Origin of the sequence: Bradyrhizobium yuanmingense, from assembly GCF_029167105.1 — a bacterium.
Classification (GTDB): domain Bacteria; phylum Pseudomonadota; class Alphaproteobacteria; order Rhizobiales; family Xanthobacteraceae; genus Bradyrhizobium; species Bradyrhizobium yuanmingense_A.
In genome coordinates this window covers 57672-146527 of sequence record NZ_JARFML010000021.1, presented here as the reverse complement: position 1 = coordinate 146527, position 88856 = coordinate 57672, and the positions used below count along the sequence as shown (strand labels likewise).

Genomic DNA, 88856 nt, shown 5'->3' with positions numbered 1-88856 from the left:
CCCAAAAACGAAATCCCAAAACGCAGGAAAGCGAGGTCCCACACACCGCTTTCCTGCAAAATCGAATACTTGTTCAAGACCAGTTTTGCTTGTTTTTCAGGTCAATCCGCATTCTTCACGGACGACTAAGCATCAGTAAAATTGAGGTTTTTCCGGTTGGTGTAAGGGTGTAGGGGCAGTTTTTCCTCTTACCAATATAGCCTGGTGAAACAGCCCCTGCACCGGCGCACCAGAGGACGATAGAGGGCAGTGCAAATCGCACGGTCTCATTGAAGAAAGCGTGTCTGCCTTGGCAGGCGCGGCAGGACAGCCATGGAAACTAAGCATATGACAAAAGTACCAAACATTCAGGACTACAGCCCGGAGCTGCGGGCAGAAAATGCGCAGCTGGAATCCGTTGCCAGCCGGACGGGTGAAGCCGAGCGGCGCGCGAAGGAGCTACAGGGACGGCTACAGTCGGGTCCCAGCAAGGAGGAGCGTGCGGCAGATGCTGAGCGTGCAGCTAAAGGTGAACCGCTCGCGGACCTTGACTTGGACGCTCGGTACAAGGCGGCCTTGAGAGAGTTTCATGCCCTTCAGGACGCGCAAAAGATTCAACAAGAGAAGGTGGACAGCACCAAGCGGGAAGCCGGCCGAAAGCTCTGCGCCGAAGTTGTTGACCCAATCTATCAAAAAGACATGAAGCGATTGGCGCCTCTTCTCTCTGAGGTCTACTCCCTCTGGTACGAAATCTTCTGGCTGAAGCGTGGCCTCCTGAACCAGGGGCTTCCCGTATACGAAACGCTTAGCCTTGAACCCGATTTTCTCGGCGTTCCAGACGGCACTAGCGATATCGAGACATTCCTTCGAGAATGCGTGCGCGCGGGCTACCTGCGGTCACTCCCCAAGGAGCTCGCCCGATGATCAAGCGCGATTACGAGATCGCAGCGCGGAGGCCCCTTGATCTGGAATATGGCGGGGGCGGCTTTATTACAGCTGTTGATGGGAAGTCATTCAGCATCAACAACGAAAACGAGGAGGTGCGCCAGCATCTGCAAGGATATGCGCTTCGCTGGCGTTCATTGATCGAGCAGAGCGGAAAATACTTCTACTTCCTGCCGCATTCGATCAAGAATCCGATGTGGGGTGAGCCTAAGCGGCTGCTTTTCGATCACAACGAAGGCGACGTGATCGCAACCACGCAAAACGGCTTGCAGCTTCATTGCGACGACCATGGGTTGGCCATGCGGCTAGTCGTAGGAAGTGACCCGAAGAGACGCAAGGCTTTCGAGACCGTCAAGAATGGTGAGCGCACCGCGCTTTCAGCCGGGCTCATCATGCATGGAAGTCAATTCGTGGATGTGGACGATGTTCGCGTGAAGATGGTCAGAGCAGCGACGTTGCAGGAAGTGAGCCTTGTGCATTCCGGTGCCTGTCGATCTGCATTTTGCGGCTTGATCGAAGCTGATGACGCTAGTTCATTGGAAGAAGACGCGAAGTCTCTCCGCATTCTCAGCGAGGGGTCGGCCCAGAAACTTCGGCAAGCTCTTGCCGATCTCATGGAAGCCGTCAGAAACGACCGTCATTGAACTGTGTATTTGATGACGGTCGAGCGCTCGCGGCGTCCCGACGATGAGCGCGGCGATGTGGTGACGGGGTTCAGCAGCCCGTCACCGCTCGCTCCAGAAACGAAAGCGAAGTGTGGCTCTTATTTATCGACATTCACAGTCTCGCCCAGCGACGCCTAAGATGAAGCGGGCAATTGAACTTCGCGACCTGGCGCTAACGCTACTAGGACCGCCTGAAGCCCGTTGGGAACCGACCAGCTTCGGAAAGCTCAAAAGCTTCAGGCAGGGCAATCTTTCGATAGCGTTCCGTACACCGTTTCAGCGTCTCCCGGCCATACCAGATCAGATGAAGTACGATATGGCTGCCATGGGTACGGAATTTGTCGAACACCCATATGGGCTTGACATATGGTGTGTTGAAGGGGGCAAAGTCATGAACATCGAGTGGTCTGACAAGGGCGATGTCGATCTGCGTTCCCTGCGTCGCGGAGCGTGGGAGCAAGAGTTGGAGCAGATGACCTGTGCTCATCGCCGTGGGTCGTGAGGTAAAAGCCGCGAGCGAAGCCTCGGATAAAGATGAACGCCGACGCTCACGGGTTATTCCCACGCTGAGCGCGGCGGCTCGGCCATAGTGAAAGCCATCGGCCGGGTTGGCCAAATGAACCCTCGACAGAATACTATTGAGACCCAGAATTTGTGATCGGTTGCTTCGCCGCGTATCGCTCGCGGCGGCTAGATTTCGGGGAAGCGGGGGGAAGCCCTACCTAGCTAAGGAATTGCCAATTCTCTTTGCTTCAGCCAGATCGATGCGAGCAACAGTACCGTGCTTCGCCAACAAATAGAGCAAGTTATTTCCGTCCAATAGCGTTAGGGGTTTTCCCTTTGCGAATCGGTGGGCGTCGGGGCCGAAGCCCGATGTTGTAACGAGGATGCCTTTTGTCGCGCCCTCAGCGAGCACAGTTCCATACAGGTCCCGCACAGCACTAACATCGACCGTATTGGTGTAACGCTTTGCCTGTATGACGATCTTGCCGCCCCGTATGGGATCAGGATCAAATGCGATGGCATCAACGCCGCCGTCGCGGCTTGCTTGCGTAACCTTTACCTCTCCACCACCGACCGAGAACTCCTTCTCAAACAATTGGCGAATCAAATGTTCAAACTCTTCCCACCCAATTGCCGCTATATTTGCGCCGGACTCCATGCCGTTCATAACGTCATGGCTATTGACGAAGCGCTTATCGGATCGGTCGATGTTGATAATCGGTCTTACGGGTGTTAACGAGCTAACCTGAGGACTCGCAACGCCTTTCAATGACCGGAAGCAGGTCTTTGCATCCACCTCTCGAAGATTGATCTTCAGGAGCTCACTAGCCTCGCAGTGAAGAGATACGATGCACGCGGTCGTTTTATTTCCGGTCGCGCGGTTGATGTACGTTACCCAACCGTTGAAGACGATGGCTTGAACGGCTTGCTCGGTGTCGCAGGTGAAGACGGCGTGGGGTACTGCAAGCGCTAACTGATAGACAAATTCGTCATAGACTTTCTGTACGAAGCTGTCCTTGTGCTTGACCTCTTCGATTTCATTCTTAGACGCGACATATCGAAAGCTCTTGATGTTCGGGGTCTTCTCGAACTCGGGCAGGTCAAGGTCAATCACCAGCGTCTTTGCGGCCTCATCGAAATGTAGCTGATATTCGCCCGACAAGAAATCGTCCGGCAATGGCAGCAAATCCCAGACGTTCTCGAACAGCCAATACACGCTATCTGCATTACCGTTCTTCAAGCCCGCGACGGAAGCATCAAGCTCGGCATTTGCTTTGTCTCGGTTCTCCTCCCAAGCGGCTTTTTTGGCTGTCCAATCTGCCATCAAACGCTGCTGCGTCTGATACAGATCGTCGTTGGCCTTCTTGATGGTGGCTGTTTTGTCCGACCACTGCCCATAGGCTTTGAGATACGCATCCTCAGCTTGCTCTATCTTCTTCCTCCGTAGGAAAGAAAACATTTTATCGAGAATGCCAAACTGTGCCTCCTCTCGCTTCGGTGCATTTGGGTATTCGAAGTATCTAGGAGTCTGTGGCTGGCGCTCGCTAAAGGGTGCGGCAATCTTCTGCTTAGCGATTTCGAAGACCGGGGAAGCGTTGACGATCGACGACAGCACCTCGCCAAGGCTGTTAATTGCTTGCTCGGCTTCCTCAGTCCGGTCGGCCGCCTCTTCCTTCAACGCCTCTCGCTCTGCACGCTTGTCTGCCGCAGATTTGCTCCTTTGGGTGCGCGCGACCGATCTGGCGTACTGAGCATCCCAAGCCGACTTCTTTAGGTCAGCCTTTAGTTGGGCTTCGGCCGGAGTTCGTCCCCGGACCACCTGATATTTACCTAAAGCTTCGTGCCAAACAGTGATCGAGTACATCGACGAAAAAGCCCCGTTCAATACTACAACTTAGCATTGCTGCCCGTTCCCTCAATACCCGGCCAAAGGTCGATTTACAATTCGCCAACCGTTCAAGTTGCTAACCGGGCGGAGCCATACCGGGGGGTATCGAATCCTTGGGCGGAAAGGGGCTTCGACCGGGGCCTAAGAAAATGCGCGCGTCCCCAAAATGAGAAACTGAATCTCGCCGCGGGCGCAGCGGCTCGGGCGCTTGGCTAAGCCGCTGTGACTAGGGTCGCTGGTGAAAGCCCCCGGCCGTATGGTTTTGGCTGGCTCGAGAGTGCGGTGCATCATTCTCTTTTGGGCTTTACAAAACAATCCTTAGTTGCGGTAGTTGTCTACACTCTTGGCGTTGATGGTTAGCCGAAACAAGCCGTTGCGGGGAATGACACGATGAGCAAGCTTCCAGGCGATGAGCTGCGGGACAACATCGCAGTTCTCTTGCGCATGAAATATAGCCAGGTCGAAACCGAAAAACGGCTTGCGTCAACAACGGCTGACGTGTGGTTCGTTGATGACACCAACGAAATTTTTCCTCGAAAGATTGCGATTGAAGCAAAAGATTGGGGGCAGCGACTTACGAGCGAAAATCTTGCATCCATCTTCAATCTGTACAATCCATCTATCAGCAATCGTGAGATTGACCACCTCTGGATCATAGGACGGCTCCCGCTGTCGGGATCACCGAAACTCTCGTTGGATAGAATGCCGAACGTCAGGTACTCGACGTTCGAAGAGTTCCGCGCCTCCTTGATGAACTTCTCTGGCTTCTTGAACCATAACATCTTTATGTTCGAGCATCATGATGCGTACAAGAATTTCGTTGACGCGCGAATTCGCAATAGCGGAACCAGTCTGTTAAACACCGTCTTAGACTGGCTTGAGACAGATCGAACCGGACTGGTTGTCTATGGGGGCTATGGGCTCGGCAAGACGACATTCAGTCTTTTCCTCGCGAGTCTGCTGTCGAAGAAGCGTTTGGCCGGCGAGTTTGATCGCATACCGATTCGAATTGCGCTTGGTGGACTATATTCTAAGCAAGACGTGGTAGCGTTGATTTGCTCTGCCCTCAGCGGTGGTGAGTCCGGTACAGCCGTCAAGGATTTCACTTACGGCTTGTTTTTGGAAATGAATCGGCAGGGACAGTACCTCCTTATCTTAGATGGCTTCGACGAAATGCGCCATGCGATGGACTTGGATGACTTTGTCTACACGTTCGAGCAGATGAAGCCGCTATTTTCTGGAAATGCAAAAGTCATAATATTGGGACGGCCGGACTCGTTTCTCTCCACGCAAGAGGAGGTCGCGGTTCTGTCTGCGTTGTTTGACGAGGCAAGCGAGACCGCGCGCAAGCTCGACACCGTAGAAGTGTCCTTCTTTTCGAAAGATGAGGTGAAACGCTACCTAGACAACTACATTGCTAATCGAGCAGAGCCACTGTCGGAAGAGCAACGCAATAGGTATGAGGCATTGATCAATCAGTTGCCGGATAGCGAAGACAATATTCTGTCACGCCCAGTGCAATTGAACATGTTCACCAAGATCTTCGAGCAATGCCTTTCAGAGGACATGCTCTTCAATAGATACGAACTGTTTGCGCGCTTCATCTACAGGTTCATGGATCGCGAGGGCCGAAAGCCCGCACGACAGCCCTCCGACGGAAAGATAGGAAAGCGAGAGTGGGTAGACGCTCGCGCCCGGTTCATGCAAGCCGTGGCATGGTGGCTACTCAACACGAAAAAAGAGAACCGCTTTGTTGCAGACGAAATACCGATAGACATAATTCCCCCGGAGATTCGGTCTCACGGAAACACTGCGGCGGACGTAAGAGAAGCGATTGTTGGGTCCGTTATCGAACCTATTAGCCAAAGCGGCGTTCTCGGAAGCAAGGCGCGGCGGTACTATTATTTTCCGCACAAGAGCTATCTAGAATTTTTAGTCGCCAACTATTTTGACAGAACGAAGTTTTCCATCGATGTATTTCGTGACTTCTTGTCCAACGTAAACAGCGAAATTCTGTCGTTCCTTAAGGAGGGGCCGGAAACAGGATTGATACATTTACGCCAGGGTCTCTTGAGCGTCCTTGGCACCATAGACCCTAGAATAATCGAGACGTGCGCGACGGATAAGCAACTTTCCCAGGAGGTGCTGACGTCCGCAAAGTCAAATCATCACGCCAGCACGATATACACACACTATTTTTACGTTCGGAAGAGGCCGAACCTCCTCGAGCCTTATCTACTGGCCAGGCTCGCCGATTCGAGCACGGTTGACTCTCTTCTGGCGACGTTCAACTGCATTTCGGCAGAGCTTGCTGCGTCTGGGAGCGTGTCTTTGGCGCGCGCGCTTCTGATGAATTGTGTGACTGGGATTTCGGTGCATAGCATCCGGCGATACTTAGAGCGCGGTGAAACAACCAAGTTCTATCGCGCCGACGGCGAGTCTCTTAGGGCAGCCTTGCTGTCGGCCTGCGTCACGAAGAAATTCTCGGTCCTGATGAGTGAGCTTCCGACGTTCCTGTTTAATGCATCGGCTAACTCATTCTATGTGAACATTCATGCGACAGGAACGAGCATGAAGGAAATTGTTCTTCCCGTAAGCGACGTGGTGAAAAGCGCGCCGATCGAGTACGCGGAATTGCTTCAGAGAATGGCTGACGCATCATTCGACAGTGGGTCGATTTTCCCAGTGGTGTTGCATGATGCTGCGAGCGACCGATTTGGTGGCGTGGCAACTCTTAATACCGAAAGAAGGCTTGGCGCAGCTTTTGCTAGACGAATATTGTAAGGCTCCCGTCGCATAGGGACTGCGCGCAAGATGGTGAATCTTCGCGCCGTGGAGTGCGCACAAAAAGTCGCGCGACCGCAAAGTGAGAAAACGTAGCGGCGCGACTTCTATCGCTCGATCTTCATGAGCATTTCGTCGATTTTGTCGAACAAGTAGCCGTTGTAGTCGCCGCCTTTGTCTTTGAGGGTCAGCATCGAGCAAACGTCTTCGATGCTGAGATTGATTATCAACTTGCCATGTTCGCGCAAAGCTCCCCGAGCTGCTGCCAATGCGCTTGCATGGGCTGCTCTTCGCGAAAGGACAAACGCGACGCCTCGCAATGCCGTCCGATATAGATACTTTTCAGTTGTGTGTATCTCACCCTGCCTGATCTGCTCTGAATAATTCTTGAATTCGAAAACGACATACTCAGACTGGAATCTCTCCCTTATCATGCGCCAGACGTCGTCTTTGGAAGATACTCGCGCGATCAGATCAAATCTCGAAAAGCCGGTGTCCGTAGCATTCTGACGACGCCAGCCGACCAAATCGGTATGGAAAATGTACCGAAGAGCGGCTTCTCCGGCATTTTCGAATTGCGAGGCAGTTAGACGACCTGCCTTCGTACTTCGTAGGTCGCTGCATAACGCGCCGCCGACCGAACGGGGTGGTTCTTCAAAGAGTGCAGAAGACTCCGATAAGCTACCGGATAATATTGGCGCGGCAAGTTCGTCGGTCGAGGGAAGGGGTTGTCCAGCAACGGTCTCTTCCGCTACGGGATTGATAATTATGTCACGTAAAATCTCTTCTAGACGTAGAGCTAATCGCGGATGCTTCGCCGCGAGAAGACGAACCCCATCGTAGTCATAGATGACTAGTCTCCCGTTATTCTGCCCCAGAGTTCGTCGGACTGAATTAGGGATTCGAGCCGACGTAACCAGGACGGAGCGGTCGCGTCTTAACCGCGCCCTTTCGTGCTCCAGTCTCGCCGTGAGGCGAACAAGAATGTCCATAGAAAGGGACAAAGTGCGAAACAGTTTTACTTCGACGACGGCTGTGCCGTTGCGTTGATGGACCAGTAGAAGATCTGCACCCCAATCCTTTGAACTTAGTATCTGTTCGACTCCAAATCCTTCGGCACGGAAAATGTCCGCGACGACTTGCTCGAATTCAATATAGCGATTGCGAGTCTCTGTGCTCATTTCCGGCGCGGGTTTTGCTGCTAGGCGATTATTTCGCGAAACTTCCGATGTAAGAACTCCTCGATGGTACGATCTTGCAATTTAGATTTCGCGGTTAGCATGAGTACAAAATCATCATCCGTCAGAACCATTACGTACCCCATAGACCTGGATGCTGCGTCTACGCACCGCCGCGTGACCATTCGGGCGTCCTCAAGCGTGCGGCAAGCTATAATGCCGAACTTGCCTCGATTTTCGTCGAACCGGGAGAGCAATTGATCGAATTCGGGATTTGCAATATCGCTCGAATAGTTCTTGCACTCGACAATCACAACATTCGCATTGATCTTCTGGTCATCACGACGTTGGGCGAAGAAGCCGTCGTTCGCGTTGTTGGTGAAAACTATATCGACTCGCTTCCTGCCTTCGTGAAGGTCCCACTCCTTTTGCGGCAGTATGAGGTCGGGATAGAACAGCGCTGTACAGGCGCCGGTAACGAGCTTGTGGTAAGCAGTCGCAGTCTTTGCTCCTGGCGAAATGTTTGGAAATTCTGCCGCCAAGGTTGCGCAGACTGTGGTAAGCGTCGGGCCTGCTTGTGTGTCGTCAAAAGAAGTTAGACCACGCTGCCGCTTAGCAATTTCCTTGTACACATCAAGAAGTTCAGGATGCGAAGTCACCATGTCGGCGATTAAAGATTTGGATTTCGGCGCCTGCTCTCTCACGTCACCCTTGTAGACTTTGCGGGCACCACTCTTAAGCGTTTGAACGAGTGAGCTGTTCGCGCGAAGATTTTCCGCGACGAGAAAGTCGGTGATCTGCTTATTGTAAAACTCTTGACTGTCGAGTGAGAGCCGCCTTCTCACTATATATTTCGGGACGAGAAGGACCGGGTAATTCTCGATAGATGGGAGTTCGACGTGTTTCGAGGTCCAATTGCGGCGATCAGCGTCCCAGATGGACGGGCCGGAATAGCGAAAGATTGGAATGCCAAAGAGCTGACATTGGCCTTGCGTGTACTCGATCAGGAGACTGCGGATCACGTTGGTAGTTAGGTCCGATACTTTATCGCGGTCGATCCCTTCAACATACAGAGCCATCTCCGAAAGGTCCGAGAGCAAGCCGCTTCTGTAAGCTTTGCTATCTGTGATAGCAGCAATCAGTTGCCTCGATTGAAGCGGACCCACCCCTCGTCCTCGCGGGCTGTCCCTAGATACGCCAAGAAACGTTTCGCGCGGTTCGGTCAAATGAGACATTAAGTTTGCGGCGCGGAGGTCATCTTCGGCCCTGATTGCCTCTAGGACCTCCGAGAAAAAAAAGTGCGAATGTGATGTGACGCCTTCTCTGCCCAAATGTCCGTTTGCACTTCGATAGCATAGGGATCAACGTAGACGGGCGTATCGAACTCGTTGCTAACGTCTACAAAGTCCAATTCATGTTGGGACATCCCGAGAGAAAAGTATTCGGAAAATCTGGGCATCGATGGGAATTCCATCAACTGGCAAAGTCATTGCAACGGTAAGTGGCGACTCGCCCCGCATGCAAGAAAATTGCGGTTTGCTTTGTTGATAATGTCCCGCCTGCGTCCACAATCGTCAGTCGTACCAATCCCTCCGGTCACGCGGCAGCACTCGCCCCCGCGCGTAACCGGGAGAGGCAAGCTCTTCTAGGCGGCGCTCAAGGAATTCATTGGCGACGATCAGCGCCTTGATCGCTTCGCGCGCGTCTCCGCCGCAAGCCTCAATGGCTTGGTCGGCCGCCAGTTCAAGTCGGTCGGGGCCGGGCGGCTGGTCTGGGGCGCGGCTTGGCATCAGCAGAGTGTTCTGTTTTTGTTCTAGTTTGTCAATATCTCTGTTTGTATCTCCAGCCCCTTTCCCAGGGGCGATCGCCTTCGTCTATTCTTTTCCTATGGACGCATTCGATCTGTACGAGAAACTTCGGTCTGAGTACCCGGCGATGAGTGCTGGAGCCCTGATCTCGCTCGGGCTTGGCGCCGGATGGGCAGCAGCTTGGTTTCTTCAGCGTCAGGAAATCGCGACCTACAAAGCCAAGCTTGAGCATTTGCAGGAAGTAATCATCGGAAAGCTTCCTGCTACCACCTACGAGCCAATTAGATTCAGGAAGGAGAAACCGGTGATTGCTGGCGTTGGTTTGGCTGTGATTGGTCTCATCTTCGCAGCAGTCGGCGTTGGTCTTATCGCTTCAAATCTTCGAGCGATATCACCAGCGCAAACGACGAACGATGCTTTGAAAGAGAACCAAAACGCCTCTCAAGATGCAGGCCCTTTGGTGTGGTTCACCAATCTCACGATGGAAGGTGGCCCGCTGACCGGCAACAACGTGTTCACACTGCAATTCAGGGGGCTAAACAAATCTAACAAGGGCGTAACTATAAGGACCGCAAAGATCATCTCTAGAGTCGATAATTCGGTACTTGGTTTGGAAATTGCGGCCGATGGGGCTTTGGTACCTATAACTGACGTGGCCCCAATCCCACCGGACGCGCCGATTACCTTGGTTGCAAAGTTTGGCCCACCAGACCCAAATGCGCCCGGCAAAATTCTTGGGCTCGACGCGAAGACATTTTTGGATACTTGGCGGTCTTTCGCCTTCACGATAGAAGACGACACTCCGCGCACATACAATCTTCAGTACGACGAGTCTAGCATCTCTCCCTTTTTCCCGAACATGATCGGCCCGCGTGTTTCAAAGAAAGTGAGCGAACCCAGCAAGAGGCCGTAGCGGGAAGGTTGGGAGCAAACATTCTACCTCTTGAAAAGAGTCAAAATCGGGAGTTGATTCTCAAGACCGAAATCCAGCGAGCATCACCGCTACCAATGGCGGCAAAGATGACAAACGCGCTTGTTGTTCACAAAACACAGCTTCCCCGATTTCACGATACTTTTCGCGCCGCTCAGTACGTCCGCATGTCTACGGATCATCAGCGGTATTCAATAGCAAATCAGGCCGCAACGATTGCCGCTTACGCCGCAAGTCGCAATCTTTCGATAGTGCGAACTTATGCAGACGAAGCGCAGAGCGGTTTGAAAATCGAGAACCGGGCTGCCCTGATTGAACTGATCGAAGACGTGCAATCAGGCAAAGCCGACTTTAGCCACATACTTGTCTACGACGTAAGTCGCTGGGGTCGCTTTCAAGACACTGACGAAAGCGCGCACTACGAGTTCATTTGCAAGAAGGCAGGCGTGAAGGTCGCATACTGCGCCGAGCTGTTCGACAACGACGGAAGTCTAATGTCGAGCATCATGAAGAACCTTAAGCGTGTTATGGCCGCCGAATATAGCAGAGAACTATCAACAAAGGTCTTTGCTGGTGCTTGCCGCCTTTCCTCTCTTGGATTTCGACAAGGAGGGCAGCCGGGGTACGGATTGCGCAGAGAGTTGATTGCTGACACCGGCCAGACGAAGGGAAGTATGGAGCGTGGACAACGGAAGAGCTTGCAAAGTGATCGCGTCTTGTTGCGGCCTGGGCCGTCCCACGAACTGGCAATTGTCCGCCGCATCTTCGAGGAGTTCGTGCACGAAAGGCGATCAGAGGAAAGGATTGCGCGTCAACTCAATAAGGATGGCATCGCAAACTTGCATGGTCGCCCGTGGACAAATTGGATGGTCCATTACCTATTGGAGAATGAAAACTACATCGGCAACCTGGTGTACAATCGAAGGTCCAACAAACTGCGCCAAAGCCCAAAGCACAATCCGCCGGATTGCTGGATTCGGAGTCACGCCGCGTTCGAGTCAATCGTCGATCCGGACTTGTTCGCAAAAGCGCAGAAGAGAATGCAAACACGGTATGTCAGCATATCAAATGAAGACATGCTCAAAGGGCTGCGCATTCGTCTCAAGAAGAGCGGTCGGCTCAGTAAAGACATTATCGATGCGGCAGAAGAACTCCCGTGTGCAACTCTCTACCAACTAAGATTCGGAAGTCTGCGCAATGCATACAGATTGATCGGTTATCAATCCACGCGTGATTGTGCCTACGTTGACTCTCGCGAAGAGAGGTCAGAACTTCTGATCGGCCTTGCGTCCGATATCTCTGCTAAAGTTGAGGCTCTGGGCGGGCAAGTCGTTTTTGACAAAAAGCGCGCTTTGCTCATCTTGAACGGAACGTTGAACGTTTCACTGCGGGTTGCAAGGGCTTGGAAGACGGCGGGAGAGGCGCCGATTTGGACAATTTACCGCCGCGCTTTTCTGCCTGAAGGATTGATCCTTGCAATCCGGCTGAACGAACAAAATGAGCTGCCGCTCGATTATTTTGTGTTTCCGACACTCGAAATGCGTGAGCTTCGCATCAGATTTTCAGAGGCCAACCGCGCGAGGCTTCATCGTCATCGACTCGCCACGGCAGAAGAAGCCTGCTCTGCGATAGTCAAAGCGGCCATGACCAGCCGTGCTTTTCAAGCCAAGACAGGCCAAGCGAGAGGGCACCGAAGAGTAGTCCGCTCCAAAACCAAGATCGTCCACGCGCGGCACCAATCGAGCGAAGGTACAAGAAGGCACCGATGATTGTGCCGTAATTCTTTTTGAACTCTCCGTTCAGCTTGGAAATCTGAACAAGTTCCGATGGCCCTACCGGCATGGTTATCTCCCTGACGTAAGATCAGTCAGGCAAGATAACAATCACTGTTTTGCCCGACGGGTCAAGAAATATTTCGGGTATTCGGAATGCGCAGTCAGCATTGGCGTCGTAGCGTGGAAGTTGAATCGATTGTCGGATGATTGTGCCATGGATGCGACTGAGGGAGCCGGTGGGGTGGCGCAATGCGTAGGGGAACATCTAAAGGCATCGTGCTAATAAGCCTTTTGTTGCTATCAGGTTGCATGAGTAGCGAAGAACGGCTTGCTGCCAACAATGCCAAAGATGACTTAGCGTGTCTGTCGTATGGCGCTAAGCCGGGCTCGGACGCCTATGTAAACTGTCGTGCTCAGCTTGAAGGGTCACGGAGGCAGGCTGATGCAGCCGAAGACGCAGCTATAGATGTAAAGCGCGCTGTCCGCCAGGAAGCCCGACGAGCCGCTTGCGATAACCGAGCTTTGGCTATCAAACATCGAGCGACTACCGCTTAGGTTGAGCTAAACGCAGATGGTACCCCTATTGGCTTGATCGCCGTTTAATAGAACATGCGGGCTGTTCGAGCGGACCATTCGATTGATCCCTTTTGTACAGTTCTCGCTCCATCCCAGAACAAAGGCGTTTGCGTCGGTGCGACTGCGTTAGCAATTGTATCCGATAATCTGCCCCAGGTTCGCGGTGCCGCTTGGTTGTAACAACTCGCGGCACGCGATGCCGAGACTTGCATAGTCCGGGGAAGCGGCGGGCGAGGGGGGCATTCCGTTCGCCACCGCGCATGTCACCTATCGGAACAATCAAGCCGCCTGATTCAGCTTCTTGAACACTGCTTTGGATGATGCATGAGCATATCTGAGCAGCATTGTTGCATCTCGGTGACCGCTTATCGTTGCGACCTCTGGAATAGTCAGTCCTAGCTCGAAGAACCGACTGATGGCTTCGTGGCGTAGGTCATGAAATCGCAAGTCGCTGATTCCGGCACGCTCCGTAATGCGATCCCAAGCCAAATGTATTGCGTTACCCGTCTTCGAAAACACGCGCCCGTCGATCGAGCATCGCTTTGGCAATGCCTTGATTGCATCATTCGAAAGCGGAATCGTTCTCGCGTGACCATTCTTGGTAACGGGAATGGTCAAGAGCCGCCTTTTGGTATCGAGGTCTTTCCACTGCATTCTGGCGATCTCGCCTCTCCTCATACCGGTAGCGAGCGCCAACTGGATTATTTGCACAATTTCGGAACGTCGGCATGAGCGAGCCGCTTTCATTATCTTGTTCAGTTCTCCCGGATTCAGTCGCCGAGTGCGCATGCGCAATTTCGCGGAGAAGCGCAGCGCCTTGATAGGATTCTCCTTGATCGGGATCGCCCAATCGCGCTTTGCGATTTCAAACATGTGCTGGACTGGGTTCAACTGGCGCTTAAGGGTTGTAGGGGCAACGCAAGCCAGCCGCCGGTCGCGATAGCGTGCGAAGTCGGCGGGGCGCAACACAGAGAGCGGCAGTTTGCAGATTGGATCGAGGAGCATCCGCGCGAGCACGGCGTCTTCAATCTTCCCGCCCCGCTTCTTGGGCGTCATCTCTTTGCGGTAGCGGGTGATGAGGTCGGCCAGCTTAACGGTCTTGAGAACGCTACCATCGGCGGGCAGTTCAGACCGGTCGGCCTGAATCTCCATTTGCCTTGCCCAAGCGTCCGCGTCCTTCCTCCTCAGGAAGGACTTGGACACGGCCCCCGAGCCTACCCGCCTGACCTGAACCTGCCATTTTTTGCCTCGTTGCCGAATTGTGGCCATGTGTTTTCTCGCTGTGACACCGTTGTGACAGCGAGTTTTCCGAGGCGCTGGAAGGAGGGCTCAGATCGCCGAAACGCCCTAAATTGAGGGCTTTCCAGACTGGCGCACCCGACACGATTCGAACGTGTGACCTTTGCCTTCGGAGGGCAACGCTCTATCCAGCTGAGCTACGGGTGCTAGTGGAGTGTTCATTAGCCGATTGGCGCGGGGCGGGCAACCGCTTCTCGATGGAAGCGAGCTTCAAGCCGTTTTGCGCCTGACCGGGGCCGGAACCGCCTCTCCGTCGCGGGTGGCGATTTCGGCAAGCACCCGTTCGGCGCAGACGACGCGGTTGCGGCCGAGGCGTTTGGCGACATAGAGCGCCTCGTCGGCGGCACCGAGCAGCCGGTCCGGGCCGCCGTCGGTCCCGTCAGGAATATGGCTGGCAACGCCGACGCTGAGGGTGACGTGATCGCCGGCGCCCATTGCGCCATGGGTGATCGCCAAGGCCATCACGGCGCAGCGGATCGCCTCGGCCACCATGCAGGCGCTGTCGCAATCCATGTCGGGGAGGATCAGCGCAAACTCCTCGCCGCCATAGCGGCTGGCGAGGTCGAGCGGGCGCACCGCGTGCCGGTTGACGACGGAAGCGACCGCGCGCAGGCACTCGTCGCCGCTCTGATGGCCGTGCTGGTCGTTGAACAGCTTGAAATGATCGACGTCGACGAACAGCAGCGCCAGCGGTTTCTGCGTGCGCTGGGCGCGGGCCCATTCGCCGAGCAGCATCTGGTCGAAGGCGCGGCGGTTCGACAGGCCGGTCAGCCCGTCCTTGGTGGCGAGCTCCTTCAGCGCCGTCTCGGCGCGTTTCTGGTCGGTGAGGTCGCGCAGCGTCTCCACCACCGCGATCAGGTTGCCGGCCTCGTCGTGGATAGGCCCGGCGTCGATGGCGAGATAGAGTTGGCTGCCGAGCTTGGGCATCACGCACCAGTTCTCCGCGGAGAAGCCGAGGCCGTTGTGGCCGCGCACGGCATACTCCGAATAGTACTCCGGCAACTGCTCGGGCCGGTCGAGGGCGACGAGGTCGGCAAGGCAAGGGCGCTTCGTCTCGTAGAACGCCTGCCAGTGCTTGCTGGTGCCGATCACTTCGGCGGCTCCGACGCCGGTCAGCCGCTCGCAAGCCCTGTTCCAGATCACGACGCGGCGCTTCGGGTCGATCACGAAGGTCGGCACCACGAGGTGCTGCATCAGCCGCACGGCGTAGGAATCGGCGACATCGAGCGTCTTCGCAGCGTTCTTGCGCGACTTCGGCATCAGGCCACCGCAGCCACGGGCAAGGCCCCGGGCGAGCCATCGCCGGCGCCGAACAGCTTGCGCACCTCGCTGGCAGGCTTCGGTGCACTGAACAGATAGCCCTGCATTTGCGTGCAGCCGAGCGCGCGCAGCATGTCGCGCTGCGCTTCGGTCTCGACGCCCTCAGCGACCGTGGTCATGCTGCTGGCGGCCGCGATGTTCACCACCGCCTGCACGATGACGGGCGAGCCGGTGGCCTCGGCGATGTCGACGACGAAGCAGCGGTCGATCTTGATCTTGTCGAACGGGAAGCGCTTCAGATAGCTCAGCGAGGAATAGCCGGTGCCGAAATCGTCGAGCGCGATGCGCACGCCGATCGACCGCAACTGGTGCAGGATCGAGAGCGCCGCCTCGTCGTCGCGGATCAGCACGGCCTCGGTGATCTCGAGCTCGAGCCGGCGCGGGTCGAGCCCGGAGGCGGCAAGCGCACCCGCGATCCGCAGCGCCAGCGTGTCGCATTTGAGCTGCACGGGCGAGACGTTGACCGCGACGCGCACATGCGCCGGCCAGGTCGCGGCCTCGTTGCAGGCCATGCGCAGCACCCAGTCGCCGAGCTCGTTGATCAGGCCGGTGTCCTCGGCGACCGGAATAAACTCGGCCGGCGACACCATGCCGCGCTCGGGATGGCGCCAGCGCAGCAGCGCCTCGCAGCCGGACACTTCGTTGGTGCGCAGGTCGACCAGGGGCTGATAGTGGATCTCGAAGCCGCCGTTCACCAGGGCCTGGCGCAAATCCTGTTCCATGCTGAGGCGCGCCTTGGCGCTGGCGTCCATCGCCGGCTCGAAGAAGCGGTGGGTGCGGCGGCCTTCGGCCTTGGCGCCGTACATCGCGAGGTCGGCGTTCTTGATGAGTTGATCGAGGTCCGAGCCGTCCTGCGGCGCCAGCGCAATGCCGATGCTGGCATCGGTCGAGAGCTGGTGGCCGAGGCAATGATAGGGCTGGCGGATCGCCTGGTAGATCTTCGTCACGAAGGACAGCACGTCCGCGGGGGACTGAATCCCGGTCTGGATCACCGCGAACTCGTCGCCGCCGAGCCGCGCGATCAGGTCGCCCTGCGTCAGGCAACCGCGCAGCCGGGCCGCGATCGCCTTCAACAGCTCGTCGCCGACATGGTGGCCGAGCGAATCGTTGATGCCCTTGAATTCGTCGACGTCGATGTAAAGCAGCGCGAACTGGCAGCCGTCCGCGACATGCGCAAGCTGGCGTTCGATCTGCTCGCGGAACAGCGTGCGGTTCGGCAGGTCGGTCAGCGCGTCGTAATGCGCCATATGCGCGATCTTCTCGTCGGCACGCCGACGCTCGGTGACGTCGTCGACGACATTGATGATGTAGCGAGGCTCGCCCGACCCGTCGCGGATGCCAATCCGGGTGGATGTGATGTAGCGCCGTCCGATGCTCGGCGTGGTCCACACGTGCTCGTCCAGGAACAGCCCGTCCGGCGATTGCAGCAGCTTGTCGTCGTCGCGGGTGATGATCCCGGCGGTCTCTGCCGGATAGAGATCGAATGCCGTCTTGCCGACGATCGTCTTGCTGGTTTCGCCGAGTTCTTGCTCGGCCACCTGATTGGCCAGCAGGTAGCGCCGCGTGCGGGCGTCCTTCACGGTGATCCGAGACGGGATATGGTCGATGATCTCGCGCAGGAAGGTGTAGTTGCGGTCGCGCTCCTGTTCGAGCTTGCGGCGCTCGGTGATCTCTTCGATGGTGGCGACCCATCCGCCCTGTGCGAGCGGCGTGTTGATGACCTGGAAGGCGCGACCGTTGGCCAACTGATGGATCAGGGTCGAGACCGTGCCCTCGGCGACGACCCGCATGACCTCGGCGCAAAACGCTTCGACGTCGCCGTCGAACGCGCCGCGCTGCTTGCGATGATACATCGCCTCGCGGATGTGACAGCCGGGCTTGATGACGTCGTGCGACAGGCCGAACATGTCGGCGTAGCGGCGGTTGCAGGTGACGATGTATCCGGCGGCGTCGTACAGGACCAGCCCCTGCGACATGTTGTTGAGGGCGGTGTCGAGCCGCAGCCGCTCCGCCTCGATCCGCTGCTGGGCCTCGCGGTTCTGCCGGTTGATCTGGCGAATGATCAGATAGAGGATCAGCGCGATCACGCCGGCCGCGAAGCTTGCCGTGGCCACCATGAAGCCGGTTTGCTGCCGCCAGTCCGCAAGCGCCGCTGCCGTGGTGTTGGTGGCGATGATGACCAGCGGGAAATGCCTCAGCGACGCAGCCGAGCCGAGCCGCTCCTCGCCGGTGACGGGGCTCCTGCCGCGGAGCGTCTGCTGACCGCCTTCGGCCAGCACTTTCTGCATCAGCGGCCCGTCCTTGAAGTTCCGCCCGATCAGCTCCTCGGCGTGCGGATAGCGCGCCAGCATCTTGCCCTCGCGATCGAACAGCGAGATGGCCGTGCCGTCGGCGAGCGCGACCGAAGCGAAATATTGCTGATAGCTGTTCGGGTCGATCCGCCGCACCATGGCGCCGAGGAATGTGCCGTCCGCGCCGCGCAGCCGGCGTGCGACGACCGTGGTCCATTTGCCGATGATGAGGCTGCGGACCGATTCCAGGATGACCGGCTCGGCCGCCGGGTCGAACTTGAACGACTGGAAATAGGCGCGCGAGGAGATGTTGATCTTGGGCAGCGGCTGGGCCCGCGACCAGTTGATCAGATCGCCCTCGGCATCGTAGATCGCGATGTCGCCGAGATACGACACGGAGCTGATCTTGCTGCGCAGCATCTGGTTTGGCGCAGGCCCGGACATGCGCTCGCGGAACATCGCAGGCGAGGTGATCTCCGCCAGGTTCATCTGCCCGATCAGGTCGGCGGCGACGACGTCGGAATCCTCGAACTGCTGATCGAAATGACGCGCGATCAGCTTCACCGTGTTTTCAAGCTCGCGTTCGCGGTTGGCGAGGGTCCGCTCGCGAAACTCGCCGACGGCGATGGCCGTGGCGATGAAGATTCCCGCGACCAGAAGCACGCCGCACAGGGTCAGCCACAGGACGGGACCACGGCGCGCCAAGGCCTCCCAGCCGTTTCTCGCGGCTCGAGACATTCCGCCTGCTACGCTGGCAAAGACCTGGCGCATTCCCCCTCGCTGGAGGGCCACGCATACACCGCACAAATGGCGCAAACCTTAGGAAAGCCAGTTACCTAAGCATTAATCCGGCTCGTGTGATCGCATCCATCCTGGCGCTGCGCCCATCCACGCGCCGGTTGTGTCGCGCGCGCCGCCATCGCGGCGCCGCATCGTGAATCATCGGTTAATGCGAGGCGCCGGCGGGCTTCTTGCCGCCACCATGGCGCAGCCGTCCGACCACGCCGGTCGGGAAAAAATAGACGCTGGCGATGAACAGCAGCCCGAGCCACAGCAGCCAGCGGTCGGGATGCAACAGCCCAGGCAGCAGCGGCAGCCCGGCTTCGTCCGCCGCCTTGGAGGCGACGCCCATCAGCGACTGCAGATAGTTCTGGGCGAGGATGAAGATGGTGGCGCCGATGATCGCGCCGTAGATCGTGCCCATGCCGCCGATCACCACCATCAGCAGGATATCCAACATGATCGAGAAGCTCAGCGAGGTGTCGGGACCGGCATAGCGCAGCCACAGCGCATTCAGGATGCCGGCGCTGGCCGCGACGAGGGCGGCGAGGCAGTTGGCGTAGGTGAGGTGGAACACGGTGCGGAAGCCGAGCGCCTCGGCGCGAAAGCGGTTCTCGCGGATCGCCTGCAGCACGCGCCCGAACGGCGAGTTCACCACGCGGAGCAGAGCCAGGATCATCAGGCCTGAGATCGCGAACACCAGATAGAAGGTCAGGATGCGGCCGTTGATCTCGAAGCCGAACAGGTTCTTGGAGATCAGCACCGTGCCGGGGCGCAGCAGCTCCGGCAGCTGGAAGCTGCGCCCGTCCTCACCACCGGTCAGCCAGGACAGCTGCGAGGCCAGCACCTGGAAGGCCGAGGCGACCGCGAGCGTGATCATGGCGAAGAAGATCGCCGCGACCCGCAGCGAGAACAGCCCGATGGCGAGCGCAAGCAGGGCTGCGAGCGGCAGGCCGGCGACGATGCCGGTGGCGACTGCGGCCCAGTTCGGACCCATGCCGTACAGCGCGATCGCGATCGCGTAGCTGCCGATGCCGTAGAACATGGTGTGGGCGAACGACACCGAGCCGGTATAGCCGAGCAGGAGATCGTAGGAGGCGACGAGGGTTGCGAAGATGCAGATCTTGGCCGCGACGTTCAGCGCCTTGGCGCCCGGGAACAGGAATGGCGTTGCCGCCAGCGCCAGGATGATGACGACGAGAACGAGCGTCAGGACGCGGCTGCGCGGCGGATCGCCTGAGAGGATCATCATCGGCTGGTCACCGCATAGAGGCCGCGCGGCCGCCACATCAGAATGGCGACCATCAGCAGGATGTTGGAGACGAGGGCGAGCTTCGGCACCAGGAAGCCGCCGTAATTGGCCACCATGGCGACGAGGATGGCGCCGATGAAGCAGCCGCCGATCGATCCCAGCCCGCCGATGATGACGACGATGAAGATCAGGACGGTGAGATCGTCGCTCATGGAGGCGTGCACCTGCTCGCGATAGAGCGCCCACATCACGCCCCCGAGGCCGGCCAGCGCCGATCCGGTCATGAACACGCCGAGGAACAGGCGGCGGATGCGATAGCCGAGCGCCTCCACCATCTCGCGGTTCTCGACGCCGGCGCGGATCAGGAGGCCGAGCTTGGTGCGGTTGAGCACGAGCTGGATCGCGATGAAGACGCCGAGCCCGATCAGCATCGCCAGCACGCGGTACTTGGCGATCGCGACGTCGCCGATGATGAAGGAGCCGCGCAGCGAGGCCGGCAGCGGCATCGGGATGATCTGCGGTCCCCACAGCGCATAGAGCGTCTGCTCGGCGACGATCAGGCCACCGGTCGTCATCAGGATCTGCTTCAGGTGCTGGCCGTAGACGGGGAGGATCAGCACGCGTTCGACGACGAGGCCGAGCGCGCCTGACACCGCCATCGAGAGCAGGGCGGCCGGGGCCAGCACCGCAAGGTTCGTTAGAAGCGAGTCGGCCTGGATGGACGCCGCGAACGGCGCCAGCACCAGGGTGGCGACATAGGCACCGACGGCGATAAAGGCGCCGTGGCCGAAATTGAGCACGTCCATCAGGCCGAACACCAGCGTTAGCCCTGAGGCCATGATGAAGATCATCATGCCCATGGCGAGGCTCGCGACGGTCAGGGTCAGCCAGGACGAGGTCGATCCGATCAGCGGGATCATCAGCAGCGCGAGCGCCACCGGCAGCAGGATCGGCGCGAGATCGCGCTTCGGTTTCGGCAGCGGATCGGTTGCGGCAAGGTCTGTCACTGATGCGCCTCCAGGCTCAGGCCGAGCAGCCGCTCCTGCAGCGGCACGTCGGCGGCGAGTGCCGCCATCTCGCCGCGATGAACGATGGTGCCGTTGTCCATCACCAGCACGTTGTCGCCGAGCTCGCGGGCGGCAAAGAAATTCTGCTCGACCATCAGGATCGTCGCGCCCTTGCGCTTGATCTCCTTCAGGCACTCGATCAGCGCCATCACGATGGCGGGCGCGAGGCCCTTGGTCGGCTCGTCGATCAGGAGCAGCTTGCGCGGCTCGACGATGGCGCGGGCGATGGACAACATTTGTTTCTGTCCGCCCGACAGGCTTCCCGCGCGCGACAGCCAGAAGCGGCGCAGCGCCGGGAAAAAGCCGAAGATCCAATCCAGCTGCTTGTCGTCGAGCGGCGCGTCGCGCGCCGCCAGCACCAGGTTCTCCTTCACCGTGAGATCGGAGAACACTGCCATGCTCTCCGGCACGTAGCCGACGCCGATCCGCGCGATGTCGGGCGTCGCAAGGCTCTCGATGCGCTGGCCTGCCAGGGTAATCTCGCCTTTCGAGGCCTGCCACAGCCCCATGATGGTGCGCAGCGTCGTGGTCTTGCCGGCGCCGTTGCGGCCGAGCAGCATCGTGACCTGTCCTTCCGCAACGGCGAGATCGATGCCCTGCAGGATGTGATAGCGCCCGATATGGGTGTGCACGCCGGAAAGCTTGAGGAGATCGCTCATGCTGCGCTCCCTGCAGTGGTCTCTGCAGCGTTCTTCGGCGCGACGCCGAGATAGGCTTCCTGCACGATCGGCGAGGCGATCACCTCCGCAGGTACGCCGTCCGCCACCAGCTGCCCGTTGTGCAGCACGATGATGCGGTCGGCGAGCGAGCGCACCACGTCCATCTTGTGCTCGACCAAGAGGATGATCTTGCTCCTGTCCTGCTTGAGCTGCGCGATCAGGTTCAGGACGATCGGCACCTCGTCGATGCTCATGCCGGCTGTCGGTTCGTCGAACATGAAGACTTTTGGCTCGAGCGCGATCATCAGCGCCACCTCGAGCTTGCGCTGGTCGCCATGCGACAACGCGGTCGCAGTGACGCCGCGGCGATTGCCGAGCGCGACCTGGTCGAGAATGGCGTCGGCGCGCGCGATGAGGTCGCGGCGCACCGTCCAGGGCCGCAGCATGTCGTAATGCGTGCCGTTCGCCGCCTGCACCGCCAGGCGGACATTCTCTTCCACTGAGAGGTTCGGGAAGAGATTGGTGAGCTGGAACGCGCGTCCGAGGCCCGCACGGGTGCGCATCGGCGCGGAATGCTCGGTGATGTCGGTGCCGTCGAACAGGATGCTGCCGCCGGATGCCCGCAGCTGGCCCGAGATCAGATTGAAATAGGTGGTCTTGCCGGCGCCGTTCGGCCCGACGATGGCGGTCAGCTCGCCCGGGCGAAACGTGCAGGAGACATTGTTGACCGCGACATGGCCGCCGAAGCGGATGGTGAGGTCGCGGGTTTCGAGGCTGAGCGGCATTCAGAATCTACAAATGAGGAAACGGCGATATATCCGCGGGCGCGGTGCGCTCCCTCCCCCGCTCTTGTCCGCCGAAGCCTTAGCGAAGGCGGATGCGGGGGAGGGCTGGGGAGAGGGCTATCTCCGCAGGCGAGAACCCCCAAGAGGTGAGAGCCCTCTCCCGGCCTCTCCCGCAAGCGGGAGAGGTGAAGCAAGAAAAATCAGCGCTTGTTCTTGATCGGAACGTCCATGTCCTCGATCTTCAGCTCGCGCACCGGCTCGAGCACGGCCCAGGCGACGTTCGGATCGACCTTGACCTTGAAGTGATACATGCTCTGCAGCGCCTGATGGTCTTCCTTGCGGAACACCATCTTGCCCTTCGGCGTGTCGAACTCCAGGCCCTCCATCGCGCTGATCAGCTTCTCGGTGTCGGTCGACTTCGCCTTGGTGACGGCGGCGACGACGGACATCGCGGCGGCAAAACCGCCCGCGGTGAAGAAGTCCGGCGGCGCGTTGAAGCGCTTCTGGTGCTCGGCAACCAGCCAGTCGTTCACCGGGTTCTTCGGGATCTCGTAGAAATAATAGGTCGCGCCCTCCATGCCGGGCATCCCCTTATAGGCGGCGAGCGCCGGCAGGATGTTGCCGCCGGTGGACAGCTCGATGCCGTAGCGCTTGGGATCCATGTCCTGCAGCTTGGACGGCGGATTACCGGCGCCCGCCCAGATGATCCAGATGATCTTGCGGCCCGGCTTGTCCTTCAGCGCGTCGAACAGGCGCTGGCCGACCGCGGTGAAGTCGGTGGTGTTGGCCGGAGCGTATTCCTCGGCAGCGAGCGTCGCGCCGGTCTTGGCCAGTGCCTCCTTGAAGGCGGCGACGCCGTCACGGCCGAAGGCGTAGTCCTGGGCCAGCGTCGCGACCGTCACGCCCTGCTTGCCGATCGCCACTGCGTTCGAGATCGCATCCTGCGAGGAGTTGCGCGCCGTGCGGAAGATGTAGCGATTCCACTTCTCGCCGGTAATCTGGTCCGCGACCGCGGGCTCGACGATCAGGATCTTCTTGTTTTCCTCCGCGACGGGGAGCATCGCCAGCGCCGCCGCCGACGAGGTCGTGCCGATCGCGATGTCGGCCTTGTCGTCCTGATAGGCTTCCGCGAGCGCGGCCTTGGCCAGGTCCGGCTTGCCCTGGTCGTCCTTGGTGATGATGACGATCTTGCGGCCGTCGAGCGTCATGCTGCCCTTGGTGGCATACTCAAGACCCATCTTCAGGCCGGTCTCGGTCTGCTTGGCGTAGGCTTCGAGCGGACCGGTCTTGCCGTAGATCAGCGCAATCTTGAGATCGTCGGCGAGTGCGGAGCTGCCCGCGCCGAGCGCGAGGATGGTTGTGGTTAAGATGAGTGATCGACGCACGATGGTCCCTCCTGATGTAAAGTTTCTGCCAACAGCGATTTGCACAACGTTACGAACATTGCAATTGAACCTTCCGGCCGAGTGCGCCGGCGCGTGAGCATGCATCATTTTTGAGCCTGTTCCGCTTTGCGCGCCGCGCCGGCCTCGACCTGGCGCCAGTCTGACTGCGCTTCCTCCGCGCTCTCGAAGATGTGCGGCGCGACGCCGCGCTTCTCCAGGGCTTCGCCGAGCTTGATGCGCAGGAAACCCGACGTCGTGTAGCGCGACACGCCGGAATAGAAGCGGTCGACGAGGCTGCGCACCATCGCCGAATAATCGTCCATCAGCTCCGGCAGGATGGAAAAATTGTCATAATTGACGATGGCGTAGACCCGGCGTCCGAGCGGCGCCAGGCGGGCCTCGACGATGGCAGCGATGGTGTCGATCTCCGCCTTGCTGCGCAGCGGATAGCGCTCGAGATTGACGAAGAACAGGTTCTGCTGCTCGTCCAGCGTGAAGCGCTGGTCGAGCGGGATGGTGAGCAGGCGCTCGCGCAGCTCCATCAGGCCTTCGGCGAAGATGCGCGCGTCCATCAGGGCGGGGTCGCGCGGGATCAGCGGCTTGAAGTCCATCAGGCGCAGGATGTCGCGCTCGATGTCGATGCCGGGCGCGACCTCGACGAGCTCGAGCCCGTCCGCCCGGAGCTCGAACACGCAGCGCTCGGTGACGTAAAGGGTGCGCTGCCTGCGCGCGGCGGCAAAAGGGCCGCTGAAGGTGACGTGCTCGACGCTCTCGACGAACTTGCGCGACTTGGCCTCGTCGAGAATGACGAGCTTGCCGTCCTTCACCGCAATACGCTGCTTGCCGGCGCCGAACGTGCCGACGAAGATCACTTCCTTGGCGTTCTGGCTGATGTTGATGAAGCCGCCGGCCCCGGCAAGCTTCGGCCCGAACTTGCTGACATTGAGGTTGCCGGCGCGGTCGACCTGGGCAAGCCCGAGGAAGGCGGCATCCAAACCGCCTCCGTCGTAGAAGTCGAATTGATAGGGCTGGTCGATCACCGCCTGCGTGTTGATCGCCGCGCCGAAATCGATGCCGCTCGCCGGGATGCCGCCGATCACGCCGGGCTCTGCCGTCAGCGTAATGAGATCGATGATGCGCTCTTCGTTGGCGACCGAGGCGATTCCTTCCGGCATGCCGATGCCGAGATTGACGACGCTGTTGGCTTTCAGTTCCAACGCGGCGCGCCGGGCGATGATCTTGCGCTCGCTGATCGGCATCACCGGCAGCGAGGCGGCGCGGACGCGGATCTCGCTCGAGAACGCCGGATTGTATTGCGTACCGAACGTCTGCCAGTGGTTCTCGGGCCTCGACACCACCACGCAGTCGACGAGGATGCCGGGAATCTTCACCTGACGCGGGTTGAGGCTGCCGGCCTCGGCGACACGCTCGACCTGGGCGATGACGATGCCGCCGGAATTATGCGCCGCCATGGCGATGGCGAGCGCTTCCAGCGTCAGGGCCTCCTTCTCCATGGTGAGATTGCCGTCGGGATCGCCGGTGGTGGCGCGGATGATCCCGACATCGATCGGGAAGGTCTTGTAGAGCAGGCACGCCTCGCCGCGCAGCGTGATCAGCTCCACGAGGTCCTCGGTGGTGCGTGCGTTCAGCTTGCCGCCGCCGTGCCGGGGGTCGACGAAAGTGCCCATGCCGACGCGGGTGATGTGGCCGGGCCGATGCGCGGCGATGTCGCGGAACAGGTGCGTGATGACGCCCTGCGGCAGGTTGTAGGCCTCGATCTGGTTCGCGATCGCGAGCTGCTGCAATTTCGGCGCAAGGCCCCAATGCCCGCCGATCACGCGCCGCACCAGGCCTTCATGTCCGAAATGATTGAGGCCGCGCTGCTTGCCGTCGCCCTGACCGGCCGCATAGACCAGCGTCAGATTGCGCGGCTTGCCTTGCGTATAGGGCGCATCGCCCTCGTGGGACAGATAGAGCTCCTCCAGCGCAATCGCGATCTCCTCGGCAAAGCCGATGCCGACGAAGCCGCCGGTCGCCACCGTGTCGCCGTCGCGGATCAGCATGACGGCTTCATTCGCCGAGACGACCTTGCCCTTCTCGGAATTGCGCAAGTAGGGCAGAGCTGGATGATGGCTCACGGCGTTCCTCCCGCTTCCTGGACCGTAGGCCTTGTTGTGCTTGATCTTATCGCGAAGCGCAGCCCCGGAACAGGTTGCTCCTCGCGAACGAAAGACGGCAAAGCGGAGAGCAAGGTCCGCGCCAGATCCCGCAACGTCGCGCAAAACCGCTGAAATCTGCGGCAGCTGCCTGCAATTTGTCCCGGAATGGCGCCGCGTGCGGTGTCCGGAATCCGAGACTCCGGACAGTCCCGTGTCTCGAAACTCAGACGGGCGCCGATCCCGAGGCGAGGCCGAACTTGGCGAGCTTCTTGTAGAAGGTCGCGCGCGAGATCCGCAGCATCCTGGCCGCCTCGGTGATCTGGCCGTTGCTGGCGGCGAGCGCCTGTTCGAGCGTCTGCTTCTCGAACTCGGCCTCGGCTTCGGCATAGGGCACTACCAGTCCGGCCGGGCGCTCGGCAGGTGCGAGCCTGACCTCGGTGCCAACAGGGAGAATGCGGGCAACATCCTCAGCCGTAAGCCGCCCGGAATCGCTGAGGATCAGCGCGCGTTCGAGGATGTTGCGGAGCTCGCGGACATTGCCGGGCCAATCGTAACGGGCGAGCGCGGCGAGCGCGCTCGGCGTGATCTTCGCCTTGACGTAATCGCCCGACGCGCTGATGTCGTCGAGCAGCCGGGCGCAGATGTCGGGGAGATCGTCGAGGCAGTGACGCAGCGGCGGCAGGTCGACCGAGAGCACGTTGAGACGGTAGTAGAGGTCGGCGCGAAATGCGCCGTCGCTGACACGCTTGCGCAGGTCCACATTGGTCGCGGCGATGACGCGGACGTCGACCCTGGTGATCTTGTCCGAGCCGAGCGGCTCGATCTCGCGCTCCTGGAGCACGCGCAGCAGCTTGGCCTGCAATTGCAGCGGCATCTCGCCGATCTCGTCGAGGAACAGCGTGCCGCCGTCGGCAATGCGGAATTTGCCCTCGCGTCCCCGCCGGTCGGCGCCGGTATAGGCGCCTGGCGCAGTGCCGAAGAACTCCGACTCGATCAGCGTCTCGGGGATCGCGGCGACGTTGACGCTGACGAACGGCTTGTCGGCGCGCGAGGAGGCGTTGTGGATCGCCTGTGCCAGCATCTCCTTGCCCGTTCCGGTTTCGCCGGTGAGCAGGACGGTGACGCTCTGCCGCGCGGCGCGGCTTGCGATCTCCTTGGCCCGTGTGATGGCCGGCGTCGTGCCGACGAAATCGGCGAAGGTGAAGCGCGCCGCGCGGGCGTTGGACAATTGCCGCCGCGCCAGCCGCAGATCGCTCTCGAGCTGGGCAACGCGTGCGAGCAGGGGCTTCAGGCTTTCGAGATGATCATAGAGCACGAAGCCGATCGCGCCGATCACCGTGCCGTTCTCGTCCTCGATCGGCATGCGGGTGACGACGAGCTGTTCGCCGCCGAGCTCCATGATGTCGAGCAGGATCGGCTCGCCGGTCTCGGCCACCTTCCGCATCAGGCTGTTGGGGATGACCTCCTCGATCGACCGGCCGATCGCCTCGCTGGCATGGTCGAGACCGAGCGCGGCAAGATATTTCTCGTTGACGTAGACGACGCGCCCGCCGCGATCGATCGCAATCGCGCCCTCGCAGAGCTTCTCCAGCCGCTCGAACAGCGTCTCCATCGCGCGCGCACGGAGATAGGCGGGATCGCTGATCGAGGAGGCGGCGGCAGGCATGAGATACCTCGGGGAGGTTCGCCCCGTGTATTAGCAAAAGTGTAGCGATTTCAAAGGGGGAAATGGCGCCAAAGGAGGAATGGGCGCTGAACCCGGCTCAGCAATCGCTGTCGTCCCGGGGCGCGCCGCCCCTACCGCCGATACGCGCTCGCCCGCGAATAGCCCTGGCGGTTCTGCTGCGCCGGGCGGCTTGACACGCTGACCCGGGCCTCGCTCGAGGACGGCGTTGCGAGCTTCAGCTCCTCCAGGAAGATCGGTCGGGAGAAATAATAGCCCTGCGCGTAGCGAATCTTGGTCGCCGCCTGCAGATAGGCCAGCTCCTCGTAGGATTCGAGGCCTTCGGCGATCACCGTCATGCCGAGCGCCTCGCTCAAGGATTCGATCGCGCGCAGGATGCCCTGGCTGCGCGGGCGCTTATGGATGTCGGTGATGAAGGAGCGGTCGATCTTGATCTCGTCGGCGGTGATGTCGGCCAGCGCCGAGAGCGAGGAATAGCCGGTGCCGAAATCGTCGATGGAGATGCCGACGCCGAGCTTGCGGAACATCGGCAGGATTTCGGTCTGAAAATGATTCTTGGCGACGAAAGCATCTTCCGTCACCTCGATCATGAACCGCTGCGGAAAGCCGGTCTCCTCCAGCGCCTGCGCAAAGCTGCGCATGAACTCGGGATTGCCGGCCTGCTTGGCGGCGACATTGATGCTGATGGTCGCTTCCGGGCCGAACGTGTCGTTGATCAGGTCGATCGACTTGACGATCTCGGCGAGCACGAGATGGGTCAGCTCGTCGATCAGGCCGAGCTCGCCGGCAAGATTGATGAACGAGCCGGGCGCCTGGATCACGCCTTCGTCGTCGCGCAGGCGCACCAAGGCCTCGATGCCCTTCACCGCCTGGGTGCGGATGTCGACCTTGGACTGGAAGGCGCAGCAGAAGCGCTTTTCCAGGATGGCGAGCCGCAGCGACTGCTCGACCTGCATCCGCGCCTGTGCCTCGCGCTCCATGCTGGCATCGAAGAAGGCGGCCAGTCCCTTGCCGTTGTTCTTGATGCGGTACATCGCGATATCGGCGTTCTGCCGCAGCGTCTCGAAGCTTTGTCCATGGTCGGGATAGAGGCTGATGCCGACCGAGGTCGAGGCGAATACTTCCGAATTGTCGATGAAGAACGGCGCGGTCAGCCGCTCCAGCGTCGATTGCATGAATTCGGCGACTTCCTCCTGGCTCTGGATCGGTGACAGCAGCAGCAGGAATTCGTCGCCCGAGATGCGCGAGAGCATGTCGGAATCGCGCAAGTCCCGTCCGAGCCGCTTCGCCAGCTCGACCAGCAGCGCGTCGCCCACGGCGTGGCCGTAATAGTCGTTGATGTGCTTGAAATTGTCGACGTCGAGAAAGGCCAGCGCAAAACGTTCGCCGCTGCGGTCGCGCGCGAGCAGGGCATTGGCGCGGTGCTCGATCACGCGGCGCGAGGGCAGCCCGGTCAGCTCGTCGAAATAGGCCGAGCGGAACAGCTGGTCCTCGAAATTCTTCTGCTCGGTGATGTCGGAGGATGCCGAGATCAGCAGCTCGCGTCCGTCGAGACGAACGGGGCGATGGGTCGTGAGCAGCACCTTTCGCGCAGCGCCGACGTGAATCGCTTCCTCGGTCACGACGGGCTGCCCGTCGTTCAGGGCCTGGCGGCAGGCTTCGCGCCGCGGCGTGAGATCGGGTGAAGGACGGCTGCCGTCCAGGCCGAGCTGCGCGGCGGCGGCATCGTTGACCAGCAGCAGCTCGCCATGCGCGTCCTGCACGGTGAGGCCGGCCGGCAGCATTCTAACGATTTCCTTGAGAAAACCGAGCTCGGCTTCAGTCGCGCCGGAATATTGATTGTCGTTCATAGAAGTCATGAATCTTGTTGTTTCAGCGCGCCTTTGCAATGGGCGCGATCTTGCGCGGTCCGCTCTTAAGTTTGGTTAAGGGGTCCGGAGAAATACGGGGGTGTTTTGGAGAAAAGTTGCGACGATCCGACGCGCGCTGGCGATCGTCATTAACAGAGCGTCAACGCGCTCGGTGAAACAGCGGACGAGGTATGCGCGTGGGAGCGATTTCGCCTGCGGCCATCCTTCGAGACACCCGCCGCTGGCGGGCCCTCAGGATGAGGACCGGAGTGCGCTGCGCGATATTACCCGAGCGCCGATGCCGATTAGCCTCATCCTGAGGAGACCGCGAAGCGGTCGTCTCGAAGGACGAGGCGCTTGCTCAGGTCGCGCAAGTGCCACATGCGATTGCGCCACCGCGCAGGCGGGGAGGAGCACACCTTGCATGTTGCGACGTTCTATTCGCTTCGTGGAATTCGACACTGCATGATGCAATGCAGCCCGGTTTTCAGATACGAGATCTCGGTTTTGCCGTCGAACGCCGACAGCGCCGATTTCAAGAGCTTGGTGCCGAAGCCGGGCTCGGACACCTTGTCCACGCTCGGTCCTTCGGTTTCGTCCCAGGTGATCGTCAGGCGGTCGTCGGTGATCGTCCATGACACCTGCAACAGACCGCGCGGCGCGGAGAATGCGCCGTACTTGCCTGCATTGGTGGCAAGCTCGTGAAACATCAATGACAGCGTGACGGCGAGCTTGGGCGGCAGGAACAGCCGCTCGCCGTTGAGCGTGAAGCGGACATGGCCGTAAGGCCCGAGCTCGGAGATCAGAAGATCGCGGATGTCGCAGCCGGCTTTGTCGATCCGCGAGATCAAATCATCGGTTGCGGCCAGCGAGCGTAGCCGCGGATCGACCCGGGCCCAGACCTGCGGCTGGTCGTGCAACACCTGATGCACCACGGCATGCACCGTCGACAGCTTGTTCTTCAGCCGATGCTGGAGCTCCTCAACCAGCAGCTTGCGATAATCTTCTTCCTCGATCAGGCGTCTGGAAATTCGGCGCTGCTCGGCCAGCATGGTGCGATAGTGCTCGACACCCCAGATGGTGATCGCGCACACGGCCCAGTAAAGCGCCAGCAGGACAAACCGCGCGCGATCGGCAAACGCATCGCCGAAATTCAGCGCGACGCCGAGCACGCCGCCGACGAGCGCCGTCACGATGCCGATCCGGAATCCGCCCAGGGCCGCAGCAAAGAACACGGCCGGGAAGTACGGCGTGAAATAGATGTCGGGACGAACCTGAGCGAGGCCCCAGCGGACCAGGGTTGCAGCCAACAGGCAGACCACCGCAAAGCCGATGCTCAGAGCGAGCGAGGGTGGCGCCGCACCCTGCCAGCCCTTGCGGAACTCCTCGATCAGCTTCCTCATGCGCTGCCTGGTTGCGATAGGCGTTCGACGATCGAGCGGCCCGTGAGGATGTTACGCATGCCGCCCATACAAGCATAGCTTGCCTTGTCGGAAGCGGGCAGGAATAGTAACCGCTGCGGCGACGGCGGCGGCCGGCATTCGCCATTTGGCATCAAATCACTCGAAAACAGGAACATTCCATGGGCAGGCTGGACGGCAAGGTTGCGGTGATTACGGGGGCGACGAGCGGCATCGGATTGCGCACTGCGGAAGTCTTCGTTGCCGAAGGTGCCAAAATTGTGATCGCAGGCCGGCGCGTACCGGAAGGCGAGGCGCTGGCGAAGCAGCTCGGGGAAAGCTGCATCTTCCGTCAGACCGACGTCACCGTCGAAGCGCAGATGCAGGCGCTGATCGCGCTCGCGGTCGACAAGTTCGGCAGGATCGATTGCCTGTTCAACAATGCCGGCGGGCCGGCACAGACCGGCGGCATCGAAGGCCTCGAGGTCGAGCGGTTCGATGCAGCCATGGCGACGCTGGTGCGCAGCGTCATGCTCGGCATGAAGCACGCCGCGCCCTACATGAAGAAGCAGGGCGGGGGCAGCATCATCAACAATGGCAGCATTGCCGGTCGCCTCGCCGGCTTCTCGTCGTCGATGGTCTATGGCGCGGCCAAGGCGGCGGTGATCCATCTCACCAAATGCGTGGCGATGGAGCTCGGCGAATCCAACGTTCGCGTCAATTCGATCTCGCCCGGCGCCATCGCGACCGGCATCTTCGGCAAGGCGCTGGGACTCTCGACCGATGCCGCCGAGAAGACGCCGGCGGTGATGCGCGAGGTCTACAAGACCGCGCAGCCGATCCCGCGCGCGGGTCTTCCTGAAGATATCGCCCAGGCCGCAGTGTTCCTGGCCAGCGACGAATCCAGCTTCATCAACGGCCACGACCTCGTCGTCGACGGCGCCATGACCGGCGGCCGCAACTGGAGCCAGCAGCAGGAGGGCTATGTGGCCCTGCGCAAGGCGTTCGACCAGGGGGCGTAGGCCGCTCCGGCGGTGCCGCTTTAATGGTTGCTACGAGATCGGCGCCTAAACCGCCTTCACCTGCACCCGCAGCCCGTCCCGCGGCTTCGGGATCGGCCACATCTGCCAGTCCGGCTTGTAGCCCGGCGCGAGCGACACCTCGATATTCTCCAGGAAGTGCCGCGCGAAGCATTTCGCCTGCATGTAGGCGAAGTGCAGGCCGAGGCACATATGCGCGCCGCCGCCGAACGGCACGAAGGCGAAACGGTGGCGGCCACGCTGCGCGTCCTCGGTGAAGCGCAGGGGATCGAAGCGGTCCGGGTCCGGCCAGATCTCCTTCATGTGGTGGGTATAGAGCGGATTGATGCCGATCGCGGTGCCGGCGGGGATCGCAAAACCCTTGAAGTTGAAATCGCACATCGCGCGGCGCGGCATCGACGGCACCGGCGGCTTGAGCCGCAGTGCTTCCTTGAACGCCATCTCGGTCAGCGGCATCTTCTCGAGATCGTCGAAGCTGGTCGGCGCGCCGGAGGCGAGGCCGAGCGCGAGCACCTCCGCGCGCAGCCGGTCCTGCCAGTCCGGATTGGCGGCGAGCTCGCCGATGAAGGAGGTCAGCGACGAGGTCAGCGTGTCGTGCGCGGCCATCATCAGGAAGCTCATATGGTCGATGATGTCCTGGTCCGACAGCAGCGCGCCGTTCTCATGGGTGGCGCGGCAGAGCTGCGAGAACAGATCGTCGCCGCCGTGATTGCCGCGCCGCAGCGGAATCTGCTCGCGGAAATAGGCGATGATGCGCTTACGTCCCTTGACCCCTCGCGCCATCTGGGTGCCGGGCAGGGGGCGGCGGATCGGGGTGACGGCGGCGGCCACCATGTCGACGAAGGCGCGGTTGATCTCGTCGACCTCAGGCCCGATATCGGCGCCGAGGAACGAGGCCGCGGCGAGATCGAGCGTGAGCTGCTTCATCGCGGGATAAAGCTGCATCTCGCCGGGCTTTGCCTTCCACTGCGCGACGCGCGCGGAAATGCCGCGGTCGAGATCGCCGAGATAGGACTTCATCGGCCCCGACTTGAACGCGACCGAGAGCGCCTTGCGATGCAGGCGATGCTCCTCGAAATCGAGCAGCATCAATCCGCGCGGAAACAACAGCCCCAGCACCTTGTCCCAGCCATGGGTCGAGGAGAACAGCTTCTGCTGGTCGAACAGCACAAGCTCGTTGGCCTCGGGCCCGAGCAGCACAACGTTGGTCTCGCCGAAAAAGTGCGTGCGGTAGACCAGACCGTACTTGGCGCCGTTCGCCTCGATATGGCCCTTGGGATCGGCGAGCACCTGAAAGGTCTTGCCGATGATCGGCCAGCCTTCGTCACCGGGAATGTGGGTCAGCTCGTTGCGCCGCGGCGGAGTGAACGGAAGCGCAGGGGCGGCCACATTCTGCATCGACATGACGATTGCTCCGGTTGCCTAGCCCGGCAAACATAGCACGATCCGGCCGCGATGAGCTTCGGTCGTCTTGCGCACAAAATCGTCACTCCCACCGCCGTCGTCCCCGCGGAGGCGGGGACCCATAACCACAGGGAGGAGTTTTGGTGCGAGGCTGATAGCTCCGAGTCTTCGTAAATCCGCATCCTGTAGTTATGGGTCCCGGGCTCGCGCTGCGCGCGCCCCGGGACGACGAGTGGAGTGCCTAACGCTTCGCCGCTTCCTTCTGCAGATCCGGCGCGTTGACGGCGGGAATGGCGACGCGGCCGGGGCCGGTCACCTTCAGCGCCTCGGCGGCCTTCTCATTCTCCATGATCTTGGCCATCACGGCCTGACCCGCGCGCTCGAAGATCGCGCGGTTTTCGATCACGAATTTTTGCGACCTGCGCAGCCCGTCGATATAGCCGTTGATCTCCGGCACGACGTAGCGCGCCACCATGTCCCAGCTCCGGCGGGTGTTTTCCGGATTGGCCCAGTCGTGCACGAAGCCGATGATGGCGCCGACGCCACCGGAGACCTGCATCACGTTCTTGATGGTCTTGACGAGATCGTCGGGCGTGCCGATCGTGGACGCCGCCCCCTCGACGAAGGCGGTCTTGTCGACAGCCTCGTCGGGCGAGGAGAACGCGGTGAGGCCCGGCCGCTGCAGCGTTCCGACATTATATTCGTTGTGCCAGCGCATCAGCCCGGCGCCGGCCTCGCGGCGGGCTTGTTCACGCGTTTCGGCGATGTGCCAGGTCAAGAGCACGCGCCAGTCGGCGCGACGCACTGTGGTTCCGTGCTTCTTGGCGGCATCCTCGGCGAACTGCCATTGCTGCTGCAGCGACATCAGGCCCTGCGTCGTCATCGAGCCCAGCGAGATGATGCCGATGCCGTATTTGCCGGCCAGCGTCATGCCGGAGGGCGAGATCTGCGAAGCCACCACGAACGGCATCTCCTCCTGCAACGGCAGGATCTGCAGCGCGGCGTCGTTCATCGTGAACCAGTCGCTCCTGGCGGTGACGCGCTCGCCGTTGAAAAGGCGGCGGATGATGCCGATCGCCTCATCCTGCCGGTCGCGCTGCGTCATCGGATCGATGCCGAGCGTGTGCGCATCGGAGGCGAGCGCGCCCGGTCCGGAGCCGAAAATGGCGCGGCCGCCGGTCATATGGTCGAGCTGCACCATGCGCTGGGCGACGTTGAAGGGATGGTGATAGGGCAGCGACACCACCCCGGTGCCGAGCTTGATCCGCTTGGTGCGCTCGCCGGCCGCGGCCAGGAACATCTCGGGCGAGGCGATCATCTCCCAGCCCGAGGAATGATGCTCGCCGCACCAGAATTCGTCATAGCCGAGCGCATCCAGCTGCTCGACCAGGTCGAGATCGCGCCGGAACTGCAGCATCGGATGCTCCCCGATCGGGTGATGCGGGGCAAGAAAGGCTCCGAACTTCAGGCGCGCCATGTGTTCTCTCCGGCTGAATTTTCTGTTTGTTGGTCGTGTCAGGCTACGTGCCTGACGGCACGAACGCAATCACGCGATGTCCCGCGCGGTGGAATGCAGGCATGCGCGGTGGCAAGCGAGACGTTGCGTAGTCCTCGCCCGCTTCGCGCTTCGTCACGATAACGACACGCAGCGCGATTGGGCCGGTCTGTTCATTCGCGTTCGACACCGCGCGTCGAAGCCTCACAATCAGCGCGCGCAGAATTGCTCGCCTCGCTCGTGTCATTTGTGACATTCGTCATGATCGGCGCCGCATTTTTCGGCGCGGATGCGCCGCGCATCGGCACGAGATTGCGACGTTGCGGTTAATACGTGCGGATTCTTGCGCATTTTCGGCCAATTTCCCGAGATTGACAGCGCACGGTCTTTTTATTTTGCGCCGCAGCAACTATCTGGTTGGGCTGGACGTTGAACGTCCCCCACCAGGAACTTGCCGTGTCGTTAGCCAGAAACATCGATCTGTTGAGACGTCTGCCCCGGCTGGACGGACTGCGCTTCGCCGAGCCCGGCCGCGGTGCAGCTGGACTCAGCCCGCTGCAGGAGGTCACCGGCTTCGGCGACAATCCCGGCGCCTTGCGCATGTTCGCGTTCGTGCCGGCGCAATTGCAGCGGCCGCGCGCGCTCGTCGTCGTGCTGCACGGCTGCGGGCAAACGGCGGCTGCTTACGATCTCGGCGCGGGCTGGTCGACGCTCGCGCAACATTACGGCTTTGCGCTGTTGATGCCAGAGCAGCAGCGCATCAACAATGCCAACACCTGCTTCAACTGGTTCAATCCGGAGGACACCGCGCGGGACAGCGGCGAGCCGCGTTCGATCCGCGCGATGATCGCGCACATGATGAAGACGCATCGCATCGATCCCAGGCGCGTCTTCATCACCGGCCTCTCGGCCGGCGGCGGCATGACCTCCGTGATGCTCGCGACCTATCCGGAAGTTTTCGCGGCCGGTGCGATCATTGCCGGACTGCCTTACGGCATCGCCTCGAACTTGCGCGAGGCGCTCGACGGCATGTTTCATTCCCCGGCGCGTCCTGCGCGCGAGCTCGGCGATCTCGTGCGCAGCGCCTCCGATCATCGCGGCCCCTGGCCGAGGGTCTCGGTGTGGCACGGCAGTGCCGACCGCACCGTCAATCCCGGCAATGCCAACGAGATCGTCAAGCAATGGCTCGACCTGCATGGCCTGCCCGAGATGCCGATGGCCGAGACCAATGTCGACGGCTATCCGCGCCAGGCCTGGTGGGACAAGGACGGCGAGACGCTGGTCGAGTCCTATGCCATCACCGACATGGCGCACGGCACGCCGCTGGGGCTCGCGGACAACGATCAGCGTTACGGCATCGAAGGCGCCTTCCTGATCGAGGCCGGCATCTCCTCGTCCTACCACATCGCGAAGTTCTTCGCGCTCACCGGCTGGATTCCGGACGCCGCGACGACGAAGGCGGAAGCCAAGCCCGTCACCAAATCCGCCACGAAGCCTACTGCGAAGCCAGCGCTCTCGCCCGCGCCGCATCTCGCCCGCTCGATCCGCACCGCGGTCGCCGCCGAGCCGGCCGAGCCGCAGCGCGAGAAGGCGCGCGGCTTCGACCTCGGCCAGATCATCACGCGCGCGCTCACGGCGGCCGGATTGATGAAGTAGCTCCACTCCCACGGTCGTCCCGGAGGGCAGAGTCTACCCCGTCTGATCGATCACCTCGACCGGCGTCACCGTCACCTCGCCGCCCGCGACCTTCCGCGTCACCTCCTGATAGTGCTTGAAGAAGTCGCGCGATTGCAGCGCTTTTTGCGCAGCATCGTCGGCGACGCTGGCGAAGTGGAGATAGCTGCCGTCGTCGCGATGCTTCAGGCAACGATAGCCGATCCTCCCCTTCAGCTCCGCATCGGCGTCGATCGCCTTGATGAAGCGGCCGATCTCGCGGTGCCATTCCTCCGGCGTGCCGTTCTTGAACTCGTATCTGATCATGAAGTGCTTCATGTGACGCTCCCTGTTCGTCTTGTGCGTCATCATCTGCGCGCTCGATACGATCCCGCAAGTATGGACAAAATTGATAGTATGGACTTTTTCGCCGCTGCTCCTATCCTCGTCGCATAGCGTTTCGAGCGAAGTGGTACCGGTTCGCGTAAAGAAAACGCGTCAAAACAAGAATCTTCCACATGGAGGAAACGACATGGCGAAGACATCTCCCGCGCGCACCTGTCCGGTTGCAGCGTTCCAGAAGATGATCAGTGGCAAATACAAGCTGCGCATCGTTTGGGATCTCAAGGACGGCCCGCGCCGCTACGGCGAGATCAGAAGCGGCTTGCTGCGCGGTGCGTCAGGCAGCGCCGAGATCACCCCGCGCGTGCTCAGCCGTGAATTGAAGGCGTTGACGATGAGCGGCCTGATCGACCGCAAGGATTTCGGCGAGGTCCCGCCCAAGGTCGAGTACCGCCTGACGCGCAAGGGCAAGAGCTTCGTCCCTGTCGTTGCCGCAATCCGCGAGTGGGGCGAGCGCAATCTCGGTGAGGCGACGGCACTCGCGGACGCCGCTGAATAAGCCTACATCTCGCCGGTGATGAACGGATTGGTCATCCGTTCCTGGCCGATGCTCGAGCCGGCGCCGTGGCCGCAGATGAAGCCGACATCGTCGCCGAGCGGCAGCAATTTCGTCTTGATCGAATCGATCAGCGTGGCGTGACTGCCGCCGGGCAGGTCGGTGCGTCCGACCGAGCCGGCGAACAGGACGTCGCCGACATGGGCAAACCGCAGATCCTTGTTGAAGAACACCACGCTGCCGGGCGAATGACCCGGACAATGCAGGATGTCGAACTGCAAGCCGCCGATCGACACGCTGTCGCCCTCGTCGAGCCAGCGGTCGGGCGTGAAATCGCGTCCTCCGGTCATGCCGAAGCGCGCGCCGCTCGCCACGACGTTGTCGAGCAGGAATTTGTCCGCGACATGCGGTCCCTCGATCGGCACCGTCAGCGCATCGCGCAGCTCGGCCGCGCCGCCGACGTGGTCGATATGGCCATGGGTCAGCCAGATCTTCTCCACGGTGACGCCGGTCTGCTTGATCGCGTCCAGGATCTTCGGCACGTCGCCGCCGGGATCGATCACCACGGCCTTCTTGGAAGGCTCGTCCCAGATGATGGTGCAGTTCTGTTCGAACAGCGTCACGGGAACGATGATCGCGCCCGCCTTGGCTTGCCGGGATTCCTGGGTGTCGTTTTGCTCGGTCATGGCCTCACAATGCCGATTTTTGCCGAGCCGCCAAGCAAAAGATTCGTCCCCGCACCGGGGAACAACCGTCACACGGCCGTCCCAATTGGCCTGCCAATTCGAACCGAGGCGTTGCTGTGGCGTTCTCCCGCGCAAGGCGTCAGATTTGGGTGGTCTTCGGCATGGCTCACGACAACGAGAATTGGTGGCGCGACGGCATCTTCTATCAGATTTATCCGCGCTCGTTTCAGGACTCGGACGGTGACGGCGTCGGCGATCTCGCCGGCATTCTCAAGAGACTGCCTTACGTCAAATCGCTCGGCGTCGATGCGATCTGGCTGTCGCCGATCTTTCCCTCGCCGATGGCCGATTTCGGCTACGACATCTCGGATTATGTCGGCATCGAGCCGCTGTTCGGCACGATGGCAGATTTCGACGCATTGCTCGCGGCTGCCCACGACAACGGCCTGAAGCTGATCCTCGATCTCGTGCCGAACCACACCTCCGACCAGCATCCCTGGTTCATCGAGAGCCGATCCTCGCGCGACAATCCCAAGCGCGACTGGTACATCTGGCGCGATCCCGCGCCAGGCGGCGGCGCGCCCAACAATTGGCTGTCCGAGTTCGGCGGCAGCGCGTGGGCTTTCGACGAGACCACGGGGCAATATTACTACCACGCTTTCCTCGCCCAGCAGCCGGATCTCAATTGGCGCAATCCGGACGTTCGCGCCGCGATCTACGACGTGATGCGGTTCTGGCTGGACAAGGGCGTCGACGGCTTTCGCGTCGACGTGATCTGGCACCTGATCAAGGACGCCGAATTCCGCGACAATCCGGCCAACCCGCACTACGTCGAGGGCCGTCCGCCGAACGAAAAAATCCTCACGCAGTATTCCACCGACCAGGCTGAGGTGCATGACGTCATCGCCGAGATGCGGCGCGTCACCGATTCCTATGGCGCGCGCGTCTTGATCGGCGAGATCTATCTGCCGCTGCACCGGCTCATGGCCTATTACGGCAACGATCTCACCGGCGCGCAGATGCCGTTCAACTTCGCGCTGCTCTCGACCTTCTGGAGCGCCCGCTCGATCGAAAAGATCATCGAGGATTACGAAAAGGCATTGCCGCGCGGCGCCTGGCCGAACTGGGTGCTCGGCAATCACGATCGTCCGCGCGTCGCGAGCCGCGTCGGGCCCGAGCAGGCCCGCGTCGCGGCCATGCTGCTGCTGACGCTGCGCGGCACGCCGACGCTTTACTACGGTGACGAGATCGGCATGCACCAGCTCGCGATCGCGCCGGAGGACGTGCGCGATCCCTTCGAGAAGAACGTGCCCGGCATCGGGGTCGGCCGCGACGGCTGCCGCACCCCGATGCAATGGGATTCCTCGAACTTCGCCGGTTTTTCGCAAGCAAGGCCGTGGCTGCCGCTGCCGGAGGACCACATCCGCGAGAATGTCGCCAATCTCGAAGCCGATCCGCGCTCTATCCTCAGTCTCTACAAGCGCCTGATCGGTTTGCGGAAGAGCTGCCCCCCGCTGGTCGCGGGCGATTATCATCCGATCTCCGCGCAAGGCGATCTCCTGATCTACCGCCGCGAGGCCGGCGGCAAGGCCGTCATCGTGGCGCTCAATCTCGGCCCCGATCCGGTCGCGGTGACCACCAGCGCGATCCGTTTCGGCAGCAGCATCCTGCTGTCGACGTTCCTGGATCGCGAAGGCGAGGAGATCGAAGGCGTGCTGGACCTGCGCGGCAATGAGGGCGTGGTGGTGGCGGCGCCCACCTAACTGTCGTCCCGGGGCGCGCAAAGCGCGAGCTATGATGCGCAATTGCGCATCTGAGGACCCATAACCACAGGAAGGCGTTTTGCGATCGCTCGGCGTTACCCGCGTCGCTCACAACCAGGCCTGTGGTTATGGATTCCGGGCTCGCGCCAAGTGGCGCGCCCGGGAACAACGGGTGGGGAGATGGTGTTCGCCTCTCACGGAATCGGCTATTCTGCCGCCATGGACAACACCGCCCGCATCACACTCGTGCCGCCGCCGGACCGCCGCCAGTCGGAGACGGCGCTGGCGATCGCGCGCGGTACCGCGCGTCTGTTGCGCTCGCTCGGCTTCTCCTGCATCAGCGAATTGCCGTTGCCGTCGGGCCGGCGCGCCGATCTCGTCGCGCTGAACGAGCGCGGCGAGATCTGGATCGTCGAGATCAAGTCGTCGATCGAGGATCTGCGCGCCGATCAGAAATGGCACGAATATCGCGCCCATTGCGACCGGCTGTTCTTCGCCTTCACGCAGGATCTGCCGTGCGAGATCTTCCCCGGTGACACCGGCCTGATCGTCGCCGACGCCTACGGCGCGCACCTGCATTGCGAGGCACCCGAGCACAAGCTCGCCGCCGCCACCCGCAAGCAGATGACGGTACGTTTCGCGATGGCGGCGGCCTTGCGGATCAACCGGCTGGTCGATCCGCAGGGGCATGCGGATTTCTGGGAATGAACGCGTAGGGTGGGTTAGCCGAAGGCGTAACCCACCAAGTTGGTTCGGCAAACGCTAATGCATGGTGGGTTACGCCAGCGAATGCGCTTCGCGCATCCGCATGCTAACCCACCCTACGCGACCGCTACCTCGGCGCGCGCTTGGCCAGGATCCGCTGCAGCGTGCGCCGGTGCATGTTGAGCCGGCGCGCCGTTTCCGAGACGTTGCGGTTGCACATCTCGTAGATGCGCTGGATGTGCTCCCAGCGGACGCGGTCGGCCGACATCGGGTTGGCCGGCAGCTCGGATTTGTCCGTGTTGGTCGACAGCAGTGCGGCGACGACGTCGTCGGCATCCGCGGGCTTGGAGAGATAATCGATCGCGCCCATCTTCACCGCGGTCACCGCAGTGGCGATGTTGCCGTAGCCGGTCAGCACGATCGCGCGCGCATCCGGCCGCTTCTTCTTCAGCGCCGAGACCACGTCGAGGCCGTTGCCGTCGCCGAGCCGCAGATCCACCACCGCGAACGCCGGCGCCGATTTGCCGATCTGCGCAAGCCCGTCCGAGACCGTGTCGCATGATGTCACCGAAAAGCCGCGGCTCTCCATGGCCCGTGACAAACGCTCCAGAAACGGCTTGTCGTCTTCAACGATGAGCAGCGAGCGGTCGGCCTGTTCGTTCAGTTCGGCAATGGCGTTCAAGGTGGTTTCCTCTCTCCAGCGCATCGACATATGGCGTCGCAATCGCGCGGTGCCAAGGCGGCAAATGGTCGACCCGGCCCGTTGTGCGACGCAAGGTCGCGGCTATCCTATTGTTTCTTCGAGCGTCTCGATAGCCTCAAAACGCTGTCTCGGCCATGTGATCTGAACCACCGCACCATGGTCCGGAAAGATCCGGTTGGTAAACGAGACCTTGGCGCCGGTGCGCTCCAGCAGGGTGCGCGCGATGAAGACGCCGAGGCCGAGGCCGCGCCGTTCGCCGCTACCATCGTCGTGGGGGCGTCGCCGCGACAGATAGGGCTCGCCGATCCGGTTGAGGATATCGGGTGGAATGCCCGGTCCGTCGTCGGAGATCACGAGCTCGATATGGTCCTGGTTCCACCAGGCGTTAACCTCGACGGTGGTGCGGGCGAAATCGACCGCGTTCTCGACGATGTTGCCGATGCCGTAGAGGATCGCGGGATTGCGCGAGCCGACCGGCTCCGCCGCCGCGGCCACCGCGATCCGCACCTTGATCTCGACGCCGAAATCGCGATGCGGCGCCACCACCTCCTCGATCAGCTCCGACAGCTTCATGTGGTCGAACGGCGCGCCGGTGGGGGAAAGCTGGGTGATCTTGCTGAGGATGTCGCGGCAGCGCTGGGTCTGCTCGCGCAAGGTCTTCAGGTCGGCGGCGATGCTTGGCTCCTTCACTGTCTTTTCCAGCTCGCGCGAGATCAGGAAGATCGTCGCGAGCGGCGTGCCGAGCTCGTGTGCGGCCGCGGCGGCAAGGCCGTCGAGCTGGGTCAGGTGCTGCTCGCGCGTCAGCACCAGCTCGGTTGCGGCCAGCGCGTCCGCAAGCTTGCGCGCCTCCTCGGTCACCTGGAACGAGTAGAGGCTGGTGACGCCGATCGCGAGCGCAATCGAAAGCCAGACCCCGACGAGATAGACGGGCGGCAGCACCAGGGGATCCTCGGAATCCCACGGCAGCGGAAAATGGAAGAAGAACAGGACCGACGCGCAGGCCACCGCGAGCAGGCCGAGGCCGAAGGTGAAACGGGCCGGCAGCGCCGTGGCCGAGATCAGCACGGGCGCGAGGAACAGGAACGAGAACGGGTTCTGCAGTCCGCCGGTGAAGAACAACAGGCCGGCCAGCTCGACGATGTTCAGCGCGAGCAGGCCGGCCGCCTGCATCGGCTCCAGCCGCTGCATCGGATTGGCTGCGGTCTGCAGTGCGAGGTTGAGCGCCGCCGAGAGCGCGATGATGCTGACGCAGGGAATGATCTCGACGTTGAACTCCAGCCCCTGGGCCACGATGAAGATCGCGGCGAGCTGCCCCAGCACCGCCAGCCAGCGCAGCCGCAGAATCGTGTCCAGCCGGATATGCCGCTGCGCGTGATGGAAGTCGGAATCGGCAATTTTGGTCATATCGGCCAATGTGGCGGCGCCTTCCAAGGTCACGGACGCCGGGCTGACGGAACCGCCCGGTGAGGAGCCCTTACATCGAGCCTTGCGCTCGCCGATGCAATAGCAGAAGAACGGCCAGCATGACCGAGAATGGCAAGGCTTCAAGTCGGCCGACTGTCGCGGATCGAGATTCGTCCGCGGCAATTGCGGTCGATCACCTCGTCAAGGTCTACAAGCAGACCCGCGCCGTCGACGACATCTCCTTTTCGCTGCCGCGCGGCAGCATCACCGGGCTGCTCGGCGGCAACGGCGCCGGCAAGACCACGACCATCGCGATGATCATGGGCCTGGTGCTGCCGACCTCCGGCCGCGTGCAGGTGCTCGGTCACGAGATGCCGGATGAGAGTGCGTCCGTGCTGGGGCGGATGAATTTCGAAAGCCCCTATGTGGATATGCCGATGCGGCTCACCGTGCGGCAGAACCTCACCGTGTTCGGCAAGCTCTATGCGGTCAAGAACCTCGCTGACCGCATTGCCAGGCTCGTCGCCGACCTCGACCTCGGCGATTTCATCGACCGCGCCAACGGCAAGCTGTCCGCCGGGCAGAAGACCCGCGTTGCGCTGGCGAAGGCGCTGATCAATCAGCCCGAGCTGCTGCTCCTGGACGAGCCGACCGCCTCGCTCGACCCCGATACCGCCGATTGGGTGCGGGCGCATCTGGAGCGGTATCGCCGGGACAACAACGCCACCATTCTCCTCGCCTCGCACAACATGCTCGAGGTCGAGCGGCTCTGCGACCGCGTCATCATCATGAAGCGCGGCCGCATCGAGGACGACGATACGCCCGAGGCGATCATGGCCCGCTACAACCGCACCACGCTGGAGGAGGTGTTTCTGGACGTCGCCCGCGGCCGGGCAAACGGGGCGAAGGAGGCGGTGCGGTGAGCTGCAAATGTAGCCCGGATGGAGCCTGTCATCCCGGGGCGCGACATCGTCGCGAGCCCGGGATCCATAACCACAGGATTGTATTTGGCGAAGACTCGGAGTTACCCGTCTCGTCCCGCAACGTAGGCCTGTGGTTATGGATTCTCAGATGCGCAATTGCGCATCTTAGCTCGCGCTCCGCGCGCCCCGGAATGACGAGACGTTGTGTGGGCCAAGGGAGCGCGCCATGACCGACCTCTCCCTCCACCGCGGCATCTCGCTCCACCGCATCGGCGCGATGATCCTGCGCTATTGGTATCTGCTGCTGTCGTCCTGGCCGCGGCTGCTCGAGCTGCTCTATTGGCCGGCGCTGCAGGTCATCACCTGGGGCTTTCTCCAGTATTACATCGCCGAGAACGCCAATTTCTTCGCGCGCGCCGGCGGCACGCTGATCGGCGCCGTCATCCTCTGGGACATCCTGTTCCGCGGCCAGCTCGGCTTCTCCATCTCGTTCCTGGAGGAGATGTGGGCGCGCAACCTCGGCAATCTCATGATGAGCCCCTTGAGGCCGATCGAGTTTCTGCTGGCGCTGATGGTCATGAGCCTGATCCGGCTTGCGATCGGCATCATTCCGATGACCCTGCTCGCGCTGTTCCTGTTTCACTTCAACGTCTATGCCCTCGGCCTGCCGCTGATCGCCTTCTTCTGCAATCTGATCTTCACGAGCTGGTCGGTCGGCATCTTCGTCTCGGGCCTCGTGGTGCGTAACGGCCTCGGCGCCGAGAGCATCGTCTGGACCTTGATGTTCGCCATCCTGCCGCTTGCCTGCGTCTACTATCCCGTCAGCGTGTTGCCGGTCTGGCTGCAATACGTCGCCTGGGCGTTGCCGCCGACCTATGCCTTCGAGGGCATGCGCGCGCTGCTGATCGAGAAGACCTTCAGGACCGATCTGATGCTGCAGGCGTTGGTGATCAACGCAGGTCTCTTGGCTGCATCTTTTGGGGCATTCCTTGCCCTTTTGCGCAGCGCAAAGCGGCACGGCTCGCTGCTCTCCGGCGGCGAATAAAGTCACTTTCCCGTGGATTCACGCTGATTTGGCGGTTTCGGGCACGTAGATGTACGGAACCATGCATTGACGCAATATTACGCATTCGGCAGTATGCTGCGATGCGAAGAGGAATATGACGATGCCTATTGGTGAGTTCGGCGGCGCACCGCCCCTGGCGGCAGAAGGCAGTCCGGTCCTGACGACGCCGATGTACTGGATGTACGAGATGGCGCACGCCTCTCTCAATCCGGCGCGTGCGGTCACCGACGCGACCAAGCTGCTGTTTCAGAACCCCCTCAATCCCTGGTCGCGAACCGAGGTCGGCAAGTCGGTTGCCGCGGCCTGCGAATTGTTCGAGCGCACCACGCGCCGCTACGGCAAGCCGGAATGGGGCCTCAACGACACCGAGGTCAACGGCATCCGCGTCCCCGTCGAGATCCGCTCGGTCTGGGAAAAGCCGTTCTGCAAGCTGCTCTATTTCGACCGCAAGTTCGCCCGTCCGCTGCGCAGCCCGCAGCCGCGCGTGCTGATCGTGGCGCCGATGTCCGGCCATTATGCGACGCTGCTGCGCGGCACGGTCGAAGCCTTCCTGCCGGCGCATGAGGTCTACATCACCGACTGGGCCGATGCCCGCATGGTGCCCTTGAGCGAAGGCCGCTTCGATCTCGACGATTACATCGACTATGTCATCGAGATGCTGCATGTGCTCGGCGGCAACACCCATGTGATGGCGGTGTGCCAGCCCTCCGTGCCCGTCGTCGCAGCCGTCTCGATCATGGAAGCGCGGCGCGATCCGTTCGTGCCGACCTCGATGACGCTGATGGGCGGCCCGATCGACACCCGGCGCAATCCGACCGCGGTGAACAACCTCGCCCAGGAGCGCGGCATCGACTGGTTCCGCAACCACGTCATCACCAAGGTGCCGTTCCCGCATCCGGGCATGATGCGCGACGTCTATCCAGGATTCTTGCAGCTCAACGGCTTCATCAGCATGAATCTCGACCGGCACATGGATGCCCACAAGCAGCTGTTTGCCCATCTGGTGAAGGGCGACGGCGACCTCGTCGACAAGCATCGCGATTTCTACGACGAATATCTCGCGGTGATGGATCTGTCGGCCGAGTATTACCTGCAGACCGTCGACACCGTGTTCGTGAAGCACGCGCTGCCGAAGGGCGAGATGACCCATCGCGGAACCCGCGTCGATCCTTCCAAGGTCAAGCGCGTCGCGTTGATGACGGTCGAAGGCGAGAACGACGACATCTCCGGTCTCGGTCAGACCGAAGCGACGCACACATTGTGCAGCGCGATTCCCGATCATCGCCGCGTTCATTACGTCCAGAAGGGCGTCGGACATTACGGCGTGTTCAATGGATCGCGTTTCAAGTCGGAGATCGTGCCGCGGATTCACGACTTCATGGTTTCGGCGGCGAATCCTGCTTCGTTGCAGGCGCTTGCGGCTGAATAAGCGCGAATTTCGGCTTTCCCGCCGAAATTTCAGCCCCTGCCAGGGACTCCGGCAGGGGTAAGTTCCCGCTAGATTCGCGGTATTTAGGTAGCTTTATAGGAGTGAGTCTCCCCTCACCCCTTGGGGGTGTCGCATGCGTCCAGCGGGGGCGAAAAAACCCGGTTCCAACCCCAGTCTATAGGGTCTCCCGGACGCCTGACCGCTGTATATTGGGCAAATGATTTGTTTTTGCGCCGAGCGCTTTCCCTGGCGGCGGTTATGGCAGAATCCGGGCGCTCTCCTGCCCCCCGGACTGACAGACATGGCCACCCGCGCACTCCTTTATCGTCGGCCCCACGAACCGAAGACCCTCGTCATCACCCATGGATCGCAATTTTTTGCGATTCGGCTGCGCCGGCACCGCCGCGCGCGCCGCTACACGCTCAGAATTCATCCGAGCGACCGCGAAGCCATCCTCACCATGCCGCCGCGCGGCACGCTCGCCGAAGCAAAGGACTTCGCACAGCGTCACGGTGCGTGGATTGCCGCGCGCCTCGGCCGCTTGCCGAAGGCCGCACCGTTCCAGCCGGGCACAGTGATACCGCTGCGTGGCACGCCGCATCGCATCGTTCATCGCGCCGGTACCCGCGGCACGGTGTGGACCGAGGTGCGTGACAGCGGTGAGCGCATTCTCTGCGTCGCTGGCGGCCTCGAGCATGTCGATCGGCGCGTCAGCGACTTTCTCAAGCGCGAGGCGCGCCGCGACCTGCAGCGCTCGGCGGAGGTCTACGCCGCCGAGCTCGGCGTCAGGGTCAAGCGCCTCTCGATTCGCGATCAGTCCAGCCGCTGGGGCTCCTGCACCTCGGCCGGCTCGCTGTCGTTTTCCTGGCGGCTGATCCTCGCCCCGCCCTTCGTGCTCGACTACCTCGCCGCGCACGAGGTTGCTCATCTCGTCGAGATGAACCACTCGCCGCGCTTCTGGCGCGTCTGCGGCAAGATCTGCCCGTCGATGGAGCGCGCCAAGAAGTGGCTCGACACCTACGGCAACGATCTGCACCGGTACGGGGTCGAGGATTAGTTCCTCGCAGATCAGGCCGCGCTGCCAGCCCAGCAAACGCTGTCATCGCCCGCGAAGGCGGGCGATCCAGTACGCCGCAGCAGCCGTTATGAATCTCGATGCCTCAGAGTACTGGATTCCCCGCCTTCGCGGGGAATGACAGGAGAGGGTGGGCAGGCATCACCGCTCCATTCTCGCCACACTTCGCGACGATTGCGCCGCTTGCCTGATTAATCCCGGCGCATCAACCGCTTCGCAGGATCCAGCGTGCGTCTCGCCGGACGTCGCATCCTACTGTGCATGGGGTTGTTTTCGCAGTTTTGTTTGGAGGCCCTTCGCAAGGCCTACCGGTTTCCGCCAAACAGCCGGTCCATCAGCCAGCCATCGAGCCCGGCTGCCGCCTCAGGCCGCACATTGGCGCGCGTCGGAGGCGGCGGGCGATAGCCGCCGGCGTTCGGTTGTGCCGGTGCGGCAGATGTCGGCGGCGACACCTGCGAGGCCGCCTGCGCGAGGTTCGACAGGCCCCAGCCGCCCGGTGAGCTCGGCAACGCTGCGACCGGCACGCCCTCGTGCGCGGACTTCATGAAGCGCGACCAGACTTCGACCGGCAGGCCGCCGCCGGTCGCTTTCTTGGTCGGCGAGTTGTCGTCATTGCCGAGCCAGACGCCGGTGACGAGGCTCGCGGTGTAGCCGATGAACCAGGCGTCGCGATAATCCTGGCTGGTGCCGGTCTTGCCCGCCGCCGGCCAGCCCGGGATCTCCGCCTTCTTGGCGGTGCCCGAAACAAGCGTCTCCCGCATCATCGCGTTCATCATGCCGACATGGCGGGGGTCGACGACCTGATTGCGCTCCTCGGGTTGACGCATGTAGAGCAGCTTGCCGCCGACCGTCCTGATCCGCGTGACCACATGCGGCGCCACGGCGAGGCCGCCATTGGCGAACGGCGCGTAGGCGCCGACCAGCTCGACCATGGAGACTTCGGAGGTGCCGAGCGCGATCGAGGCGTTGGGTTCGAGCTTGGACGAGATGCCGAGGCGGTGCGCGGTGCGCACCACGTTCTTCGGCCCGACCTCGAGGCCGAGACGGATGGCGACAGTGTTGAGCGACATCGCCAGCGCCTGCGTCAGCGTCACCGCGCCGAAATATTCATGGGTGTAGTTCTCAGGCCTCCAGCCCTTGACCTCGATCGGCGCGTCCTGGCGCATGGTGTCGGGCGTCAGGCCCTGCTCGAGCGCGGTCAGGTACACGAACGGCTTGAACGAGGAGCCCGGCTGGCGCCTGGCGGTGACCGCGCGGTTGTATTGGCTGTCGGAATAGTTCCGCCCGCCGACCATGGCGCGCACGGCGCCGTCGGGCGTCATGGCGACCAGCGCGCCCTGGCTGACGTTGAACTTCACGCTCTTGGCCGCGAGCTCGTCGATGATGGCAGCTTCCGCAACGCTCTGCAGCTTCGGATCGATCGTGGTCTCGACCTTGATGCTCTCGTCGATCTGGCCGACCAGATCGTCCAGCACCTCGCCGATCCAGTCGGCGACGTAATTGACCGTGCCGGCGCCGGCCGGCTTCACGTTGTAGGAGGGATGGCCGATCGAGGCCTTAGCCTGCGCGTCGGTGATGAACTTCGCATCCGCCATCGCCGCGAGCACGATCTGCGCCCGCGCTTCGGCGCCTTCGGGGTTGCGGTTCGGGGCAAGGCGGGACGGCGACTTGACGAGGCCGGCCAGCATCGCGGCTTCCGCGACCGTCACGTTCTTCGCCGACTTGCCGAAATATTTCTGCGCCGCCGCCTCGACGCCGTAGGCGCCGGAGCCGAAATAGACGCGGTTGAGGTAAAGCTCCAGGATCTCGTCCTTGGAATGCTTGCGCTCCAGCCAGATCGCGAGCTCCACCTCCTGCAGCTTGCGCCGGATGGTGCGCTCCTGGGTCAGGAACAGGTTTTTCGCGAGCTGCTGCGTCAAGGTCGAGCCGCCCTGCGAGACGCCGCGATGGAGCACGTTGGTGACGAGGGCGCGCAGGATGCCGACCGGGTCGATGCCGTAATGCGAATAGAAGCGGCGGTCCTCGATGGCGATGAATGCCTTCGGCAGGTAAGGCGGCAAATCCTTCAGCGCGACATTGGCGCCGGCCATCTCGCCGCGCTGCGCCAGAATGCTGCCGTCGATGCCGACGATCTGGATCGTCGGCGGGCGCTTGGGGATTTCCAGCGACTGGATCGGCGGCAGATGCGCGCCGACATAGACCACGACGCCGATCACGGCGATGACGCCCCACAGGCTCAGCACCGCGCCCCAATAGACCAGGCGGCCGAGACCGAACCCGCCACGCGACTTCGCGCGGCGCTTGGCGCCGCTACGGCTGGCTGGCGCTTTGCGCTCGCGCGGCGGCTCGTCGCCGGCCTCCTCGCTCTTGCGCTTGGCGGATGCTTTGGCAGATTTCTTCGGCTTGTCGTCGCCGCCGGGAACGCGGTCCGCCGGGGTGAGGCGCAGATCGGCAAGCGCCGCGGGCAAGCCGAACAGCGGCTCCTTCCGCGCACCCTTTTTCTTTCCCCACGCCATACGCAATACGCCCGGTCAGCCCGCCCCGCCGAGACGCTAGCGGTCGCTGTTTAAGGCCGGGTTACCCCGGCGTTAACGCGCGATTAGGAGATGCGGCATTCGCGGACCGCAGTTCCGCTTCCGGGGCGGCAAGGCTAGGATCGCCGGCACCAATAAGAAGAGGGAGCGCCATGGGCCATATCGATCCGACCAAGGAGATCTTCGCGCAATTCCGGGAGAACGATCGCCCCGGCCCGATCCACATGCTCAACCTGGTCCGCCTGCGCAAGGAGGCGGCCTATCCTGACGGTCGCAAGGCCAGCGGCGCGGAAGCCTATGCGGCCTATGGCCGCGAAAGCGGCTCGGTGTTCGAACGGCTCGGCGGCCGCATCGTCTGGCAGGGCAAATTCGAGCTGATGCTGATCGGCCCGCAGGAGGAACGCTGGGACCATTGCTTCATCGCCGAATATCCGAGCGTCGCCGCCTTCGTCGAGATGATCCGCGACCCCGTCTATCGCGAGGCGGTGAAGCACCGCCAGGCCGCGGTGGAGGATTCGCGGCTGATCCGGCACGCCGTGCTGCCGGTCGGGAAGAACTTTGGGGAGATACCGACCTAGATCGTTGGGTGGGTTAGCGCAGCGGACCGCGCTTCGCGCGTCCACGGGCTAACCCACCCTACACAGATCTAGCCCGACGGGCCGGTGTCCTCGATGATCGGTCCGAACAGCTCCCAGCGTTCGCCGTTGAACTTCATCATCTGCATCTGCTTGTTGACGCGGTAGTCGTTCGGGCCAGTGTTGATCTTGATGCCCGGCAGCGCCAGGCTCGGCGTGTAACCCTTGATATTGGCGGCCTGCTTCATGATGTTCTCACGCGTCAGATCGTCGCCGCATTGCTTCAAGACCTGCACCAAGAGCTCGGCAACCGAATAGGCGTAGGTGTTGATGGTGTTGAGCTTGTCACCTTCCGGGAAATACTTGTCCATGAAAGCGAAGAAAGCCTTCACGCCGGGATCGTCCTTCCACTGCGGGTCGCTCGGCTCCTTGCCGTAATTGGTCGAGATGATGCCCTTGGAAATGTCGAGGCCTGCCGGCTTCAGCGTCGCCGAAATCGGGCTCGCATTGATGTCGAGGATGTGCACCGGCGTCCAGCCGAGGTCGGCCAGCTTCTTGATCGCCTGTGCAGCGAACTTCGGCGTCGAGGCGTTATAGAACAGGTCGACGCCCATCGACTTCAGCTTCACCACCTGCGAGTCGACGGTGGGGTCGGTCACCTCGTAGGAGACCTCGCCGACGATCATGCTGGCGGCCTTGTTGCCGAGACCGCTCTTCAGACCGGCGAGATAGTCGCGGCCCATGTCGTCGTTCTGGTAGAGCACGCCGATCTTGGCGTTGGGATGATTGGCGAGAATGTATTTTGCGTAGATCCGCCCCTCGGACACGTAATTGGGATTGTAGGCGATGGTCCAGGGATAGTTCTGCGGATCGTTGAAGCGCGCGGCGCCGGTCGAGGCCAGCAGCTGAGGGACCTTCTTGCCGTTGAGGTATTTCTGCACGGCGGCGTTCGCGGCTGTGCCGATCAGCTGGAAGGTGAACAGCACTTCGTCGCCTTCGACGAGCTTGCGCACCTGCTCCACGGTCTTCGGCGGCGAATAGGCGTCGTCATACTGGATCAGGTTGATCTTGCGGCCGTTGATGCCGCCCTGATCGTTGATCATCTTGAAGTACGCGGCCTGGGTCTTGCCGATATTTGCGTAGACGGAGTAGGCGCCGGAGAACGGCACGGTCTGGCCGATCTTGATCTCGGTGTCGGTTGCGCCGGTGTCGTATTTCTTCTGGGCCAGGGCCTGGCTGGTCGAGACTGCGACGGCGAACGCCGCCGTGGCAGCTAGGAAGGCTCTTCGATTGTTCATTTTGGTTCGTTCCTCCTGACGGAATTTTAGGCCGATGGTCTTTCCCCGTTGATTGCAACGGTTGCCATCGCTGCCGAAGATTGTGGAGGAAGCTTCGCCGCAGTGCAAGGATCGCGGGGCCGCGCCGGAGCGTCTCAGGCGAGAAACATCGCAATCAGCGCGATTGCTGCCGGCAGCGCCTGCACGATCAGGATCCGCGTGCTGACGGTCGCCGCGCCATAGGCGCCGGCCACGATCACGCAGAGCAGGAAGAACAGCTTGATCTGGAACGCGAAGGCCGGGTTGCCGTGGAACAGGCCCCAGACCAGGCCGGCAGCGAGGAAGCCGTTATAGAGTCCCTGATTGGCGGCCAGCACCCTGGTGATCTCGGCCTTCTCCGGCGTGTTGCGAAACACCTTCAGGCCCAGTGGCTTGTCCCAGAGAAACATCTCCAGAATCAAGAAGAAGCCATGCAATGCGGCGACCAGCGCCACCAAAAGATTGGCGATCAGACTCAAGGTGAGCTCCCCCAAAGCATCAGCTTTCGGGTGGACGTTAGCACGGCCGCCGTGGCAAGTGCGATCGATGTGTTTCGATTGCTGGTGCCGCAATGTCCGCTCGATCAACCAAGGTGCCTGAACGCTTCGGTCTCGACCGCCTGGCGACGCCGATCGGGATTGCGCTGCTCGTCACCGATGCCGAGGGCAAGCTGCGCGCGCTCGACTGGGAAGACTATGAGCACCGCATGCGCGAGCTGCTGCGCCTGCACTATGGCGCGGTGGATCTGCGTGATCGGCCTGCGCCGTCGGACATGCGGACTGCGCTGTCGCGCTATTTCGATGGTGATCTCGGTCAGCTCCAAAGCATCGCATGGCGTATCGCCGGCACGCCGTTCCAGCAAAAGGTCTGGACCGCGCTCGCGCAGATCCCCGCCGGCACCACGATGAGCTACGGCGCGCTCGCCGCGAAGATCGACATGCCCAGGGCGATTCGCGCCGTCGGCCATGCCAACGGCTCAAATCCGATCAGTGTGGTGCTCCCGTGCCATCGCCTGATCGGAGCGGACGGTTCGCTGGTGAAGTATGGTGGTGGCCTCGAGCGGAAGAGATGGCTGCTGCGGCACGAGGGTGTGGAGGTATGAAGGAGGCGCGCCAACCTCTCCACTCGTCATTCCGGGGCGCGCGAAGCGCGAGCCCGGAATCCATATCCACCAGCTGTGGTTATGGATTCCGGGCCTGGCCCTTCGGGCCATCCCGGAATGACAAGAGGAGATGGTCGCGCGCGACTTTCCGCCCGCCTACGCCGCCGGCTGAACCGCCTTGTCGCCGGCCATCACATGGGTCAGCGCGCTCTTGATCGCGGCCTGGCGCGTCGGCGCGTTGATCTGTGCGCCCAGGAGGTCGGTGACGTAGAACACGTCGCGCGCGCGCTCGCCGAAGGTCGCGACATGGGCCGAGGCGATGTTGAGATTGAGCTTGGAGATCGCGGTGGTCAACTCGTAGAGCAGGCCGGGCCGGTCGAGCCCGGAGACCTCGATCACGGTGTAGCGATCGGACCATTGGTTGTTGATGGTCACTTCCGGCTCGATCACGAACGGCCTTGCCTTGCTGCGCACGGTGCGCCGCGCCACCACTTCGGGCAGGCGCAGCTTGCCCTCCAGCACGTCCTCGATCATCTCGCCGATGCGCGTGGCGCGCCGTCCCTCGTCCTCGTCGCGGTCGTATTCGCGCGAGATCGAGATGGTGTCGAGCGCGCGGCCGTCGGTCGTGGTGTAGATCTGGGCGTCGACGATGTTGGCACCGGCCGAGGCGCAGGCGCCGGCGATGATCGACAGCAGCCAGGGATGGTCGGCGGCGAAGATCGTCAGCTCGGTGACGCCGCGCACCTCGTCGAAACCGACATTGATCGCGAGCTTGTGGCCGGCCTGCTCGCTGGAGCGGACGAAACGGGCGTGCCGGATCTTGCGCGGCAGCTCGACCTTGAGCCAGTAGGCCGGATAGTGCCGGCCGATATAGGCGTCGAGCTCGTCGTTCGGCCATTCGGCGAAAGCCATGCGGAATTCGGCGTGCGCAGCGGCGAGGCGCTTGCCGCGGTCGACTTCCGAGAAGCCGCCGGTCAGCACCGGCTCGGTCTCGTAATATAGCGAGCGCAAGAGCTGCGCCTTCCAGCCGTTCCACACGCCCGGCCCGACGCCGCGGATGTCGGCGGTGGTCAGGATGGTCAAGAGCTTCATCTGCTCCACCGACTGTACCACGGCAGCGAAATTCTCGATGGTCTTGCGGTCGGAGAGGTCGCGCGACTGCGCGACCGTCGACATCGTCAGGTGCTCCTCGATCAGCCAGGCCACGAGCTCGGTGTCGGCCGGGCTGAAGCCGAGCCGCGGGCAGAGCCGCCGCGCCACCTTGGCGCCGGCGATGGAGTGGTCCTCGGGACGGCCCTTGGCGACGTCGTGCAGCAGCGTTGCGATGTAGATCACCGCGCGGTGCTCGGACCGGATCTTGCGGAACAGGTCGCTCGCCAGCGCGAACTCCTCGATGCCCCCGCGCTCGATGTCCTGCAGGAAGCCGATGCAGCGGATCAGGTGCTCGTCGACGGTGTAGTGATGATACATGTTGAACTGCATCATCGAGACGATCTTGCCGAAGGCGCGGATGAAGTGACCGAGCACGCCGGTCTCGTTCATCCGCCGCAGCACGATCTCGGCATTGTCCGAGGTCAGGATCTCCATGAACAGCCGGTTGGCCTCGGGATTTTCGCGCAAGCCCGCGTTGATCAGGCCGAGCGAGCGCGTCACGTCGCGCATCGCATCCGGATGGAAGGCGAGGTTGTTCTTCTGCGCGAGGCGGAAGATGCGGATCAGATTGACCGGGTCGTGCTTGAACACGTCGGGCGCGGCGACGTTGATGCGGTTGTTGTCGACGATGAAGTCGTCGCTGTCGGGGACGCGCCGCTTCACGGTGCTGGGTCGCAGCCGCGCCATCATCCGGCTCAGCACCGGCGCGGGCTTGGCCTGCTGGTCCTCGAGCTTGGCGCAGAGGATGGCGGTGAGGTTGCCGACTTCCTTGGCGACCAGGAAGTAGTGCTTCATGAAGCGCTCGACGTCCTGCATGCCCGGATGCGAGGTGTAGCCGAGACGTATCGCGATCTCTCGCTGGAGATCGAAGGACAGGCGCTCCTCGGCACGGCCAGAGTAGAAGTGCAGATTGCAGCGCACCGACCAGAGGAAGTCGGCGCAGCGGCGGAAGGTGCGATATTCCTGCGCGTCGAACACGCCGCGCCCGACCAGCTCGTGGGTATCGCGCACGCGGTAGACGTATTTGGCGATCCAGAACAGCGTGTGCAGGTCGCGCAAGGCCCCCTTGCCGTCCTTGACGTTGGGCTCGACCAGATAGCGCGACTGGCCGCCGCGGCGGTGGCGCTCCTCGCGCTCGGCGAGCTTTGCGGTGACGAATTCGGACGCGGTGCCTTGCACCACCTCCTTGTCGAAGCGCTCGACCAGCTCGTCATAGAGCGGCTTGTCGCCGGTGAGGAAGCGCGTCTCCAGGATCGCGGTGCGGATCGTCATGTCGCCGCGCGCCTGCCGGATCGATTCGTCGACCGATCGCGTGGCGTGACCGACCTTCAAGCCCATGTCCCAGAGGCAATAGAGGATCGCTTCGGCGACCTGCTCGCCCCAGGCGGTCTGCTTGTAGGGCAGGATGAAGAGCAGATCGATGTCCGATTCCGGCGCCATCAGGCCGCGGCCGTAGCCGCCGGTCGCCACCACCGCCATGCGCTCGGCCCCGCTCGGGATCGGCGAGCGGTAGAGATGGCGCGTCGCGGCCGAATACAGGATGCGGATGATCTCGTCCTGCACGTGGCACAGCCGCTCGGCGCAGCGGCGGCCGTGGCGGTCCTTCAGAAGGATCGCCTGGGCGGCGGCGCGCGCCGCGATCAGCTCCGCCTTGAGCAATAGCGCCATCGCCGTGCGGAACGCGTCCTCGCGCCCCTCGTGCTTCTCGGCAAGCGCATCGACCGCGGCGGTGATCCGCGCGGTATCGAAGCGCTCGTCCACCTGTGGCTTCTGCTCAGTCGCGACGCTGTCCATGTCTCACCGGATATAAGAGGTCACAGGCGCTGTCACGAGACATTCGCAAGGGGACGACCGGCGAGTTTGACCACGCCGATGAATCGGCTCCGACCCCGGGTATCGGTGCCTGGGGTAACGTCATGAATGTGCTCAGATTTTTTCATGAATCCCCGGCGGCTCATGACTGCCTCCACCAAACATGGGCTGACACCAAACCGATCGCGCTCTATACCGCTCGTCGATATCCCCGGGAGAGAACAACATGGACGCTGCAGAGCTGCGCCAGATGCAGGCCCCGATCAAGGAGCGCTACAAAACCGATCCCAAGGCTGCGCTGATCACGCTGAAGGCCAAGGGCTCCACCGATAGCGAAGGCATCGCCTGCAAGGTCGAGACCGGCCGCGCTATCGCGATGGCCGGCCTGCATCCGGGCACAGGCGGTTCCGGCCTCGAGCTCTGCTCCGGCGACATGCTGCTGGAGGCCCTGGTCGCCTGTGCCGGCGTCACGCTGAAATCGGTGGCGACCGCGATCGAGGTGCCCTTGAAGACCGGCAACGTCTATGCCGAGGGCGATCTCGATTTCCGCGGCACGCTCGGCATCGACAAGGAAACCCCGGTCGGTTTCGCCGAGATCCGTCTCCGCTTCGAGGTCGACACCGACGCCGCCCAGGACAAGCTCGACCTGCTGCTCAAGCTCACCGAGCGGTATTGCGTGGTCTACCAGACCATCAAGAACGGCCCGAAGGTTTCGGTGTCGATGCAGCGGATGTGACTCTCTTACCCTCCCCTGGAGGGGGCCGGGACGAGCGTAGCTTGCCCGTCGTCGATCGCGCGCAGCGCAAGCGGGGTGGGGTGATCTCTCCACTCGGGCACCGTATCCGTCGAGAGACTGTCACCCCACCCCGTCTCATATTCCGCTGCGCTCCATATGAGCCGACCCTCCCCCTCCAGGGAGGGTAAGAAGCCAAAATGTCCCTCGACCTCCACTTCCTCCTCTTCCTGCTCCTGCGCATGGCGATCGCGGCGGCGTTCGTGGTGACGGCGTCGATCATCACCGAACGCTCCGGACCGGTGATCGGCGCGCTGATCGCGACCCTGCCGGTCTCGGCCGGGCCGTCCTACGTCTTCCTTGCGATCGATCATGACGCCGCCTTCATCGCGCAGGGCGCGCTGGCGAGCCTGCCGGTCAATGCGGCGACGATCTTGATGTGCCTTACCTATGTCGTGCTGTCGCAGCGGCACACTCTCGTGGTGAGTTGCGGAAGCGCTTTCGCGGTATGGATCGGGATGGCTTCGATCATCCGACAGTTCGACTGGTCGCTCGCCGCGGGGCTCGCCGCCAATCTGATCGCGTTCGGCATCTGCATTCCACTGCTCGCGCGCTATCGCCACGTGAAGATGCCGCTGGTGGCGCGCCGCTGGTACGATGTGCCGATGCGCGCCGCGCTGGTTGCGACCCTCGTCGCCATCGTGGTTTCGACATCGAGCTGGATCGGCCCGCGCATCAGCGGCATCATTGCACTCTTTCCCGTGGTGTTCTCCAGCATCATGGTCATCCTGCATCCGCGCATCGGTGGACCGCCGACCGCCGCCGTGCTCGCCAACTCCGCCTGGGGCCTGCTCGGATTTGGCATGGCGATTGCGGTCCTGCACGTTGCAGTAGTGTGGTTCGGTTCCGCCGTCGGCTTGTGCATCGCGCTCGCAACCTGCGTGGCCTGGAATCTGACGCTGTGGAGAATTGGACGGCGCGCCTTGCGCCGCACGCGGCCGATGCCGTGAGACTACGGATATGCGCGATGCGACGTCGCGCGGAGAGGTGATTCACCCGTCGAATTCCCGACAGTAAAATTAGAACTTTGTTCGAGCTTTTGCCGTAGAGAATCAGGCTGCTCGCTCGCTTCCGTTGCTGTTCGTACAAAACGTAACGGAGCTGCATCCAACTCATCGGATCCGGGGAGCGCGATTGGAATATGTCAGCACTGCTGCACGATCAGTTCCTTGATACCGACGGGCACATCCCCCTTCGGCTCAATTTCGAGATGGAGATTTCCTGATGTTCGGTCGCAAGTCTCACGGTGATGCACAAGCGCGGCTCGATGCCATCGGCCGCTCGCAGGCGATGATCGAATTCAATCTTGATGGAACGATCATCTCGGCCAACAAGAATTTTCTCGACGCACTCGGCTACCGGCTCGAGGAGATCCAGGGCAAGCATCACTCGATGTTCGTGCCGGCCGACCAGCGCGACAGCGCCGAGTACAAGGCGTTCTGGGCCGCATTGAACCGTGGCGAGTATCAGGCGCGCGAGTTCAAGCGGATCGCGAAAGACGGCCGCGAGGTCTGGATCGAAGCATCCTACAATCCGGTGCTCGACGGCAACGGCAAGACGGTGATGGTCGCCAAGATTGCGACCGACATCACCGCGAAGAAGATCCGCAGCATGACGGACGCCTCCAAGATCGCTGCCATCAGCCGCGCCCAGGCCGTCATCGAGTTCAATCTCGACGGCACCATCGTCTCGGCGAACGAGAATTTCTGCAAGGCGCTCGGCTACTCGCTCGACGAGATCAAGGGCAAGCATCACAGCCTGTTCGTGGCCGACGCCGACCGCAACGGCCCGGCCTATCGCGAATTCTGGGCCGCGCTCAACCGCGGCGAATACCAGGCCGGCGAGTTCAAGCGGATCGGCAAGGGCGGCCGCGAGGTCTGGATCCTCGCCTCCTACAATCCGTTGCTCGACGAAAACGGCAAGCCGTACGGCGTCGTCAAGTTCGCGACCGACGTCACCGCGGAGAAGCTAAAGAACGCCGATCTCGCCGGCCAGATCGCGGCGATCGACAAGGCCCAGGCCGTGATCGAGTTCAACATGGACGGCACGATCATCACCGCCAACGCCAACTTCCTCGGTGCGCTCGGCTATTCGCTGGCCGAGATCAAGGGCCGCCACCACAGCATGTTCGTCGAGCCCTCCGAGCGCGACGGTGCCGGCTATCGCGAGTTCTGGGCCGCGCTCAATCGCGGCCAGTACCAGGCGGCCGAATACAAGCGCATCGGCAAGGGCGGCAAGGAGGTCTACATCCAGGCTTCCTACAATCCGATCCTCGATCTCAACGGCAAGCCGTTCAAGGTCGTCAAATACGCCACCGACGTCACCAAGCAGGTCCTGGTCCGCATGGGCAACGAGCGCGTGCGCGGCATGATGGAATCGGTCGCCGCCGGTTCGGAGGAGCTCAACGCCTCGGTGCGGGAGATCTCCGAGGCCATGACCAAGTCGCGCGAGACCGCGATGGGTGCGGTCGAGCAGGTCGGCGCCGCCGACGCGCAGGCCCAGCGCCTCACCGAGGCTGCGCAAGCCATGAGCGGCATCGTCGAGATGATCAACAACATCACCGGGCAGATCAACCTGCTCGCGCTCAACGCCACGATCGAATCGGCGCGCGCCGGCGAGGCCGGTCGCGGCTTCGCGGTGGTCGCTTCCGAGGTCAAGAGCCTCGCCAACCAGGCCAAGCAGGCGACCGACAAGATCGGCCAGGAGATCGGCAGCCTCAACAGCATCTCCGGCGACGTCGTCAGCGCGCTCGGCTCGATCAAGCAGGCGATCAACAATGTCAGTGAGTACGTGACCTCGACCGCCGCGGCGATCGAGGAGCAGAGCACGGTGACCAACGAGATGTCGACCAGCATGCAGCGCGCCGCCGCGGAAGCCGCGGCGATCGCGGCGAGGGCGTAGGGCCCCAACCACACTGTCATTCCGGGTTCGATGCTTCGCATCGCCCCGGAATGACGACCATTTCACTGCTTCGGCAGTCTTGCCTTCAACGCATACAGCGCGTCGAGCGCCTCGCGCGGCGACATCTCGTCGGGGTGCAGCGCCTTCACCGCCTCCACCAGCAGCTCCGCTTCGCTCAGTGGCGCGGCTTCAGTGGCGGCGCGCGAGGGCACCGCGAACAGCGGCAGATCGTCGACGAGCGCTCGCGCGGTCTGGCCGCGGTCCTGCGCTTCCAACTTCGACAGCACCGATTTGGCGCGCGTGATCACCGCCGGCGGCAGGCCCGCGAGTTTCGCTACCTGGATGCCGTAGGAGCGATCGGCCGAGCCCGGCAGCACCTCGTGCAGGAACACGACGTTGCCCTGCCATTCCTTCACCCGCACCGTGGCGTTGAACATGCGCGGCAGTTTTGCCGCGAGCGCGGTCAGCTCGTGATAATGCGTCGCGAACAATGTGCGGCAGCGGTTGCTCTCGTGCAGGTGCTCGATCGCGGCCCAGGCGATCGAGAGGCCGTCGAAGGTCGCGGTGCCGCGGCCGATCTCGTCGAGGATGACGAGCGAGCGCTCGCCGGCCTGGTTCAGGATCACCGCGGTCTCGACCATCTCCACCATGAAGGTGGAGCGGCCGCGGGCGAGATCGTCGGCGGCGCCGACGCGCGAGAACAGGCGGTCGACGATGCCGATCCGCGCGCGCGTCGCCGGCACGAAGCTGCCGATCTGCGCCATCAAGGCAATCAGCGCGTTCTGGCGCAGGAAGGTCGATTTGCCGGCCATGTTGGGACCGGTGAGCAGCCAGAGCTGGCCTGACTTCTGCGCCGGCGCGGGAGAGAGGTCGCAGGCATTGGCGATGAACGGCTCGCCGTTGCGCTTGAGCGCCTGCTCGACCACGGGATGGCGGCCGGCTTCGATGGCAAAGCTGAGCGAGCCGTCGACCTCGGGCCGCACATAGTTCTCGTCGACGGCGAGCCTGGCCAACGACGTCGCGACGTCGAGCAGCGCAAAACCTTGCGCGGCAGTGCGCAAATCGTCGCTGATCGCGAGCGCCTTGGCGCAGAGCCGCTCGAAGATCTCGAGCTCGAGGCCGAGCGCACGGTCGCCGGCATTGGCGATCTTGGCCTCGATCTCGCCGAGCTCGGACGTCGTGAAGCGCACCTGTCCCGCCAGCGTCTGGCGATGGATGAAGGTCGCGTTCAGCGGCGGCGACATCAGCTTGTCGCCGTGCTGGGCGGTGACCTCGACGAAATAGCCGAGCACGTTGTTGTGCCGGATCTTGAGGCCCTTCACGCCGGTTTGGTCGGCGTAACGGGCCTGCATCGATGCCACGACCAGACGCGAGGCGTCCCGCAGGTTGCGCGCTTCGTCGAGCGCGGGTTCGTAGCCCTGACGCACGAAGCCGCCGTCGCGCTTGATCAGCGGCAGCTGCTCGTCCAGCGCGCTGGCGAACTCGGCTGCGAGCGCGCGCGACGGCCTTTGCAGCGCCGCCATCACCGCCGCGATTTCCTGCGGCGGTTGATCCATTTCGGTGAGCCGCGTCAGCACCTGGTCGGCGGCTAGGATGCCGTCGCGGATGCCGGCGAGGTCGCGCGGCCCGCCGCGGCCGACCGAGAGCCGCGCCAGAGCGCGCGACATGTCGGGCGCGCCGCGCAGGATGCTGCGGATGTCCTCGCGCGCGGCGGAATCGGCCACGAAGGCGCTCACTGCGTCTAACCGCCGCGCGATCGCCGGCGCATCGGTCAGCGGCGCGGCCAGACGCTGCGCCAGCAGGCGGGAGCCGGCCGAGGTCACGGTGCAGTCGATCGCGTCGAGCAGCGAGCCGCGGCGCTCGCCGGCGAGGGTGCGCGTCAGCTCGAGATTGGCGCGCGTGGCCGGATCGATCGCCATGGTCGCGCCCGAGGCCTCACGCGCGGGCGGCGACAGCGGCGGATGCTTGCCGACCTGGGTGCGGTCGACATAGGTGACGGCGGCGGCCGCCGCGGTGGCCTCCAGGCGCGTCAGCTGCGCGAGCCCGTCCATGGTCGCGACGGCAAAATAGTCGCACAGCCGCTTCTCAGCGGTGGCGCCGTCGAAGACGTCGCGGGTCAGCGGCGTCACGGCCGGCAGTTCGCGCAGGATCTGGCCGAGCTCGTTGTCGCCAAAGAGCGCGTCGGTGACGATCGCCTCGTTCGGGTTGATGCGCGCCAGCGTCGCGGCGAGCTCGCCGCCGGAGACCTCGGTGACCATGAATTCGGCCGTCGAGATGTCGATCCAGGCAAGGCCGAAGCGGTCGCCGCCGGCGGAGGAGCGGGCGCGCGCGATCGCCAGCAGGTAATTGTTGGCACGCGCATCCAGCAACGTGTCCTCGGTCAGCGTGCCCGGCGTCACCAGCCGCACCACGCCGCGGCGCACCACGCTCTTGTTGCCGCGCGCTTTGGCCGCCGCGGGATCCTCGGTCTGCTCGCAGACCGCGACCCGATGCCCGGCGCCGATGAGACGATGCAGATAATCCTCTGAGCGCTCGACCGGCACGCCGCACATCGGGATATCCGCGCCCTGGTGCTTGCCGCGCTTGGTCAGGACGATGCCGAGCGTCCTCGAGGCGATCTCGGCATCCTCGAAGAACAGCTCGTAAAAGTCGCCCATCCGGTAGAACAGCAGCAAGCCCTGATGCGCCGCCTTGATCTCCAGATACTGCTCCATCATCGGGGTGACGCGCGCGGCAGCCTCGGCCTGCGGCGCGGGCGTGTCGTCGGGCGGCGGTGCTTGTATCGGCTGTTGCATGGTCATGGGCGGCGCAACCTACAAAATTTCGGCACCTGCTCCTATCGCTTTGGCCGGCAAGCGAAGGTTTTCCACGTTGTCCGCGTGGAGGCGCAAGCTGTTGCCGCATCCTCAGTCGTCATTCCGGGATGCGCCGGAACGGCGCAGGCCCGGAATCCATCGGGCCGCACGTCGCGTCGACAATTGGATTCCGGGCTCGCGCCAAGGCGCGCCCCGGAATGACGTCTGCCCCGCGAAACCGTCAATTGACCTGCCGCGGGCGCCCTCCTAAAACTCCGCCGACATTGAAGAATTTGGCCGGATCGCGGCATTCAGGGAGAACAACGATGCGTGACGTCTTTATCTGCGATGCCGTGCGGACCCCGATCGGCCGTTTCGGCGGCTCGCTCGCCAAGGTGCGTGCCGACGATCTCGCCGCAGCCCCGATCAAGGCGCTGATGGCCAAGCACCCCAAGCTCGACTGGGCGCAGGTGGACGAGGTGTTCTTCGGCTGCGCCAACCAGGCCGGCGAGGACAATCGCAACGTCGCGCGCATGGCGCTGCTGCTGGCGGGCCTGCCGGATTCGGTTCCCGGCCAGACCCTGAACCGGCTCTGTGCCTCGGGTCTCGATGCGGTCGGCGCCGCGGGCCGCGCCATTCGTTCCGGCGAGATCGAGCTCGCCATTGCCGGCGGCGTCGAATCGATGACCCGCGCGCCGTTCGTGATGGGCAAGGCGCAGGAAGCCTTCTCGCGCTCGGCCGAGATCTTCGACACCACGATCGGCTGGCGCTTCATCAATCCGCTGCTGAAGGCGCAGTATGGCGTCGACGCGATGCCGGAGACCGGTGAGAACGTCGCCGAAGAGTTCCAGGTCTCGCGCGCCGATCAGGATGCCTTCGCCATCCGCTCGCAGCAGCGCGCAGGCGCCGCGATCGCAGCCGGCTATTTCGCGGAAGAAATCACGCCCATCACCATTCCCGGCGGCAAAGCCGGTCCTGTTACGGTCGACAAGGACGAGCATCCGCGACCCGAGACCACGCTGGAAGGTTTGGCAAAACTGAAGCCGATTGTGCGCAATCCCGGCACCGTCACGGCCGGCAATGCCTCCGGTGTCAATGACGGCGCCGCCGCAATGATCCTGGCCTCGGAAGCCGCGGTCAGGAAGCACGGCCTGATGCCCCGCGCCCGCATCCTCGGTCTCGCCTCGGCCGGCGTGCCGCCGCGGATCATGGGCATCGGCCCGGTGCCCGCGACCCGCAAGCTGATGGAGCGTCTCGGCAAGAAGATCAGCGATTTCGACCTGATCGAGCTGAACGAAGCTTTCGCTTCGCAAGGCATCGCCTGCATGCGCCAGCTCGGCGTCGCCGATGACGCCGATTTCGTCAATCCGCATGGCGGCGCCATCGCGCTCGGCCATCCGCTCGGCATGAGCGGCGCCCGCCTCGCGCTCACCGCCGTGCACGGCATGGAGAAGCGCGGCGGCAAGCTGGCGCTCGCCACCATGTGCGTCGGCGTCGGCCAGGGCGTCGCGGTTGCGATCGAAAAGCTGAATTGACGATCTTTACCTCTCCCTCTCCCCGCTCTTCGCGGGGAGAGGGTTGGGGTGAGGGGTAGTCTCCGCAAAGACGGTGATAGTTGGACTCGCGGAGAGTCCCCCTCACCCGCCGCGCTTCGCGCGTCGGCCTCTCCCCGCAAGCGGGGAGAGGCTAAGAGTCCGGGTTCGCTCGCTCGGAATGACAGGGGGAGAATGCCGGCATGGTCATCGAGCGCGAAAAGGACGTCACGGCCGCGGCCCTGGCGGTGATGGAGCGGACATCCGATCCGCGGCTGCGCGAGATCATGGTCGCCCTGGTCAAGCATTTGCACGCCTTCGTCCGCGATGTCAGGCTGACCGAGAAGGAGTTCCGCGACGCCGCGGCGATCGTGGCCGAGCTCGGCAAGCTGACCACCGACACGCATAACGAAGTCGTGCTGATGGCGGGGTCGCTCGGCGTCTCCTCGCTGGTGTGCCTGCTCAACAACGGCGATCAGGGCAATACGGAGACCGATCATTCATTGCTCGGGCCGTTCTGGCGGTTGAATTCGCCCCGGGTCGAGAATAGCGGATCGATCGTGCGCTCGCAGACGCCGGGCGCCACGCTGTTCGTGAGCGGCCGCGTCATTGGAAAGGACGGCCGGCCCGTCGCCGGTGCCGAGGTCGACGTCTGGCACGCCTCGCCGGTCGGCCTCTACGAGAACCAGGACCCCGAGCAGGCCGACATGAACCTGCGCGGCAAGTTCACGACCGATTCCGACGGGCGCTTTTCCTTCCGCTCGGTGATGATGGTCGGCTATCCCATTCCAACCGATGGCGTCGTCGGCCGCCTGCTCGAGGCGCAGGGCCGCCACCCCTATCGTCCCGCGCATCTGCACGCCCTGATCTTCAAGCCGGGATTCAAGGTGCTGATCTCGCAGGTGTATGATCCGAGCGACCCCCATATCGACAGCGACGTGCAGTTCGGTGTGACACAGGCGCTGATCGGCAAGTTCGTGCGCCACGATACGCCGCATCCGACGGTGAAGGACGCGACCGTGCCCTGGTATTCGCTCGACCATACCTACCGGCTCGAGGCCGGAGAGGCCGTGCTTCCGCGTGCGCCGATCAGGTAGCAGCGGCCGGCTGCCATGCGCGGGAACGCCGCTAAACCGGCTTTCCCAAATTAGTTATATCCTATAATGATTGGCGAAAGCGTTGACCGGCCGGAGCACGATGGCCGGGGAGGAGTTCGCCAATGACATTCATCTATCCCACCGGCAGCAACGCGGCGCATCCGCTGCCGCTGTCGCCCGACTACAAGAGCTCGATCAAGCGCGCGCCGAACAAGCCCTTGATTCCGATGCCCCATACGCTGTCGGAGCTGACCGGGCCGGTCTACGGCCACGAGACCGTGCGCGAGGGCGACAACGACCTCACCCGCCAGCACGCGGGCGAGCCGCTCGGCGAGCGCATCATCGTACATGGCTATGTGCGCGACGAGGACGGCCGAGGCGTGCCGAACTCGCTCGTCGAGATCTGGCAGGCCAATTCCTGCGGCCGTTATGTCCACGTCCGTGATCAGCATCCGGCGCCGCTCGATCCGAACTTCACCGGCGCGGGCCGCACCGTGAGCGATGCGTCCGGCTATTATCGCTTCGTCACCATCAAGCCTGGCGCCTACCCTTGGGGCAATCACCACAATGCCTGGCGGCCTGCGCACATCCATCTGTCGGTGTTCGGCCATTCCTTCGTCACACGCCTCGTGACGCAGATGTATTTCCCGAGCGATCCCTTGTTCCCGTTCGACCCGATCTTCAACTCGGTGCCGGACGAGAAGGCGCGGGCGCGGATGGTCTCGTCGTTCGACTTGGAGAATACCCAGCCCGAATGGGCGCTGTGCTACCGCTTCGACATCGTGCTGCGCGGCAAGGACGCCACCCCCATGGAGAACCATTAAGTGCAAGAGTCCGCAAAGCCCGACGGGATCACCCCATCGCAGACGGTCGGTCCGTTCTTCAAATACGGCCTGACGCCGACCGGCGAGTACGCCTGGAACGACGCGTTCACCAATTCGACGCTGACCCCGGACGTTTCAGGCGACCGCATCCGCATCGAGGGCAAGGTGTTCGACGGCGATGGCGTTGCCGTGCCGGACGCCATGCTGGAGATCTGGCAGGCGGATGCGCAGGGCCGCTTCGCCGATCCCCAGGACAAGCGCGCGCTGCCGAATGCGAGCTTCCGCGGCTTTGCCCGCTGTGGCACCGACAAGGACGGGAACTATTCTTTCGAGACCATCAAGCCGGGCGTGGTGCCGGATCCCGAGGGCAAGCCGCAGGCGCCGCACATCCTGCTTGCGGTGTTTGGCCGCGGCATGCTCAGGCATCTCTACACCCGCATCTATTTCAACGACGAGACCGGCAACGCCGCCGATCCCGTGCTGGCGCTGGTGCCTGCCGACCGCCGCGCCACGCTCACTGCGGTCCGCGAGGCCGGCAAGCCGGTCTACCGGCTCGACCTGCACCTGCAAGGCGACAACGAGACGGTGTTCTTCGACGTATGAAGGCAAGGCGTGCCGGGGAGACCTGCTCCCCGTCACGCCTATCTCGTTCGGCGCATCGGCAGCCGGCCCCTAATTGGGCTCTCAAGCGTTCTTGTTGCGCGTATGCGTCAGCCCCGCTGACTCAATACCGATGACTGACGTCCAATTTCCGTATTTATCCGGGCTTCGTGAAATACAATTCCGGCGCGAATCAATTCCGTATTTACCGTAGTCGTCTAGGGTGGCCGCAGTTTCGACGCCGACCTGGATTGTTTCATGAAATTTCGCCTGTCCTTGTCCTCTGCGATCGTCGCGTTCGGCATCGTTCTCGCCATCGGCTTTGCCGCTGTGGTTTCGACCAGCCTGTACGCCCTAAAAGAGCTCAAGGTCGGCGGTCCGCTCTATTCCGACATCAAGCTCGGCAACGACCTCATCGCCGACATCCTGCCGCCGCCCGAATACATCATCGAAGCCTATCTCGAGGCGACGCTGGCCATGCGCGAGCCGGATCAGCTGGCGGCCCACGGCGAGCGTCTGGTCCAGCTCCGCAAGGACTACGATGAGCGCAAGGCGTTCTGGGTCTCCTCCAGCCTCTCGGCCGACCTCAAGACCGCGCTCGTGTCGAAATCCGATGCGGAGGTGCAGAAATTCTGGAAGGCGTCGGATCAGCTTCTGCCCGCCCTCAAGGCCAAGGACGTAGCGGCTTCCGAGCGCGCCTATGCGCAGCTCAAGGAGGCCTATACCGCGCACCGTGCCGTCATCGACAGCATCGTCGAGAGTGCCAACAAGCGGAATGCCGCCATGGAGAAGCTGGCCGCGGACCGCGACAGCGCGATGCTCTATATCCTCCTCGGCGTCTCCATCGCCGTCCTCGCCTTCGTTACCGCCGGTCTGCTGGGTGTTGCCCTCGGCGTGGTGCGCCCGATCGTGCGCATGACGGACACGATGCAGAAGCTCGCGACGGGCGATCTCGCCGCCGACATTCCGTTCGCGCAGCGCCAGGACGAGGTCGGCTCGATGGCGGGTGCGCTTGTTGTGTTCAAGCAGGCGGCGATCGAGAACTCCCGTCTGCGCGAGGAACAGTTGCGGCAGGAGCAGGCGGCGGCGCTTGCCAAGCGCTCCGCCCTGCACCAGATGGCCGAAACGGTCGAACGCGAGACCGGCCGCTCCGTCGATACCGCGACTGCGGCGACGCAGGGCGTGGAGCAAGCCGCCTCCGGCCTCTCTGAGATCGCAAAGTCGCTCTCTGCGCAGTCGCAGGCGGTGGCGGCGGCTTCGACGCAGGCGCTCGGCAGCTCGCAGGCCGTCTCGGCTGCGGCCGAAGAGTTGAGCGCCTCGATCCGCGAGATCACCAGCCAGGTCGCGCGGACCAGCACCGTCACCAAATCGGCGGTCGCGGGCCGCGAGCAGGCGCGTTCGACCATTCAGGCGCTGGCCGGATCGGTGAAGAAGATCGCGGAGGTCTCCGACCTCATCGGCGGCATCGCAGGCCAGACCAACCTCCTCGCGCTCAACGCGACGATCGAGGCGGCGCGCGCCGGCGAGGCCGGCCGCGGCTTCGCGGTGGTTGCCGCCGAGGTGAAATCCCTATCCGACCAGACCGCCAAATCCACCGAGGAGATCGGGCGGCTGATTGCCGAGATCCAGGCCTCGACGCAGGCCGCGGTCGACGCCGTCGAGGCCATGGGAGGCCACATCATCGAGATCGACGGCGTGGCGACTTCGGTCGCTGCGGCGATGGAACAGCAGGATGCCGCGACCCGGGAGATCACGCGGTCGATTTCCGAATCGGCCTCCGCCGCACAGGAGGTCTCGGCCAAGATCGGCGACGTCAGCCGCGATGCCGCCTCCGTCAACCAGCGCGCCGCGGATGTGAAGCAGGCGATCACCGGGATGGCGGCCAATCTCGAGCAGCTGCGTGCGATCGTCGTGCGGACGGTGCGCGACTCGACCGCAGCAGCCTGAGCCGGCGGCAGCCGCTGGTGCCCGGGCGTGTGATCGTACAGTATGACGCGGGACAGGGGCATCGTGGTTCATGACACCTCCACAATTGCCGGCGGTCGTTGAGCCCGCCCGACTGACGGCCGCGCTACGCCGGGGCTGCGCGCTGGATGCAGGCGCCGTCCGCGAGGTGAAGGTGCTGCATCAGCGCGACACCGTAGTGTCGCATATCGTCAGGCTCGGGCTGCGCTATGTCGGCGAATCCGCCGGTGCTCCGCAGTCGCTGATCCTCAAGACGCCCAATCCCGCTTTCGCCACGCGCCTCGCCAATGGCGGCCGGCGCGAGGTGGGCTATTACACGCAGCTGGTGCCGCAGATGCCGCCGGGACTCGTGCCGCGCTGCTTCGATGGGCATTTCGATGAGGACAACCTCGCCTGGCATCTGCTGCTGGAGGATCTCACCGACAGCCACGAGATCGCGACAACCTGGCCGGTGCCGCCGTCGCGCGAGCAGATATTCGCCATCGTCACGACGCTGGCGCGCTGGCATGCAGCCTGGTGGGACCATCCGAGCCTCGGCGAGACTGTCGGCACCTGGGCCAGTGTGGAGGACAGCGCGCAACGCATGGAGACATTTGCGGGCCATTATGACCGCTTTGCCGATCTTCTCGGCGATCGCCTCAGCGAGGAGCGGCGGATCATCTATCGTCGGCTCATCGATCAGTCGGAGCGGCTGTCCCAGCGTTACCATTCACGCCGCCACCTCAGCATCACGCATGGCGACGCCCACGTCTGGAACTTCCTGCTGCCGCGCGCGGGCGTCGACGACACCGTGCGCATCTTCGATTTCGATCTTTGGAGCATCGACGTTCCGAGCCACGACCTCGCCTACATGATGGCGATGCATTGGTATCCGGAACGCCGTCAGGCGCTCGAACGCCTGCTGCTCAATCTCTACCACGACACGCTGATCGAGAGCGGCGTCACCGGCTACACGCGCGGCGCGCTCGATCGGGACTACCGCTGGGCGGTGCTGTGGCAGATCACGCGGCCGGTCTGGCAGTGGAGCATCAACCTCCCGCCGCTGATCTGGTGGAACAATCTGGAACGGGCGTTTGCGGCCGTGGACGATTTGGGCTGCGAGGAGCTGTTGTAGCGCTGATCATGTGGCAAGTCGTCATTGCGAGGATTGCTTGCGACGAAGCAATCAGGTTGTTTTCGCGGATACAATCTGGATTGCTTCGCTGCGCTCGCAATGACGGTGTGAAGCGCCAAAGTCCGATAACTACTCCATCACCGCATGCTCCGGGCCCGCTGCCTGCTTGCGCAGCGTGGCCTTGGTCGAGCCGATCAGCAGGGCGAGCGGCAGGGTGCAGAGCACGAAGATCATCACCAGCTGGTAATCATGGGAGAAGGCGATGATCTGCGCCTGCACGCTGACCATTCTATCTGCCATGGCGCGGCCGGCGTCGGTGGACAGATTGATCAGGCCGCTGACGCCGGGCATCTGCAGTGCGTGGTTGAACGGGTTGATGTGCTCGGACAGGATCGCATAGGTCCACCGCGTGCCCTGCGTCAATTGCGCGATCACGATGGAAATGCCGACCGAGCTTGCGACGTTGCGCATCAGGGTCAGCATCGCGGTGCCGTCGGTGCGCAGCTCGTTCGATAACGTCAGGAACGCCACGGTCGAGAGCGGCACGAAGACGAGGCCGAAGCCGAAACCCTGGATGACGCTGACCGTGACGATTTCCGGCACCTGGGTCAGATCGGTCCAGCCGGTCATCTGGAACAGCGAGCCCGCCGTCAGCGTCAGGCCGGAGATGATCAGCGTGCGCGCCTCGACATAGCGCATCATGCGGCCGACCAGCATCATGGCGAAGAAGGTGCCGATGCCGCGGGTCGCCAGCAGCAGGCCGGCGGTGATGATGGGATAGCCGATTACGTTCTGCATGTAGGGCGAGGCGAGCGCCATGGTCGAGAACAGGACGAGCCCCATCACGATCATGAACAGGCAGCCGGTGACGAAGTTGCGGTCGCGGAACAGGGCGAAGCGGATGAACGGGGTCGAGGTCGTGAAGGAATGCGCGAGGAAGAAGTAGAACGCGACGGCCGAGACGATGAACTCGGCGAGGATCTCGTTCGATTCCAGCCAGCCCAATTGCTCGCCGCGGTCGAGCGCGAGCTGCAGCGCGCCGATTGCGACCGCCAGCGCGGCGAAACCGAACCAGTCGAATCTGAGGCTGAGGTTCTTCTCGGTCTCGTCCATGAAGACGATCAGCCCGAGCACGGTGATGGCGCCGAACGGCAGATTGACGAAGAAGACCCAGTGCCAGGAATAGGTCTCGGTCAGCCAGGCCCCGAGTGAGGGTCCCATGATCGGGCCCATCATCACGCCCATGCCCCAGATCGACATCGCCTTGGCGCGCTCCTGGAGCGTGTAATAGTCGAGCATGACCGATTGCGAAAGCGGCACCAGGGCGGCGCCGAACACGCCTTGCAGCAGGCGGAACAGCACCATCTGGTTGATGTCCTGCGCGAGGCCGCACAGTACCGATGCCATGGTGAACCCGGCCGAGCAGATCACGAAGATGCGCTTGCGGCCGAAGCGGTTGGCGATCCAGCCCACCGGCGCCGTCATGATCGCGGCGGCGACGATGTAGGAGGTCAGCACCCAGTTGATCTGGTCCTGCGAGGCCGACAGCGTGCCCTGCATGTAGGGCAGCGCGACGTTGGCGATGGTGGTGTCCAACGCCTGCATGATGGTCGCGGTCATGGCGCAGATCGTCACCATGTTCCGGCGCAGGCCGGGGACCATCAGGTTGGCATTGGGGCCGGACATCGGATCGATCCTTGTTCTTTTTCTTGGTCTTTGGGCCTAGTCCTTATCCTGACCTGCGGCTGCGGACAGGCCGAGCAGGCCGGCGAGCGTTCGCTTGTGTCCGGTGTCGATGGTGGCGTAGACGCTCATGCCGGCTTTCAGCTTCCGCACATGTTTGTCGGTCTCGTCGAAATAGATTCGGATCGGCACGCGCTGCACCACCTTGACGAAATTGCCGGTGGCATTTTGCGGCGGCAGGATGGCGAATTGCGCGCCGGTGCCGGGCGAGAGCGAGCCGATCTTGCCCTTGAAGACATGGTTCGGGAACGCGTCGACCTCGAGCGTGACCGCCTGGCCTTCGGTGACATAGGTGAGGTCGCTCTCCTTCGGATTGGCGTCGACCCAGGGATGGGCGACGTCGATGATGGAGAACACCGGCGTGCCGGCGGGCACATAGCGGCCGAGCTGGATCTGTTCGACCTGCGTCGCCACGCCATCCATCGGCGCGCGCAAGACGGTATGGTCGAGGTTGCGCTGCGCGTCGTCCAGCTTGGCTTTGGCCTGAGCGTAGGGCGGGAATTGCTCGAGCGGCAGGTCGGGGTTGCCGAGCAACTGGGTCTTTGCGTTGGAGAGCTGCTGCTTGATGTATTGCGCCTGCGCCCCGGCGGTGACCAGTGCATTCGATGCGTTATCGAGATCGAGCTGCGAGCCGAAATTGTTTTTTACCAGCGCCTGCTTGCGCTCGACGTCGCGCTGCTTCAGATCGATGCCCTGCTGGGCGAGGCCCAGCATGTCGCCGTAGATCTTGATGTTGGCGACAAGGTTGTCATAGGTCGTGCGTGCCTGCGCGAGCTGCGCCTTGGCCTCCTCGACCGCGAGGCGGAACGGAACCGGGTCGATCTCGAACAGTTCGTCGCCGCGCTTGACCGACTGGCCCTCCTTGACGACGACCTTCAGGATCTTGCCGGAGATGTCGGGCGTCACCAGCACCTTCTGTGCGCCGACATACGCATCGTCGGTGCCGACATAGCGGCCCCCATGCAGATAGAAGGTGACGCCCCCGATGGCGACGATCACCGGCAGCACCACCAGGAGCAGGAATCGGCGATAGCGGCGCAGGCCTGCCAGCAGGCGGCGGCGCGGATCGCTGCCGGCCTTCTTGGTCGGCTTGCCGCTGTCGCTCTTCTGCTCGGGCTGGAACTTGATGACCTGATCAGACATAGCGCTGCTCCTTGCGTGCTTGCTCCGCGCCGGACGCCTGGATCGCGGTTCGCACGTTTTCCTTGATGGTCTCGAGTTGGGTGAGGAGGCGGTGTGCATCCGCCGGATTGATGCCGTCGAGCGCGTTCGCGGTCAGCTCCGACTTCAGGCCGCTCATGCGGCCGAGCAATTGCCGCCCGGCCTTCCTGAGGTACAGGCGCTTGACCCGGCGGTCCGACGCGTCGCTGCGGCGCTCGATCCAGTCGTTGTCGCAGAGCTTGTCGATCAGCCGCGTCAGCGTGATCGGCTGCATCTCCAGGAGCTCGGCGAGCTCGGACTGCTTCATGCCCTCGCTGCGCTCCACCTTGGCCAGCACCGCCCATTGTGCCCGGGTGATGCCGAAGCGCGAGGCCTCCTTGTCGGCATAGACGCGCAGGAGGCGATAGAGCTCACCGAGCGTGAACAGGAAATTCTGGTCGACCGACCCGCGCGTCATGAGCGTCGTCTCCAATAAGCTTTGCATATAATAAGCAAGCTTATGATTATTTCACGGATCGGTGGCGCGGTGCTGTCCCGCGGGAAGAGCATGGCTGGCAGCCGGGGCGGCTCGTCGCGCTTTGGGTTCCCCCGCCGAAATGCTAGAAGACGGCGACATGAGCCTCGCAAAGCCGGCATTCCCCGCGCCCGACCATGATCACGGCCGCTGCACCGCGGACGCGCTTGCGCATGCCGAGGTGGTCTGCCAGCAGCGCGCGCAGAAATTCACGCCGATCCGCCGCCGGGTGCTGGGTGCTTTGCTTTCCAGCCACCGCCCGCTCGGCGCCTACGAAATCATCGACGAGCTTGCCAAGTCGATGGCGCGGCCGGCACCGATCACGATCTATCGTGCGCTCGATTTCCTGATGGCCAACGGCCTCGTGCATCGCATCGAAAGCCGTAACGCCTATCTCGCTTGCGCAGCCCACGACCACGATTCGACCTCCGCGGTGGCGTTCCTGATCTGCGAGCGCTGCGGCCTGGTTGGCGAGATCTCCTCGGCGTCCTTCGCCAAGGACCTCAACGCCGCCGCGCGCAGCTCAGGCTTCGCGCCAAAGCTGTCTGTGGTGGAGATCACGGGCGTCTGCACGCATTGTCAGAAAATGTCTTGAAGCAACAACGGCGCAAAGCCGGATTTTTGGGAAGAAATGTCCGTACCACAAGCCATACCGTCCGCCGGCCGTCCCCTCAGTGCCGGCGCCATCGCCCTGATGCTCATGCTGTGCCTGACCTGGGGATTCAACCAGATCGCGGTGAAGCTGGTGCTGCCGGACATTCCGCCGATGCTCCAGGCCACCATCCGCTCGATGGGCGCGCTGCCGGTGCTGTTCATCATCGGCACTTTTCGCGGCGTCAAATTCTTCGAGAATGACGGCACGTGGAGGCCGGGCCTGATCGCCGGGCTGATGTTCGGTATTGAATTCGTGCTGATCTTCCAGGGACTGCGTCTCACTTCGGCTTCCCGTGCGGTGGTGTTCCTCTACACGGCGCCGTTCTTCGTTGCGCTCGGCTCCTACCAGGTGCTCGGCGAGCGTCTCGGTGGCGCGCAATGGCTCGGCCTTGCCATCAGCTTTGCCGGGGTGGCGCTTGCGATCGGCGTGCCCCAGCCCAATGTCGATTCGCAGGTCCTGCTGGGCGATCTCATGATCGTCGGGGGCGCCGCTCTGTGGGCCGCGACCACGCTGGTCGCCAAGGGCACGCGGTTGCGCTTCGCCGCGCCCGAGAAGGCGCTGGGCTATCAGGTCGCGACCTCGGTCCCGATCCTGGGGCTGGCGGCCTGGCTCTTCGGCGAATCCATCACCCACACTCCGTCGCCGCTGTCGCTCGGCCTGATGGCGTTCCAGGCGATCTGGGTGGTGGGAACCACGTTCACGCTTTGGTTCGCGCTGGTGAAGGCCTATTCGGCCAGCAAATTGTCCGCTTTTACCTTCATCACCCCTTTGTTTGGCGTGGTGGGTAGCTATTTCATCATGCATGACACCCTCAGCCTGACATTCGGGGCCGCAGCGGTCCTTGTAATTGCTGGGCTTTTTCTGGTTAACCGTCCCAGCCCATCGGTTGCGGCGCCGCGCGATGCATTGCTGAACGTCACCAAAACCTGATATTTGGACCGCCATGAACAAGCTCGAAAACCCTCTCGATTCAGACATTGCGGGCCCGGCGCCCCGGCATCGGACCACCCAGGTCAAGGTCGGCAACGTCGCCGTGGGCGGCGGTGCGCCGATCGTCGTGCAGTCGATGACCAACACCGACACCGCCGATGTCGAAGGCACCATCGCCCAGGTCGCAGCGCTCGCGCGCGCCGGCTCCGAAATGGTCCGCATCACCGTGGACCGCGAGGAGGCCGCAGCCGCCGTTCCGCACATCCGCGACGGCCTCGCCAAGCGCGGCATCACCACGCCGCTGATCGGCGACTTCCATTATATCGGCCACAAGCTGCTCGCGGCTTATCCGGCCTGCGCCGAGGCGCTGGCCAAATACCGCATCAATCCCGGCAATGTCGGCTTCAAGGACAAGCGTGATACTCAGTTCGCCGACATCATCGAGATCGCGAACAAGAATAACAAGCCGGTGCGCATCGGCGCCAATTGGGGCTCGCTCGACCAGGAGCTCTTGACCAAGCTGATGGATGAGAACGCGGCCTCGCCCAACCCGCGCGACGTGCGCGCGGTGACGCGCGAGGCCATGGTGCAGTCGGCGCTACTCTCGGCCGCGCGCGCCGAAGAGCTCGGCATGCCCAAGGACCGCATCATCCTCTCGGCAAAAGTCTCGGCGGTGCAGGATCTCATTGCGGTCTATCAGGATCTCGCGTCCCGTTCGGACTACGCCATCCATCTCGGTCTCACCGAGGCCGGCATGGGCTCGAAGGGCATCGTTGCGTCCTCGGCCGCGCTCGGCATCCTCTTGCAGCAGGGCATCGGCGACACCATTCGTATCTCGCTGACGCCCGAGCCCGGCGGCGACCGCACCCGTGAGGTGCAGGTCGGCCAGGAGCTCTTGCAGACCATGGGCTTCCGCACTTTCGTGCCGCTGGTTGCCGCCTGCCCCGGCTGCGGCCGCACCACCTCGACCACGTTCCAGGAGCTGGCCCGCTCGATCCAGGATTTCATCCGCGACGAGATGCCGACCTGGAAGACCAAATATCCCGGCGTGGAAGAGCTCAACGTCGCGGTGATGGGCTGCATCGTCAACGGCCCCGGCGAATCCAAGCACGCCAATATCGGCATCTCGCTGCCCGGCACCGGCGAAGCGCCGGCCGCGCCCGTCTTCGTCGACGGCAAGAAGTTCCGCACGCTGCGCGGCCCCACCATCTCCGCCGACTTCAAGGCGCTGGTGATCGACTACATCGACCAGCGCTACGGCCAGGGCGCCAAGGTGCCGGCGCCTGCGGCGGAGTAGACGAGATTTACGAGATTTTCTGGTCTGGCGGCGGAGCGGGATCAGCAGGCGAGCGCTTTGATCTGCCCGCTCGCCCCATAGTCCAGCAAAAGACGATCGCGCGTGACGAGTGTTGCGCCGATATCGCGTGCAGTCGCAATAATGATGCGGTCGGCAGGGTCGCGCGGCGGTGTGCCGGGCAAGAACGACGATTCGATCAGGATATCCGGAGTAAGTTTGGCAAGCTCGACCCCCGGGATAGCCAGCACGTTCTGAAACCAGCGTTCAGGTCTCATCGAGAGGCCAATGCGGTTACGTGAAACCAGCAAGCCGACTTCCCACGCGCTAATCGGAGAGACAAAGATCGTGCTGCCCGCGTGCTGGACAGCATCTATCGCTTCGCGAGCTTTCGTTGCGAGGGGGAGTCCTTCGGTGATCCATATCGCGGCGTGAGTATCGAGCAGAAGCGCCGTCTCACTCATAGACTTTGCCCCAATCAGGATCGGCCGGCTCCGTGAGGTCAACCCCTTCCGGAATGTAGACGGAGCCCTTCAGGGCGCCGAAGATCGGATGATGTCCCTCCTTTTTGGTCTGCACGGCAGATGTCTCGGTGGCACTTTGTTCGACGCGGCGAAAGACCACGCGCCGTGTCTTGGTATCGACCTGTTCAGTCCGAAAACCAGCGGCAAGCCAAACCTTGGTCATGACGTTGTTACTCGGGTTGTTGCTCCACCAAGCCGGATACTGAGGTGAATTAGGGGGGAGCTTGCTTCCGATGACCCGCTCGATTTCGGCAAAGGTCATCGGCACCTCTTTGGTCCGTTGGGACTTCAGAAATTCACCAAGTCGCTCATATTTGCCCATAATAGAGCCTCCACCTTCAAACACACTATTAAATATGTATAAGTGTGTCAATTTATAAGCATGTCAGGAATTTGCTGCCCTTTGCGGCCGCTGTCGCAAAGCCTACGATGGCTCCCAATCAACAACGATCGGGAGACGCGCCATGAGCTCACTCGCCGGCAAGCAGGGCCCGCGCTATCGCCACACCGCTGAAGACGGCGCGCCGTACGAGACCATCGCCGTCGAACAGCTCACGCCCATCATCGGCGCGGAAATCTCCGGCGTCGACATCGGCAAGCTCGTCGATGGCGATGCCCGCTCCAACCGGCAGATGGACGAGATCCACCGCGCGCTCGCCGAAAATCTCGTCATTTTCTTCCGCGATCAGCACATCACGCCGCAGCAGCACCTCGCCTTCGGCCGCAAGTTCGGTGAGCTGCATTTTCATCCCGCAGCTCCCCACGAGGACGAAGATCCGGCCTTGATGAAGATCTATGCGGACGAGAATTCGCCGCGCGCCAATGGCGAGGGCTGGCACTCCGACGTCTCCTGCGATCTCGAGCCGCCGATGGGCTCGATCCTCTACATCAAGCAATGCCCGCCGCGCGGCGGCGACACGCTGTTCGCCAACATGTACGCGGCCTATGAGGCGCTGTCGGAGCGCATGAAGGCCTATCTCGATGGGCTCACGGCGCTGCACGACGGCGAGCCGATCTATCGCGGGCTCTATGCCAATTATGGCGTTGCCGATCGTCCCTCCTATCCTCATGCCGAGCATCCCGTCGTGCGCACGCATCCGGTCACGGCTAAGAAGGCGCTCTACGTCAATCGCGGCTTCACCCGCCACATCAACGGCATCCCGCGCGACGAGAGTGACGCGATGCTCGCCTATCTCTACCAGCACGCAGAGAACCCGCTGTTCCAGTGCCGCTTCCGCTGGACCGAGAATGCGATCGCCTTCTGGGACAATCGCTGCACCCAGCACCGCGCAATGTGGGACTACTGGCCGCACACACGCTCCGGCACGCGCGTGACGGTGAAGGGCGAGCGGCCGGTGTGATCGCTCTTCGTGCCCCAAGCGCTATCTTGCGTTGACCCATCCCGATTCCCGCGCCAATCTTCCCGAAGTCAAATCGCGGGCTCATCGGTCGCCCGCGGATCACGGCAGCGGAGCAGCGCTTGGGGCAACCGCGGAGCATCATCGCCGGGCTGGTCGCGTCGATCCTGCTGTCGTCGCTCGTCCTTGTCGATGCAGTCGACGCTGCCGCTGCGCGAAAGATTGCTAGACCCAGGCCGAAGCCGTCGTCGGCGGCCAAATGCGAGATGCCGAAATTCCGGATCGTCGTGGATGTCGGCCACACCCCGGACTCCTACGGTGCATTGAGCGCGCGCAATGATCCGGAGTTCGGCTTCAACTTCCGCCTCGCACGGCTGATCACGGCCAAGCTCAAGTCGGAAGGCTTCGCCGCAACCCGTCTGCTCGTCACGGACGGCAAGGCACGGCCGAGCCTGTTCAAGCGCGTCGGTGCCGCGAACGAAGGCCGCGCCGATCTGTTCCTGTCGGTCCATCATGATTCGGTGCCGGACAAGCTGCTCGAGACCTGGGAATTCGACGGCGCGAAGAGCTATTTCAGCGACCGGTTTTCGGGCCACTCGCTGTTCGTGTCGCGGCAGAATCCGCACTTCGCCACCAGCCTGATGCTGGCCCGCATGATCGGCTGGCAATTGAAGCAGCAGGGCCTGCACTATGCGAGCCAGTACACCTTGCCGGTGATGGGCCGCTACCGGCGCCAGCTGCTCGACAAGGACGTCGGCGTCTACCGCTATGACGGGCTGGTCGTGCTGTCGCGGACGCGGAGCGCCGCCGTGCTGCTCGAGGCCGGCTCGATCATCAACCGCGACGAGGAGATGGAGATGAACTCGCCGGAGCGGCACGAGGCTGTCGCGGGCGCCGTTGCGGCTGCGATGAGGGAGTTCTGCGAGAAGCGGTAGTTGGCTCAGGTGCGCTCGCCATGACGAGGAAGCTACAGCGGCCCGGCCCGATATTCCCTGTTCGCCAGGCTCGCCTCCTCCAGGTCCAGATCGCGCTCGATCCGCCGCCGCGTCTCGTCGGTGATCTGGCCGTCGCGCAGCAGGTTGTGGATGAATTTGCGCTCGGCGGCGATCAGGTCGCGGGTCAGAGCGATGCCGGCGGCGGAGACGTCGTGACGGTTGGGGTCGAGCGAGTCCGGGAGCTGGTTGAGGCGTATCTCGTGGCGGGCGCGCAGCAGCCGCATCACCTCGTCGGAAACCTCTTTTTCCGTGGTGAGTGCGTCGAGCGATTGCAGCGCGGCCTCCAGCGCCTGACGGCGCGCGGCGATCTCCGCTTCGTGCTCGGCGGCATGCTCGTGACGACCGGCTTCGGCGACGCCGAGCCAGCGCACGATCGGCGGCAGCGTCAGGCCGACGCCGATCAGCGTCACCAAGATGACACCGAAGGCGACGAACAGGATCAGGTCGCGATACGGAAACGCTTCGCCGTTCGGCAGCGTGAACGGCAGCGCCAGCGCGGCGGCCAGCGACACCGCGCCGCGCACGCCGGTGAAGGCGAGCACGAACGGCCATTGCCATGGCGGCGAAGGATCGCGCTCGCGCAGCGACCTGGAGAGCATCCGCGGCAGATAAGTTGCGGGATAGAGCCAGGCAAAACGCGCGATCACGACGATCACCAGGACCAGGGCGGTTGCGATGAGAATTTCGTCGAGCGGAAAAGTCTTCGATTTCTCGTAGAGTGCGCGCATCTGGAACCCGGTGAGCAGGAACAGCATGCCCTCGATCAGGTAGATCACGAGATCCCAGAAGAAGATGCCTTGCAGGCGCGTCGCCGAGGAGATCAGCAATGGGCCGTTCCAGCTGACATAGAGCCCGCAGGCCACCGTTGCGATCACGCCGGAGCCGCCGACATGCTCGGGCAGCCAGTACGAGACATAGGGCGTGATCAGCGACAGCGTCAGCTCGACCTGCGGATCTCCGGACCATTTGCGGAAGCGCAAGGAGAGCCAGCCGACGCCGATGCCGAAGGCGATCTCGCCGGCGACGATGAGGAGGAATTCACCGGCCGCGAGCGGCAGCGAGAAGTGGCCGACAAGGATCGCGGCGAGCGCGAAGCGATAGAGGATCAGCGCGGTGGCGTCGTTGGCGAGACCTTCGCCCTCGAGCACGACCAGGATGCGGCGCGGCATGTTCAGGCGGCGGGCGATCGCGAGCGGCGCCACCACGTCGGGAGGCGCGACGATGGCCCCCAGCAGGAAGCCGACGGTCCAGGGCAGGCCGATCATGTAGTGCGTGGCGGCCGCCACCATCGCCGTGGTGAAGATCACGGCGCCGACCGCGAGCAGCACGATCGGGCGCAGGTTCTTCCTGAATTCGCGCCAGCTCATCGCGACGCTGGCCGAGTAGATCAGCGGTGGCAACACCACCAGCAGCACCAGCTCCGGCGGCAGCTCCACCGTCGGCATGCCCGGCACGAAAGCAAGGCCAACGCCTGCCAGCATCAGCAGGATGGCAGGGGCGACGTTGAAGCGTCGTGCGGCCAGTGCCACGCCTGCCAGCACGGCCAGCAGGATGAGAAAGGTCTGAAACTTCGCTTCCATGATAGGGATGTCTTGACCCGGAAGCGACGGCTACGTCAATGCGCGGCTCACGCCAGCCGTTCGGCCACCATCCGCCCAATCCGCGCGAACGCGGATGCGATCTGCGCCGCGCTCGGCGTACCGCCCTGGGTATAGGCCGCGATCAGGATCGGCGTATCCGGCTTCGGCCAGGCGACCGCGATGTCGCCCGAGGCGTCCTTGCCGTTGTTGCCGGTCTTGTCACCGATCTTCCAGCCTGCCGGGAGTCCGCCACGCAGGCGGTTTGCGCCGGTCTTGCAGTTCACCATCCAGTCGGTGAGCAGGGCCCGCGAAGCAGGCGACAGCGCCTCGCCCGTGACCAGCCGGCGCAAATTTCCCGCCATCGCCGCCGGCGTCGTGGTGTCCCGGGGGTCGCCGGGCTGCGAGCGGTTGAGCTCGGGCTCGTTGTGGTCGAGCCGCGAGGTGGTATCGCCGAGCGACCGCCAGAAGGCGGTCAGCGCGGCGGGGCCGCCGATCCGCGCCAGCAGCAGATTGGCGCAGGTGTTGTCGCTGAGCTCGACGATCGCCCTGCACATCTCGCCGACCGACATCTTGCCGGCCGCGAGATTTTCCCTCGCCACCGGCGCGTATTCCAGCAGATCCGCCTGGCCATAGGGGATCATGGCCGCGAGTTGCTCCTCGCCGCGATCGACCCGCGCCAGCACGTTGGCGGCGAGCGAAGCCTTGAACGTCGAGCACATCACGAACCGTTCGTCGGCGCGCCAGGCGAGCTTCTTGCCGGTTGCGAGATTCTCCGCATAGAGCCCGATCCGCCCGCCGCTCTCGCGCTCGTAGGATTCGAGTTCTGATGGGGCATCCCCGGCGAGCGCAGGAGAGGCGGCCAAGCAGGCGAATGAGGCGAGCAGGGAGCGGCGGTCGACAAGCATGATGATTTCCAGGCGAGCAGGGGTGGAGATGGAGCGGACTCTGCATCCGCGTCGTCATTGCGAGCGCAGCGAAGCAATCCAGAATCTCGCCGCGGAGACAGACTGGATTGCTTCGTTGCGCTCGCAATGACGGAGAATTGGATAGCGAGTGCGTCCGAATTCGGGCAGCAGGACGGCGCCCGTCACTCCCTCAAATCATATCGGTACGACTTCGACACGATCTGCCAGCCGTCGGCGAGCTTCATCGCCACCAGATAATCGGTGAAATAGCGCGGCGGCAGCTGGCAGCGCACTTTGATGAAAGCGGTCTTGTCGTCCGAGCGGTCGATGGTGACGATGAAGTCCTCGCGCGGCTTGCCTTCGGCCTTGGCTGAGGCGCGCTTGCGCACGCGGTCGAGCCAGTCCGGCACGGTCAGAACCTGGAGCTCGCCCTTCTCGACCCAGCGCAGATCGGCGGAGGGATGGAAGATGGCGCCGAGCTTGTCGGCGTCGCCCTCGTAAAGTCCGTCAAAATAGGATTGCACGACGGCTTCGACGCTCGACCGGTCCTGGCGCATGGATCGTTCCTTTGCATGATGGCTTCGGGCCAACTTAGTCGCACACGTTGAAATGCGCTATGGGTGTGTCGGCGATTTGCGTGAAGGCGTCACGATGACAGAATCAGAAAATTCGAACGCTCGCATTCTTGTCGGCGAATGCTTTTGCCGCGCCGTGCGCTTCGAGGTGGCCGATTCGTTCGCCTATGCGATGAACTGCCACTGCTCGAATTGCCGGCGCACCACCGGTGCCGCCTTCAAGCCCTTCGCCGGCATCCGGCAAGACAGGCTTCGTATTGTCAGGGGTGGCGACCTCCGGATGATTGTCGGCGACGACACTACCCATGACGCGCATTGTGGCCGCTGCGGCTCGCTGCTCTATTCCCGGGTCCGGGAGGGAGAGTGGGTCCACGTCGCCATGGGAACCCTGGTCGATGCCCCCTCGATCCGGCCGAGCGCCCATATTTTCGTCGGCTCGAAGGCGCCCTGGCATGAAATTGCAGACGACCTGCCGCAATATCGGGAGCACATCGGGGTTGTCTGACGGAACCCGGTCCGCACTGCCGTCCGTTGGCGAACCGCGACAGCGCTGGCGCGACAAACAAAAGAGGTCGTACGGCCTGCCGTCGGGGTCGCTTCGTGACCTCCATCACAAGCGCCGGCGGAGGATGTTGCTAAAGCGGTCCCAAAGGGCCGGACGGCCCGGAAACAGCGGAAGTCGTGTCATGCGCAGCTTGCTCAGACTTTGTCCGCTTTTCGTCGCCCTCGGCCTGATGTTCGGCGCCGGGCCGGCTTTTGCCGGAAAGCGCGTGGCGCTGGTGCTGGCCAATTCGGCCTATCAGCACGCGCCCTCGCTCGCCAATCCTGTCAATGACGGGTCGGTGATGGCCAAAACCCTGAAGGAGGCCGGCTTCGACGTCGTCGACTCCCGGCACGATCTGTCGGCGCTGGAGACGCGGCGCGTGCTGCGCGACTTCGCCGACGCGACCCGCGACGCCGAAATCGCCGTGGTCTACTACGCCGGCCACGGCATCGAGGTGGAGGGCTCGAACTATCTGATCCCGGTGGATGCCAAGCTCGAGCGGGACACCGACGTCTTTGACGAGGCGCTCTCCCTCGACCGTGTCCTGGTCGCGGTCGAGCCCGCAAAGCAATTGCGTCTGGTGATCCTCGATGCCTGCCGCGACAATCCGTTCAGCAAGCGGATGAAGCGCACGGTCGCTTCGCGCGGCATCGGCCGCGGCCTCGCCCAGGTCGAGCCGTCCAGCCCCAACACGCTGATCGCCTATTCGGCCAAGGCCGGCTTCACCGCGCAGGACGGCGACGGTGCCAACAGCCCGTTCACCATCGCGCTGTCGAAGCATCTGACGACGCCTGGCCTCGACGTCCGCCGCGCCTTCGGCTTCGTGCGCGACGATGTGCTGAAGTCGACCGGCAACAAGCAGGAGCCGTTCGTCTACGGCTCGCTGGGTGGCGAGGACGTGCCGCTGGTGCCGGTCAAGCTGGCGCCGGCGGCGCCCGTAGCCAATCCCCAGGCCGATATCCGCCGCGACTACGAGCTCGCGCTCCAGGTCGGCAACCGGCCGGCGTGGGAAGCCTTCCTCGCCCAGCATCCCGAGGGGTTCTATGCGAGCCTTGCCAAGCTCCAGCTCGAGAAGATCGGCGCGGAGCAGGCGCATGCGGCGGCGATCGCGAAAGCGAAGCAGGCCGAGGCCGAGCGCGACCGCCTTGCTGCGCTCGGCGCGCAGAAGGATGCGCAAGCCAGGGCCGCGGCCGATGCGAAGGCCGCTGAGCAGGCGCAGCTTGCTGCGCAGAAGGCGAAGGAGCAGGCACAGCAGCAGGCGGCCGCCGCCGAGCAGCAGCGCGTCAACCTCGCCGCCACGGCGCCGGGCGTTGCGCCGGGCAACACCACGAGCGCCGCCGGCACCAACGTCGCCGCCCTCACCCCGGCGACCGCGCCGGCCGACCTCAACCGCTCGGTGCAGAGCGAGCTCGGCCGCGTCGGCTGCTTCTCCGGGCAGGCCGACGGCAATTGGAACACGTCCTCGCAGCGGTCGCTGTCGCAGTTCAATCGCTATGCCGGCACCAAGCTCGACGTGAAGGTGGCGAGCACCGACGCGCTCGATGCGGTCAAGGCCCAGCCGTCGCGGGTCTGCCCGCTGGTCTGCGAGCATGGTTTCAAGGCCGAAGGCGACAAGTGCACCAGGATCGTTTGCGGCAACGGCTATGTGCTGAACGACGACAATGAATGCGAGAAGAAGCGCGCCGCCAAGCCCGCGTCAAAGCCCGCGACCTCGCGGCGCGACGACGGCGAGGACCGCCCCGCACGGCAGCGGGCCGGTGCTGCAGCGGGCGGCTACGGTGCAGCTGCGGCGGCTGGCGCGGGCCGTGCCTCGAGCGGCAGTGGTCAGATCTTTTGCAACGCTCTGCTCTGCCGGCCGGTCAGGCCCGGTTGCCGCCTCGTCTATCGCGGCGGCGGCGGTCCCCACGTCGACGCCAATGCCGAGGTCTGCAACTGAAATGGCACGGCTTCCCTGACCACCTGGAGCATGATCCGGAAAAGTGTGTAGCGGTTTTCCGAAAAGATCGTGCTCGAACGATAACCTGAAGCGCGATGACGATTCATCCTAATCGCGTCGCGCTTTAAGGTCAGTTCTTCCGCTCGGCCACGAAACGCGCGGCGGCCTGCAAAATTGCGGCGCGGTCGCCGAAGATCGAGACGGCGCTGTCGGCGCGCGCGAGCAGGTCGCGCACGCGCTGCTTGGCGCCTTCGATCCCGAGCTGGGTCACGAAGGTGGTCTTGCCGAGCGCGGCATCGGCGCCGGCCGGCTTGCCGAGCGCGGCCGCATCGCCCTCGACGTCGAGCAGATCGTCGGCGATCTGGAAGGCTTCGCCGAGCGCGCGGCCGTAATCGTCGAGCGCCTGATATTCGTTTTGCGAGGCCTGGCCGAGGATCGCGCCGGCAATGCAGCCGTAGCGCAAGAGCGCGCCGGTCTTCATCTGCTGGATACGGGCGACATCGATCGGCTCGTTGCCGCCAAAGCGGCCTTCGCCGGCGAGGTCGAGGATCTGGCCGCCGACCATGCCGCCGATGCCGGCGCAGCGCGCCAGTGCACGCGTCAGGAGCAGCCGCACATTGGCGTCGCGATGGACCTCGTCGCGGGTGATGATGTCGAAGGCGAGCGTCAGGAGGCCGTCGCCGGCGAGGATCGCGGTGGCGTCATCGGTCTGCTTGTGCAGGGTGGGGCGGCCGCGGCGCAGGTCCGAATTGTCCATGGCCGGCAGGTCGTCATGGATCAGCGAGTAGCAATGGATGCATTCGAGCGCGGCGCCCACGAGCAGGGCCGCCTCGCGCGGCACGCCGAACACGGCGGCGCTCTCGACCACCAGGAACGGCCGCAGGCGCTTGCCGCCGTTCAGGCTCGAATAGCGCATTGCGTCCATCAGTCGCTTGGGCCGGGCGATTTCGTCATGCAGGATGTCGTCCGACAGCAGGCGCCCGAGCAGGGCTTCGGTGTCATCAGCGGTCTTGTCCAGACGTTTGGCGAAATCGGACGGGGACGTGCCGTTCATCAAGAGGGGCTCCAGAACTAAAATTCGGCGGGACAATCCTTTATGCGCCCGCGCCAGTCAATCGTTTGGAAGGCCTAAAAAGTGCTGGAAAAGGCCCGAATTATCACAGACTTAATACTCCAGCCCGTGGCCGCTCTTCAGTTTGCACCGGAAAGGTCGATTTGCGCATCGTCAAAATCCTGCTGGTGCTGCTCGCGCTCGTGGTCCTCGCGCCCTATGTGATCGCGCCGTTCTACCGCACCGGCCACCCGGTTTCGACGCTGATGGCCTGGCGCAGCCTGCGGGGCGCGCCGATGCAGCGGGAGTGGATCGATCTCGCTGATATGTCGCCCTCTCTGCCGCGCGCGGTGGTGGCAGCCGAGGATGCCCATTTCTGCAAGCATCACGGCATCGATTGGGGGGCGCTGCGCGAGGCGATCGACGACGCCAGGGAGGACGGCACCGCCTTCCGGGGCGCCTCCACCATCACCCAGCAGGTCGCGAAGAACCTGTTCCTGTGGCAGGGGCGCGACTTCGTTCGCAAGGCGCTCGAATTCCCGCTGGCGCTTTGGATCGACCTCGTCCTGCCCAAGCAGCGGATTCTCGAAATCTACCTCAACATCGCCGAACTCGGCCCGCAGGGGCAGTTCGGGGTCGAGGCGGCCAGCGCCTATGCCTTCGGCAAATCGGCCGAAAGCCTCTCGCCCCGCGAGGCGGCGCTTCTGGCCTCGATCCTGCCGAATCCGGTCAAGCGCAGCGCCCGGACCCCGGGACCGGGCGTCCGGCGGCTGGCAGCCACCTATATGGCGCGGGGGCAGGCGAACTCGCTTGCGACCTGTTGGCGCGAAAATCGCTGATTTTTGGCCCGTTCCGGGCGCATTTTCCGGCCCAAGAGCCTAGCTTTACGGCCAGCCTTCCTCTATAAGCGCGGCCTTGATCGGCATTCAGCTCGCCTCGTATTGCGGGTGCTGAGCCGTCCCTTCGCGGACGATGCCCTGATGACACCAATCCCTAGAGGATATTGAAATGGCCGTTCCGAGAAGAAAAACCTCGCCGTCGCGCCGCGGCATGCGCCGCTCGGCGGACGCCATCAAGAAGCCGACCTATGTGGAAGACAAGGACTCCGGCGAGCTCCGTCGTCCGCACCATCTCGACCTCAAGACCGGCATGTACAAGGGCCGCCAGGTCCTGAAGAAGAAAGAGTCCTGAAGCCAGGATCTTTCTCGGGCGGGAGATCGGACCCGCCCGATTCGGCCAACCCATGAGATAGACGGTGATGGCGGCGGAGCAGATGCTTCGCCGCTGCATTGTTCTGTCCGGATATCTTGATCGAGAAGGCATCAAGCCGATGGTCGGTTTCCCGCTGCTCCTGATTCCGCTCGCGGTGTACAACATCATCGCCTTCCTGATGCCGACCGTGTCCTTCACGGACGTGCTGTTCAAGGTGCCTATGGTGTCCGGAGAGGTCTGGCCGGTCACGCTCGCCGATCTCCTGCTCGCGCTCGGCGTCGTCTTGCTGCTGTTAGAGGTGGTCAAGGGTGCGCGGCCGGGCTCGAAATTCCTGATGGATCATTTGCTGTCGCTGATCATCTTCGGCGCGGCCGCTGCCGAATTCGTGATGTGGCCCAAATTCGGCAACTCCACCTTCTTTCTGCTGGTGCTGCTGGCGATGGCGGACTTCTTCGCTGGCATCGCCCAGCGCACGCGCCGCCGCGTCACCTATGTCGCCGAGACCACGGTGCCCGCCCCTCGTAAGGCCAAGCGCAGGGCCGAAGCGCCGGCGGAGGACGTGGAGTCCGAGCGCAAGTTCGAGCCGGTGATCGCGCCGCAGCCGGCGCCGGCCGCGCCTACCGCGCAATCCGTCGCCGAATCCGTGCTGATGGATCACCCGGCGCCCAAGCCAGTGCAGGGCGCTCCCTCGCCGGAAATTCCCTCGCCGCAGCTGCAGCCGGGGAACGGCACGCCGCCTTCCGACACGCCGCCGCGCTGACCTTGCCGCATCGCCGATGCGCTCCCTCGCCCCGTTCTTACGGGGAGGGTTGGGGTGAGGGCTCTCTCTCTGCGCATGACGTACTCTGCGCATGACTTAGTAGTGGGACCTGTACCCCCTCACCCGGAAATCCGCGCTGCGCGCGAATTCCGACCTCTCCCCGCAAGCGGGGGAGAGGTGAAGAGGAGCCATCTCACTCTAAGCCGATCAAGCCACCTGACGCGTGCGAGCGCTGACGGTTCCGAGCGGGCGCTTGCTGCCATAGGCCATCAGCGCATCCTCGGAGGACGCGCGGCGGAGCCGGCTCGTCTGCGGCAACTGCTCGGCGTTGGCGATCAATTGGGTGACGAAGCTCGGATCGGGGCGGGGCAGGGGCACCTTATGGAGCCATTGCAACGTCGGCATCAGCGGCACCAGGGCCGTGCCTGTGCCGTTGTCCACCACGTCCGATCGATCAGTACTCAACATCGCAATCACCGTTGGTCCGGCGAGACTGTCGCGTTTCGGGACGCAGGCGCCGGTGCGAGTCCTGTACTCGCAAGGCCTATGCCGGCCGGGCCGGATTGGTTCCCCGCGCCGCGGAAACGTGGTTTCCAAATTGTTTATCAACTTTGCCTAGGTTCGGCAGCGAATCTGGCTCTATCCTGTGCCGGCTCAGGACTTCTCCACTGTCCCGAAACGAGGCGACTTTGACCCCTGGATTGCCGCAAGCCTCCGACATCCTGGCCGCGCTCGGTCACGCCGTGTTCGCCTGGGATATCGCCAGCGATGCCATCGTCTGGGGTGAGCAGGTCAGCGCCGTTTTCCCCGGCATTCCCGCCGAGCGGCTTTCGACCGGCGCCGAATTCGCCAAGCTGATCGAGCCCGCGCAAACGCTGCGGACGGCGGCGCTGGCGCTGACGTCCCCGGTGCACGGCGCCGACGGCACCCCTTACCGAATCGAGTACGGCGTGCGCATGAGCGCCTCCGATCCCGTGATCTGGATCGAGGAGACCGGCCGCTGGTTCGCAGGTCCCGACGGCCGTCCCACGCGAGCGATCGGCTCCGTCCGCATCAACAATGAGCGCCACGCCCGGGACGAGGAATTGAGCAGGCTGGCCCGGCTCGATCCGCTGACCGGCGAGCTCAACCGCTCGCATCTGATCGCAGCGCTGGCCGAGGCGATCGAGGAGACGACGCGCTTCCGCTCGACAGCGGCCTTCATGCTGGTCGGCATCGATCATCTCGCCCGCGTCAACGATGCCTTCGGCTTCGACGTCGCCGACGCCGTGATCCTCGACGTCGCCAAGCGCATTCGCGCGCGCCTGCGCGGCGGCGACGTGCTGGGGCGCTTCTCCGGCAACAAGTTCGGCCTGATCCTGAAGAACTGCACCGTCGACGACATGAACGTGGCCGCCGAGCGCTTCCTCGCCGGCATCCGCGACGAGGTGGTGCCGACCAAATCCGGTCCGGTCTCGGTCACCGCCTCGATCGGCGCGGTCAGCCTGCCGCGCTATGCCCGCAACACCGACGAGGCCGTCAACCGCGCCCATGAGACGCTGGACGCCGCCAAGCGCCGCCGCTCCGGCTCGTTCGCGGCCTGGCGTCCGGATGCCGCGCGCGACGCACAGCGCCGCGTCAACATCCGCGTCACTGACGAGATCGTCACCGCGCTCAACGAGCGCCGCATCAGGCTCGCCTATGAACCCGTGGTCTCGGCTGTCTCGCGCGAGCGCGCATTCCATGAATGCCTGGTGCGAATGGACCAGGGCGACGGCCAGGTGCTGCTCGCGCCCGACATCGTGCCGGTCGCCGAACGG

At 63.1% G+C, this 88856-nt stretch carries 74 protein-coding genes and 1 tRNA gene (1 of these 75 only partly in view); 36 read left to right on the top strand and 39 right to left on the bottom strand.

The annotated features are described in order from the left end of the window. Positions 1–312: 312 nt before the first annotated feature. Both P0R31_RS25735 and P0R31_RS25730 read left to right on the top strand, forming a co-directional pair. Positions 313–903: a hypothetical protein gene (locus P0R31_RS25735; RefSeq protein ID WP_275517118.1), complete on the top strand. Its 591-nt coding sequence runs from the start codon at positions 313–315 to the stop codon at positions 901–903. Next, positions 900–1568 (top strand): HK97 family phage prohead protease, encoded by a 669-nt coding sequence (locus P0R31_RS25730; RefSeq protein WP_275517117.1) that lies wholly within the window; start codon positions 900–902, stop codon positions 1566–1568. Before P0R31_RS25735 ends, P0R31_RS25730 begins: the two co-directional genes overlap by 4 nt. A 202-nt stretch (positions 1569–1770) precedes the next feature. On the opposite strand, the gene P0R31_RS25725 is transcribed toward P0R31_RS25730, so the two are convergent. Continuing rightward, positions 1771–2205 carry a hypothetical protein gene (locus P0R31_RS25725; RefSeq protein WP_275517115.1) on the bottom strand — a complete coding sequence of 145 codons (435 nt, stop codon included), beginning with the start codon at positions 2203–2205 and terminating at the stop codon, positions 1771–1773. 102 nt (positions 2206–2307) lie between these two features. Continuing rightward, entirely contained in the window at positions 2308–3957 is a 1650-nt protein-coding gene (locus P0R31_RS25720; protein WP_275517114.1) for a restriction endonuclease, read from the bottom strand. Positions 3958–4371: 414 nt separating this feature from the next. Here P0R31_RS25720 and P0R31_RS25715 point away from each other — a divergent pair, with 414 nt between their 5' ends. Continuing rightward, the gene (locus P0R31_RS25715) at positions 4372–6765 is read left to right on the top strand and encodes an NACHT domain-containing protein (protein WP_275517113.1); all 2394 of its coding nucleotides are present in this window, start codon (positions 4372–4374) and stop codon (positions 6763–6765) included. Between the two features lie 107 nt (positions 6766–6872). Here P0R31_RS25715 and P0R31_RS25710 read toward each other — a convergent pair whose 3' ends face one another. The 3 genes from P0R31_RS25710 to P0R31_RS25700 form a co-directional block, all read right to left on the bottom strand. After that, positions 6873–7946, bottom strand: coding sequence for a restriction endonuclease (locus tag P0R31_RS25710; RefSeq protein ID WP_275517112.1), 1074 nt, complete (start codon positions 7944–7946; stop codon positions 6873–6875). A gap of 20 nt (positions 7947–7966) precedes the next feature. Continuing rightward, positions 7967–9022 carry a hypothetical protein gene (locus P0R31_RS25705; RefSeq protein WP_275517111.1) on the bottom strand — a complete coding sequence of 352 codons (1056 nt, stop codon included), beginning with the start codon at positions 9020–9022 and terminating at the stop codon, positions 7967–7969. Between the two features lie 495 nt (positions 9023–9517). Continuing rightward, complete coding sequence (locus P0R31_RS25700; protein ID WP_275517109.1) at positions 9518–9733, bottom strand: hypothetical protein; 216 nt, start codon at positions 9731–9733, stop codon at positions 9518–9520. A gap of 145 nt (positions 9734–9878) precedes the next feature. Between P0R31_RS25700 and P0R31_RS25695 the strand changes: the two genes are divergently transcribed. Further along, positions 9879–10664 carry a hypothetical protein gene (locus P0R31_RS25695; RefSeq protein ID WP_275517108.1) on the top strand — a complete coding sequence of 262 codons (786 nt, stop codon included), beginning with the start codon at positions 9879–9881 and terminating at the stop codon, positions 10662–10664. Between the two features lie 8 nt (positions 10665–10672). Beyond that, positions 10673–12451, top strand: a complete 1779-nt coding sequence (locus P0R31_RS25690) for a recombinase family protein (protein ID WP_275517107.1) — start codon at positions 10673–10675, stop codon at positions 12449–12451. Positions 12452–13312: 861 nt separating this feature from the next. Here P0R31_RS25690 and P0R31_RS25685 read toward each other — a convergent pair. The 13 genes from P0R31_RS25685 to P0R31_RS25625 form a co-directional block, all read right to left on the bottom strand. Then, complete coding sequence (locus tag P0R31_RS25685; RefSeq protein WP_275517106.1) at positions 13313–14185, bottom strand: site-specific integrase; 873 nt, start codon at positions 14183–14185, stop codon at positions 13313–13315. A gap of 217 nt (positions 14186–14402) precedes the next feature. Further along, positions 14403–14479: transfer RNA gene (locus P0R31_RS25680), tRNA-Arg, on the bottom strand. A gap of 63 nt (positions 14480–14542) precedes the next feature. After that, positions 14543–15592, bottom strand: a complete 1050-nt coding sequence (locus P0R31_RS25675; RefSeq protein WP_275517104.1) for a sensor domain-containing diguanylate cyclase — start codon at positions 15590–15592, stop codon at positions 14543–14545. Then, on the bottom strand, positions 15592–18681 hold the full coding sequence (locus P0R31_RS25670) for a bifunctional diguanylate cyclase/phosphodiesterase (RefSeq protein WP_430516860.1): 3090 nt from the start codon (positions 18679–18681) through the stop codon (positions 15592–15594). Before P0R31_RS25670 ends, P0R31_RS25675 begins: the two co-directional genes overlap by 1 nt. Positions 18682–18889: 208 nt before the next feature. After that, the gene (locus P0R31_RS25665; RefSeq protein WP_275517101.1) at positions 18890–19975 is read right to left on the bottom strand and encodes a branched-chain amino acid ABC transporter permease; all 1086 of its coding nucleotides are present in this window, start codon (positions 19973–19975) and stop codon (positions 18890–18892) included. Next, positions 19972–20982: a branched-chain amino acid ABC transporter permease gene (locus tag P0R31_RS25660; protein ID WP_275517100.1), complete on the bottom strand. Its 1011-nt coding sequence runs from the start codon at positions 20980–20982 to the stop codon at positions 19972–19974. Before P0R31_RS25660 ends, P0R31_RS25665 begins: the two co-directional genes overlap by 4 nt. After that, complete coding sequence (locus tag P0R31_RS25655; RefSeq protein WP_275517098.1) at positions 20979–21701, bottom strand: ABC transporter ATP-binding protein; 723 nt, start codon at positions 21699–21701, stop codon at positions 20979–20981. The genes P0R31_RS25660 and P0R31_RS25655 overlap by 4 nt, the downstream gene beginning before the upstream one ends. Continuing rightward, positions 21698–22486: an ABC transporter ATP-binding protein gene (locus tag P0R31_RS25650; protein WP_275517097.1), complete on the bottom strand. Its 789-nt coding sequence runs from the start codon at positions 22484–22486 to the stop codon at positions 21698–21700. Before P0R31_RS25650 ends, P0R31_RS25655 begins: the two co-directional genes overlap by 4 nt. A 200-nt stretch (positions 22487–22686) precedes the next feature. Next, complete coding sequence (locus tag P0R31_RS25645) at positions 22687–23871, bottom strand: substrate-binding domain-containing protein (protein WP_275517096.1); 1185 nt, start codon at positions 23869–23871, stop codon at positions 22687–22689. Positions 23872–23975: 104 nt separating this feature from the next. Further along, on the bottom strand, positions 23976–26009 hold the full coding sequence (locus tag P0R31_RS25640) for an acyl CoA:acetate/3-ketoacid CoA transferase (protein ID WP_275517095.1): 2034 nt from the start codon (positions 26007–26009) through the stop codon (positions 23976–23978). Positions 26010–26253: 244 nt separating this feature from the next. Next, complete coding sequence (locus P0R31_RS25635; protein WP_275517094.1) at positions 26254–27696, bottom strand: sigma-54 interaction domain-containing protein; 1443 nt, start codon at positions 27694–27696, stop codon at positions 26254–26256. A 131-nt stretch (positions 27697–27827) separates the two neighbouring features. Further along, positions 27828–29564 (bottom strand): putative bifunctional diguanylate cyclase/phosphodiesterase, encoded by a 1737-nt coding sequence (locus P0R31_RS25630; protein WP_275517093.1) that lies wholly within the window; start codon positions 29562–29564, stop codon positions 27828–27830. A 437-nt stretch (positions 29565–30001) separates the two neighbouring features. Further along, positions 30002–30967, bottom strand: a complete 966-nt coding sequence (locus tag P0R31_RS25625) for a sensor histidine kinase (RefSeq protein ID WP_275517092.1) — start codon at positions 30965–30967, stop codon at positions 30002–30004. 179 nt (positions 30968–31146) lie between these two features. On the opposite strand from P0R31_RS25625, the gene P0R31_RS25620 reads away from it, so the two are divergent. Continuing rightward, positions 31147–31986 carry an SDR family NAD(P)-dependent oxidoreductase gene (locus P0R31_RS25620; RefSeq protein ID WP_275517091.1) on the top strand — a complete coding sequence of 280 codons (840 nt, stop codon included), beginning with the start codon at positions 31147–31149 and terminating at the stop codon, positions 31984–31986. Between the two features lie 45 nt (positions 31987–32031). On the opposite strand, the gene P0R31_RS25615 is transcribed toward P0R31_RS25620, so the two are convergent. Next, the gene (locus tag P0R31_RS25615) at positions 32032–33408 is read right to left on the bottom strand and encodes a cytochrome P450 (RefSeq protein WP_275517089.1); all 1377 of its coding nucleotides are present in this window, start codon (positions 33406–33408) and stop codon (positions 32032–32034) included. 241 nt (positions 33409–33649) lie between these two features. Further along, positions 33650–34885 (bottom strand): LLM class flavin-dependent oxidoreductase, encoded by a 1236-nt coding sequence (locus P0R31_RS25610; RefSeq protein WP_197962696.1) that lies wholly within the window; start codon positions 34883–34885, stop codon positions 33650–33652. A gap of 474 nt (positions 34886–35359) precedes the next feature. On the opposite strand from P0R31_RS25610, the gene P0R31_RS25605 reads away from it, so the two are divergent. After that, positions 35360–36559 carry an extracellular catalytic domain type 1 short-chain-length polyhydroxyalkanoate depolymerase gene (locus P0R31_RS25605; RefSeq protein WP_275517084.1) on the top strand — a complete coding sequence of 400 codons (1200 nt, stop codon included), beginning with the start codon at positions 35360–35362 and terminating at the stop codon, positions 36557–36559. A 33-nt stretch (positions 36560–36592) separates the two neighbouring features. On the opposite strand, the gene P0R31_RS25600 is transcribed toward P0R31_RS25605, so the two are convergent. Further along, entirely contained in the window at positions 36593–36895 is a 303-nt protein-coding gene (locus P0R31_RS25600) for a hypothetical protein (RefSeq protein ID WP_275517082.1), read from the bottom strand. Positions 36896–37088: 193 nt separating this feature from the next. On the opposite strand from P0R31_RS25600, the gene P0R31_RS25595 reads away from it, so the two are divergent. Then, the gene (locus P0R31_RS25595) at positions 37089–37457 is read left to right on the top strand and encodes a winged helix-turn-helix transcriptional regulator (protein WP_036038584.1); all 369 of its coding nucleotides are present in this window, start codon (positions 37089–37091) and stop codon (positions 37455–37457) included. Between the two features lie 2 nt (positions 37458–37459). On the opposite strand, the gene P0R31_RS25590 is transcribed toward P0R31_RS25595, so the two are convergent. Continuing rightward, positions 37460–38140 (bottom strand): MBL fold metallo-hydrolase, encoded by a 681-nt coding sequence (locus P0R31_RS25590; protein WP_275517080.1) that lies wholly within the window; start codon positions 38138–38140, stop codon positions 37460–37462. A 161-nt stretch (positions 38141–38301) separates the two neighbouring features. Here P0R31_RS25590 and P0R31_RS25585 point away from each other — a divergent pair, with 161 nt between their 5' ends. Further along, positions 38302–39903 (top strand): alpha-amylase family glycosyl hydrolase, encoded by a 1602-nt coding sequence (locus P0R31_RS25585; RefSeq protein ID WP_275517079.1) that lies wholly within the window; start codon positions 38302–38304, stop codon positions 39901–39903. A 219-nt stretch (positions 39904–40122) separates the two neighbouring features. Next, positions 40123–40611: an MmcB family DNA repair protein gene (locus P0R31_RS25580; RefSeq protein WP_275517126.1), complete on the top strand. Its 489-nt coding sequence runs from the start codon at positions 40123–40125 to the stop codon at positions 40609–40611. A 124-nt stretch (positions 40612–40735) separates the two neighbouring features. Here P0R31_RS25580 and P0R31_RS25575 read toward each other — a convergent pair whose 3' ends face one another. Both P0R31_RS25575 and P0R31_RS25570 read right to left on the bottom strand, forming a co-directional pair. Next, complete coding sequence (locus tag P0R31_RS25575) at positions 40736–41290, bottom strand: ActR/PrrA/RegA family redox response regulator transcription factor (protein WP_275517078.1); 555 nt, start codon at positions 41288–41290, stop codon at positions 40736–40738. A 102-nt stretch (positions 41291–41392) separates the two neighbouring features. After that, on the bottom strand, positions 41393–42715 hold the full coding sequence (locus tag P0R31_RS25570) for an ActS/PrrB/RegB family redox-sensitive histidine kinase (RefSeq protein WP_275517077.1): 1323 nt from the start codon (positions 42713–42715) through the stop codon (positions 41393–41395). Positions 42716–42834: 119 nt separating this feature from the next. Here P0R31_RS25570 and P0R31_RS25565 point away from each other — a divergent pair, with 119 nt between their 5' ends. The 4 genes from P0R31_RS25565 (at position 42835) to P0R31_RS25550 (ending at position 47190) form a co-directional block, all read left to right on the top strand. Continuing rightward, on the top strand, positions 42835–43638 hold the full coding sequence (locus tag P0R31_RS25565; RefSeq protein WP_275517075.1) for an ABC transporter ATP-binding protein: 804 nt from the start codon (positions 42835–42837) through the stop codon (positions 43636–43638). Positions 43639–43864: 226 nt separating this feature from the next. Beyond that, positions 43865–44683: an ABC transporter permease gene (locus tag P0R31_RS25560; protein ID WP_275517072.1), complete on the top strand. Its 819-nt coding sequence runs from the start codon at positions 43865–43867 to the stop codon at positions 44681–44683. Positions 44684–44804: 121 nt separating this feature from the next. Beyond that, entirely contained in the window at positions 44805–46133 is a 1329-nt protein-coding gene (locus tag P0R31_RS25555; RefSeq protein WP_275517125.1) for a polyhydroxyalkanoate depolymerase, read from the top strand. 217 nt (positions 46134–46350) lie between these two features. Beyond that, on the top strand, positions 46351–47190 hold the full coding sequence (locus P0R31_RS25550; RefSeq protein ID WP_275517071.1) for a M48 family metallopeptidase: 840 nt from the start codon (positions 46351–46353) through the stop codon (positions 47188–47190). A 323-nt stretch (positions 47191–47513) separates the two neighbouring features. Here the strand turns inward: P0R31_RS25550 and P0R31_RS25545 are convergent, their stop codons facing one another. Next, the gene (locus tag P0R31_RS25545; RefSeq protein WP_275517069.1) at positions 47514–49724 is read right to left on the bottom strand and encodes a transglycosylase domain-containing protein; all 2211 of its coding nucleotides are present in this window, start codon (positions 49722–49724) and stop codon (positions 47514–47516) included. Between the two features lie 170 nt (positions 49725–49894). Here P0R31_RS25545 and P0R31_RS25540 point away from each other — a divergent pair, with 170 nt between their 5' ends. Next, positions 49895–50320, top strand: a complete 426-nt coding sequence (locus tag P0R31_RS25540; protein WP_275517068.1) for a DUF1330 domain-containing protein — start codon at positions 49895–49897, stop codon at positions 50318–50320. Between the two features lie 68 nt (positions 50321–50388). On the opposite strand, the gene P0R31_RS25535 is transcribed toward P0R31_RS25540, so the two are convergent. Both P0R31_RS25535 and P0R31_RS25530 read right to left on the bottom strand, forming a co-directional pair. Beyond that, positions 50389–51615: an ABC transporter substrate-binding protein gene (locus P0R31_RS25535; protein WP_275517066.1), complete on the bottom strand. Its 1227-nt coding sequence runs from the start codon at positions 51613–51615 to the stop codon at positions 50389–50391. Between the two features lie 134 nt (positions 51616–51749). Then, complete coding sequence (locus P0R31_RS25530; protein WP_275517124.1) at positions 51750–52106, bottom strand: DUF1304 domain-containing protein; 357 nt, start codon at positions 52104–52106, stop codon at positions 51750–51752. A gap of 98 nt (positions 52107–52204) precedes the next feature. Between P0R31_RS25530 and P0R31_RS25525 the strand changes: the two genes are divergently transcribed. Next, entirely contained in the window at positions 52205–52735 is a 531-nt protein-coding gene (locus tag P0R31_RS25525; RefSeq protein WP_275517065.1) for a methylated-DNA--[protein]-cysteine S-methyltransferase, read from the top strand. 156 nt (positions 52736–52891) lie between these two features. Here P0R31_RS25525 and P0R31_RS25520 read toward each other — a convergent pair whose 3' ends face one another. Then, positions 52892–55681 (bottom strand): [protein-PII] uridylyltransferase, encoded by a 2790-nt coding sequence (locus tag P0R31_RS25520; protein ID WP_275517064.1) that lies wholly within the window; start codon positions 55679–55681, stop codon positions 52892–52894. Positions 55682–55925: 244 nt separating this feature from the next. Between P0R31_RS25520 and P0R31_RS25515 the strand changes: the two genes are divergently transcribed. The 3 genes from P0R31_RS25515 to P0R31_RS25505 all read left to right on the top strand — a co-directional run bounded on the left by P0R31_RS25515 (position 55926) and on the right by P0R31_RS25505 (position 59393). After that, entirely contained in the window at positions 55926–56435 is a 510-nt protein-coding gene (locus tag P0R31_RS25515) for an OsmC family protein (RefSeq protein ID WP_275517063.1), read from the top strand. A 197-nt stretch (positions 56436–56632) separates the two neighbouring features. Next, positions 56633–57442 (top strand): hypothetical protein, encoded by an 810-nt coding sequence (locus tag P0R31_RS25510; protein ID WP_275517062.1) that lies wholly within the window; start codon positions 56633–56635, stop codon positions 57440–57442. Between the two features lie 274 nt (positions 57443–57716). Continuing rightward, positions 57717–59393: a methyl-accepting chemotaxis protein gene (locus P0R31_RS25505; protein ID WP_275517060.1), complete on the top strand. Its 1677-nt coding sequence runs from the start codon at positions 57717–57719 to the stop codon at positions 59391–59393. Positions 59394–59455: 62 nt separating this feature from the next. Here P0R31_RS25505 and mutS read toward each other — a convergent pair whose 3' ends face one another. Next, on the bottom strand, positions 59456–62194 hold the full coding sequence (gene mutS / locus P0R31_RS25500) for a DNA mismatch repair protein MutS (RefSeq protein WP_275517058.1): 2739 nt from the start codon (positions 62192–62194) through the stop codon (positions 59456–59458). Between the two features lie 320 nt (positions 62195–62514). Here mutS and pcaF point away from each other — a divergent pair, with 320 nt between their 5' ends. The 6 genes from pcaF to P0R31_RS25470 all read left to right on the top strand — a co-directional run bounded on the left by pcaF (position 62515) and on the right by P0R31_RS25470 (position 69320). Then, positions 62515–63723, top strand: coding sequence for a 3-oxoadipyl-CoA thiolase (gene pcaF / locus P0R31_RS25495; RefSeq protein WP_275517051.1), 1209 nt, complete (start codon positions 62515–62517; stop codon positions 63721–63723). 200 nt (positions 63724–63923) lie between these two features. After that, a complete protein-coding gene (locus P0R31_RS25490; RefSeq protein WP_275517050.1) occupies positions 63924–64817 on the top strand; it encodes a dioxygenase in 894 nt (297 codons plus the stop codon). Between the two features lie 122 nt (positions 64818–64939). After that, positions 64940–65641, top strand: coding sequence for a protocatechuate 3,4-dioxygenase subunit beta (pcaH, locus tag P0R31_RS25485; protein WP_275517048.1), 702 nt, complete (start codon positions 64940–64942; stop codon positions 65639–65641). After that, entirely contained in the window at positions 65642–66244 is a 603-nt protein-coding gene (gene pcaG, locus P0R31_RS25480; protein ID WP_275517046.1) for a protocatechuate 3,4-dioxygenase subunit alpha, read from the top strand. Positions 66245–66499: 255 nt separating this feature from the next. Further along, a complete protein-coding gene (locus P0R31_RS25475; RefSeq protein WP_275517045.1) occupies positions 66500–68188 on the top strand; it encodes a methyl-accepting chemotaxis protein in 1689 nt (562 codons plus the stop codon). 70 nt (positions 68189–68258) lie between these two features. Further along, a complete protein-coding gene (locus tag P0R31_RS25470; protein ID WP_275517043.1) occupies positions 68259–69320 on the top strand; it encodes a phosphotransferase in 1062 nt (353 codons plus the stop codon). Positions 69321–69449: 129 nt separating this feature from the next. Here the strand turns inward: P0R31_RS25470 and P0R31_RS25465 are convergent, their stop codons facing one another. From P0R31_RS25465 to P0R31_RS25455, 3 genes are read right to left on the bottom strand one after another with little or no spacing between them, the layout of a single operon-like run. After that, on the bottom strand, positions 69450–71006 hold the full coding sequence (locus tag P0R31_RS25465; RefSeq protein WP_275517041.1) for an MDR family MFS transporter: 1557 nt from the start codon (positions 71004–71006) through the stop codon (positions 69450–69452). A gap of 36 nt (positions 71007–71042) precedes the next feature. Then, positions 71043–72206, bottom strand: a complete 1164-nt coding sequence (locus tag P0R31_RS25460) for an HlyD family secretion protein (RefSeq protein ID WP_275517039.1) — start codon at positions 72204–72206, stop codon at positions 71043–71045. After that, positions 72199–72681, bottom strand: coding sequence for a MarR family winged helix-turn-helix transcriptional regulator (locus P0R31_RS25455; protein WP_275517038.1), 483 nt, complete (start codon positions 72679–72681; stop codon positions 72199–72201). The genes P0R31_RS25460 and P0R31_RS25455 overlap by 8 nt, the downstream gene beginning before the upstream one ends. Positions 72682–72838: 157 nt before the next feature. Between P0R31_RS25455 and P0R31_RS25450 the strand changes: the two genes are divergently transcribed. From P0R31_RS25450 to ispG, 3 genes are read left to right on the top strand one after another with little or no spacing between them, the layout of a single operon-like run. Then, the gene (locus P0R31_RS25450; RefSeq protein ID WP_275517036.1) at positions 72839–73333 is read left to right on the top strand and encodes a Fur family transcriptional regulator; all 495 of its coding nucleotides are present in this window, start codon (positions 72839–72841) and stop codon (positions 73331–73333) included. A 36-nt stretch (positions 73334–73369) separates the two neighbouring features. Then, the gene (locus P0R31_RS25445) at positions 73370–74323 is read left to right on the top strand and encodes a DMT family transporter (protein WP_275517034.1); all 954 of its coding nucleotides are present in this window, start codon (positions 73370–73372) and stop codon (positions 74321–74323) included. A gap of 13 nt (positions 74324–74336) precedes the next feature. Next, positions 74337–75620 carry a flavodoxin-dependent (E)-4-hydroxy-3-methylbut-2-enyl-diphosphate synthase gene (gene ispG / locus P0R31_RS25440; RefSeq protein ID WP_036038529.1) on the top strand — a complete coding sequence of 428 codons (1284 nt, stop codon included), beginning with the start codon at positions 74337–74339 and terminating at the stop codon, positions 75618–75620. Between the two features lie 41 nt (positions 75621–75661). Here the strand turns inward: ispG and P0R31_RS25435 are convergent, their stop codons facing one another. Further along, entirely contained in the window at positions 75662–76081 is a 420-nt protein-coding gene (locus P0R31_RS25435; RefSeq protein WP_275517031.1) for a type II toxin-antitoxin system VapC family toxin, read from the bottom strand. Then, entirely contained in the window at positions 76074–76463 is a 390-nt protein-coding gene (locus tag P0R31_RS25430) for a DUF7662 domain-containing protein (protein ID WP_275517030.1), read from the bottom strand. Before P0R31_RS25430 ends, P0R31_RS25435 begins: the two co-directional genes overlap by 8 nt. A gap of 142 nt (positions 76464–76605) precedes the next feature. Between P0R31_RS25430 and P0R31_RS25425 the strand changes: the two genes are divergently transcribed. Together P0R31_RS25425 and P0R31_RS25420 are read left to right on the top strand one after the other, a co-directional pair. Continuing rightward, positions 76606–77502 carry a TauD/TfdA dioxygenase family protein gene (locus P0R31_RS25425; RefSeq protein ID WP_275517029.1) on the top strand — a complete coding sequence of 299 codons (897 nt, stop codon included), beginning with the start codon at positions 76606–76608 and terminating at the stop codon, positions 77500–77502. Positions 77503–77621: 119 nt separating this feature from the next. Next, a complete protein-coding gene (locus tag P0R31_RS25420; protein WP_275517027.1) occupies positions 77622–78434 on the top strand; it encodes an N-acetylmuramoyl-L-alanine amidase in 813 nt (270 codons plus the stop codon). A gap of 32 nt (positions 78435–78466) precedes the next feature. Here the strand turns inward: P0R31_RS25420 and P0R31_RS25415 are convergent, their stop codons facing one another. The 3 genes from P0R31_RS25415 to P0R31_RS25405 form a co-directional block, all read right to left on the bottom strand. Beyond that, entirely contained in the window at positions 78467–80074 is a 1608-nt protein-coding gene (locus tag P0R31_RS25415) for a Na+/H+ antiporter (protein WP_275517025.1), read from the bottom strand. 47 nt (positions 80075–80121) lie between these two features. Beyond that, the gene (bla, locus tag P0R31_RS25410; protein WP_275517023.1) at positions 80122–80979 is read right to left on the bottom strand and encodes a class A beta-lactamase; all 858 of its coding nucleotides are present in this window, start codon (positions 80977–80979) and stop codon (positions 80122–80124) included. Between the two features lie 182 nt (positions 80980–81161). Further along, positions 81162–81536, bottom strand: coding sequence for a nuclear transport factor 2 family protein (locus P0R31_RS25405; RefSeq protein ID WP_275517021.1), 375 nt, complete (start codon positions 81534–81536; stop codon positions 81162–81164). 94 nt (positions 81537–81630) lie between these two features. On the opposite strand from P0R31_RS25405, the gene P0R31_RS25400 reads away from it, so the two are divergent. Both P0R31_RS25400 and P0R31_RS25395 read left to right on the top strand, forming a co-directional pair. Beyond that, positions 81631–82059 (top strand): GFA family protein, encoded by a 429-nt coding sequence (locus P0R31_RS25400; protein WP_275517020.1) that lies wholly within the window; start codon positions 81631–81633, stop codon positions 82057–82059. A 181-nt stretch (positions 82060–82240) separates the two neighbouring features. Next, positions 82241–84034, top strand: a complete 1794-nt coding sequence (locus P0R31_RS25395) for a caspase family protein (RefSeq protein WP_275517018.1) — start codon at positions 82241–82243, stop codon at positions 84032–84034. Between the two features lie 130 nt (positions 84035–84164). Here the strand turns inward: P0R31_RS25395 and P0R31_RS25390 are convergent, their stop codons facing one another. Continuing rightward, a complete protein-coding gene (locus P0R31_RS25390) occupies positions 84165–85088 on the bottom strand; it encodes a polyprenyl synthetase family protein (RefSeq protein ID WP_275517016.1) in 924 nt (307 codons plus the stop codon). 161 nt (positions 85089–85249) lie between these two features. On the opposite strand from P0R31_RS25390, the gene mtgA reads away from it, so the two are divergent. The 3 genes from mtgA to P0R31_RS25375 all read left to right on the top strand — a co-directional run bounded on the left by mtgA (position 85250) and on the right by P0R31_RS25375 (position 87057). Further along, complete coding sequence (mtgA, locus tag P0R31_RS25385) at positions 85250–85924, top strand: monofunctional biosynthetic peptidoglycan transglycosylase (protein ID WP_275517015.1); 675 nt, start codon at positions 85250–85252, stop codon at positions 85922–85924. Positions 85925–86093: 169 nt separating this feature from the next. Next, on the top strand, positions 86094–86276 hold the full coding sequence (rpmF, locus tag P0R31_RS25380) for a 50S ribosomal protein L32 (RefSeq protein ID WP_007598106.1): 183 nt from the start codon (positions 86094–86096) through the stop codon (positions 86274–86276). Between the two features lie 139 nt (positions 86277–86415). Next, complete coding sequence (locus tag P0R31_RS25375) at positions 86416–87057, top strand: hypothetical protein (RefSeq protein ID WP_275517123.1); 642 nt, start codon at positions 86416–86418, stop codon at positions 87055–87057. Positions 87058–87264: 207 nt separating this feature from the next. On the opposite strand, the gene P0R31_RS25370 is transcribed toward P0R31_RS25375, so the two are convergent. Beyond that, positions 87265–87525 (bottom strand): hypothetical protein, encoded by a 261-nt coding sequence (locus P0R31_RS25370; RefSeq protein WP_275517014.1) that lies wholly within the window; start codon positions 87523–87525, stop codon positions 87265–87267. A 221-nt stretch (positions 87526–87746) separates the two neighbouring features. Between P0R31_RS25370 and P0R31_RS25365 the strand changes: the two genes are divergently transcribed. Continuing rightward, positions 87747–88856, top strand: the 5' portion of a protein-coding gene (locus tag P0R31_RS25365; RefSeq protein WP_275517013.1) for a bifunctional diguanylate cyclase/phosphodiesterase. The gene runs 585 nt beyond the window's last position; only the first 1110 of its 1695 coding nucleotides appear in the window; it begins with the start codon at positions 87747–87749; the stop codon falls past the right edge of the window.

Bases quoted from the DNA above. Each gene is read 5' to 3' on its own strand.
- P0R31_RS25735 (WP_275517118.1), top strand. From the start codon at position 313: ATGGAAACTAAGCATATGACAAAAGTACCAAACATTCAGGACTACAGC.
- P0R31_RS25730 (WP_275517117.1), top strand. From the start codon at position 900: ATGATCAAGCGCGATTACGAGATCGCAGCGCGGAGGCCCCTTGATCTG.
- P0R31_RS25720 (WP_275517114.1), bottom strand. From the start codon at position 3,957: ATGTACTCGATCACTGTTTGGCACGAAGCTTTAGGTAAATATCAGGTG.
- P0R31_RS25715 (WP_275517113.1), top strand. From the start codon at position 4,372: ATGAGCAAGCTTCCAGGCGATGAGCTGCGGGACAACATCGCAGTTCTC.
- P0R31_RS25710 (WP_275517112.1), bottom strand. From the start codon at position 7,946: ATGAGCACAGAGACTCGCAATCGCTATATTGAATTCGAGCAAGTCGTC.
- P0R31_RS25705 (WP_275517111.1), bottom strand. From the start codon at position 9,022: ATGGCTCTGTATGTTGAAGGGATCGACCGCGATAAAGTATCGGACCTA.
- P0R31_RS25700 (WP_275517109.1), bottom strand. From the start codon at position 9,733: ATGCCAAGCCGCGCCCCAGACCAGCCGCCCGGCCCCGACCGACTTGAA.
- P0R31_RS25695 (WP_275517108.1), top strand. From the start codon at position 9,879: ATGAGTGCTGGAGCCCTGATCTCGCTCGGGCTTGGCGCCGGATGGGCA.
- P0R31_RS25685 (WP_275517106.1), bottom strand. From the start codon at position 14,185: ATGGAGATTCAGGCCGACCGGTCTGAACTGCCCGCCGATGGTAGCGTT.
- P0R31_RS25675 (WP_275517104.1), bottom strand. From the start codon at position 15,592: ATGCCGAAGTCGCGCAAGAACGCTGCGAAGACGCTCGATGTCGCCGAT.
- P0R31_RS25670 (WP_430516860.1), bottom strand. From the start codon at position 18,681: ATGTCTCGAGCCGCGAGAAACGGCTGGGAGGCCTTGGCGCGCCGTGGT.
- P0R31_RS25665 (WP_275517101.1), bottom strand. From the start codon at position 19,975: ATGATGATCCTCTCAGGCGATCCGCCGCGCAGCCGCGTCCTGACGCTC.
- P0R31_RS25655 (WP_275517098.1), bottom strand. From the start codon at position 21,701: ATGAGCGATCTCCTCAAGCTTTCCGGCGTGCACACCCATATCGGGCGC.
- P0R31_RS25650 (WP_275517097.1), bottom strand. From the start codon at position 22,486: ATGCCGCTCAGCCTCGAAACCCGCGACCTCACCATCCGCTTCGGCGGC.
- P0R31_RS25635 (WP_275517094.1), bottom strand. From the start codon at position 27,696: ATGCCTGCCGCCGCCTCCTCGATCAGCGATCCCGCCTATCTCCGTGCG.
- P0R31_RS25630 (WP_275517093.1), bottom strand. From the start codon at position 29,564: ATGAACGACAATCAATATTCCGGCGCGACTGAAGCCGAGCTCGGTTTT.
- P0R31_RS25625 (WP_275517092.1), bottom strand. From the start codon at position 30,967: ATGAGGAAGCTGATCGAGGAGTTCCGCAAGGGCTGGCAGGGTGCGGCG.
- P0R31_RS25620 (WP_275517091.1), top strand. From the start codon at position 31,147: ATGGGCAGGCTGGACGGCAAGGTTGCGGTGATTACGGGGGCGACGAGC.
- P0R31_RS25615 (WP_275517089.1), bottom strand. From the start codon at position 33,408: ATGTCGATGCAGAATGTGGCCGCCCCTGCGCTTCCGTTCACTCCGCCG.
- P0R31_RS25610 (WP_197962696.1), bottom strand. From the start codon at position 34,885: ATGGCGCGCCTGAAGTTCGGAGCCTTTCTTGCCCCGCATCACCCGATC.
- P0R31_RS25600 (WP_275517082.1), bottom strand. From the start codon at position 36,895: ATGAAGCACTTCATGATCAGATACGAGTTCAAGAACGGCACGCCGGAG.
- P0R31_RS25595 (WP_036038584.1), top strand. From the start codon at position 37,089: ATGGCGAAGACATCTCCCGCGCGCACCTGTCCGGTTGCAGCGTTCCAG.
- P0R31_RS25590 (WP_275517080.1), bottom strand. From the start codon at position 38,140: ATGACCGAGCAAAACGACACCCAGGAATCCCGGCAAGCCAAGGCGGGC.
- P0R31_RS25585 (WP_275517079.1), top strand. From the start codon at position 38,302: ATGGCTCACGACAACGAGAATTGGTGGCGCGACGGCATCTTCTATCAG.
- P0R31_RS25580 (WP_275517126.1), top strand. From the start codon at position 40,123: ATGGACAACACCGCCCGCATCACACTCGTGCCGCCGCCGGACCGCCGC.
- P0R31_RS25570 (WP_275517077.1), bottom strand. From the start codon at position 42,715: ATGACCAAAATTGCCGATTCCGACTTCCATCACGCGCAGCGGCATATC.
- P0R31_RS25565 (WP_275517075.1), top strand. From the start codon at position 42,835: ATGACCGAGAATGGCAAGGCTTCAAGTCGGCCGACTGTCGCGGATCGA.
- P0R31_RS25560 (WP_275517072.1), top strand. From the start codon at position 43,865: ATGACCGACCTCTCCCTCCACCGCGGCATCTCGCTCCACCGCATCGGC.
- P0R31_RS25555 (WP_275517125.1), top strand. From the start codon at position 44,805: ATGCCTATTGGTGAGTTCGGCGGCGCACCGCCCCTGGCGGCAGAAGGC.
- P0R31_RS25550 (WP_275517071.1), top strand. From the start codon at position 46,351: ATGATTTGTTTTTGCGCCGAGCGCTTTCCCTGGCGGCGGTTATGGCAG.
- P0R31_RS25545 (WP_275517069.1), bottom strand. From the start codon at position 49,724: ATGGCGTGGGGAAAGAAAAAGGGTGCGCGGAAGGAGCCGCTGTTCGGC.
- P0R31_RS25540 (WP_275517068.1), top strand. From the start codon at position 49,895: ATGGGCCATATCGATCCGACCAAGGAGATCTTCGCGCAATTCCGGGAG.
- P0R31_RS25535 (WP_275517066.1), bottom strand. From the start codon at position 51,615: ATGAACAATCGAAGAGCCTTCCTAGCTGCCACGGCGGCGTTCGCCGTC.
- P0R31_RS25525 (WP_275517065.1), top strand. From the start codon at position 52,205: ATGTCCGCTCGATCAACCAAGGTGCCTGAACGCTTCGGTCTCGACCGC.
- P0R31_RS25520 (WP_275517064.1), bottom strand. From the start codon at position 55,681: ATGGACAGCGTCGCGACTGAGCAGAAGCCACAGGTGGACGAGCGCTTC.
- P0R31_RS25515 (WP_275517063.1), top strand. From the start codon at position 55,926: ATGGACGCTGCAGAGCTGCGCCAGATGCAGGCCCCGATCAAGGAGCGC.
- P0R31_RS25510 (WP_275517062.1), top strand. From the start codon at position 56,633: ATGTCCCTCGACCTCCACTTCCTCCTCTTCCTGCTCCTGCGCATGGCG.
- P0R31_RS25505 (WP_275517060.1), top strand. From the start codon at position 57,717: ATGTTCGGTCGCAAGTCTCACGGTGATGCACAAGCGCGGCTCGATGCC.
- mutS (WP_275517058.1), bottom strand. From the start codon at position 62,194: ATGACCATGCAACAGCCGATACAAGCACCGCCGCCCGACGACACGCCC.
- pcaF (WP_275517051.1), top strand. From the start codon at position 62,515: ATGCGTGACGTCTTTATCTGCGATGCCGTGCGGACCCCGATCGGCCGT.
- P0R31_RS25490 (WP_275517050.1), top strand. From the start codon at position 63,924: ATGGTCATCGAGCGCGAAAAGGACGTCACGGCCGCGGCCCTGGCGGTG.
- pcaH (WP_275517048.1), top strand. From the start codon at position 64,940: ATGACATTCATCTATCCCACCGGCAGCAACGCGGCGCATCCGCTGCCG.
- P0R31_RS25475 (WP_275517045.1), top strand. From the start codon at position 66,500: ATGAAATTTCGCCTGTCCTTGTCCTCTGCGATCGTCGCGTTCGGCATC.
- P0R31_RS25470 (WP_275517043.1), top strand. From the start codon at position 68,259: ATGACACCTCCACAATTGCCGGCGGTCGTTGAGCCCGCCCGACTGACG.
- P0R31_RS25465 (WP_275517041.1), bottom strand. From the start codon at position 71,006: ATGTCCGGCCCCAATGCCAACCTGATGGTCCCCGGCCTGCGCCGGAAC.
- P0R31_RS25460 (WP_275517039.1), bottom strand. From the start codon at position 72,206: ATGTCTGATCAGGTCATCAAGTTCCAGCCCGAGCAGAAGAGCGACAGC.
- P0R31_RS25455 (WP_275517038.1), bottom strand. From the start codon at position 72,681: ATGACGCGCGGGTCGGTCGACCAGAATTTCCTGTTCACGCTCGGTGAG.
- P0R31_RS25450 (WP_275517036.1), top strand. From the start codon at position 72,839: ATGAGCCTCGCAAAGCCGGCATTCCCCGCGCCCGACCATGATCACGGC.
- P0R31_RS25445 (WP_275517034.1), top strand. From the start codon at position 73,370: ATGTCCGTACCACAAGCCATACCGTCCGCCGGCCGTCCCCTCAGTGCC.
- ispG (WP_036038529.1), top strand. From the start codon at position 74,337: ATGAACAAGCTCGAAAACCCTCTCGATTCAGACATTGCGGGCCCGGCG.
- P0R31_RS25435 (WP_275517031.1), bottom strand. From the start codon at position 76,081: ATGAGTGAGACGGCGCTTCTGCTCGATACTCACGCCGCGATATGGATC.
- P0R31_RS25430 (WP_275517030.1), bottom strand. From the start codon at position 76,463: ATGGGCAAATATGAGCGACTTGGTGAATTTCTGAAGTCCCAACGGACC.
- P0R31_RS25425 (WP_275517029.1), top strand. From the start codon at position 76,606: ATGAGCTCACTCGCCGGCAAGCAGGGCCCGCGCTATCGCCACACCGCT.
- P0R31_RS25415 (WP_275517025.1), bottom strand. From the start codon at position 80,074: ATGGAAGCGAAGTTTCAGACCTTTCTCATCCTGCTGGCCGTGCTGGCA.
- bla (WP_275517023.1), bottom strand. From the start codon at position 80,979: ATGCTTGTCGACCGCCGCTCCCTGCTCGCCTCATTCGCCTGCTTGGCC.
- P0R31_RS25405 (WP_275517021.1), bottom strand. From the start codon at position 81,536: ATGCGCCAGGACCGGTCGAGCGTCGAAGCCGTCGTGCAATCCTATTTT.
- P0R31_RS25400 (WP_275517020.1), top strand. From the start codon at position 81,631: ATGACAGAATCAGAAAATTCGAACGCTCGCATTCTTGTCGGCGAATGC.
- P0R31_RS25395 (WP_275517018.1), top strand. From the start codon at position 82,241: ATGCGCAGCTTGCTCAGACTTTGTCCGCTTTTCGTCGCCCTCGGCCTG.
- P0R31_RS25390 (WP_275517016.1), bottom strand. From the start codon at position 85,088: ATGAACGGCACGTCCCCGTCCGATTTCGCCAAACGTCTGGACAAGACC.
- rpmF (WP_007598106.1), top strand. From the start codon at position 86,094: ATGGCCGTTCCGAGAAGAAAAACCTCGCCGTCGCGCCGCGGCATGCGC.
- P0R31_RS25375 (WP_275517123.1), top strand. From the start codon at position 86,416: ATGGTCGGTTTCCCGCTGCTCCTGATTCCGCTCGCGGTGTACAACATC.
- P0R31_RS25370 (WP_275517014.1), bottom strand. From the start codon at position 87,525: ATGTTGAGTACTGATCGATCGGACGTGGTGGACAACGGCACAGGCACG.